At 71.5% G+C, this 113,704-nt stretch carries 101 protein-coding genes and 1 riboswitch (2 of these 102 running past the window's edge); of the genes, 61 read left to right on the forward strand and 40 right to left on the reverse strand.

All coding sequences use genetic code 11. The annotated features are described in order from the left end of the window. Positions 1-280 carry the 5' portion of a hypothetical protein gene (locus ACIBI4_RS08470; protein ID WP_399202870.1) on the reverse strand. Its footprint begins 269 nt before the window's first position, so 280 of the gene's 549 nt are visible here — the first part of the coding sequence; it begins with the start codon at positions 278-280; its stop codon lies off the left edge, out of view. A 138-nt stretch (positions 281-418) separates the two neighbouring features. On the opposite strand from ACIBI4_RS08470, the gene tsaB reads away from it, so the two are divergent. From tsaB to ACIBI4_RS08490, 4 genes are all read left to right on the forward strand, one after another. Next, the gene (tsaB, locus tag ACIBI4_RS08475; RefSeq protein ID WP_399202871.1) at positions 419-1,081 is read left to right on the forward strand and encodes a tRNA (adenosine(37)-N6)-threonylcarbamoyltransferase complex dimerization subunit type 1 TsaB; all 663 of its coding nucleotides are present in this window, start codon (positions 419-421) and stop codon (positions 1,079-1,081) included. Positions 1,082-1,098: 17 nt separating this feature from the next. After that, the gene (gene rimI, locus ACIBI4_RS08480; RefSeq protein ID WP_399203228.1) at positions 1,099-1,605 is read left to right on the forward strand and encodes a ribosomal protein S18-alanine N-acetyltransferase; all 507 of its coding nucleotides are present in this window, start codon (positions 1,099-1,101) and stop codon (positions 1,603-1,605) included. Further along, positions 1,598-2,719, forward strand: a complete 1,122-nt coding sequence (tsaD, locus tag ACIBI4_RS08485) for a tRNA (adenosine(37)-N6)-threonylcarbamoyltransferase complex transferase subunit TsaD (RefSeq protein ID WP_399202872.1) — start codon at positions 1,598-1,600, stop codon at positions 2,717-2,719. Before rimI ends, tsaD begins: the two co-directional genes overlap by 8 nt. 98 nt (positions 2,720-2,817) lie before the next feature. Continuing rightward, the gene (locus tag ACIBI4_RS08490; RefSeq protein WP_399202873.1) at positions 2,818-3,171 is read left to right on the forward strand and encodes a YciI family protein; all 354 of its coding nucleotides are present in this window, start codon (positions 2,818-2,820) and stop codon (positions 3,169-3,171) included. On the opposite strand, the gene ACIBI4_RS08495 is transcribed toward ACIBI4_RS08490, so the two are convergent. Next, positions 3,168-4,367 (reverse strand): methyltransferase domain-containing protein, encoded by a 1,200-nt coding sequence (locus ACIBI4_RS08495; protein ID WP_399202874.1) that lies wholly within the window; start codon positions 4,365-4,367, stop codon positions 3,168-3,170. The two genes, ACIBI4_RS08490 and ACIBI4_RS08495, sit on opposite strands and share 4 nt — an antisense overlap. A gap of 111 nt (positions 4,368-4,478) precedes the next feature. Between ACIBI4_RS08495 and ACIBI4_RS08500 the strand changes: the two genes are divergently transcribed. From ACIBI4_RS08500 to groL, 4 genes are all read left to right on the forward strand, one after another. After that, positions 4,479-5,372, forward strand: a complete 894-nt coding sequence (locus ACIBI4_RS08500; protein ID WP_399202875.1) for a polysaccharide deacetylase family protein — start codon at positions 4,479-4,481, stop codon at positions 5,370-5,372. Then, positions 5,369-6,202: a polysaccharide deacetylase family protein gene (locus tag ACIBI4_RS08505; protein WP_399202876.1), complete on the forward strand. Its 834-nt coding sequence runs from the start codon at positions 5,369-5,371 to the stop codon at positions 6,200-6,202. Before ACIBI4_RS08500 ends, ACIBI4_RS08505 begins: the two co-directional genes overlap by 4 nt. A 260-nt stretch (positions 6,203-6,462) precedes the next feature. Beyond that, positions 6,463-6,771, forward strand: a complete 309-nt coding sequence (gene groES / locus ACIBI4_RS08510; protein ID WP_016434667.1) for a co-chaperone GroES — start codon at positions 6,463-6,465, stop codon at positions 6,769-6,771. Between the two features lie 97 nt (positions 6,772-6,868). Beyond that, positions 6,869-8,497 carry a chaperonin GroEL gene (groL, locus tag ACIBI4_RS08515; protein ID WP_399202877.1) on the forward strand — a complete coding sequence of 543 codons (1,629 nt, stop codon included), beginning with the start codon at positions 6,869-6,871 and terminating at the stop codon, positions 8,495-8,497. A 61-nt stretch (positions 8,498-8,558) separates the two neighbouring features. Here the strand turns inward: groL and ACIBI4_RS08520 are convergent, their stop codons facing one another. The 3 genes from ACIBI4_RS08520 to ACIBI4_RS08530 form a co-directional block, all read right to left on the reverse strand. Further along, positions 8,559-9,332 carry an SDR family NAD(P)-dependent oxidoreductase gene (locus ACIBI4_RS08520; protein ID WP_399202878.1) on the reverse strand — a complete coding sequence of 258 codons (774 nt, stop codon included), beginning with the start codon at positions 9,330-9,332 and terminating at the stop codon, positions 8,559-8,561. A gap of 9 nt (positions 9,333-9,341) precedes the next feature. Next, positions 9,342-10,898, reverse strand: a complete 1,557-nt coding sequence (locus ACIBI4_RS08525; protein ID WP_399202879.1) for a multicopper oxidase family protein — start codon at positions 10,896-10,898, stop codon at positions 9,342-9,344. A gap of 86 nt (positions 10,899-10,984) precedes the next feature. Continuing rightward, on the reverse strand, positions 10,985-11,656 hold the full coding sequence (locus ACIBI4_RS08530; protein ID WP_399202880.1) for an MOSC domain-containing protein: 672 nt from the start codon (positions 11,654-11,656) through the stop codon (positions 10,985-10,987). Between the two features lie 79 nt (positions 11,657-11,735). Here ACIBI4_RS08530 and ACIBI4_RS08535 point away from each other — a divergent pair, with 79 nt between their 5' ends. Further along, the gene (locus ACIBI4_RS08535) at positions 11,736-12,662 is read left to right on the forward strand and encodes a LysR family transcriptional regulator (protein ID WP_399202881.1); all 927 of its coding nucleotides are present in this window, start codon (positions 11,736-11,738) and stop codon (positions 12,660-12,662) included. A 57-nt stretch (positions 12,663-12,719) separates the two neighbouring features. Here ACIBI4_RS08535 and ACIBI4_RS08540 read toward each other — a convergent pair whose 3' ends face one another. Then, positions 12,720-13,037, reverse strand: a complete 318-nt coding sequence (locus ACIBI4_RS08540; RefSeq protein WP_399202882.1) for a WhiB family transcriptional regulator — start codon at positions 13,035-13,037, stop codon at positions 12,720-12,722. Between the two features lie 422 nt (positions 13,038-13,459). On the opposite strand from ACIBI4_RS08540, the gene ACIBI4_RS08545 reads away from it, so the two are divergent. The 4 genes from ACIBI4_RS08545 to ACIBI4_RS08560 all read left to right on the forward strand — a co-directional run bounded on the left by ACIBI4_RS08545 (position 13,460) and on the right by ACIBI4_RS08560 (position 17,840). Continuing rightward, the gene (locus ACIBI4_RS08545) at positions 13,460-14,071 is read left to right on the forward strand and encodes a response regulator transcription factor (protein ID WP_003948568.1); all 612 of its coding nucleotides are present in this window, start codon (positions 13,460-13,462) and stop codon (positions 14,069-14,071) included. Positions 14,072-14,349: 278 nt separating this feature from the next. Continuing rightward, positions 14,350-14,925: a sigma-70 family RNA polymerase sigma factor gene (locus ACIBI4_RS08550; RefSeq protein ID WP_399202883.1), complete on the forward strand. Its 576-nt coding sequence runs from the start codon at positions 14,350-14,352 to the stop codon at positions 14,923-14,925. A gap of 150 nt (positions 14,926-15,075) precedes the next feature. Beyond that, the gene (gene guaB, locus ACIBI4_RS08555) at positions 15,076-16,578 is read left to right on the forward strand and encodes an IMP dehydrogenase (RefSeq protein WP_399202884.1); all 1,503 of its coding nucleotides are present in this window, start codon (positions 15,076-15,078) and stop codon (positions 16,576-16,578) included. A 137-nt stretch (positions 16,579-16,715) separates the two neighbouring features. Further along, complete coding sequence (locus ACIBI4_RS08560) at positions 16,716-17,840, forward strand: GuaB3 family IMP dehydrogenase-related protein (RefSeq protein ID WP_399202885.1); 1,125 nt, start codon at positions 16,716-16,718, stop codon at positions 17,838-17,840. Positions 17,841-17,929: 89 nt separating this feature from the next. On the opposite strand, the gene ACIBI4_RS08565 is transcribed toward ACIBI4_RS08560, so the two are convergent. Together ACIBI4_RS08565 and ACIBI4_RS08570 are read right to left on the reverse strand one after the other, a co-directional pair. Beyond that, complete coding sequence (locus tag ACIBI4_RS08565) at positions 17,930-18,451, reverse strand: hypothetical protein (protein WP_399202886.1); 522 nt, start codon at positions 18,449-18,451, stop codon at positions 17,930-17,932. 120 nt (positions 18,452-18,571) lie between these two features. After that, positions 18,572-19,831: a nucleotide sugar dehydrogenase gene (locus tag ACIBI4_RS08570; RefSeq protein WP_399202887.1), complete on the reverse strand. Its 1,260-nt coding sequence runs from the start codon at positions 19,829-19,831 to the stop codon at positions 18,572-18,574. 259 nt (positions 19,832-20,090) lie between these two features. Between ACIBI4_RS08570 and ACIBI4_RS08575 the strand changes: the two genes are divergently transcribed. Together ACIBI4_RS08575 and ACIBI4_RS08580 are read left to right on the forward strand one after the other, a co-directional pair. Next, a complete protein-coding gene (locus ACIBI4_RS08575) occupies positions 20,091-21,797 on the forward strand; it encodes a glycerol-3-phosphate dehydrogenase/oxidase (protein ID WP_399202888.1) in 1,707 nt (568 codons plus the stop codon). 244 nt (positions 21,798-22,041) lie between these two features. Next, the gene (locus tag ACIBI4_RS08580; RefSeq protein ID WP_399202889.1) at positions 22,042-23,970 is read left to right on the forward strand and encodes a serine/threonine-protein kinase; all 1,929 of its coding nucleotides are present in this window, start codon (positions 22,042-22,044) and stop codon (positions 23,968-23,970) included. A gap of 43 nt (positions 23,971-24,013) precedes the next feature. On the opposite strand, the gene ACIBI4_RS08585 is transcribed toward ACIBI4_RS08580, so the two are convergent. Next, on the reverse strand, positions 24,014-24,448 hold the full coding sequence (locus ACIBI4_RS08585) for a hypothetical protein (RefSeq protein ID WP_399202890.1): 435 nt from the start codon (positions 24,446-24,448) through the stop codon (positions 24,014-24,016). A 299-nt stretch (positions 24,449-24,747) separates the two neighbouring features. On the opposite strand from ACIBI4_RS08585, the gene ACIBI4_RS08590 reads away from it, so the two are divergent. The 5 genes from ACIBI4_RS08590 (at position 24,748) to ACIBI4_RS08610 (ending at position 35,111) form a co-directional block, all read left to right on the forward strand. Next, positions 24,748-27,888: a protein kinase gene (locus ACIBI4_RS08590; protein ID WP_399202891.1), complete on the forward strand. Its 3,141-nt coding sequence runs from the start codon at positions 24,748-24,750 to the stop codon at positions 27,886-27,888. 154 nt (positions 27,889-28,042) lie between these two features. Next, positions 28,043-29,545 carry a serine/threonine-protein kinase gene (locus ACIBI4_RS08595; RefSeq protein ID WP_399203229.1) on the forward strand — a complete coding sequence of 501 codons (1,503 nt, stop codon included), beginning with the start codon at positions 28,043-28,045 and terminating at the stop codon, positions 29,543-29,545. A gap of 176 nt (positions 29,546-29,721) precedes the next feature. After that, positions 29,722-31,545, forward strand: a complete 1,824-nt coding sequence (locus tag ACIBI4_RS08600; protein WP_399202892.1) for a serine/threonine-protein kinase — start codon at positions 29,722-29,724, stop codon at positions 31,543-31,545. 162 nt (positions 31,546-31,707) lie between these two features. Then, a complete protein-coding gene (locus ACIBI4_RS08605; RefSeq protein WP_399202894.1) occupies positions 31,708-33,327 on the forward strand; it encodes a succinic semialdehyde dehydrogenase in 1,620 nt (539 codons plus the stop codon). Beyond that, positions 33,324-35,111: a GMC oxidoreductase gene (locus ACIBI4_RS08610; protein ID WP_399202895.1), complete on the forward strand. Its 1,788-nt coding sequence runs from the start codon at positions 33,324-33,326 to the stop codon at positions 35,109-35,111. The genes ACIBI4_RS08605 and ACIBI4_RS08610 overlap by 4 nt, the downstream gene beginning before the upstream one ends. 96 nt (positions 35,112-35,207) lie before the next feature. On the opposite strand, the gene ACIBI4_RS08615 is transcribed toward ACIBI4_RS08610, so the two are convergent. Beyond that, complete coding sequence (locus ACIBI4_RS08615; protein WP_399202896.1) at positions 35,208-36,296, reverse strand: LAETG motif-containing sortase-dependent surface protein; 1,089 nt, start codon at positions 36,294-36,296, stop codon at positions 35,208-35,210. Between the two features lie 306 nt (positions 36,297-36,602). On the opposite strand from ACIBI4_RS08615, the gene ACIBI4_RS08620 reads away from it, so the two are divergent. Further along, positions 36,603-37,316, forward strand: coding sequence for a hypothetical protein (locus tag ACIBI4_RS08620; RefSeq protein ID WP_399202897.1), 714 nt, complete (start codon positions 36,603-36,605; stop codon positions 37,314-37,316). 652 nt (positions 37,317-37,968) lie between these two features. Here ACIBI4_RS08620 and ACIBI4_RS08625 read toward each other — a convergent pair. Continuing rightward, the gene (locus ACIBI4_RS08625; RefSeq protein WP_399202898.1) at positions 37,969-38,253 is read right to left on the reverse strand and encodes a chorismate mutase; all 285 of its coding nucleotides are present in this window, start codon (positions 38,251-38,253) and stop codon (positions 37,969-37,971) included. A 380-nt stretch (positions 38,254-38,633) separates the two neighbouring features. On the opposite strand from ACIBI4_RS08625, the gene guaA reads away from it, so the two are divergent. The 4 genes from guaA (at position 38,634) to ACIBI4_RS08645 (ending at position 43,271) form a co-directional block, all read left to right on the forward strand. Further along, positions 38,634-40,211 carry a glutamine-hydrolyzing GMP synthase gene (guaA, locus tag ACIBI4_RS08630; RefSeq protein ID WP_399202899.1) on the forward strand — a complete coding sequence of 526 codons (1,578 nt, stop codon included), beginning with the start codon at positions 38,634-38,636 and terminating at the stop codon, positions 40,209-40,211. Between the two features lie 148 nt (positions 40,212-40,359). Further along, positions 40,360-41,145, forward strand: a complete 786-nt coding sequence (locus tag ACIBI4_RS08635; RefSeq protein ID WP_399202900.1) for a class II aldolase/adducin family protein — start codon at positions 40,360-40,362, stop codon at positions 41,143-41,145. 184 nt (positions 41,146-41,329) lie between these two features. Then, positions 41,330-42,595, forward strand: a complete 1,266-nt coding sequence (locus tag ACIBI4_RS08640) for a hypothetical protein (protein WP_399202901.1) — start codon at positions 41,330-41,332, stop codon at positions 42,593-42,595. Between the two features lie 154 nt (positions 42,596-42,749). Continuing rightward, positions 42,750-43,271 (forward strand): DoxX family protein, encoded by a 522-nt coding sequence (locus ACIBI4_RS08645; RefSeq protein WP_399202902.1) that lies wholly within the window; start codon positions 42,750-42,752, stop codon positions 43,269-43,271. Between the two features lie 4 nt (positions 43,272-43,275). Here the strand turns inward: ACIBI4_RS08645 and ACIBI4_RS08650 are convergent, their stop codons facing one another. Then, a complete protein-coding gene (locus ACIBI4_RS08650; protein ID WP_399202903.1) occupies positions 43,276-43,557 on the reverse strand; it encodes a hypothetical protein in 282 nt (93 codons plus the stop codon). A 109-nt stretch (positions 43,558-43,666) separates the two neighbouring features. On the opposite strand from ACIBI4_RS08650, the gene ACIBI4_RS08655 reads away from it, so the two are divergent. Further along, complete coding sequence (locus tag ACIBI4_RS08655; protein WP_399202904.1) at positions 43,667-44,476, forward strand: alpha/beta fold hydrolase; 810 nt, start codon at positions 43,667-43,669, stop codon at positions 44,474-44,476. On the opposite strand, the gene ACIBI4_RS08660 is transcribed toward ACIBI4_RS08655, so the two are convergent. Next, a complete protein-coding gene (locus tag ACIBI4_RS08660; RefSeq protein ID WP_399202905.1) occupies positions 44,447-44,764 on the reverse strand; it encodes a hypothetical protein in 318 nt (105 codons plus the stop codon). The genes ACIBI4_RS08655 and ACIBI4_RS08660 overlap by 30 nt on opposite strands. Further along, complete coding sequence (locus ACIBI4_RS08665) at positions 44,751-46,100, reverse strand: PspC domain-containing protein (protein ID WP_399202906.1); 1,350 nt, start codon at positions 46,098-46,100, stop codon at positions 44,751-44,753. Before ACIBI4_RS08665 ends, ACIBI4_RS08660 begins: the two co-directional genes overlap by 14 nt. Positions 46,101-46,286: 186 nt before the next feature. On the opposite strand from ACIBI4_RS08665, the gene ACIBI4_RS08670 reads away from it, so the two are divergent. Together ACIBI4_RS08670 and ACIBI4_RS08675 are read left to right on the forward strand one after the other, a co-directional pair. Further along, positions 46,287-47,579 (forward strand): PspC domain-containing protein, encoded by a 1,293-nt coding sequence (locus ACIBI4_RS08670; protein WP_399202907.1) that lies wholly within the window; start codon positions 46,287-46,289, stop codon positions 47,577-47,579. Positions 47,580-47,593: 14 nt separating this feature from the next. Then, the gene (locus tag ACIBI4_RS08675) at positions 47,594-48,304 is read left to right on the forward strand and encodes a LuxR C-terminal-related transcriptional regulator (RefSeq protein ID WP_399203230.1); all 711 of its coding nucleotides are present in this window, start codon (positions 47,594-47,596) and stop codon (positions 48,302-48,304) included. A gap of 249 nt (positions 48,305-48,553) precedes the next feature. Here the strand turns inward: ACIBI4_RS08675 and ACIBI4_RS08680 are convergent, their stop codons facing one another. From ACIBI4_RS08680 to ACIBI4_RS08690, 3 genes are all read right to left on the reverse strand, one after another. Continuing rightward, positions 48,554-48,943 (reverse strand): hypothetical protein, encoded by a 390-nt coding sequence (locus tag ACIBI4_RS08680; RefSeq protein WP_399202908.1) that lies wholly within the window; start codon positions 48,941-48,943, stop codon positions 48,554-48,556. Between the two features lie 116 nt (positions 48,944-49,059). Beyond that, positions 49,060-49,425, reverse strand: coding sequence for a PH domain-containing protein (locus tag ACIBI4_RS08685; protein WP_399202909.1), 366 nt, complete (start codon positions 49,423-49,425; stop codon positions 49,060-49,062). Positions 49,426-49,460: 35 nt separating this feature from the next. Continuing rightward, a complete protein-coding gene (locus tag ACIBI4_RS08690) occupies positions 49,461-50,084 on the reverse strand; it encodes a hypothetical protein (protein ID WP_399202910.1) in 624 nt (207 codons plus the stop codon). A 193-nt stretch (positions 50,085-50,277) separates the two neighbouring features. Between ACIBI4_RS08690 and ACIBI4_RS08695 the strand changes: the two genes are divergently transcribed. From ACIBI4_RS08695 to ACIBI4_RS08730, 8 genes are all read left to right on the forward strand, one after another. After that, the gene (locus ACIBI4_RS08695) at positions 50,278-50,682 is read left to right on the forward strand and encodes a WXG100 family type VII secretion target (RefSeq protein WP_399202911.1); all 405 of its coding nucleotides are present in this window, start codon (positions 50,278-50,280) and stop codon (positions 50,680-50,682) included. 17 nt (positions 50,683-50,699) lie between these two features. Continuing rightward, positions 50,700-51,002, forward strand: a complete 303-nt coding sequence (locus ACIBI4_RS08700) for a WXG100 family type VII secretion target (RefSeq protein WP_399202912.1) — start codon at positions 50,700-50,702, stop codon at positions 51,000-51,002. Continuing rightward, positions 51,002-52,705 carry an RNase A-like domain-containing protein gene (locus ACIBI4_RS08705; RefSeq protein WP_399202913.1) on the forward strand — a complete coding sequence of 568 codons (1,704 nt, stop codon included), beginning with the start codon at positions 51,002-51,004 and terminating at the stop codon, positions 52,703-52,705. The genes ACIBI4_RS08700 and ACIBI4_RS08705 overlap by 1 nt, the downstream gene beginning before the upstream one ends. A gap of 11 nt (positions 52,706-52,716) precedes the next feature. Next, positions 52,717-53,301 (forward strand): hypothetical protein, encoded by a 585-nt coding sequence (locus ACIBI4_RS08710; protein WP_399202914.1) that lies wholly within the window; start codon positions 52,717-52,719, stop codon positions 53,299-53,301. A gap of 23 nt (positions 53,302-53,324) precedes the next feature. Further along, a complete protein-coding gene (locus ACIBI4_RS08715) occupies positions 53,325-53,624 on the forward strand; it encodes an RNase A-like domain-containing protein (RefSeq protein ID WP_399202915.1) in 300 nt (99 codons plus the stop codon). 14 nt (positions 53,625-53,638) lie between these two features. After that, complete coding sequence (locus tag ACIBI4_RS08720; RefSeq protein ID WP_399202916.1) at positions 53,639-54,328, forward strand: contact-dependent growth inhibition system immunity protein; 690 nt, start codon at positions 53,639-53,641, stop codon at positions 54,326-54,328. Between the two features lie 3 nt (positions 54,329-54,331). Next, on the forward strand, positions 54,332-54,907 hold the full coding sequence (locus ACIBI4_RS08725; RefSeq protein ID WP_399202917.1) for a hypothetical protein: 576 nt from the start codon (positions 54,332-54,334) through the stop codon (positions 54,905-54,907). 108 nt (positions 54,908-55,015) lie between these two features. Beyond that, on the forward strand, positions 55,016-55,396 hold the full coding sequence (locus tag ACIBI4_RS08730) for a DoxX family protein (protein ID WP_399202918.1): 381 nt from the start codon (positions 55,016-55,018) through the stop codon (positions 55,394-55,396). Between the two features lie 19 nt (positions 55,397-55,415). Here ACIBI4_RS08730 and ACIBI4_RS08735 read toward each other — a convergent pair whose 3' ends face one another. Then, entirely contained in the window at positions 55,416-56,465 is a 1,050-nt protein-coding gene (locus ACIBI4_RS08735) for an NlpC/P60 family protein (RefSeq protein ID WP_399202919.1), read from the reverse strand. A 276-nt stretch (positions 56,466-56,741) separates the two neighbouring features. On the opposite strand from ACIBI4_RS08735, the gene ACIBI4_RS08740 reads away from it, so the two are divergent. Further along, positions 56,742-57,095, forward strand: a complete 354-nt coding sequence (locus tag ACIBI4_RS08740; RefSeq protein WP_399202920.1) for a hypothetical protein — start codon at positions 56,742-56,744, stop codon at positions 57,093-57,095. Positions 57,096-57,123: 28 nt separating this feature from the next. On the opposite strand, the gene ACIBI4_RS08745 is transcribed toward ACIBI4_RS08740, so the two are convergent. Further along, complete coding sequence (locus ACIBI4_RS08745) at positions 57,124-58,293, reverse strand: NlpC/P60 family protein (RefSeq protein ID WP_399202921.1); 1,170 nt, start codon at positions 58,291-58,293, stop codon at positions 57,124-57,126. 6 nt (positions 58,294-58,299) lie between these two features. Next, positions 58,300-58,444, reverse strand: a riboswitch (cyclic di-AMP (ydaO/yuaA leader). A 228-nt stretch (positions 58,445-58,672) separates the two neighbouring features. Between ACIBI4_RS08745 and pcrA the strand changes: the two genes are divergently transcribed. Then, complete coding sequence (gene pcrA, locus ACIBI4_RS08750) at positions 58,673-61,198, forward strand: DNA helicase PcrA (protein ID WP_399202922.1); 2,526 nt, start codon at positions 58,673-58,675, stop codon at positions 61,196-61,198. An 86-nt stretch (positions 61,199-61,284) separates the two neighbouring features. On the opposite strand, the gene ACIBI4_RS08755 is transcribed toward pcrA, so the two are convergent. The 3 genes from ACIBI4_RS08755 to ACIBI4_RS08765 all read right to left on the reverse strand — a co-directional run bounded on the left by ACIBI4_RS08755 (position 61,285) and on the right by ACIBI4_RS08765 (position 64,925). After that, on the reverse strand, positions 61,285-62,880 hold the full coding sequence (locus tag ACIBI4_RS08755; RefSeq protein WP_399202923.1) for a peptidoglycan DD-metalloendopeptidase family protein: 1,596 nt from the start codon (positions 62,878-62,880) through the stop codon (positions 61,285-61,287). A 239-nt stretch (positions 62,881-63,119) separates the two neighbouring features. Further along, a complete protein-coding gene (locus tag ACIBI4_RS08760; RefSeq protein ID WP_399202924.1) occupies positions 63,120-64,013 on the reverse strand; it encodes an aminoglycoside phosphotransferase family protein in 894 nt (297 codons plus the stop codon). Between the two features lie 66 nt (positions 64,014-64,079). Further along, positions 64,080-64,925: a lipase family alpha/beta hydrolase gene (locus ACIBI4_RS08765; RefSeq protein ID WP_399202925.1), complete on the reverse strand. Its 846-nt coding sequence runs from the start codon at positions 64,923-64,925 to the stop codon at positions 64,080-64,082. Between the two features lie 341 nt (positions 64,926-65,266). Between ACIBI4_RS08765 and ACIBI4_RS08770 the strand changes: the two genes are divergently transcribed. Next, positions 65,267-65,677, forward strand: coding sequence for a cobalamin B12-binding domain-containing protein (locus tag ACIBI4_RS08770; RefSeq protein WP_399202926.1), 411 nt, complete (start codon positions 65,267-65,269; stop codon positions 65,675-65,677). A 206-nt stretch (positions 65,678-65,883) separates the two neighbouring features. On the opposite strand, the gene ACIBI4_RS08775 is transcribed toward ACIBI4_RS08770, so the two are convergent. Both ACIBI4_RS08775 and ACIBI4_RS08780 read right to left on the reverse strand, forming a co-directional pair. Next, a complete protein-coding gene (locus ACIBI4_RS08775) occupies positions 65,884-67,503 on the reverse strand; it encodes a DUF5691 domain-containing protein (RefSeq protein ID WP_399202927.1) in 1,620 nt (539 codons plus the stop codon). Positions 67,504-67,636: 133 nt separating this feature from the next. Further along, positions 67,637-68,977 (reverse strand): SWIM zinc finger family protein, encoded by a 1,341-nt coding sequence (locus tag ACIBI4_RS08780; protein WP_399202928.1) that lies wholly within the window; start codon positions 68,975-68,977, stop codon positions 67,637-67,639. Between the two features lie 228 nt (positions 68,978-69,205). Between ACIBI4_RS08780 and ACIBI4_RS08785 the strand changes: the two genes are divergently transcribed. The 7 genes from ACIBI4_RS08785 to sucD all read left to right on the forward strand — a co-directional run bounded on the left by ACIBI4_RS08785 (position 69,206) and on the right by sucD (position 78,855). After that, complete coding sequence (locus ACIBI4_RS08785) at positions 69,206-70,300, forward strand: AAA family ATPase (protein ID WP_399202929.1); 1,095 nt, start codon at positions 69,206-69,208, stop codon at positions 70,298-70,300. Positions 70,301-70,352: 52 nt separating this feature from the next. Beyond that, a complete protein-coding gene (locus ACIBI4_RS08790; RefSeq protein WP_399202930.1) occupies positions 70,353-72,848 on the forward strand; it encodes a DUF5682 family protein in 2,496 nt (831 codons plus the stop codon). An 89-nt stretch (positions 72,849-72,937) separates the two neighbouring features. Further along, positions 72,938-74,059 carry a VWA domain-containing protein gene (locus ACIBI4_RS08795; protein WP_399203231.1) on the forward strand — a complete coding sequence of 374 codons (1,122 nt, stop codon included), beginning with the start codon at positions 72,938-72,940 and terminating at the stop codon, positions 74,057-74,059. Between the two features lie 157 nt (positions 74,060-74,216). Further along, positions 74,217-75,302 (forward strand): hypothetical protein, encoded by a 1,086-nt coding sequence (locus ACIBI4_RS08800; protein ID WP_399202931.1) that lies wholly within the window; start codon positions 74,217-74,219, stop codon positions 75,300-75,302. A gap of 137 nt (positions 75,303-75,439) precedes the next feature. Next, a complete protein-coding gene (locus ACIBI4_RS08805) occupies positions 75,440-76,366 on the forward strand; it encodes a hypothetical protein (protein WP_399202932.1) in 927 nt (308 codons plus the stop codon). A gap of 404 nt (positions 76,367-76,770) precedes the next feature. Next, entirely contained in the window at positions 76,771-77,949 is a 1,179-nt protein-coding gene (gene sucC, locus ACIBI4_RS08810; RefSeq protein WP_399202933.1) for an ADP-forming succinate--CoA ligase subunit beta, read from the forward strand. 21 nt (positions 77,950-77,970) lie between these two features. Beyond that, complete coding sequence (gene sucD, locus ACIBI4_RS08815; protein ID WP_399202934.1) at positions 77,971-78,855, forward strand: succinate--CoA ligase subunit alpha; 885 nt, start codon at positions 77,971-77,973, stop codon at positions 78,853-78,855. 93 nt (positions 78,856-78,948) lie between these two features. On the opposite strand, the gene ACIBI4_RS08820 is transcribed toward sucD, so the two are convergent. Further along, entirely contained in the window at positions 78,949-80,955 is a 2,007-nt protein-coding gene (locus ACIBI4_RS08820) for a helix-turn-helix domain-containing protein (RefSeq protein WP_399202935.1), read from the reverse strand. A 132-nt stretch (positions 80,956-81,087) separates the two neighbouring features. Between ACIBI4_RS08820 and ACIBI4_RS08825 the strand changes: the two genes are divergently transcribed. Then, a complete protein-coding gene (locus tag ACIBI4_RS08825; protein WP_399202936.1) occupies positions 81,088-82,800 on the forward strand; it encodes a DUF6350 family protein in 1,713 nt (570 codons plus the stop codon). A gap of 60 nt (positions 82,801-82,860) precedes the next feature. Here the strand turns inward: ACIBI4_RS08825 and purH are convergent, their stop codons facing one another. Together purH and purN are read right to left on the reverse strand one after the other, a co-directional pair. Next, complete coding sequence (gene purH / locus ACIBI4_RS08830) at positions 82,861-84,450, reverse strand: bifunctional phosphoribosylaminoimidazolecarboxamide formyltransferase/IMP cyclohydrolase (protein WP_399202937.1); 1,590 nt, start codon at positions 84,448-84,450, stop codon at positions 82,861-82,863. Beyond that, positions 84,447-85,079 carry a phosphoribosylglycinamide formyltransferase gene (purN, locus tag ACIBI4_RS08835; RefSeq protein WP_399202938.1) on the reverse strand — a complete coding sequence of 211 codons (633 nt, stop codon included), beginning with the start codon at positions 85,077-85,079 and terminating at the stop codon, positions 84,447-84,449. Before purN ends, purH begins: the two co-directional genes overlap by 4 nt. A 267-nt stretch (positions 85,080-85,346) precedes the next feature. Here purN and ACIBI4_RS08840 point away from each other — a divergent pair, with 267 nt between their 5' ends. Further along, a complete protein-coding gene (locus tag ACIBI4_RS08840; RefSeq protein WP_399202939.1) occupies positions 85,347-86,021 on the forward strand; it encodes a hypothetical protein in 675 nt (224 codons plus the stop codon). Positions 86,022-86,028: 7 nt separating this feature from the next. Here ACIBI4_RS08840 and ACIBI4_RS08845 read toward each other — a convergent pair whose 3' ends face one another. The 8 genes from ACIBI4_RS08845 to ACIBI4_RS08880 all read right to left on the reverse strand — a co-directional run bounded on the left by ACIBI4_RS08845 (position 86,029) and on the right by ACIBI4_RS08880 (position 95,230). Next, positions 86,029-86,994, reverse strand: a complete 966-nt coding sequence (locus ACIBI4_RS08845) for a hypothetical protein (protein ID WP_399202941.1) — start codon at positions 86,992-86,994, stop codon at positions 86,029-86,031. A gap of 89 nt (positions 86,995-87,083) precedes the next feature. Further along, the gene (locus tag ACIBI4_RS08850; protein WP_399202942.1) at positions 87,084-88,544 is read right to left on the reverse strand and encodes a serine/threonine-protein kinase; all 1,461 of its coding nucleotides are present in this window, start codon (positions 88,542-88,544) and stop codon (positions 87,084-87,086) included. Further along, positions 88,541-89,296 (reverse strand): FHA domain-containing protein, encoded by a 756-nt coding sequence (locus ACIBI4_RS08855; RefSeq protein WP_399202944.1) that lies wholly within the window; start codon positions 89,294-89,296, stop codon positions 88,541-88,543. The genes ACIBI4_RS08850 and ACIBI4_RS08855 overlap by 4 nt, the downstream gene beginning before the upstream one ends. Positions 89,297-89,398: 102 nt before the next feature. After that, complete coding sequence (locus ACIBI4_RS08860; RefSeq protein ID WP_399202945.1) at positions 89,399-91,348, reverse strand: protein kinase; 1,950 nt, start codon at positions 91,346-91,348, stop codon at positions 89,399-89,401. A 334-nt stretch (positions 91,349-91,682) separates the two neighbouring features. Further along, positions 91,683-92,096, reverse strand: coding sequence for a hypothetical protein (locus tag ACIBI4_RS08865; RefSeq protein ID WP_399202946.1), 414 nt, complete (start codon positions 92,094-92,096; stop codon positions 91,683-91,685). Positions 92,097-92,236: 140 nt separating this feature from the next. Beyond that, the gene (locus ACIBI4_RS08870; protein WP_399202947.1) at positions 92,237-93,652 is read right to left on the reverse strand and encodes a serine/threonine-protein kinase; all 1,416 of its coding nucleotides are present in this window, start codon (positions 93,650-93,652) and stop codon (positions 92,237-92,239) included. Next, positions 93,649-94,416 (reverse strand): FHA domain-containing protein, encoded by a 768-nt coding sequence (locus tag ACIBI4_RS08875; RefSeq protein WP_399202948.1) that lies wholly within the window; start codon positions 94,414-94,416, stop codon positions 93,649-93,651. Before ACIBI4_RS08875 ends, ACIBI4_RS08870 begins: the two co-directional genes overlap by 4 nt. Before the next feature lie 187 nt (positions 94,417-94,603). Continuing rightward, positions 94,604-95,230 carry a hypothetical protein gene (locus ACIBI4_RS08880; RefSeq protein ID WP_399202950.1) on the reverse strand — a complete coding sequence of 209 codons (627 nt, stop codon included), beginning with the start codon at positions 95,228-95,230 and terminating at the stop codon, positions 94,604-94,606. Between the two features lie 236 nt (positions 95,231-95,466). Here ACIBI4_RS08880 and ACIBI4_RS08885 point away from each other — a divergent pair, with 236 nt between their 5' ends. From ACIBI4_RS08885 to ACIBI4_RS08895, 3 genes are all read left to right on the forward strand, one after another. Next, the gene (locus ACIBI4_RS08885) at positions 95,467-96,336 is read left to right on the forward strand and encodes a bifunctional methylenetetrahydrofolate dehydrogenase/methenyltetrahydrofolate cyclohydrolase (protein WP_399202951.1); all 870 of its coding nucleotides are present in this window, start codon (positions 95,467-95,469) and stop codon (positions 96,334-96,336) included. Beyond that, positions 96,323-96,799 (forward strand): DUF3017 domain-containing protein, encoded by a 477-nt coding sequence (locus tag ACIBI4_RS08890; RefSeq protein WP_399202952.1) that lies wholly within the window; start codon positions 96,323-96,325, stop codon positions 96,797-96,799. Before ACIBI4_RS08885 ends, ACIBI4_RS08890 begins: the two co-directional genes overlap by 14 nt. A gap of 139 nt (positions 96,800-96,938) precedes the next feature. Next, positions 96,939-97,448: a helix-turn-helix domain-containing protein gene (locus tag ACIBI4_RS08895; protein ID WP_399202954.1), complete on the forward strand. Its 510-nt coding sequence runs from the start codon at positions 96,939-96,941 to the stop codon at positions 97,446-97,448. A gap of 49 nt (positions 97,449-97,497) precedes the next feature. Here ACIBI4_RS08895 and ACIBI4_RS08900 read toward each other — a convergent pair whose 3' ends face one another. After that, positions 97,498-98,034, reverse strand: coding sequence for a peptidoglycan-binding protein (locus tag ACIBI4_RS08900; protein WP_399202955.1), 537 nt, complete (start codon positions 98,032-98,034; stop codon positions 97,498-97,500). A 365-nt stretch (positions 98,035-98,399) separates the two neighbouring features. Between ACIBI4_RS08900 and ACIBI4_RS08905 the strand changes: the two genes are divergently transcribed. Next, the gene (locus tag ACIBI4_RS08905) at positions 98,400-99,452 is read left to right on the forward strand and encodes a helix-turn-helix domain-containing protein (protein ID WP_399202956.1); all 1,053 of its coding nucleotides are present in this window, start codon (positions 98,400-98,402) and stop codon (positions 99,450-99,452) included. 232 nt (positions 99,453-99,684) lie between these two features. Continuing rightward, positions 99,685-100,674: a malate dehydrogenase gene (locus ACIBI4_RS08910; RefSeq protein ID WP_399202957.1), complete on the forward strand. Its 990-nt coding sequence runs from the start codon at positions 99,685-99,687 to the stop codon at positions 100,672-100,674. Between the two features lie 90 nt (positions 100,675-100,764). Here ACIBI4_RS08910 and ACIBI4_RS08915 read toward each other — a convergent pair whose 3' ends face one another. Further along, positions 100,765-101,541 carry a hypothetical protein gene (locus tag ACIBI4_RS08915; protein WP_399202958.1) on the reverse strand — a complete coding sequence of 259 codons (777 nt, stop codon included), beginning with the start codon at positions 101,539-101,541 and terminating at the stop codon, positions 100,765-100,767. A 156-nt stretch (positions 101,542-101,697) separates the two neighbouring features. Here ACIBI4_RS08915 and ACIBI4_RS08920 point away from each other — a divergent pair, with 156 nt between their 5' ends. The 5 genes from ACIBI4_RS08920 (at position 101,698) to ACIBI4_RS08940 (ending at position 109,051) form a co-directional block, all read left to right on the forward strand. Then, a complete protein-coding gene (locus tag ACIBI4_RS08920; RefSeq protein WP_399202959.1) occupies positions 101,698-103,230 on the forward strand; it encodes an aldehyde dehydrogenase family protein in 1,533 nt (510 codons plus the stop codon). An 86-nt stretch (positions 103,231-103,316) separates the two neighbouring features. Continuing rightward, positions 103,317-104,837 (forward strand): GMC family oxidoreductase, encoded by a 1,521-nt coding sequence (locus tag ACIBI4_RS08925; RefSeq protein WP_399202960.1) that lies wholly within the window; start codon positions 103,317-103,319, stop codon positions 104,835-104,837. After that, positions 104,837-105,991, forward strand: a complete 1,155-nt coding sequence (locus ACIBI4_RS08930) for a glycine betaine/L-proline ABC transporter ATP-binding protein (RefSeq protein ID WP_399202961.1) — start codon at positions 104,837-104,839, stop codon at positions 105,989-105,991. Before ACIBI4_RS08925 ends, ACIBI4_RS08930 begins: the two co-directional genes overlap by 1 nt. Positions 105,992-106,025: 34 nt before the next feature. After that, a complete protein-coding gene (locus ACIBI4_RS08935) occupies positions 106,026-108,023 on the forward strand; it encodes an ABC transporter permease (RefSeq protein WP_399202962.1) in 1,998 nt (665 codons plus the stop codon). Positions 108,024-108,091: 68 nt separating this feature from the next. After that, positions 108,092-109,051: a glycine betaine ABC transporter substrate-binding protein gene (locus tag ACIBI4_RS08940; RefSeq protein ID WP_399202963.1), complete on the forward strand. Its 960-nt coding sequence runs from the start codon at positions 108,092-108,094 to the stop codon at positions 109,049-109,051. Between the two features lie 69 nt (positions 109,052-109,120). On the opposite strand, the gene ACIBI4_RS08945 is transcribed toward ACIBI4_RS08940, so the two are convergent. Continuing rightward, the gene (locus ACIBI4_RS08945) at positions 109,121-109,621 is read right to left on the reverse strand and encodes a carboxymuconolactone decarboxylase family protein (protein ID WP_399202964.1); all 501 of its coding nucleotides are present in this window, start codon (positions 109,619-109,621) and stop codon (positions 109,121-109,123) included. Between the two features lie 47 nt (positions 109,622-109,668). Between ACIBI4_RS08945 and ACIBI4_RS08950 the strand changes: the two genes are divergently transcribed. Further along, positions 109,669-111,057 (forward strand): PLP-dependent aminotransferase family protein, encoded by a 1,389-nt coding sequence (locus ACIBI4_RS08950; protein WP_399202965.1) that lies wholly within the window; start codon positions 109,669-109,671, stop codon positions 111,055-111,057. Positions 111,058-111,085: 28 nt separating this feature from the next. Here the strand turns inward: ACIBI4_RS08950 and ACIBI4_RS08955 are convergent, their stop codons facing one another. Next, on the reverse strand, positions 111,086-111,925 hold the full coding sequence (locus ACIBI4_RS08955) for a hypothetical protein (protein ID WP_399203232.1): 840 nt from the start codon (positions 111,923-111,925) through the stop codon (positions 111,086-111,088). A gap of 109 nt (positions 111,926-112,034) precedes the next feature. Between ACIBI4_RS08955 and ACIBI4_RS08960 the strand changes: the two genes are divergently transcribed. Further along, positions 112,035-112,400, forward strand: coding sequence for a hypothetical protein (locus tag ACIBI4_RS08960; RefSeq protein WP_399202966.1), 366 nt, complete (start codon positions 112,035-112,037; stop codon positions 112,398-112,400). 17 nt (positions 112,401-112,417) lie between these two features. Continuing rightward, on the forward strand, positions 112,418-113,605 hold the full coding sequence (locus tag ACIBI4_RS08965; RefSeq protein ID WP_399202967.1) for a glutathionylspermidine synthase family protein: 1,188 nt from the start codon (positions 112,418-112,420) through the stop codon (positions 113,603-113,605). A gap of 44 nt (positions 113,606-113,649) precedes the next feature. Here ACIBI4_RS08965 and rocD read toward each other — a convergent pair whose 3' ends face one another. After that, positions 113,650-113,704, reverse strand: partial view of an ornithine--oxo-acid transaminase gene (rocD, locus tag ACIBI4_RS08970; protein WP_399202968.1) — the end only. The gene runs 1,205 nt beyond the window's last position; 55 of the gene's 1,260 nt are visible here — the last part of the coding sequence; its start codon lies off the right edge, out of view; it ends in the stop codon at positions 113,650-113,652.

Genomic DNA, 113,704 nt, shown 5'->3' on the forward strand with positions numbered 1-113,704 from the left:
TGACCTTGAAGGTGCGCTCGACCTTGTTGCCCGCGCCGACCAGCCAGACGCGGTCGGACCCCAGCTCGTAGACGACCCGCTCGCCCTGTCCGGACATCGCCGGCAGCTGCCCGGGCTTCGTCTTGCCGCCGGGCTTCTTCGACGCGCCGGCCGAGGCGGACGCCTTGGGCTTGCCGACGGTGTCGGGCGCGGAGCCCGAGGCCTGGAAGGCGAGGAAGCCGACGACCGCGAGGGCGGCCGCGGTGAGCCCGGCCACGTATCCGGCGCTGCTGCGTGCCACCGAGCTACCTCCACACCCTTCGTACATACGACTGATCGCCGACTGGTACGTCGTACGCGTCCAGTGAGCGACGGTAGCAGTCAGGCTCGCCCTGCCTGGGGCGCCGTGCCCCCACCCCTCACGCCGTAGGCTGTTCGCGTGCTCTTGCTCGCTCTGGATACCGCCACGCCCGCCGTCACCGCCGCCCTGCACGACGGCCGCACCGTCCTCGCCGAGTCCTCCTCGGTCGACGCGCGCCGCCACGGTGAGCTGCTGCTCCCGGCCGTCGACCGGGTGCTCGCCGACGCGGGCGTCAAACTCGACGCCGTCACGCACATCGTGGTCGGCACGGGCCCGGGTCCGTACACCGGACTGCGCGTCGGTCTGATGACGGCCATGACCTTCGGCTCGGCCCTCGGCCTGCCCGTGCACGGCCTGTGCACGCTCGACGCGCTCGCCTACGCCTCGGGCCGCGACGGCTCGGCCGGTGACTTCGTGGTGGCGACCGACGCCCGCCGCAAGGAGGTCTACTGGGCGCGCTACAGCGACCTGCGTACGAGGCTGAGCGAGCCGGCCGTCGACCGTCCCGCCGACATCGCCGAGCAGGTCGCGGGGCTGCCCGCGGTCGGAGCGGGCGCGTTCCTGTACCCCGGGACCTTCCCGGACGCGTACGCCCCCGAGCACGTCAGCGCCGGCGCCCTCGCCTCCCTCGCGGCCGAGAAGCTCGCCGCCGGCGAGGAGCTGACCGAGCCGCGGCCGCTCTACCTGCGCCGCCCGGACGCGCAGGTCCCCAAGAACTACAAGGTGGTCACCCCCAAGTGACCCCCGTACTGCGCGAGATGCGCTGGTGGGACATCGAACCAGTCCTGGAGCTCGAGAAGGAGCTGTTCCCCGACGACGCCTGGTCGCGGGGCATGTTCTGGTCCGAGCTCGCGCACGCCCGCGGCCCCGGTGCCTCCCGCCGCTATGTGGCCGCCGTCGAGGACGGGCGGATCGTCGGCTACGCCGGGCTCGCCGCCGTCGGCGGACTCGGCGACATCCAGACCATCGCGGTGGCGCGCGGGCAGTGGGGCACCGGCCTCGGCTCGCGGCTGCTCACCGATCTGCTGAAGCACGCCACCGCGTTCGAGTGCACCGAGGTGCTGCTCGAAGTGCGCGTCGACAACAGCCGCGCGCAGAAGCTCTACGGGCGCTTCGGCTTCGAGCCCATCGGCTTCCGTCGCGGCTACTACCAGCCGGGCAACGTCGACGCGCTCGTGATGCGCCTGACCGACCCCGCGTCCGCGCACCCCGCCGCCTCCGACTCCTCCGTCACCCCCGTACAAGGAACCGAGACCCATGGCTGACGAACCGCTCGTACTCGGCATCGAGACAAGCTGCGACGAGACCGGCGTCGGCATCGTGCGCGGCACCACCCTGCTCGCCGACGCTGTCGCCTCCAGCGTCGACGAGCACGCGCGCTTCGGCGGTGTCGTGCCCGAGGTCGCCTCGCGCGCGCACCTGGAGGCGATGGTCCCGACGATCGAGCGCGCCCTGAAGGAGGCCGGGGTCTCGGCCCGCGACCTCGACGGCATCTCCGTGACCGCGGGCCCCGGGCTCGCGGGCGCGCTGCTCGTCGGCGTCTCGGCCGCGAAGGCGTACGCGTACGCGTTGGGCAAGCCGCTGTACGGGGTCAACCACCTCGCCTCGCACATCTGCGTCGACCAGCTGGAGCACGGGCCGCTGCCCGAGCCGACGATGGCGCTCCTGGTGTCCGGCGGCCACTCCTCGCTGCTCCTGTCGTCCGACATCACCTCGGACGTACGGCCGCTGGGCGCGACCATCGACGACGCGGCCGGCGAGGCCTTCGACAAGATCGCCCGCGTGCTCAACCTCGGCTTCCCCGGCGGCCCGGTCATCGACCGGTACGCGAAGGAGGGCGACCCGAACGCGATCTCGTTCCCGCGCGGCCTGACCGGTCCGCGCGACCCCGCGTACGACTTCTCCTTCTCCGGCCTCAAGACGGCCGTCGCGCGCTGGATCGAGGCCAAGCGCAATGCGGGCGAGGACGTGCCCGTGCGCGATGTGTCGGCGTCGTTCCAGGAGGCCGTCGTCGACGTCCTGACCCGCAAGGCCGTACGGGCCTGCAAGGACGAGGGCGTCGAGCACCTGATGATCGGCGGCGGCGTGGCCGCCAACTCCCGGCTGCGCGCCCTGGCCCAGGAGCGCTGCGAGAAGGCCGGCATCCAGCTGCGCGTGCCGCGCCCCAAGCTGTGCACGGACAACGGGGCGATGGTCGCGGCCCTCGGCGCCGAGATGGTGGCCCGCAACCGGGCCGCCTCGGACTGGGACCTGTCCGCGGACTCCTCCCTGCCGGTCACGGACCCGCATGTGCCGGGGCGTGCGCACGCCCACACGCACACGCACGACCACGATCACGTGCACGAGGTGGCGAAGGACAACCTGTACGAACGTTCCTGAAGTTTTTTCTCCGTACGTGTCGATCCGCGTCGTCCCCGTTCGACACAAGGGTGTGAGGCGGGGAGAACAGCCCCCGCCACGGAAACCGAGGAGTCACCATGCCGCGCTACATGTCGCTGATCCGTATCGACGAGAACAACAACCCCGGCGGTCCGAGCGACGAGCTCATGGAGCGCATGGGCAAGCTCATGGAGGAGATGACCAAGGCGGGCGTCCTCCTGGACACCTCCGGTCTGCACCCGACCTCCGAGGGCAAGCGCGTGCTCTACAGCGGCGGTGAACTGTCCGTCACCGACGGCCCGTTCACCGAGACCAAGGAGGTCATCGGCGGGTACGCGGTCTTCCAGACCAAGGACGAGGCCGAGGCCCTGGAGTGGACCAAGCGCTTCCTCAAGATCCACGAGGAGCAGTGGACGATCACCTGCGAGCTGCGCGAGATCGTCGAGGGTTAGGCCGAGGGCTGAGCGGAGTGCGCGGCGGGGTGGCCGACGAGCATCGTCGGCGCCCCCGCCACCTTCGTGAGGAACACGGTGGCGGAGTTGCGGCCCTGCAGCTTCATCTTCCTGCGCAGCTCCTCCGGCTCGACACCGGAGCCGCGCTTCTTGACGGTCAGGATCCCGACCTCGCGCTCGCGCAGCAGCGCCTTCAGCTTCTTCACGTTGAACGGGAGCCGGTCGGTGATCTCGTACGCAGTGGCGTACGGCGTCGCGTGCAGCGCGTCGGACGTGACGTAGGCGATCATCGGGTCGATCAGACCGCCGCCCACCTCCTTGGCCACCTCGGCGACGAGGTGCGCGCGGATCACGGCGCCGTCCGGCTCGTACAGGAAGCGCCCCACCGGCCGGGGTTCCGGGTCCGGCAGCATCGTGGCGCGGGCGGAGTGCATGGACGCCCCGGCCGGCAGCAGTGTCGCGCCGAAGGTCCCGGGCCGCGTCCCGAACCACAGCACGGCCTCCTTCACGTCCCCCGAGTCCGAGATCCACTCCGCGTACGCGTCGTCGGGAACGGCCTCGTGCGGCACCCCCGGCGCGATCTTCAGCGCGGCGAGCGGCGCCTTGCGGGCGGCCTCCACGGCCCACGACAGGGGCGGTGAGTACGCCTCGGGGTCGAAGATCCGGCCGCGTCCGCCGCGCCGTGCGGGATCGACGAACACGGCGTCGTACGAGGACGTGTCGATCTCACTGACATCCGCCTCGCGTACCTCGATCAGCTCCGCGAGCCCCAGCGCCTGCGCGTTCGCGCGCGCGACCTCGCAGGTCAGCGGGTCGCGGTCGACGGCGAGCACCGCGATGCCCTCGCGGGCGAGCGCGAGCGCGTCGCCGCCGATGCCGCAGCACAGGTCGGCGAGCGAGCGCACGCCGAGCGCCTTGAACCGCCGGGCGCGGTACGCCGCCACGGTCGTCCTGGTCGCCTGCTCCACCCCGTTGGGCGTGAAGTACATCAGCGCCGCGTCCGCCCCGAACTTGGCCGCCGCGCGCTGACGGAACCGGGCCTGCCCGAGCGCGGCGGAGACCAGCTCGGGCGCGTGGTCGCGGCGCAGGCGGGTGGCGAGGGCGAGCTCGTCGGCGGAGTCGTGGTCGCGCAGTGCGTCGAGCAGGGCGCGGCCCTCGTCGGTGAGCAGGGCGCGAAACGTGGCGAGGTCGTTCACCGGGCCATTGTCGGCCACGGCCCCGATGTGTCGGCCACTCGGAGGATCGTGCGGGCCGCGGCGGCGCTGTCGCCCGGGGTGGGCGGTCCCGCGCTGACAGGATCCGGCTCCATGCAACTAGTACGACAAAACGACAAAAAGCGGGTGCGACTCGTCCTGTCCGGGGTGGCCCTCATGGCCGCCACCGCCGTCGTCGCGACCGCCTGCTCCACCGGCGGCTCCGGCAAGCCCGTACAGCCCGCACCCGGTCAGCAGGCCGCGGACCTCGCCAAGCAGCGGGCCGCCGCGCACGCCGCCAAGGTCAAGGCCGTCAAGCGCTGGCGCCTCGCAAAGATGCCGCTCAGCGCGCCCGAACCGCCCGCGAAGAAGACGAAGCCCACCACCCGCAAGGGCTTCGAGGTCTCGGGCCAGAAGAACCTGCCGCAGGTCTTCACCACGATCCCGACCAAGGACAAGGTCGTCTTCCTGACGATCGACGACGGGGCCGAGAAGGATCCGCAGTTCCTCAGGATGATGAGCGAGCTCAAGATCCCGTACACGGCCTTCCTCAGTGACTACCTGGTCAAGGAGGACTACGGCTACTTCAAGAAGATGCAGGACCGCGGCGTCGTCCTGAACAACCACACGCTCAACCACCGCTACCTGCCGGGTCTCACGTACGCGCAGCAGAAGCGCGAGATCTGCGGCATGCAGGACGTGATCGAGAAGCGGTACGGGAAGCGGCCCGAGCTCTTCCGGCCGCCGTACGGCAACTACAACAAGGACACCCTCAAGGCCGCCAAGTCCTGCGGGATCAAGGCCGTGCCGCTGTGGAACGCCGAGGTGTTCGCCAAGCGGATGGACTACCGCGAGTGGGACCGCGACATCCACCCCGGCGACATCATCCTCACGCACTTCCGCGGCAAGGAGGACTGGAAGGGCTCGATGCCCGACATGATCCGCAAGTTCATGAAGCTCGTCACCGACAAGGGATACGCGGTGGCCCGCCTGGAGGACTACCTGTGAGGGCCGCGCACCGGCTGCTCGCCGGACTGCTGGCAGCCGGTGCGCTCGCTCTGACCAGCACGGGACTGACCGGCTGCGCCCAGTCCGTCGACCCGATCGAAAGGCTCGGCCGCAAGGCCGCCGAGAAGGTCGAGGAGCGCCGTGTCAGCCTGGCCACCGCCCGCCGCTGGGGCCTGGACGAGCCACTCGCCCCCGCACCGAAACCGCCGCCGCGGCACCTGGCGAAGGCGGCAGGCCCCGGCCTTCCGCCCGTCGTCGACCGCGTGCCGACGAAGGACAAGGTCGTCTTCCTGACCTTCGATGACGGCGCCGAGCGCGATCCGCGCTTCGTGCGCATGGTCCGCGAACTGCGCCTGCCCGTCTCCATGTTCCTCACCGACAGCGTCGCCGGACCCGGTTACGCCCACTTCGGCGAGCTGCGCGCGGTCGGCGCGACGGTCCAGAACCACACGCTCGACCACCCGTACCTCCCCGGACTGCCCTACGACGGCCAGCGCTGGGAGATCTGCGGCCAGCAGACCAAGCTCAAGGACCGCTTCGGCCAGCGCCCGCGCCTGTTCCGCCCGCCGTACGGCGAGTACAACGCGGACACCCTGCGGGCCGCGGCCGACTGCGGGATCTCGGCGGTGGTCCTGTGGCGCGCCTCGATGCAGATCGACGACCTGCGCTACACGGAAGGCGAACAGCTCCGTCCCGGCGACATCATCCTGGCCCACTTCCGCGGCCCCGACGAACTCCGCGGGGCGTCGCTGACGGAGATGACGACCCGGATACTGCGCCGGATCCAGGCACAGGGATTCACGGTGGGGCGTTTGGAGGACTACCTCTGACCACCGGCCCGGTTACCGGGGTCGGCCCGGTTACCGGGTTCGGCCCGGCCGCCGACGGATCACCCCAGAGCGAAACCGCCCCCCTGCATTGGCACTCCGCTTGACCGAGTGCTAATCGCGGTCATAGTCTCGGGCCTGGCACTCCCCACTGGAGAGTGCCAACACTGCGACGGGCAGGTCCGGCACCCGCGACGACGGATCCACCTGGTCGCCACCCCAGACAGTTCATCCCCGAGATCTCCGAAGGGGGAGGTCGGATCGTGACGACCGCCAGCTCCAAGGTTGCCATCAAGCCGCTCGAGGACCGCATTGTGGTCCAGCCGCTCGACGCCGAGCAGACCACGGCCTCTGGCCTGGTCATCCCGGACACCGCGAAGGAGAAGCCCCAGGAGGGCGTCGTCCTCGCCGTGGGCCCGGGCCGCTTCGAGAACGGCGAGCGTCTGCCGCTCGACGTCAAGACCGGCGACATCGTGCTGTACAGCAAGTACGGCGGCACCGAGGTGAAGTACAACGGCGAGGAGTACCTCGTCCTCTCGGCTCGCGACGTGCTCGCGATCGTCGAGAAGTAATTCACCGGACTTGCTTCCGTTCCGCGCCCCTGGCCCCCAGCGAAAAGCCGGGAAGGCCAGGGGCGCGGTTCATTTTTGAGAGGACTTGAAAAGCTCCATGGCGAAGATCCTGAAGTTCGACGAGGACGCCCGTCGCGCCCTTGAGCGCGGCGTCAACAAGCTTGCCGACACGGTCAAGGTGACGATCGGCCCCAAGGGCCGCAACGTCGTCATCGACAAGAAGTTCGGCGCCCCCACCATCACCAACGACGGTGTGACCATCGCCCGCGAGGTCGAGGTCGAGGACCCGTACGAGAACCTCGGTGCCCAGCTGGTGAAGGAGGTGGCGACCAAGACCAACGACATCGCGGGTGACGGTACGACCACCGCCACCGTGCTCGCCCAGGCGCTCGTGCGCGAGGGCCTGCGCAACGTCGCCGCCGGCGCCTCCCCGGCCCTCCTCAAGAAGGGCATCGACGCCGCCGTCAAGGCCGTCTCCGACGACCTTCTCGCCACCGCGCGTCCGATCGAGGAGAAGTCCGACATCGCCGCCGTGGCCGCGCTGTCCGCCCAGGACAAGCAGATCGGCGAGCTCATCGCCGAGGCCATGGACAAGGTCGGCAAGGACGGTGTCATCACCGTCGAGGAGTCCAACACCTTCGGTCTGGAGCTCGACTTCACCGAGGGCATGGCCTTCGACAAGGGCTACCTGTCCCCGTACTTCGTCACCGACCAGGAGCGTATGGAGGCCGTCCTCGACGACCCGTACATCCTGATCAACCAGGGCAAGATCTCCTCGATCCAGGACATGCTCCCGCTCCTGGAGAAGGTCATCCAGGCCGGCGGCTCGCGTCCGCTCCTGATCATCGCCGAGGACGTCGAGGGCGAGGCCCTCTCCACCCTGGTCGTGAACAAGATCCGCGGCACGTTCAACGCCGTGGCCGTCAAGGCCCCCGGCTTCGGCGACCGCCGCAAGGCGATGCTGCAGGACATGGCGGTCCTCACGGGCGCCACCGTCATCGCCGAAGAGGTCGGCCTCAAGCTCGACCAGGCCGGTCTCGACGTGCTCGGCTCCGCCCGCCGCGTCACCATCTCCAAGGACGACACCACCATCGTCGACGGTGCCGGCGACTCCTCCGAGGTCCAGGGCCGTGTCGCCCAGATCAAGGCCGAGATCGACGCCACCGACTCCGACTGGGACCGCGAGAAGCTCCAGGAGCGCCTCGCGAAGCTGGCCGGCGGTGTCTGCGTGATCCGCGTCGGTGCGGCCACCGAGGTGGAGCTCAAGGAGAAGAAGCACCGTCTGGAGGACGCCATCTCCGCGACCCGCGCCGCGGTCGAGGAGGGCATCGTCTCCGGTGGTGGCTCCGCGCTCGTCCACGCCGTGAAGGTCCTGGACGGCAACCTGGGCAAGGAGGGTGACGAGGCCACCGGCGTCTCCGTCGTCCGCCGCGCCGCCGTCGAGCCGCTGCGCTGGATCGCCGAGAACGCCGGCCTCGAGGGCTACGTCATCACCTCGAAGGTCGCCGAGCTCGACAAGGGCGAGGGCTTCAACGCCGCGACCGGCGAGTACGGCGACCTGGTCAAGGCCGGCGTCATCGACCCGGTCAAGGTCACCCGCTCCGCCCTGGAGAACGCCGCCTCCATCGCCTCCCTGCTGCTCACGACCGAGACCCTGGTCGTCGAGAAGCCGGCGGAGGAGGAGCCCGAGGCCGGTCACGGCCACGGGCACGGTCACTCCCACTGACGCTTGCGCGTAAGCGAGGCCCGGCTCCCGTTTCGGGGGCCGGGCCTTCGCGTCGAGTGGGCTACTGCGGCCCGTACTTCCGCCCCGTCCGCGAAGTGATCCCACCCAGCATCCCGCGAGGCACGAGCTTCGCCGCCCCCAGCAGCGTCTTGTAGCGGGCGTCCGGGATGGAGACCGTGCGGCCGCGGGACAGGTCGGCGAGGGCCGAGGCCACCACCTTGTCGGCGTCGAGCCACATCCACGACGGGATGTTGCCAGTGCCCATGCCGGCCCGCTCGTGGAACTCCGTGCGGACGAAGCCGGGGCACAGGGCCATCAGCCGGACGCCCGAGCCCGTGAGGTCCTTCGCCGCGCCCTGCGTGAACTGGACGACCCAGGCCTTCGAGGCGCCGTACGTGCCCCGCGGCAGGAAGGCCGCGACGGACGCCACGTTCACCACGCCGCCGCGCCCCCGCTCCCGCATCCCCGGCACCGCCGCCGACGTCAGCCGGAGCACCGCCTCGCAGTGCACCTTGAGCATGGTGAGCTCGTCCGCCATGGAGACTTCGAGATAGCGGCCCTTGTTGCCGAAGCCCGCGTTGTTCACGAGCAGGTCCACCGGATTGCGCGCGTCGGCGAGACGCTTCTCGACGGTCTCGATGCCGCCTTCCGTCGACAGGTCGGCGGTCAGGACCTCGGCCTCGATGCCATGCCGGTCGTGCAGTTCCGTCGCCTGCTCCCGGAGCCGTGCGGTGTCCCGGGCCACCAGGACCAGGTTGTGCCCGTCCGCGGCGAGGCGCCGCGCGAAGGCGGCGCCGATGCCGGCGGTCGCGCCGGTGATGAGAGCCGTAGTCATGGCGTAAGGCTAATGACTGTGGCCGCCCTCGTGCGCCGCGGGCTTCCCGGCCCGCTGTCCCTTCTCGACGACCACGAACTGCCCCATCATCCCGCCGTCTTCATGCGCGAGGAGATGGCAGTGGTACATGTACGGGGTGTCGGGGTCGGCGGGCCCGTCGAAGCGCATCGCCAGCTTCACCGTCGTACCGCCCGGCACGAACACCGTGTCCTTGGCGCCGCGCAGTTCTGGCGGCGGCTCCCTGCCGTCCACCTTCAGGACCCTGAACTGCACGTCGTGCACATGGAAGTTGTGCGGCACCCCGTCCTCGTTGCGCACGGTCCACGTCTCCGTGTCCCCGCGCGTGACGACCTCGTCGACCCGCCCCATGTCCATCGGCCGCCCGTTGATCCCCGACATCCGCAGGCCGAAGAACCGCTCGCGCACCGAGTCCTTGCCCTCGGGCACCTCCAACTCGGCGAGCCGTGACGGAAGTTCGGGGGAGTCGCGCAGCTGCTGATCGGCCCGCAGCTCCAGGACGTCGAAGGAGTCGTCGCCCCCGCCGAACCGCTTCTGCCAGGCATCCCCGTAGTTGTCCTGCGGATGGCTGCGCAGGACGGTCTTCTCGCCCGGCTCCATGCGTACGACGATCTCGGCGCGCTCACCCGGCGACAGCTGCAGCCGCTCCTTGCGCACGGGCGCTTCGAGCAGCCCGCCGTCCGTGCCGATCAGCGAGAACGCGCGCTCGTCGGAGAAGCCGAAGGAGTAGACGCGGGCCGTCGAGGCGTTCAGGAGGCGCAGCCGTACGAGCTCGTCGCCGACCTCCTGGTACGGGTTCAGGGTGCCGTTGACCATCGTCCGGTCGCCCAGGAAGCCGGTGTTCTGCATCATCCCGTGCCCGTGGTCTAACTTCGCCCCGTCGAACTTGACGTCCTGCACGATGACGGGCACGTCGTCGACCCCGTAGTCGTCGGGCAGCGGCAGCTTCCCGGCCTCGGCGTCGTCGAGCAGGAACATGCCCGCGAGCCCGCGCTGCACATGCTTCTCCGTGGCCCCGTGCGGGTGCGGGTGGTACCAGAGCGTCGAGGCGGGCTGGTCGACCGTCCACCGCGGCGACCAGGTCTTCCCCGGGTCGACCATCTGGTGCGGGCCGCCGTCCATCGCGGCCGGCAGATGCATCCCGTGCCAGTGCACGGTGGACGCCTCGTCCAGGCCGTTGGAGATCCGCACCTTGACCTTCTCGCCGCGCTCGGCGCGCAGAGTCGGTCCGAGATAGCTCCCGTTGAAGCCCCAAGTGGGCGTCTTCCGCCCGGACTCGAACTCTGTCTCGCCCGCCTGCATCCGCAGGTCGAAGACGCGCGTGCCGTCCTTCGCGACGGTGGACTCCGCGAGCGGCGGTATCGCCAGGCGGTTCTCGAAGGGCTCCTTGCCGACCGTGTTCACATCGGCGCTCGTCCACAGCCACGCGAGCCCGCCGCCGAGCGCGGCGAGCACCACGCCGAGCACCACCCCGCCCGTGATGAGCACGCGCCTCAGCCTGCCGCGGCGCCGTCCGCCGCCCGTCGTCCCGTCACCCGTCTTCGTCATACGTCAACGGTCGCGGCGGCGGACGCGCCCTCCCATCGGGCAAGGCCCTGAACCGACCCGGGCCCGCCCCTTACGGGGAGCCGGGCTCAACCCCCGTACTTCGCCTTGTACTTCTCGGCGGACTCCCGCATCTGCGCGCTGAGCGCGTCACCCGCGACGAGCACCCGGCCGAGCTGCGTCTTGTCCACGGTGGCCGCCCGGAACAGGAACGCGACCGTGATGTCGTGGTCCGGCCGGTGCACGATCTCGATGGGGTCGCCGGCCGTGATCTCGCCCGGCTCGATGACCCTGAGATACGCACCGGGGGCGCCCTCCAGTGTGAAGCGCTTCACCCAGCCCTTCTCACCGGTCTGGCCCGCGAACGTGTTGCACGGGATACGCGCCGAGGTCACCTCGAGCACGACGTCCGCGCCGATCCGCCAGCGCTCCCCGATCAGCGCGCCCGAGACATCGAGCCCGGAGGTCGTCAGGTTCTCGCCGAAGGCACCGTTGCGCAGTGAACGCCCCAACTGCCGTTCCCAGCCGTCCAGATCCTCCCGCGCGAAGGCGTACACCGCCTGGTCGTCGCCGCCGTGCACTCTCTGGTCGCACACCGCGTCCCCGGCGATCCCGCTCGGACCGCCCACCCCCTGCCGCCCCGGTGCGGCGACCCGCACGGGCCCGTCGACCGGCAGCTTGTCGATGCCGGTCCTCCCGCTCGCATGGTCGGTGTACGGGACGGGCGTGGACCGGCCGGCATTGAGACTCAGAAGCTTCATGGCGCCCACGCTAGAGACCCTTCCCCAAGTCGTCGAGCACATTTCTCCGCACACCCCAAGCCTCACTTATGCTTGAGGCATGATCGAGGCCCGTCATCTCCGTGTGCTCCGCGCCGTCGCCGCCACCGGCTCCTTCTCCGCCGCGGCCCGCGAACTCGGCTGTACGCAGCCGGCGGTCAGCCAGCAGATGAAGGCACTGGAGCAGTCCACGGGCACCCCGCTCCTGATCCGCACGGGCCGTGAGATGCGTCTGACCCAGGCGGGAGAAGCCCTGGTCAGGCATGCCGCGGGCATCCTCGCCGGGCTCACCGCGGCCGAGGAGGAGGTCGCCGCGATCGCCGGTCTGCGGGCCGGACGCGTCCGGCTCGTCTCGTTCCCCAGCGGCAGCTCGACCCTGGTTCCCTCGGCCCTCGCCGCCCTGCGCGAGGCCCACCCGGGCACCCGCGTCTCGCTCGTGGAGGCCGAGCCGCCGCGCTCGGTGGAGATGCTCCGCGAAGGCGACTGCGATGTCGCGCTCGCGTTCCGTTACGACGCGGCGCACGCCGACGACGACTGGAGCGATCTTGTCGTCCGCCCGCTGCTCGCCGACCGCCTCGTGGGTCTGGTCCCCGAGGGCCACCGGCTCGGTGGGGACGGGGCGGTGCCGATCGCCGAGTTCGCCGACGAGTCCTGGATCGCGGGCTGTCCGCGGTGCCGCAGGCAGCTGGTCGACGTCTGCGAGACCGCGGGCTTCGTCCCGCGGATCGACTTCGCGACCGACGACTATCCGGCGGTGATCGGCCTGGTCGGCGCGGGTCTGGGGGTCGCGGTCCTGCCGGAGCTCGCCCTCGAGTCCGTACGCCCCAAGGGTGCCCGCGCGGTCATGGTGGAGCCGGCCGTGCGCCGCGAGATCGTCGCGCTCACGCTGCCCGACCTCGCCCGGGTGCCGACGGTGGCGGCCACCCTCGATCACCTGGCCGCGGCCGCGGACCGGTTGTCACCGGCCACGGCGGCCACGGCCGGCTGACCGACGAAAGCCAGTACGGCGGCGGGCTTGCGGGCCGCCGTGCGGTGAAACGTTTCCTCAGTTGGCGGACAGGGTGCTGGTCGCCGGTACGAGCCGGTTGCGTGCCCGGCCCATGAGTTCCTCGCGTTCGTCCTCGGTCAAGCCGCCCCACACGCCGTACGGCTCGCGCACCGCGAGGGCGTGGGCCGCGCACTCCGCGCGGACGGGGCAGCGCATGCAGACTTCCTTGGCCGAGTTCTCGCGGGCGCTCCGTGCGGCCCCGCGCTCACCTTCCGGGTGGAAGAAGAGCGAGCTGTCGACCCCTCGGCAGGCGGCGAGCAGCTGCCAGTCCCACAGGTCGGCGTTCGGGCCCGGAAGGCGGGAGAAATCTGCCATTGCTTGTCCCCTTGGTCGGATACCTGTGCTGTTACCTGTGCTGTGCACCTACTGACCGTGACAGTCCGTGTCGGTCTGAGTAGATGTAAATATGACTGATTGCGAATCTAGTCACAGACACCACCAAAAGGGAAGAAAAGCCGCTAAATGGGGCATAGCTTTCGGCGAACATCAGGTGGCCCGGGGGTGCGCCGTTCTCGGCGATTGCTGTGCTGTGAACGCCCCATCACGTAGAGTGCCGAAGGCGGCCGACCGACCCGTAACTCTTTCGAGTGACCGTCGTTGAGAGTGCGGAGGCGGTTGAAAAGGGAAGCGCTCGGGCAGGTGTCCGAGGGTGTCAACCGCTCAGGTGACGATTCATATTCAGCCTGGAGGCTCAAGGTGACGCTCATCAGCTGCAGGAGCCGCGGAGGACGACAGTCATGACTTCCGTCCTCGTCTGCGACGACTCCCCGCTTGCCCGCGAAGCGCTCCGCCGTGCGGTCGCGACCGTGCCCGGTGTAGAGCGAGTGACGACGGCGGCCAACGGCGAGGAAGTCCTCCGCCGCTGGGGCGCCGACCGCTCGGACCTGATTCTGATGGACGTGCGCATGCCCGGTCTGGGCGGCGTCGAGACGGTGCGCCGGCTGCTCTCCGCCGACCCGGGCGCCCGGATCATCATGCTGACCGTGGCGGAGGATCTGGACGGGGTCGCGCTCGCGGTCGCCGCCGGAGCCCGCGGCTATCTGCACAAGGACGCCTCGCGCGCCGAGCTGCGCGCGACCGTCACACAGGCGCTCGCCGACCCGACGTGGCGGCTCGCGCCGCGCCGGCTGCGCTCGGCCGAGATGGGCGCCGCGCCCACGCTCACCGCGCGCGAGATCCAGGTGCTCGAAGGCATGAGCCACGGGCGGTCCAACGCGGAGATCGGCCGTGAGCTGTTTCTCTCCGAGGACACCGTCAAGACGCACGCCCGACGGCTCTTCAAGAAGCTGGGTGCCTCCGACCGCGCACACGCGGTCGCGCTCGGTTTCCGCTGGGGTCTGGTCCGCTGAGCCGCAGGTGAACGCAGGTTCCTGCAGTCTCCGACGCGTCCCGCCCGCATCCCTGCGGGCGGGCCGGTGGCGGGGCGCGAGGGGCCGATCGGGGAGCGGTTTGGCTTGTTTCCCGGGCGATGCCGCATCCTTGAGGTGTGGAGTTCCTCGGGGACGAGTCGGTCGAGCGGGAGGGGAGGGCGCAGGAGATGAGTTCCGGCGCACCTGCTCATAACGCTTCGGTGCACAACTATGGACGCGGTGCCGCGGATCGGACGGCGTCAAGGCACCATGGTCCGATGCGCGAGGACGAGACCACCACTGTCGGTGCCCTCGTTCAGCGTGCCGTCGAAGGCGACAAGCAGGCCACGCACGACCTGCTCGCCCACGTGCACCCGCTCGCGCTGCGCTACTGCCGTACGCGTCTGTCCCGACTCCCGGGTGACGCACGGCACTTCGTGGAGGACCTCGCACAGGAGGTCTGTGTCGCGGTGCTGCTCGCGCTGCCGCGCTACAAGGACACCGGCCGGCCCTTCGAGGCCTTCGTCTTCGCGATCGCCGGGCACAAGGTCGCCGATCTGCAGCGCGCCGCGATGCGCCACCCCGGTTCGACCGCGGTGCCGAGCGACGAGATGCCCGAGCGGCCCGACGACTCGCTCGGCCCGGAGGAGCGCGCGCTCCTGAGCAGCGACGCCGCGTGGGCCAAGAAGCTGCTCGCCAACCTTCCGCAGACCCAGCGCGAGCTGCTGCTGCTGCGGATCGCCGTCGGTCTCACCGCGGAGGAGACCGGCCAGATGCTGGGGATGTCTCCCGGGGCCGTGCGGGTCGCGCAGCACCGTGCGCTCAGCCGGCTGCGGGCGCTGGCCGAGCAGTAGCCCCAAGGGCTGCGGCGGCCGGCGCACGATCACGGTTGCGTACGTGTGAACGTACAAAGTAGGCCAATGATCTTGCTCGTGGAATGAGACACCTCTCCAGGCCGTTAGCATGGACATCCGCACCGATCAAGGCCATTTGGGGAAGGTGTCATGACTGCAAACGTCGACGGAGTGCCCGGAAAATTCGCGACACTCGGGCTGACCTACGACGACGTGCTGCTGTTGCCCGGCGCGTCGGAAGTCCTTCCGAACGCGGTGGACACCTCGTCCCGCATCTCGCGCAACGTCCGCGTGAACATCCCGCTGCTGTCCGCCGCGATGGACAAGGTCACCGAGTCCCGGATGGCCATCGCCATGGCGCGCCAGGGCGGCGTCGGTGTGCTGCACCGCAACCTGTCCGTCGAGGACCAGGTCAACCAGGTCGACCTCGTGAAGCGCTCCGAGTCCGGCATGGTGACCGACCCGATCACCGTGAACCCCGACGCGACGCTCGCCGAGGCCGACGCCCTCTGCGCGAAGTTCCGTATCTCCGGTGTTCCGGTCACGGACGGCAACGGCAAGCTGCTCGGCATCGTCACCAACCGTGACATGGCCTTCGAGACCGACCGCAGCCGTCAGGTGCGCGAGGTCATGACGCCGATGCCGCTGGTCACCGGCAAGGTCGGCATCTCCGGCGTGGACGCCATGGAGCTCCTTCGCCGCCACAAGATCGAGAAGCTGCCGCTGGTCGATGACTCCGGTGTGCTCAAGGGCCTCATCACGGTCAAGGACTTCGTGAAGGCCGAGCAGTACCCGAACGCCGCGAAGGACGCCGAGGGCCGCCTCCTCGTCGGTGCTGCGGTCGGCGCGAGCCCCGAGGCGCTGGAGCGCGCCCAGGCGCTGGCCGCCGCCGGTGTGGACTTCCTGGTCGTGGACACCTCGCACGGCCACAACAGCAACGCCCTGAGCTGGATGTCGAAGATCAAGTCCGCGGTGAGCGTGGATGTGATCGGCGGCAACGTCGCCACGCGTGACGGCGCCCAGGCGCTCATCGACGCCGGTGTCGACGGCGTCAAGGTCGGTGTCGGACCGGGCTCCATCTGCACCACCCGCGTGGTCGCGGGTATCGGTGTCCCGCAGGTCACCGCCATCTACGAAGCGGCGCTCGCGGCCCAGGCGGCCGGTGTCCCGGTCATCGGCGACGGCGGTCTGCAGTACTCGGGCGACATCGGCAAGGCGCTCGCCGCCGGTGCCTCCACCGTGATGCTGGGCTCCCTGCTCGCGGGCTGTGAGGAGTCGCCGGGTGAGCTGATGTTCATCAACGGCAAGCAGTTCAAGTCGTACCGCGGTATGGGTTCGCTCGGTGCCATGCAGTCGCGCGGCCAGGGCCGCTCGTACTCGAAGGACCGTTACTTCCAGGCCGACATCGCCTCCGACGACAAGCTCGTGCCCGAGGGCATCGAGGGCCAGGTGCCCTACCGCGGCCCGCTGGCCAACGTGCTGCACCAGCTCGTCGGCGGTCTGCGCCAGACGATGGGCTATGTGGGCGCCGCCACCATCGAGGAGATGGAGTCGAAGGGCCGCTTCGTGCGCATCACGTCCGCGGGTCTCAAGGAGAGCCACCCGCACGACATCCAGATGACGGTCGAGGCACCGAACTACAGCCGCAAGTAGCCGTACGTTCCGTACAGACCTACAGGTCAGGGGTGGTCCCGGATTCCCGGGGCCGCCCCTTGCCCATGCGTCAGGGATACTGGACGGGCAGGACAGGCAAGACCCCGTAGGACCCAGAGGGAAAGGCACCTCACAAAGTGACTGAGATCGAGATCGGGCGCGGCAAGCGCGGCCGCCGCGCGTACGCGTTCGACGACATCGCGATCGTCCCGAGCCGTCGTACGCGGGACCCGAAGGAGGTCTCGATCGCCTGGCAGATCGACGCCTACCGCTTCGAGCTGCCGTTCCTGGCGGCCCCCATGGACTCCGTGGTCTCCCCGCAGACCGCGATCCGTATCGGCGAGCTCGGCGGCCTCGGGGTGCTCAACCTCGAAGGCCTGTGGACGCGTTACGAGGACCCGCAGCCGCTGCTCGACGAGATCGCGGAGCTGCAGCCCGAGGCCGCGACCCGCCGCCTCCAGGAGATCTACGACGCGCCGATCAAGGAAGAGCTGATCGGGCAGCGCATCAAGGAGGTGCGCGACTCCGGTGTCGTCACCGCCGCCGCGCTCTCGCCGCAGCGCACCGCGCAGTTCTCCAAGGCCGTCGTGGACGCCGGCGTGGACATCTTCGTGATCCGCGGTACGACCGTCTCGGCCGAGCACGTCTCCGGTGCCGCCGAGCCGCTGAACCTGAAGCAGTTCATCTACGAGCTGGACGTCCCGGTCATCGTCGGCGGCTGCGCCACGTACACCGCCGCCCTGCACCTGATGCGCACCGGCGCCGCGGGCGTGCTCGTCGGCTTCGGCGGTGGCGCCGCGCACACCACCCGTAACGTCCTGGGCATCCAGGTCCCGATGGCCACGGCCGTCGCGGATGTCGCGGCCGCGCGCCGCGACTACATGGACGAGTCCGGCGGCCGCTATGTCCACGTCATCGCCGACGGCGGCGTGGGCTGGTCCGGCGACCTGCCCAAGGCCATCGCCTGCGGCGCGGACGCCGTGATGATGGGCTCCCCGCTCGCCCGCGCCACCGACGCGCCGGGCCGCGGCCACCACTGGGGCATGGAGGCCGTCCACGAGGACGTGCCACGCGGCAAGAAGGTCGACCTCGGCACGGTCGGCACGACCGAGGAGATCCTCACCGGTCCCTCGCACACCCCCGACGGTTCGATGAACCTGTTCGGCGCGCTGCGCCGCTCGATGGCCACGACCGGGTACAGCGAGCTCAAGGAGTTCCAGCGGGTCGAGGTCACGGTGGCGAACGCTCAGCACCAGCGCTGAGGTTCGTCCCGTACGGACATGTGAAGGGGCCCGCACCGCCGGATGGCGGTGCGGGCCCCTTCGTACGCGCAACTACTGCGCGAGGTGCGTCAGTTGCCGGCCTTCTTGGCCGCGCCGAAACCGGCGAAGGCGCCGACGGCGAGGAAGAGGTACGTCATGGCGTCGGCCTCTTCCTTCCAGCCCTCCATGAGGTCGCTGAAGTGCTCGGTCATCATCTCCGTGGCGGAGATGAGGCCGCCCGACCACCAGCTGATGAGCAGCGAGAAGCCGAAGAGCTGGCCGAGGAAGACGCCGACGGCGCCGAGCAGGGCGCTGACGATGGGCAGCACCGGGTTGTTGCCGCCGAGCTTGCCGGCGGCGAAGCCTATGAGCGCACCGACACCGACGGCGATGTAGCCGATCTCGGTGTACGAGCCGTCCTCGCTGCCGAAGGCGCGCATCAGACCGCCGTAGGCGGCGGCGCCGACGAGCATGGCGACGATGCCGACGACGATGCCGAGCCCGACGTTGCCGCTGCGGACCGGCGGGGCCGGCGGGAACGGACCCGGCTGGCCGTACGGGTTCGGGCCGCCGGGCTGCTGAGGCTGCTGAGGCGGAAAGGCCTGGGACATTGGGTGATCCCCCCATGGAAAACTGCGCACGCGCATGCGAGAGCGGCGCACGCCAGTGCGATGAATGACGCCGCAGGCTAGCAGTCCCCGGTGACAGTCACCCAGCCCGTTCCAAAGGCTTCACAGACGGTGTGCGGCCCCGACGGGCGTCGCCCCACGCGTGTCCAGGAGCAACTGCGCTTTCACGGCCAGGCCTTGGAGGTCGTACGTGCGGTGCGGCTGGAGCAGCAGGGTGAGATCGGCGTCCGCGGCCGCCTCGTAGAGGGAGTCGGCGCGTGGGACCGGGCGGCCCAGGACGCTCCAGTGCGGGATGTGCGGGTCGTGGTAGCTGACCGAGGCGCCCATCTGCAGCAGCCGGGGCGCGATCTCCTCGGCGGGGGCGCCCTGCTGGCCCGCGATGTCCGGCTTGTACGTGACGCCGAGGAGCAGGATCCGTGCGCCGCGCACCGATTTGCCGTGCTCGTTGAGCAGAGTGGCGGCGCGCTGGATCACGTACTGCGGCATCCGCTGGTTGACCTCCTGCGCGAGGCCGACCAGGCGCAGCGGGTGGCCGGGGGTGTGGGCGGTGTGCGGCAGGTAGGCGGGGTCGAGGGCGACCGCGTGGCCGCCGACGCCCGGGCCGGGGCGGAAGGACTGGAAGCCGAAGGGCTTGGTCTCGGCGCAGCGGATGACGTCCCACAGGTCCACGCCCAAGTCGTGGCAGAGGACGGCCATCTCGTTGACGAGCGCGATGTTGACGTGCCGGAAGTTGGTCTCCAGGAGGTGCGTCGCCTCGGCCTCGCGGGGGCCGCGGGCCCGTACGACCTTGTCCGTGAGGCGGCTGTAGAAGGCGGCCGCGGACTCCGTGCAGGCGGGGGTCAGACCACCGATGACCTTGGGGGTGCTGCCGTATGCGTGGGTGCGGCTGCCGGGGTCGAAGCGGCCGGGGGAGTGGGCGAGGTGGAAGTCGCGGCCCGCGGTGAGGCCGGAGCCCTCCTCCAGGAGCGGGCGCAGGAATCCCTCGGTGGTGCCCGGGTAGGCGGGGGATTCGAGGATGACGGTGGTGTGCGGGCGCAGCCGCGGCGCGAGCGCGCGGGCCGCCTCGGCGACCTGGGCGAGGTCGGGGCTGCGGTCGGCGCCGAGCGGGGTCGGGGCGCAGATGACGGCGGTGCGGACGCGGCCGAGCTCGGCGGGGTTGCCGGTCGGGCGGAAGCCGGCCGCGAGCATCCGGCGCAGGTCGGCGGTGGTGAGCGCGCCTTCGTCGGCAGGCAGCCGGCCGGCGGCCAGGGCGGCGGTGTGGCGTGGGTCGAAGGCGAGGGTTTCGATGCCCGCCGAGACGGCGGCCTGGGCGAGGGGGAGACCGAGATGGCCGAGTCCTACGACGGCGAGATCCGCGGGCATGGCGAACACCTTCCCAGTAACCGGAGCGGGCGGCAGGCGCAAGCCGGCAGACCCTGACGGCTGAACGCGTTGTCAGGTTAGGGGTAAATATGACCGATACGACGGATTAGCGGGCCGTGGTTTCGGAGTGTCGGCAGGTGAGAGGGCCTGGCGGCACCGCGCTCCGCAAAGTCGCGGTCACGGGTGGTGGCTGAACCCTGGGAGTGCGGACAGAATCGACGGTGTGAGCCCGACCACACGGGGGCGACGGGAGGCAGCAGTGAGGACAGCGACACTGGGACCGGCCGAGCGGGCCGAGGCCCTCGCGGCGATGGCCGAGCGGGAACTGGACGTACTGGTGGTGGGCGCCGGCGTGGTCGGCGCGGGGACGGCGCTCGACGCCGTCACCCGCGGACTCTCGACGGGGATCGTGGAGGCGCGCGACTGGGCCTCGGGCACGTCGAGCCGCTCCAGCAAGCTGATCCACGGCGGTCTGCGCTATCTGGAGATGCTGGACTTCGCGCTCGTACGCGAAGCGCTGAAGGAGCGCGGGCTGCTGCTCGAACGGCTCGCGCCGCATCTGGTGAAGCCCGTGCCGTTCCTCTACCCGCTGCAGGGCAAGGGCTGGGAGCGGCTGTACGCGGGGTCGGGCGTCGCGCTCTACGACGCGATGTCGATGGCGCGCGGGCACGGGCGCGGACTGCCGATGCACCGCCACCTGTCCCGGCGCCACGCGCTGCGGGTCGCGCCCTGCCTGAAGCGGGACGCGCTCGTGGGCGCGCTGCAGTACTACGACGCGCAGATGGACGACGCCCGCTATGTCGCCACCCTGGTCCGCACCGCCGCCTCGTACGGCGCGAAGGCCGCCAACCGGGCCCGTGTGACCGGGTTCCTGCGGGAGGGGGAGCGGGTTGTCGGGGCGCGGGTGCAGGACGTCGAGAGCGGCGGCGAGTACGAGATCCGCGCGCGGCAGATCGTCAATGCCACCGGGGTGTGGACCGATGACACCCAGGCCATGGTCGGTGAGCGAGGGCAGTTCCACGTACGGGCCTCCAAGGGCATCCACCTGGTCGTGCCCAAGGACCGGATCAACTCGACGACCGGGCTGATCCTGCGCACGGAGAAGAGCGTGCTCTTCGTGATCCCGTGGGGCCGGCACTGGATCGTCGGCACCACCGACACCGACTGGGACCTCGACAAGGCGCACCCGGCGGCGTCCAGCGCGGACATCGACTACCTCCTGGAGCATGTGAACTCGGTGCTCGGCACCCCGCTCACGCGCGACGACGTGCAGGGCGTGTACGCGGGCCTGCGGCCGCTGCTCGCCGGGGAGTCGGACGCGACGAGCAAGCTGTCGCGCGAGCACACCGTGGCGCATCCGGTGCCCGGGCTCGTGGTGGTCGCGGGCGGCAAGTACACGACGTACCGCGTGATGGCGAAGGACGCCGTGGACGAGGCGGTGCACGCGCTCGACCAGCGGGTCGCGGAGTGCGTCACCGAGGACGTGCCGCTGATCGGCGCCGAGGGCTACCGGGCCCTGTGGAATGCGCGGGCCCGGATCGCGCAGCGGACCGGGCTCCATGTGGTGCGCGTGGAGCACCTGTTGAACCGGTACGGGGCGCTCACCGAGGAACTGCTCGAACTCATCGCGGCCGATCCCTCGCTCGCCGATCCGCTGACGGGCGCGGACGACTATCTGCGCGCCGAGGTGGTGTACGCGGCCTCGCACGAGGGCGCGCGGCATCTCGACGACGTCCTGACGCGGCGTACCCGCATCTCCATCGAGACCTTCGACCGCGGCACGCGCTGTGCGCGTGAGAGCGCCGAGCTGATGGCCAAGGTGCTCGGCTGGGACAAGGACCAGATCGAGCGCGAGGTCGAGCACTACGAGAAGCGGGTCGAGGCCGAGCGCGAGTCGCAGCTGCAGCCGGACGACCAGACGGCGGACGCGGCGCGGCTGGGTGCGCCGGACATCGTGCCGCGGTAGACACGCTGTCGTGCGGTACGGGGCGGGTGGTCCGGCCGGGCCGCCCGCCCCTCGTATGCCCAGGTTCCGGGCGTTCCGCGGCCACGCGCCGAGCGGGGCGGAAGGGACGGACGGGCCGTACGGGGGAACCGCCGACGGGTGGGGCCGCGTCGCAGTCGGTGGGGCCGGACCCGGGACTTCCGCGGCCTGCGGCATGAGAGACAATGGACGCTCTGCCAGGGCGGGTTGATTGCAGAGGGGACGCATGTCGGAGGCTGAGCGGCCGGAGCAGGCCCGTCGGGACGAGGAAACTCGTGCGGACGAGAAGCCCCGCCAGGACCAGGAACCCCGCGAGGAATCCCGCCGCGACCAGGCGACACGGCTGATCGCCGGGCGCTACCGGCTCGGCGACGTGCTCGGCCGGGGCGGCATGGGCACCGTCTGGCGCGCGACCGACGAGACGCTCGGGCGGACCGTCGCGGTCAAGGAACTGCGCTTCCCGTCCGCCATCGACGAGGACGAGAAGCGCCGGCTCATCACCCGGACCCTGCGCGAGGCCAAGGCCATCGCGCGGATCCGTGACCATGGCGCCGTCACCGTCTTCGACGTGGTCGACGAGGACGACCGGCCCTGGATCGTCATGGAGCTGATCGAGGGCAAGTCCCTCGCCGAGGTCATCCGCGAGGACGGCCGGCTCTCGTCGCGGCGCGCGGCCGAGGTCGGTCTCGCCGTGCTCGACGTACTGCGCAGCGCGCACAAGCAGGGGATCCTGCACCGCGATGTGAAGCCGTCCAATGTGCTGATCTCGGATGACGGCCGTGTGGTGCTCACCGACTTCGGGATCGCCCAGGTCGAGGGCGACCCGTCCATCACCTCGACCGGCATGCTCGTCGGCGCGCCCTCCTACATCTCGCCCGAGCGCGCCCGCGGGCACAAGCCCGGTCCCGCGGCCGATCTCTGGTCGCTCGGCGGACTGCTGTACGCGGCCGTCGAGGGCACCCCTCCGTACGACAAGGGCTCGGCCATCGCGACGCTCACCGCGGTGATGACCGAACCGCTGGAGACCCCGGAGCACGCGGGGAACCTGGACAAGGTGCTGTACGGGCTCCTGGAGAAGGACCCGGAGAAGCGGCTCGACGACGCGGGTGCGCGCGGGCTGCTGCTCGATGTGATCAACGCGCCGGAGCTGGTGGACGAGAAGCCGGAGCAGCCGGCCTCCGAACAGACCAAGGTGGTGCCGCTGCCGGGCGACCCGGAGCCGCCGAAGCCCTCGAAGCGTCCGGCGGCCGGGACCGGCGGCGCCGCGGCGATCGCGACGAACGCCCGGCTTGCGGAAGGCGCCGGCGCCCCGGCCTCCGGCACCGCGTCCGCCGCGGGGAACCCGCCCGCCGCGGGCAGCCCGTCCGGTGGCGCTCCGGCCGCCCGCAAGGCCTCGCTCGGTGACGTGGTCTCGAAGCGTACGCAGCTGATCGTCGCCGTGGGTGTGGCGCTCGCCGTGCTCGGCACCGTGATCGGCTTCGCGCTCAGCGGTGGGGACGAGAAGGGCGGCGGGCGCACCGAGACCTCCGCGAGCGCGGGGGCCGAGGGCGGTGCCGGCAAGGACACGCCCGAAGAGGGCGAGGGCGGTAAGGGCGACAAGGACGAGAGCGACGACGGCGACAAGGGCAAGGGCTCGGAGGGCGCTTCGGGGTCCGGTGACGGTGGCAACGGTGCGGGTGCCGAACCGGGGCGGACGCCCGCGGGCTACACCGAGGTGACGAACGGCAAGTTCCACTTCTCCATCGCGCTGCCGGACGGCTGGAGGCAGATCGGCGAATCGGCGGGCGGCGCCGGTGCGATCTACGCGCCGGGGAACGGCAAGTACCCGCGGGTGCAGGTGGACTTCACGAACTCACCCGGCGCCAGCGCCCTGAGAGCCTGGGACGATCTGGAGCGTTCGGTCAAGGGGAACTACTCGGACTACCAGCGGATCGGGCTCAAGGACGTCGACTGGCGCGACTACCGCACGGTCGCCGACTGGGAGTTCACCAGGACCCAGAGCGGTGTTCCGGTGCGGATACTCAACCGGGGCTTCGTGGTGGACGGTTCGCACGGTTACGCGATCATGATCACGTGCAACGAGAAGGACTGGGACGCGCAGGAGTGCTCGGAGCTGCGCGAGGTCGCGTTCGACAGTTTCAAACCCAGGGATTGAGAGCCCGGGGCGACCGGAGGGCCTCCGGCCGCCCCTTTCCTCGTCAGGCGGCGGTCCAGTCCGTGCAGGAGTTCATGAGCCTGTCGCCCTCGAACCTGGCCACCTCCACGCCGGACTCGGTGAAGTAGTTGTTCGTGTACGAGGCGGTCGTCTCCCAGACTTCGAGGTTGCCGTTGCCGCCGGTGTTGGCCCGCCACTTCCACTTCTTGACGACGCCGTCACGGTCCTGCGAGAGGTATCGGATCCGGGCGTGATGGTCGTCGGCCTTGGTGTCCTTGAGCGAGATGACGAGGTGCATCGGGTTGGGGCTCGGGTTTCCGATCGGACCCCTGTAATGGGCTGTCAGCTTGCCGAGCGCGCCGGTGGTGGAGCAGCCGAAGTTCCCCGCGTAGGCGTGCGCGGGTGCGCTGAGCAGCATGGTCAGGGCAATCGCGGCCCCCGTGGCACCGGCGATGGTCGTGAAGCGTCGTGTCGTCAAGTTGTCTGTCTCCATGGTGAATTGCGCTTGGTCAGGGCGTAGTTCTCGGTGGCGGAGGTCATTGCAGGGGCGGGTGTGCCGTGTGTCAAGCCGAGTTGACCTGTCGGGGGATGCGCGGGCCGGTGCCGGGCATAGTCCGTACGGGTTGGTGAGACCTGCCGCGTACGCCGTCGTGGCCACGTATCGTGAGAGCTCGCGGACCGTACGCAGCCGCAATGTGCCGGTTTTCGACCGGAGTTGATGGGTTCGTACGGTGTGCGGCACAGGGATACGGGTGCGCGCGCTGACGGGGAGGCGACGTGGACGACTACGCGGGGCGGGTGCTCGCCGACCGCTACCGCCTGCCGTTGCCGCCGTCGGATGCGTACGAGTTCGCGGAGACCCGCGCCTTCGACACGTACAGCGGGCAGGAAGTCCTGGTGCGGCAGGTGCCGTTGCCGGAGGTCGTCGAGGCGGAGGTCGTCGAGCCCGACGAGGCCGGGGCCCGGCGCGGTGAGCCGCGGGGCGGCGCCCGCACGTCCCGCACCGCATCCCGCACGGCACGCAACGCCCGTACCACCAGGGCCCCCAGCGACCCTGCCGTGCGGCGGGCGATCGAGGCGGCCGAGGCGGCGGCGCGGATCCCCGACCACCCCCGGCTCGACCAGGTCTTCGACGTGTTCGCCGAGGGCGGCTCGCTGTGGATCGTCAGCGAGGTCGTGGCGGCCCGGCCGCTGGCCGCGCTGCTCGCCGAGCGGCCGCTGTCGCCGTACCGCGCGGCGGAGGTGGCCTCCGACGTGCTCACCGCGCTGCGCGCGCTGCACGCGCACGGCTGGGTGCACCGGAACATCACCGTGCGCACCGTGCTCGTCTGCGACGACGGGCGCGTCATGCTCACGGGTCTCGCGGCGGGCGCCGCCGAGGAGGCCCTGTGCGGGTACGACCCGGTGCCGGACGCGGGCGGTGGGTTCGACGGACGGGCCGCGGGCGGGACCGCTGCGGGGACGGTGCCGGAGGGGCCTGCGGCGCCTGCTCCGGAGGGTCCCGCGAAGTCACAGTCGACGTCGCAGGGGCGCTCCGCGTTGCCTGCGCCCCGGGGCGGTGGGGGCAACGCGCTGGAGACGAATCCGGGTGCGGCGAGGCCGGGTCCGGCCCTTCCCGAGCGCGCCGAGCGGCCGGGTTACACCGGGCAGTCGGGGTACACCGGGCAGCCGGGGCGCGCCTTGCCCGCCGGTGATGTCCGGGCCGCGCGGGCCGGTGCGATCGCGGCGTACCGCGCGGGTGTCCGCTCCGCCGCCGCGGCCCGCGCGCTGCCCCCGGGCGAGGCCGCGGGCGGGCGGGACGGCATGCGGGACGGAGTACGGGACGGGGGTGCCGGAGAGGCGCTGCAGGGCAGACCGCAGGACGAGGGCCCGCGGACCCCGCCCGGCCGGATAGCTGACCCGTACGGCGTGGCGGGGAGGCCCGCGGCGCGGGCGCCGGAGGTCCGGCATCTGTCGGCGGGGGCCGGTGGGCAGACGGGTTCGGCGGCGGGTGCGGGTGGCCCTGTGGGTGCGGGTGCCGGTGCGGGCCTGGGTGCCGGTTCCGGTGCGGGTGCCGGTGTCGGCTGGCATGGGGCCGGGCGGCGGATCCCCGGGCAGACGGCCGGAGGAGCCGAAGAGTCTGCCGGGGCGGGCCGCCCTGACGTGGACGGTTCCGGCACTGGCCGCCCCGACCCGGACGGCTCCGAAGCCGCGTACCCCCGGACGGACGCCGACGGACTCCCGCAGTACCGCGACCAGATCGCCCTGGGGCGGCCTGCTCACGAACAGGAAGCCGGGGACCTGAACTCCCGGGTCCTGGCTGCCCGCGAGCCGGTCGCCCAGGACCTCACCACCCACCAGCAGGCACCGCCCCCGCTCGACCCCGCCGCCGAAAAGCCTTCCCGCTGGGACGAGTTGGCCGGTGTGGCGAGCGGAAGCGGGCGGGAGCCCGCGACGCCGCTGGAGCTGGAGCGGGCGCGGCAGGCGCGGATGGCGGTCGTCGGGGCCGTGACCGAGCGGTGGGCGCCCGAGCAGGCCGGGCCCGTGCACGAGAACTGGCAGCTGGCCGCGCCCGTCGGACCCGCCACCGACCTGTGGGCGCTCGGCGCGCTGCTCTTCCGCGCGGTGCAGGGCCACGCGCCCTACCCGGAGGACAACCCGTACGAACTCGTCCAGCTGGTCTGCGCCGAGCCGCCCGCCTTCGCCGAGGAGTGCGGCCCGCTGCGTCCGGTCGTCGAGTCGCTGCTGCGCCAGGACCCGACCGAGCGCCCGGACTTCGAGGAGCTGCGCGGCTGGCTGCGCTCCCTGGTCCGCTCGGCGCCCGAGCCCGAGGCCGGTGCGCATGTCGTGCCCGCGCCCGCGTACGACCGCTCGCGGCTGCCCGTCGTACGGCGCCGGGGTGAGCTCGTCCGCAAGCGTCGCGGTGAGCGCGCGGGCCGCGGCGAGAGCGGGCCGCCGGAGCACGGGCGGCACAAGCACAAGAAGGGCCGCGCGCCCAAGCGCCGCCGCGCCCCTGAACAGGCCGCCCCGGAGCCGCGCCGCGGGCGCGCCGTCGCGGACCGGACCGCGCAACTGCGCGCGACCGAGCGGCCGGAGCGGCCCGCGCGGGAGCGGATGTCGGCCTCGGCGGAGAAGTGGGAGCGTCAGCAGCAGCGCCAGATGCGGCAGATGAGCCGCCGTCCGCAGGGTGGCGGGGGTCCGAAGCGGCTCGGCCGGCTGCTGCTCGTGCTGATCCTGCTCGGGGTCATCGGAGCGGTGGCGTACGCGATGCTCTTCATGCCCAAGGCGGGCGAAGGCGACACGACGGACAAGGGGGCGGGGGACCACAAGGACCCGGCCGGTTCGGCGAGTTCGGCGCCGCAGACGCCGGGCAGCGCGAGCCCGGACGGGGACGGCAAGGAGGACGACGGCAAGAAGGACGACGGCAAGGCGGGCGACGGGAAGAAGCCCGCCAAGTCCGAGCCGCCCCGCCAGACGCCCGCCGGACTGCCGAAGGGCTTCGTCCTGCGCAAGGACCTCGAAGGCTTCCAGCTCGCCGTCGCCTCGGGCTGGGACCGCGAGCCCGCCAACGGGCGCGGCCAAGTGGTCTACGGCAAGGGCGACTTCTCCCTCACGGTCGTCCCCGGCCGCGACTCCGCGAAGGACTACGGCGACGACCCGCTCGCGTACCAGCGCGAGGACGAGCGCGAACTGCAGCCGTTCCGCGACTCGACCTGGGCCACGTCCTCCGGTCTGCGCCAGGTCACGGTCGGCAGCCAGGTGCGGGCCGAGGGGCAGTTCACCTGGGACGAGGGCAGCAGGAAGGTGTACGTGCGCAATGCGGCGATCCTGCTCGACGGCAAGTACCACGTGGTCCTGGTGAAGGGCCCGGAGTCCGAACGGGACGAGGTGACGCGCCTCTTCGAGCAGGCGGTGAACACATACGAGAGGACGAAGTAGCCGAAGACCGTCCCTAGCGCCCCAACACGCCGTCACAGGAAGGTCTCCCCGGTTCCGCACCGCGGCGCGGGGTCCCTACCCTGGCCTTTCGAAGGACAGGCGGGGGAACGTGGACCAGATCGAGGGCAGGGCGCCGGAGCACGGCCGGCTGCTCATGGGCCGCTACCGGATCGAGGGCAGTCTCGGCCACGGCGGCATGGGCAAGGTGTGGCGCGCGCACGACGAGGTGCTGCACCGGGTGGTCGCCGTCAAGGAGTTGACGGCCGCCCGCTATGCGAGCGAGAGCGAGCGCGCGGTGCTGCTCGCGCGCACCCAGAAGGAGGCGCGCGCGGCGGCCCGCATCAACCACTCGGCCGTGGTCACCGTGCATGACGTCTTCGAGCACGACGAGCGGCCGTGGATCGTCATGGAGCTCGTCGAAGGGCGTTCGCTGGCCGACGCGATCCGCGAGGAACGCCGGGTCGCGCCCGCCGAGGCCGCCCGGATCGGGCTCTGGGTGCTGCGCGCGCTGTCCGCCGCGCACCGGGCCGGGGTGCTGCACCGCGACGTCAAACCGGCCAACGTCCTGCTCGCGCGCGACGGCCGGGTCCTCATCACCGACTTCGGGATCGCCGCGATAGAGGGCGACGCGACCATCACGCGGACCGGTGAACTGGTCGGCTCCCTCGACTACTTGGCGCCCGAGCGCGTCCGGGGCGACGCCCCCGGACCGGCCTCGGACCTGTGGGCGCTCGGCGCGACGCTCTACGCGGCGGTCGACGGCGAGTCGCCGTTCCGCCGCACCTCGCCGCTGTCGACGATGCAGGCCGTCGTCGAGGAGGAGCCGCGGGACAGCCCGTACGCGGGTCCGCTCGGGCCCGTGATCACCGCGCTGCTGCGCAAGGACCCGCAGCTGCGGCCCTCCGTGGAGGACGTCGGGCAGATGCTCGCGGAGGTGAGCGAGGGGCGTTCCCCGCAGTCCGCGCAGGCGTATGTGCCGACGCGCCGGGTGGCGGCCGACGAACTCGACGCGGTCCAGGCGCCCGGGCACCACGCGCCCGGGCACCACGCGCCCGCGCCCCCGCGGCGGCGCCGGTTCCGTGCCGTCATCGGTCTGACGCTCGCCGCCGCGCTGGTCGGTGCGGCCGCCGCGTACGGCGTCCTCACGTACGTGGAGCGCCGGGACACCGACACGGGGCAGACGGTCGGCACGACACCGAAGGGCTGGAAGCGGGTCAAGGACGCGGCGGGGTTCAGCATCCTCGTACCGCCGGGCTGGAAGCGGCAGACCGAGGGCGACCAGATCGACTACACGCCCGATGACGGCCGCCATCTGCTGCGGATCGCGATCGACGAGGAGCCCGACTTCGAGAACGCGTACCAGCACGTGGTCGACATGGAGAAGCAGGGCATGGGCCGCCTCCCCACGTACGACCGGGTGAAACTGCGCTCGAACTTCTTCCGCGACCGGGAGGGCGCGGTCTGGGAGTTCACCTGGACCGAGACGAAGGGCGTGACGAAGGGGAAGCGGCGCGCCATCGACCAGCTCTATACGACCGCGGACGGCACCGAGTACGCGATCTACATGTCCGGGCCGGCCGGGGACTGGGAGAAGACCCGGGAGCAGTTCGACCAGGTGCTGCGGAGCTGGCGGCCCTCGGAGTCGACGGAGCCGTAGGGGCCATCGCGTCGTGGGGCCGCCTGCGTCGGGGGCCTCCAGGTGGCTCGAAAGCGCCGTATTTGACCATAGATAAGCGGCATACGCCGACACCGGTGCCGTGAAAACGCGCACGTCTCGTCACGGGTCGGTGACCGGGGTGGAATCCGGGGCGTCGTACGCGATAGGGATGAGCCATGAGTAACGACGGGGGAACGCCCTTCCCGCCCAGTGAACCGACGAGCTTCGGGCTGCGTCCGCCGGAGCAGTCGCACGGGCAGGGCCCCTATGCGCAGGGGCCGGGCGGTCAGAACGGTCCGGGCGGGCAGCACGGACAGCATGGGCAGCACGGGCAGCACAATCCTTACGGCACACCGCCCGGGCCCGGCACGCCGAATCCGTATGCCCAGGAGAACGCCCCGACGCAGGTGCACTCCGGCCGCCCCGCCGCGCCCGGCGCCCCGCAGCCGCCGCCCGGTCCTGGCGCCGGTGCCGCGATGCCGACGCAGGTCGTCTCCGAGCCCGACCCGGGAGCGGGCCGGCTCGTCGCCGGGCGCTACCGGCTGCTCTCCAAGCTGGGGCACGGCGGCATGGGCACCGTGTGGCGCGCGAAGGACGAGACCGTGGACCGCGAGGTCGCGGTCAAGGAGCCGCGCGTCCCGGACCACCTGCCGGAGCGCGAGCGCGCCACCGCCTTCGAGCGCATGCGCCGCGAGGCGCGCGCGGCGGCCCGGCTCGACCACCCCGCGGTCGTCAACGTGCACGACGTGGCGGTCGAGGACGGCCAGCCGTGGATCGTCATGGAGTTCGTGAAGGGCCGCTCGCTCGGCGCCGCGCTCCAGGAGGGCACGCTCGGCGCGCGCGAGGCGGCGCGGGTCGGTCTGGAGATGCTGGGCGCACTGGAGGCCGCGCACAAGGCGGGCATCCTGCACCGCGACGTGAAGCCGGACAACGTGATGCTCGGGCAGTACGACCGTGTCGTGCTCACCGACTTCGGGATCGCCCAGATCGAGGGTGAGACCAATCTGACGGACACGGGCGGCTTCGTCGGCTCGCCCGAGTTCATCGCACCCGAGCGGGTCCTGGGGCAGCGCCCCGGTCCCGCCTCCGACCTGTGGTCGCTCGGCGTCGTCCTGTACGCGGCGACGGAGGGCGTCTCGCCGTTCCGCCGCACCAACACCCCGGCGACGCTCCAGTCCGTCCTCAACGCGACCCCCGCCGCGCCGGCCTCGGCGACGGGCCCGCTCGCGGACGCGATCAACGGTCTGCTGCAGAAGGACCCCGGCCACCGCCCGGACGCGGCAACGGTCCGCCGCCTCCTGGAGGAGGCCGTCAAGCCGCCGGCTCCGCAGGCGGCGACGCAGCTGATGACGTCGGGCCAGGGCTCGGGTTCAGGTCCGGAGGGCGGGTTCCGGGTCGGCAAGAAGGTGGCGTACGGGGTGGGGGCGGCGTTCGTTGCTCTCGCCATCGCGCTGGGGGTGGCCGTCGCCAACCCGTTCGGCGGCGCCGACGAGGAGGGCGGCCCCTGGAAGGACCAGCCGTTCAAGGGCCTCAACGCCAGCGTCGGCATGCCGCAGAACTACGTACCGGCCGGTGAGCCGGACGAGTTCGAGAAGGACGAGCACTGGCTTCAGTACGGGGACACGAGCGGCTCGGTCACCCTGCGGCTCGAAGTCCTGCGCAAGGCGGAGGACGAGTACGGCAAGATCCCCGGCACCGCCGTCGCCGCGGCCAACGCCGAGGCCGAGGAACTGCGCAAGGGCACCGCGTCGCTGAACGGTTCGATCGAGTCGAAGGTCGACACCACCGAGACGAAGCACGACGGAAAGCCCTCCGCGGAGAACGTCGTGAAGTGGACGCCCGACGACGCCGGGCCGCGCGAGGTGCGGATCATGTACGTCAAGAACGGCGCCGGCGATCTGTACAAGCTCTTCGTCTACTACCCCGGCGAGAAGAGCGACTTCACCGAGCGCGGCCGACAGGTCGCCGAGCACGCGGTGCAGAGCCTGTCGATCAAGTAGTCCCTACGCTGACCGAAGCGTGACCTTCAGGGGGTTGCCCACCCGGACAACCCCCTGATCAGCCCCTTTGCTGCCAGCAGCCACTGGCGCAGTGTGCGGACCCCGTGAAGCCCCGTTACCCACGGGTACACAAACACGTGCCGGAGCCGTACGCTCACGCTCATGACGGACGCCCAGGCCCCTGAGAAGAGCACCACCGGCACCAACCCTGTCGCCCCCGCCCCCGCGGGCGCGCGCACCGCCGCCGATGTGGTGACGCCCGAGCTGGTCGCCCAGCTCACCCGTGGCGTCGTCGGCTCCGGCCGCACCGCCAACCACTCGCCGTTCACCGGCGAGAAGCTGGCCGATCTGCCCGAGTCCACGCCCGAGGACGTGGCGACGGCGTTCGAGCGCGCGCGGGAGGCGCAGCGCGTGTGGGCGCAGGTGCCCGTGCGCAAGCGCGCCGCCGTACTCCTGCGCTTCCACGATCTGGTGCTCGCGCGCCAGGCCGAGGTGCTCGACCTGATCCAGCTGGAGACCGGCAAGGCGCGGCTGCACGCCCACGAGGAGGTGCAGGCCGTCGCGGTCGCCGCCCGGCACTACGGCCGCAAGGCACCCTCGTATCTGCGCGCCAAGCGCCACACGGGTGCCGTGCCGACGCTCACCAAGGTGACGGAGCTGCGGCACCCGCGCGGTGTCGTCGGCCAGATCGCCCCGTGGAACTACCCCCTGGAGCTGTCCGTCGGCGACGCGCTCCCGGCCTTCGTCTCGGGCAACGCGGTCGTCATGAAGCCCGACACCGAGACCTGTCTGACCGCCCTGTGGGCCCGTGACCTGCTCATCGAGGCCGGGCTTCCGGCCGAGGTCTTCCAGGTCGTGCTCGGCGAGGGCCCGGTCGTCGGACCCGAGCTGGTCAAGCACGGCGACTACGTCTCGTTCACGGGCTCCACGCGCACCGGCCGCGAGGTCGCCCAGGGCGCGGCCGCACGCCTCGTCGGCGTCTCGCTCGAACTCGGCGGCAAGAACGCGATGCTGGTCCTCAAGGACGCCGACCTCGACAAGGCGGCCGCGGGCGCGGTCCGCGCCTGCTTCTCGTCCGCGGGTCAGCTCTGCATCTCCATCGAGCGGCTGTACGTCCACGAGTCGATCGCCGACGCGTTCCTCGAGCGTTTCGCGACCCGCACCAAGGCGATGCGCCTGGGCAACTCCCTCGCGTACGGGGCCGACATGGGCTCGCTCGTCGGCGAGCGTCAGCTGGAGACCGTGACCCGGCACGTGGACGAGGCCGTCGCCAAGGGCGCGACGCTCGTGGCCGGCGGGGTGGCGCGCCCCGACATCGGCCCGTACTTCTTCGAGCCGACCATCCTCGACGGCGTCGAGACGCCGATGGCGGTGTGCGGCGAGGAGACCTTCGGACCGGTCGTCTCCGTCTACCGCTTCTCGGACGAGGACGCCGTGATCGACGAGGCCAACGGCACGCCGTACGGCCTCAACTCCTCGGTCTGGACGAAGGACGCCCGCCGCGGCCGCGAGGTCGCCGCGCGCCTGAAGACCGGCACGGTCAACATCAACGAGGGCTACGCGCCCGCGTACGGCTCCGTCCAGTCGCCCATGGGCGGCATGAAGGACTCGGGCCTCGGGCGGCGGCACGGCTCCGAGGGCATCCTCAAGTACACCGAGGCGCAGACCGTGGCGCACCAGCGGATCATGCCGATGGCGCCGTCGTTCGGGATGAGCGACGAGAAGTACGCGGCGTTCATGAGCCGCAGCCTGCGGGCGATGAAGGCGCTGAGGCTGCGATGAGCGCCGCACAGGAACCGGTGGAGTACGACTACGACGTCCTGGTCATAGGCTCCGGCTTCGGCGGCTCCGTGTCGGCTCTGCGCCTCACGGAGAAGGGCTACAAGGTCGGCGTCCTGGAGGCGGGCCGCCGCTTCACGCGCGATGAACTGCCGAGCAGCTCCTGGGACCTGAAGAACTACCTGTGGGCCCCGGCCCTCGGGCTCTACGGCATCCAGCGCATCCACCTGCTCGGCAACGTGATGGTGCTCGCGGGCGCCGGCGTCGGCGGCGGCTCGCTCAACTACGCCAACACGCTCTACGTACCGCCGAAGCCGTTCTTCGACGACCCGCAGTGGTCGGCGATCACGGACTGGCAGGCGGAGCTGAAGCCGTACTACGACCAGGCGCAGCGCATGCTCGGCGTGCGGCTCAACCCGACGATGACGCCCTCGGACGTCCATCTGAAGGCGACGGCCGAGGCGATGGGCGTCGGCGACTCCTTCCACATGGCGCCCGTCGGGGTCTTCTTCGGCGACGGGGAAGACGCCGAGGGATCCTCAAAAGCCTCTCCTGGTACGGAGGTCGCTGACCCGTACTTCGGAGGTGCCGGACCCGCCCGCAAGGCCTGCACCGAGTGCGGCGAGTGCATGACGGGCTGCCGGCACGGCGCGAAGAACACCCTCAACGAGAACTATCTGTACCTGGCCGAGCAGGCGGGCGCGGTCATCCACCCGATGACCTCGGTCGTCTCCGTCACCGAGGACTCGCAGGGCGGTTACGCGGTCGCCACGCTGCCCACGGACAAGAAGCGCAAGGGTGCGGGCCGGGTGTTCCGCGCCGAGAAGGTCGTCGTCGCGGCGGGCACGTACGGCACGCAGACGCTGCTGCACCGGATGAAGGACACGGGTCTGCTGCCGCGTCTGTCGGAGCGGCTCGGCGACCTCACCCGCACCAACTCCGAGGCCCTGGTGGGCGCCCAGACCACCGACCGCCGCTACCGCAAGCAGCACGGCACGAAGCGGGCGGACTTCACGCAGGGCGTCGCGATCACCTCGTCGATCCACCCCGACGGCGACACGCACATCGAGCCGGTGCGCTACGGCAAGGGCTCGAACGCGATGGGCGGGATGACGATCCTCCAGGTCCCGTACTCGTCGCGCAGGGTGCTCGCCTGGCTCGGCAACAGCGTCAGGCACCCGGTGCTCGTGCTGCGGTCGCTCTCCAACCGCCGCTGGTCCGAGCGCACCATCATCGGCCTGGTGATGCAGTCCCTGGACAACTCCCTGACCACGTACCGCAAACCGCGCGGCATCGGGAAGGGCCTGCTCACCGCACGCCAGGGCCACGGCGCACCGAACCCGAACCAGATCGAGGCGGCCACCCGCGCGGCCTCGCTGCTCGCCTCGGAGATCAACGGCTTCCCGGGCTCCAACATCGGCGAGCTGATGGGCACCCCGCTGACCGCGCACTTCCTGGGCGGCTGCCCGATCGGCGCGTCGTCCGACACGGGAGTGATCGACCCGTATCACCGGCTGTACGGCCACCCGGGCATCTCGGTCGTCGACGGCGCCGCGGTCTCGGCGAACCTGGGCGTGAACCCGTCCCTGACGATCACCGCCCAGGCGGAGCGGGCGATGTCGCTGTGGCCCAACAAGGGCGAGGCGGACGCGCGTCCCGAACAGGGCGCGGCGTACGAGCGCCTGGCCCCCGTGGCGCCCTCGGCGCCCGCGGTCCCGGAGTCGGCCTTCGGCGCGCTGAAGCTCCCGTTCCTCGGGATGCCGAAGGTCCGCTCCCAGTCGTCCTGAGCAACCCGGGGCCATCGCCATCCCCCCCCGCAACGCATTGAGGACCTGCGCCCCCCTCCGAGCGCAGGTCCTCAACGGTTTGTGCGGGCCGGGCTGTTACGCCTCGGCACCCTTACGCCGCTTCACGGCGAAGACGACACCGGCACCGGCGACGACGGTGATGCCGCCGATGAGGCCGATGACGGGGAGCTGCGAGCTGGAGCCGGTCTCGGCGAGGTTGCCGCTCACCGGGATCTCCTCGACGTCACCCTGCGGCCTCGTGTCGGGGCCCGGCTTCGGGTCCTTGTCGCCCTTGCCCGGCTTGGCCTCGCCCGGGTTCTCGTTGGAGCTGCCCGGCTTCAGCACCTCGAAGTAGAGGTCGGAGCCCGCGTAGTCCTCGGCGATGCAGTCCTCGCCGTTGACGTTGCCGAGGTACCCGCCGGCGCCGAAGGAGTAGCCGTCGCCGGTGGGGGCGTTCTTGGCGATGCTCACCCGCAGGTCGGCCTTCACGAAGTCCTTGGACTTCATGGTCTCGACGCCCCAGAAGTAGTAGCTCTGCTCGACGGCCTCGTCGATGTTGACCCACTGGCCGCTGGCCGGGTCGCGGAACTCGAGGTCGATGAAGTGGCGGAGCGCCTTCGTGTCGTCCTCGAACTCGAAGTTGTCGACCTCGACGTAGAAGGCGACATCGCGGAGGTCGGCATCCGACTTGTTCGTGATGGTGAGGCTGAAGTTCTTCCAGCCGCTGCCGGCCACGATCTTGCCCGGGAGGCCCGACACCTTGGACTGGATGGCGTCCTGCTCGAACTCCTCGTCCAGTTCGAAGCAGTACGGAATCCGGGTGTCGTCCTCGTCCTCGTCCTCGTCCTCGGAGCCGGCGTTGTCGTCGCCTTCCTGCTCCTCGTCCGATTCCGCGCCGTCTTCCTCGGTGGTGCCCTCGGTGGGCTTGGCCTCCTCCGTGGTGCCCTCGGTCGGCTTCGCCTCCTCGGTGGGCTTGGTCTCCTCGGTGGTGCCCTCGGTCGGCTTGGCCTCCTCGGTGGGCTCGGTCTCCTCGGCGGAGGTCTCCCCCGTACCCGGCTCCGTCGAAGCAGTCGTCTCGGAGGACACGGGCTCATCCGTGGCGAACGCGGCGGGCGCGGCGAGAAGGACAGCGGGGGCTATGACGGCCGACACGGCCGCTGCTGCCAGGGAACGGCGAAGCTTCATCTGGTTGACCTCGGTAGAAGTCCGGCGCACCACGCCTAGCGCGGCACGAAGTGGAAGGCCCCCGCGTCGGCAAGTCACGCACGTGGCCGTTGTTACGCATGGTTGACCTGCGGTTCCTGTGAATGGTTGTGCCGACTTCACGCGATTCTTATGTGGGGTGAATCACAAAGGATCTTGCTGTCCGGCCCCGAACCCGGATCGTTGTCCGAACGCGCTTGCGGTGCGGCCGGTGAAAACGCTTTGATGGCGCGCCAGTTCGTACCGGACGACTGCGCGCCAGTTCGTACACAACAAGTGGGGATCCAAGTGAAGAAGTCGAAGCTGTCCCAGGTCGTCGTCGCGGCCGCCGTCGTCGCCACGCTCGGCCTCACCGCCGCGTGCAGCGGTGACAGCGGCAGCGACGGCGGGGACTCGTCCAAGGACAAGTCCAGTGCCGGTCAGCAGGGTGGCGGCGAGGAGCAGGCGGCGCCCGCGCTCACCGAGGCCCAGCTGAAGAAGGCGATCATCGGGGACTCCGACGTGAAGGGCTTCAAGTTCTCCGGTCAGGGCAGCGAGGACGCCGCCCCCGACCAGGAGAAGGTCGGCGCCGAGTGCCAGCCGCTCGGTGATGTGCTGAGCGACACCACGGACCCGAAGCCGAAGGCGACCACCAGCAAGGGCGGCGCGGACGTCAAGTTCAGCGCCATGGCGTACGTGGGACTCGCGGCCCACGAGCAGGCGGACGCCGAGAAGGTGCTCGGCAACGTGCGTACGGCGGCGAAGGCATGCAAGGGCTTCACGGACTCCGAGGGTGTGAAGAGCACCGTCGCGGAGGAGACCGCTCCGGACGCCGGCGACGAGGCCGTCGCGTACCGCATCAGCGGTGAGTCGGACGGCGAGAAGATGTCGATGGCCGTCAACGTGGTCCGCAGCGGTTCGACCGTCGCCGTCTTCTACGGCATGAGCCTGAACGGCAAGCCGTCCGAGATCCCGGCGGGTCTCCTGGACGCCCAGGTGAAGAAGCTGGAAGCCGTCAAGTAGGCGCGTACCGGCGCCAGTTGGCGTACGGCGCGCAGTCGCCGGCCAAGCGAAGAGCCCCGCGGAACGGATCCGCGGGGCTCTTCGCTGTCGGCTCCGACGTCAGGGCGGCGTCGGGGCCGGGGTGCGGCGCCAGGGGGGAGTGCGCCGCTGGTTTGTGCGGGCCGGTGTGCGACCCGGCGCTCGGGGGGCGCTCGAGTGGTGTGGACCAATGGCAATACGAGAGTCCGGTACTGCTGTGGGGTTTCCGGGCCTCTACGCATCGTGCGCGATGGTGCGCCGGCTGCGCAACCGTTTCGTCACGTCGGGAGAGGGCGGGAAATGGGGAGACGGAGTGAGGACGGGGGAGGGGACCGTCGGCCGGCTCCGGGCGTCCCCGGAGCCGGCCGATCTTCACTGTGACCGGGCTGCTGTCCCCTGCCGACCGGTCACGGACCGGAGCGAGGTCCCACGACGCGGGCTGCGTGAACAGTCCCCGCGTCTCATCGCTCCGGCGGAGCCACGCGTGGTTCTGACGGGCCCGCCCCTGGCTGGCACGGACAACGGGACCAACGAAGCGCGGCGGCGGCCGGTCACGGTGCCGTACGGGTGAGACGCGGACCGAACGCAGGTGCGGACGTGAGGGCGGAGCGAGGGCTGGGTGACGGCGGAGGGCTCAGATGCGGCCGCGGCACAGCTCCAGCATCGTCATCGCGAGCGCCGTGCCCGGCTTGCCCAGCGCGTCCCTGTAGTGCGCGAGGACCTCCATCTCGCGCGAGAGGTTCACGCGGCGGCCGCCCGAGGCGATCCGGGACTCCTGGATCACGGCCGAGACGGCCATGCGTTCCTGGATCAGACCGATGATGCGGTCGTCGAGCGCGTCGATGCGGTCGCGCGCGCCGGTGATCAGCTCGGCGGCGTCGGTGGAACGGGCGCCGGTGGCGTCGAGTGCGGTGCTCATGGGGTGGGCTCCTCGGGGTGTGGGGTGCCCGGTCCGTTCGGCCCCGGAAACGACGAAGCGCCCGGGGCCTGTCGGCCCGGGGCGCCTGGTAAGTCGCTTGTCAGTGGATCAAGCAGCACGACCATGGCAGCCGGTGGGCCGGTTGCCATAGGTAAACGCGAAGTACGCGAGGGTGTGCTTGGTCACGGGCCCAGTATGGACCCAAGCCCGTCGGACCCGTCAATTCGCTTCCGCTCCCGGCCCGCATGGTGAGCGTCACACCGTTCGGATGCTGAGACGAAAAGTCACCCCCGTACCCCCGTTAGAATCGACAAAAGAGAGCCCTATGGCTCGTCAGTCCCCCTGGGCCCTCGCCCACTCCCGCCGGAAGGCCGCACACAGTGCCAGGTTCACCCGCAGCCGCCGCCCCCGACACGGTTCTCGTAGTCGACTTCGGTGCGCAGTACGCCCAGCTCATCGCCCGTCGCGTGCGTGAGGCGCGGGTCTACAGCGAGATCGTCCCGAGCACCATGCCGGTGGCCGAGATGCTCGCCAAGAACCCGGCCGCGATCATCCTGTCCGGCGGCCCCTCGTCCGTGTACGCGGAGGGCGCCCCGCGCCTGGACCGCGCGCTGTTCGAGGCCGGGGTCCCGGTCTTCGGCATGTGCTACGGCTTCCAGCTGATGGCCGCCACCCTCGGCGGCACCGTCGACAACAACGGTGCGCGCGAGTACGGCCGCACCGACCTGCACGTCTCCAAGGTCAGCTCGACCCTCTTCGAGGGCACCCCGGCCGAGCAGCCGGTGTGGATGTCGCACGGCGACGCGTGCAGCGCCGCCCCCGAGGGCTTCACCGTCACGGCGTCCACGGACCTGGTCCCGGTGGCCGCGTTCGAGAACGACGACAAGAAGCTGTACGGCGTGCAGCACCACCCCGAGGTCATGCACTCCACGTACGGCCAGCAGGTGCTCGAGCACTTCCTGTACCGGGGCGCCGGCATCAAGCCGACCTGGACCACGGGCAATGTCATCGAGGAGCAGATCGCCGCGATCCGCGCCCAGGTCGGCGACAAGCGCGCCATCTGCGGTCTGTCCGGCGGCGTGGACTCCGCGGTCGCCGCGGCCCTCGTGCAGAAGGCCATCGGCAACCAGCTGACCTGCGTGTACGTCGACCACGGTCTGATGCGCAAGGGCGAGACCGAGCAGGTCGAGAAGGACTTCGTCGCCGCGACCGGCGCCAACCTCAAGGTCGTCGACGCCGAGGAGCGCTTCCTGAACGCGCTCGCGGGTGTCTCCGACCCCGAGGAGAAGCGGAAGATCATCGGGCGCGAGTTCATCCGCGTCTTCGAGCAGGCCCAGCTGGAGATCCTCCAGGAGGACGGCCCCGAGGTCGCCTTCCTGGTCCAGGGCACGCTCTACCCGGACGTCGTCGAGTCCGGCGGCGGCACCGGCACCGCGAACATCAAGTCGCACCACAATGTCGGCGGTCTGCCCGACGACATCGAGTTCGAACTCGTCGAGCCGCTGCGCCAGCTGTTCAAGGACGAGGTCCGCATGGTCGGCCAGGAGCTCGGTCTGCCGGCCGAGATCGTCCAGCGCCAGCCGTTCCCGGGCCCCGGCCTCGGCATCCGTATCGTCGGCGAGGTCACGAAGGACCGCCTCGACCTGCTGCGCGACGCCGACGCGATCGCCCGCGAGGAACTGACGGCCGCCGGTCTCGACGCCGAGATCTGGCAGTGCCCGGTCGTCCTGCTCGCCGACGTCCGCTCCGTGGGCGTCCAGGGCGACGGCCGCACCTACGGTCACCCGATCGTCCTGCGTCCGGTCTCGTCCGAGGACGCGATGACGGCGGACTGGACGCGCATGCCGTACGACGTGCTCGCGAAGATCTCCACCCGCATCACCAACGAGGTCGCCGACGTCAACCGCGTGGTGCTCGACGTGACGTCGAAGCCGCCGGGGACGATCGAGTGGGAGTGACCTCCCCATGACCGCCTGGTGTGCCGCTGCCCCGTGGGGGTGGCGGCACACCGCTTTTCGACCCCACCGCGATCGGCCGGCTCTGACCCTGGCCTCCTGCGATCACCGGAGGTACCTTCCGGGCCAACGCCTTGGCCAGGGAGGGAACATGACCGCTCCGACACCCGTACCCGCACGGACACTGCAGTTCGCGATGCCGCCGCAGCACCAGAGCACGCAGGACGAGCGGCGCCATCGCAAGGAACGGCTGGCCGGGGCGCTGCGGCTCTTCGGGCGGTACGGGTACGAGGACGGGGTCTCCGGGCACATCACCGCCAGGGACCCGGAGTTCACCGACTGCTACTGGGTCAATCCGTTCGGGATGAGCTTCCGGCACATCACCGTCGGCGATCTGATCCTCGTGAACGGCGAGGGCAAGGTCCTCGAAGGCCGCTACCACGTGAACCAGGCCGCGTTCACCGTGCACGCGGCCGTGCACGCCAAGCGCCCGGACGTGGTCGCCGTCGCCCACTGCCACTCGGTGCACGGCCGCGCGCTCGCCGCGCTCGGCGAGCACATCGACCCGATCACGCAGGAGAGCTGCGCGTTCTACGAGGACCACGCGCTCTACGACGAGTACACCGGCGTCTCCGTGGACCCCGTCGAAGGGCGCCGTATCGCCACCGCGCTCGGCCCGCACAAGGCGATGGTGCTGCGCAACCACGGTCTGCTGACCGTCGGCGACACGGTCGACGCGGCCGCCTGGTGGTTCGTGTCCATGGACCGCTGCAGCCAGGTGCAGCTGGCGGCGCGGGCCGCGGGCCGTACACATCTGATCGCCCCCAAGCAGGCCGTCGCGACCCGAGACCAGCTCGGCACGGACCTCGCGGCGTGGATCAACTACCAGCCGCTGTGGCAGGACATCAGCCGCAGCGAACCCGATCTGCTGACTTGAGAGACCGGATCGGGCGGCGCGTCAACCGTGACGTTTCCCAATCACCCCTTGCGACCTGCGAGTTGAGTTCTTCGCCCCGCGCGTGGTGCACAATTCCGAGTCTGTCCAAGGGAATTAGGGCCGATGAAACGTTCCGCGCGACGCGTGCGGCGCCAACAGGCCCGAAAAGAGAGGGTGTTCGTGCGTGGCTGTGCAAGTGGCACGACAGGAAGCGCACGGGGGCGGGTGCACCTGCGGTGACTGTCCGCACGGTGCGCGCGAAGGGCACCGTAGGGCGGTCGCCGCGTTCCTCGCGAAGCGGGACGGGCTCGCGGCCGGCGAAGGACTGCCCGCGGCGCTCGCGCATTCGGCGGGCGCGTCCCGGCAGTGGGTCTCCGACGAGCTGACCCAGTCCGCCGGCGCGGTGGCCGAGCGCAGCCGCGCGGAGAGCACCGCCTGGCTCCACCTCCTGTGGCACCGGACCCTGTTCACCGTGTGGGGCCTGGTCGGGGTGCTGCTCCTCGTGCAGACCCTCACCGCGATCGGCGCCGGCTGGACGGCCGCGCGCACCGCGGCCCTGCTCGCCGCGCTGATCGTCGCGTCCCTGCTCACCCTGGCCGCCCACCTCCACCGCGAACGCGGCGGGGTGCTCGCGCCCGTGACCGGTGAGGACAACCGCCTCTCGACGTCCCGTGCCGTGGCCGCGGGCTGGGTGCTCCTCGGCGCCTACGCGGTGCTCTTCCTCGCCTGGGAACTCGCCTTCGCCTCCGCGCCGCGCGCCCGCGACGCGCTCCTCGACGGCCTCCGACTGGCGGGCAACGGCGGTCTGCTGACCGTGCTCGGCGCGGCCTGCCTGGTCGCCGTCGCCGTCCGCCGCACCGTCGCCGTACGGGTCGCGGGACAGCGGCTGCAGAAGGTGCGCGCCGACCGCCCGCGCGCCGGCGACCTTCTCACCGACGACGCCGGGCGCGGGCACTTCCCCGACGCCCAGTACGCGGTACTCAACGGGGCGGTCCTGCTCTTCGCCGCCGTCACGCTCGCCCGCCACCCCGGCCGCCTGCCCGAGCTCCCCTGGGGACTCGCGCTGCTCGTCCTGCTCTCGGCCGCCACGTATCTCGCCGGGAAGTTCGCCGAGGGCGGCCGCCCGGTGATCCACTCCGTCGTACGGTCCCGCGAGGCCGGCGACCTCGACGCACCGATCCGTACCGGCGACGACATCGAGATCCGCGGCGCCGGCTTCGTACCGCCCGGGGCGCAGACCCCCGACCGGCTCGCCCGGATGGTCGTGCGGATCGGACCGGTCCATGTGCACGTCCCGCTGGTCCCGGTGCCCGGCGGCTTCACCAACCCGACGGACGCGGTGCTCACCGTGCCCGTACCGGCGGACGTGGAGCCGGGCCGGGTCGAGGTGCAGGTGGTGACGGCGGCCGGGGCGGAGTCGAACCGGTGCATCATCGAGGTGACGGACTGAGTCCGCCGGGTGCCTCCGGCGTCTGCCGGGCCCTGCCGCCGGCCCGGGCGTTCCCCGGCCGGATTCCCGACGCTTGTGAGCCGCCCGGACCTGTCGTACGTATGGTCTGGTGACGACACTTCGTTGAGGGCTCAACCGAGAGGCGGCGGGCACCATGGCGCACACCATGCGGACCGGGACGTACGCGGACCCGGGTGGAGGCGGCGGGGACTGGCGCGACACCGCGGCGCGCTACGCCCTTCTGCCGCTGCGGATCTTCCTGGGCGTCACCTTCATCTACGCGGGCCTCGACAAGCTCACGGACTCGCAGTTCATGCGGGCCTCGGGTGACGGCTCGATCGGCGCGCAGCTGCAGTTCCTCGACCAGAGCGGCGACGTCGCGATCCCGCAGATGATCGACCTCGCCCTGAAGTCGCCGGTCGGCTTCGGCTACGCCATCGCCTTCGGCGAACTGGCCGTCGGCATCGGCACGTTGCTCGGCGTGCTGGCCCGGCTCGCCGCGGTCGGCGGCGCCCTGATCTCGCTGAGCCTGTGGTTCACGATGAGCTGGGCGGCGACCCCGTACTACTACGGAAATGACCTTCCGTACTTGATGGCCTGGCTGCCGCTGATCCTGGCCGGGGCCTCGTACTGGTCGGTCGACGCGTGGTGGCGGCAGCGGCGGCGGATGCTGTAGCCGCTCACGAGAAGCTGCCGTCCTGGCGCCGCTGGTAGGCGCGGGCCGCGTCGGCCAGGTGCCGGCGGGCCCGCCGGCGGCGGAAGTACAGGCGCAGGGGGACCGGTACGAGCAGGGTGGAGGCCACAAGGCTGAGCCCGGCGCAGAGGAACATCATCTCCGTGGGCGTCCTGCCGCCTTGCGGCATCAGCAGGGCGATCGGGATATACGCCCCCCGCGCGACCGCCGCCCACACGAACAGGGCGATGCAGCCGTGCCCGGCCCCCGAGTCGACGACGTCCTGCATCACCTCAGGGTGACAGGGGCGACGACGGGTGGCCAGGGTGCCCGGTGCCCGCAGCGGCCGCGCGGGAACCCGGTGGCATGCGCCGAGGCCGTCCTGCCACCATCTGCGGATGCGCATACTCGCCGACGAACTCGGCTCCCTCGCCTACACCGTGCAGCTCTCGCAAGCCGGCGCGGACGACACCACCCCGGTCGTCCTCGTGCACGCCGGTATCGCCGACCACCGGATGTGGGACGCCCTCGTGCCCGCGCTCGCCGAGCGGCACACCGTCATCCGGTACGACCTGCGGGGCTTCGGCCAGTCGCCGCCGCCGAGCGGCCCGTTCCGCGAGACCGACGACCTCCTGAAGCTCCTCGACCACCTCGGGCACGAGCGCGTCCACCTCGTGGGGGCGTCGTGGGGCGGGCGGGTGGCCCTGGACTTCGCCCTCGCGCACCCGTCCCGGCTGCGGTCCCTCGCCGTGTTCTCCCCGCCGTGGCGCGGCTATGCGTGGTCGGAAGAGATGGTCGCGTACGACGAGGCCGAGACCGCGGCCCTGGAGGCGGGCGACCTGGACACCGCCGTCGACGTGAACCTGGACATGTGGCTGCGCGGCCCCGCGCGCGCCTGGGAGGACGTGGCCGAGGGCCTGGCCGACGCGCTGCGCGAACCGGTGCGGATCTCGCTGCGGAACATGGAGGCCGTGGACGAGCAGTCCCTGGAGCCCGTGGCCGGCGACCTCGCCGCGCTCGCCCTTCCCGTGCTCGTGGGCGTCGGCAAGCTCGACGTGGCCGACTTCCAGGACATCGCGCGGCAGTACGCGGAGACGGTCCCGGGCGCCGCGTTCGTCGAGTTCCCGACCGCCGCGCACCTCATCGCGCTGGACGCGCCCGAGGAACTGGCCGCGGCGCTACGGCCGTTCCTGGCGGCCACCCGCTAGCGTTCCGCCGGACCTGCCCGGACCGCCCGGCCTGCCCGGTCCGCCCGCGCCGACCTCACGCTCGGCGCGGGCGCCGCGCCGCCTCCGTACGCCGTACGTGATCATCCCGGCGATCGAGGCCAGGATCAGACCGAGCACCACGATCGGGATCGCCGCGAACCACTCCGTGTCCCACCAGCCGGCCGCGTCGCCGCCGTAGGCGAGGGCGACGCCTGCCATCGCCAGGCCCAGGATCAGCCGGCCCGGCTGGAACGGGTGCAGCCAGGTCCGCTCGTCACTTCGCTGCACGGGTGACCTCCGCCTGTCCGAGTCCCACATCGAGCGTGAGGTCGATGGTGCCGCCGTCCTTCGCGTCCGCGGGGGGCGTCAACGTGGTGCGGCGCTTCTCGTCGGGGGCCACATCGATGTCACCGTCGCTCTGCCGGTCGGGAGCACCGCCGGGGTCCAGGTCCGAATTACGCGGGAGCTGGATGTCTCCGATGCCCACCTTCGCGTCCACCTTCACCGTCGCGTTGTAGGGGACGATCACCTTGATCCGGCCCGCGCCGACCCGCGAGCCGGTGGTGACCGTCTGGCCCTTCTTCAGGTCGAGCGCACCGAGGTCGAGGGTGCCGCTGCCGGAGCCGATGTTGTACGCGGGCCGCACGGCGGCGACCGACGTCGGCTGCCATTCCGTCCGCACCCAGTTGGTGGTGATCTCCTCCGGGAGCGCCGAGGCGCCCGCGAGCAGACCGCTGAGGATCAAAGCGAGGAACACCGACCCCGTTCCCGTACGTCCGAAGAACGAACTGAGCGCGATACCGAGCGCGAGCACGGCGAGCGCGCAGGCCAGACCGGCTGTCAGGACGGCGCCGACGGACGGGTTCGGGCCCATCTCGCTGACCGCGGCGGCCGTACCGGCGATTCCCGCGGCCAGGGTGGCCAGGAAGGTCCAGCCGCCGGTCCAGCGCGGGCCGCGGCGGGCGACGGCGACGCTCCGGCGGGCCGTCTCCCCGGTGGGGAAGTCGACGCCGGTCAGCTCGGCGGGGCCCCACAGATACCCCGTACCGCCTTCGTGCGTCCCGTCCTTCACGATCGGGTCGCGCCACCACGACGGGCCCCGCGAGACCGGCGGCGCCTGCGTCTCGGGCGGCGCCTCGGCGGCGGCCTGCACCGCCACGGGGTCCGGCGACGGGGTCTCCTTGCGGCGCTCCTTCGACCAGTAGCCCGCGCCCGCGAGCAGCACGGCGAGGACGGAGGCGAAGGTCAGCACGCCCGCGTTGTTCACCATCGACAGCATCACGCCACAGCCGACCAGCGCGAACAGCAGCCCGGTCAGGGCCTGGCCGTCGACGCGTCCGGTGAGCATCCGGCGTGCCTCGTTCTCGTCCTCGCCGTCGGCGGGGACGAGCAGCCAGGCGAAGCCGTAGAAGATCAGCCCGAGGCCGCCCACGGCGCCGAGCAGCGCGATGACGATCCGGAAGATCACCGGGTCCATGTCGCAGTGCCGGCCGAGGCCCGCGCAGACGCCGCCGAGCATCCGGTGCTCGTTGTCGCGCCGCAGCCGCGCGGGCGGTCCGGACGCGTCCGCCGCGTCCTTGGGACCGGCCGCTTGTGCGCTCCGGGTGCCGTGCTGATCCGTCATGGGTTCCATGGTGGGGGCTGCGGCGGCCGGGTGGCAGGCGGGGGGACCCTGGTCGGACCCTGAGATTGTCCGTACGGGGTGGGGGTGGGCCTTCGCGTGAAGGCCGGGCGTTCCCTCGGGGATCAGGGACGTCTAGGGGCCCAACCCTGATGCCCCGCCCCCCGCCCGCATGTGAGGATCGAACACATGCCAGCCGCAGCACCGCCCGCCCAGGAACCGCAGCCGCTGCGCAAGCTCTACCGCAGTGGTGAAGGCCGCTGGCTCGGAGGAGTGGCGCGCGGGCTCGCCGGGCATCTCGGGCTGCCCGTGATCTGGGTGCGCCTGGTGTTCGTCGGCCTGTTCACCGCGAACGGGCTCGGGGCGCTGCTCTACGCCGCGTTCTGGTTCTTCGTCCCGCTCGGGGTCGGCGGTGTCACCGCGGACGCCGAGCGGCAGCATGCCGTGACCACCGAGGTCGGCCCGGACGGCCGCCGCAAACTGGTCGTACGGAAGATCGACAAGGGTCAGTTCATCGCCTTCATCGCGATGCTCGTCATCGCGATGGTCTTCGTCGGCACGGTCGACGTCGGCGGCCCGACCCGCGCGTACCTCTGGCCGACGCTCCTGGTCGCGGCGGGTGTCGCCCTCGTGTGGCGGCAGGCGGACAACGCGCGCCGCGCCCGCTGGATGGCCGTCGGCCGCAAGCGCCGCACCCTCAACATCGCCCGCTCGCTGGCCGGTGTGGTCCTCGTCGGTACGGGCGTCACGGCCATGTTCGTGCTGCAGAACTCGGCCCGTGAGCTGGGCTCCGTACTCCAGGCCGCGCTCGCCGTCTTCGTCGGCATCGCGCTGCTTGCGGGCCCCTACCTCGTCCGGATGACGCAGGACCTCTCCCAGGAGCGCCTGATGCGCATCCGGGCCCAGGAACGGGCCGAAGTCGCCGCGCACGTCCACGACTCGGTCCTGCACACCCTCACGCTGATCCAGCGCAACGCGGAGAACGCCCCGGAGGTACGGCGCCTCGCCCGCGCCCAGGAGCGGGATCTGCGGAACTGGCTGTACAAGCCCGAGGGCACCGGCAAGGACGAGGCCGAGGAGCCGGAGACGCTCGCCGAGGCGGTCAAGCAGGCGGCGGCGGAGGTCGAGGACAAGCACGGCGTCCCGCTGGAGGTCGTCGTCGTCGGCGACTGCCCGCTGGACGAGAAACTGACGGCACAGATGCAGGCCGCACGGGAAGCAATGGTGAACGCCGCGAAGTACGGTGGCGAGGGCGGTGCCGTGCAGGTCTACGCGGAGGTCGAGGGCCGCACGGTCTTCGTCTCGGTCCGTGACCGCGGACCGGGCTTCGATCTGGACTCCGTTCCCCTCGACCGTATGGGCGTAAGAGAATCGATCATCGGCCGGATGCAGCGCCACGGCGGTACGGCGCGGCTGCGCGCGGTGCCGGACGGCGGCACGGAGGTCGAGCTGGAGATGGAGAGGACGGAGACCCCGTCATGACGGAGGCGAGCGACATGAACGAGCAGCCGGAGACCCTGGGCGCGGACGACACCAAGGGCAGCGCTCGGCACGTCCGCGTCGTCCTCGTCGACGACCACCGGATGTTCCGCACCGGTGTGCAGGCCGAGATCGGCCGCACGGACGTGACGGGCGTCGAGGTGGTCGGCGAGGCCGCCGACGTGGACCAGGCCGTCACGGTCATCACGGCGACGCGCCCCGAGGTCGTGCTCCTGGACGTCCACCTTCCCGGTGGCGGCGGCGTCGAAGTCCTGCGCCGCTGCGCCTCGTTGATGTCCGCGGCCGAGGACCCGGTCCGCTTCCTGGCGTTGTCCGTCTCCGACGCGGCGGAGGACGTCATCGGCGTCATCCGCGGCGGAGCCCGCGGCTACGTCACCAAGACGATCACGGGCACCGACCTCGTCGACTCCGTCTTCCGCGTGCAGGACGGCGACGCCGTCTTCTCCCCGCGCCTGGCCGGCTTCGTCCTCGACGCCTTCGCCTCGACGGACGCCCCGCCGGTCGACGAGGACCTGGACCGCCTCACGCAGCGCGAGCGCGAGGTCCTGCGCCTAATCGCCCGTGGGTACGCGTACAAGGAGATCGCGAAGCAGCTCTTCATCTCGGTGAAGACGGTGGAGTCCCATGTCTCCGCCGTCCTGCGCAAGCTGCAGCTTTCGAACCGGCATGAGCTGACGCGGTGGGCTACTGCTCGGCGGTTGGTCTGACACCCGGCGGTTGGTCCGCTGCCTGACGGTTCGGTCCGATGCCTGGCTGATCGGGCGGCGGCGCGAGCTTCAACTCGCACCACACGGTCTTGCCCACGCCGCGGTCCCGTCCATGGCACGGTCGGCCACGCCTGGGAGGTCGCGCACGCCGCGCAGGTTGCCCGCCCCAGCCCGTACTGGCCGCAAGGTGACCCGCCCAGCCGTCCTCAACTGGGCGGGACGGCGACGACTGTGCCTACAGCGACGTACTCAGTGCGCGACTGTGAAAATGCCGGAGCCGACAGTCTGGAAGTTGAACCGGTAGCGGACACCATCCTTCACGTCGGTGGCGACCGTGTTCCACTGGCCGGACTTGGCGTACGTGTACGAGGTCTGGCAGTAGTTGAGGTAGCCGGTCGACTTGTAGAAGCAGACCCGCACGTTCCGGCTGTAGTTGACCTTCAGGTTGATGTCGGCGCAGCGGGTCGAGGTGACGTAGAAGCCCGCGCTCGGAAGCTGGACCTCGCCACTGTCCTTCTCGGTCTTGAACGCTCCGCCGTAGCAAGTGGCGGCCTGAGCCGTCGTGGCATTCACCACGACGCCCGTCGCCGCCAGCGCACCGGCACACGCGACGGCTGCGAGACGCCTACGGATCCTCATCAAGTCCCCCTGATCGCAAGGTGAATGAACCGTGACACCGTACGACGGCATGAGGCGCAGTGGACCCTCAAACTGTGCAGGGTCGTACGAAGGCAAGCCGGTGAGCGAACATCCCCTCAGCGCGCCACGAACTGCGTCAGAATCGCCTGCACTTCGTAAATGTTGACCCCCTTGGTGAAGGTCTTCGCGATCGGCGTCGGATTCCCCGAGACCCAGATCTTCAGCTCGGCGTCCAGGTCGAAGTGTCCGGCGGTCTCCACCGAGAAGTGGGTGATGCTGCGGTACGGCAGCGAGTGGTACTCGACCTTCTTGCCGGTGAGCCCCTGCTTGTCGATCAGGATCATGCGCCGGTCCGTGAGCAGGATGGCGTCCCGTATCAGCTGATAGGCACCGTAGATCTGCTCGCCCTGCCCCAGCAGCCGCGCATACTCCTGCGCCGCCTTGCCCGGATCGATGGTGTGCGCGTTGCCGAACAGTGCCACTGGGGTCCCCGTCTGCCGATTCGTTGTCTGGTCGTTCAGTGAACGGGCAGGCTCGCACGTGAGTTCCCCGGCGGCCCCAGAGCCCGGATCGCCCACTGGTAGTGGCCGACCGCCTTGGCGACACCGAGCAACCCCGTCACCCACAGCCCCATCCCGGAGCCCAGCGCGAGAGCGGCCTCGTACGCGTGGTGCGCGGCGTGGGCTCCGCCGAAGGCCGCCCACAGTCCGCCGGCGCACGGCACGAACGACAGGAGCAGCCAGGCGAGGCTGCGCCAGGGCGCGCGCAGTGCATGCGCGGAGGCGCGCTCCTCGTCCAACGCGAGCCATGCGGTGGTCAGTTCGCGTACGCGACGGTCGGTGCGCGCGCCACGCACCATGATGAGCACGGCGGGCACGAGGGCGGCGAGTCCGAGGATCACGCAGAGCGGTCCGAGCACGAAGAACATCGGATCCTTGTCGCGGATCAGCATCAGCGGCATGGCCACCATCGCCCACCCGAACACGGCGAGCAGCCCGGTCAGCCACAGCAGCACGAGCCGCCCCAGCCCCAGGTTCCGTCTGCGCAGCAACTCCAGTGCCTGTCCACGGTCGTGGAGGAGTGCGGCGCGGTCGGGCCAGGTGGCCAAGTGGGTGGGTGGCGGTGGGGGTGGCAGAGGCATGCGGTGGTGTCCGGTGCTGGTCGGGTGGGGGCGGCGTTGACGCTATCGGGTGGGTTCGGTTGCGTGGAAGGTGGGTGATCGATCACACAAGGCGTGGGAGGAAGGGGGCGGTTTTGCCCTGTGCCTGCGTTGCTACGGTGATCCAAGTGGCCAATGGGGCAAGCGTGTTGGTGATCACGACAGGGGGACCGCGGTGAGCGGCGAAGGCGCGCAGCCACGGCTGCGGGTGAAGAGCGACCGGCTGACGAAGCTCGCAGGCGACCTCGACGACATGCAGACGTACCTGGACAAGCAGGTCAAGCGCATGGACGGGATCGTCGACAGCATCGAGGCGGGCTGGCGCGGTCCGGCCGCGAAGGCGTACCGGGACCTGCACCGGGGCGCGGCGGAGGACGCCGTACGCATCCGGATGGTGATCCAGCGCCTTGAGCAGGCTGTGCGTCTGAGCCGCGACGGCTTCTCCGAGCAGGACCTCGACGTGATGGAGCGGCTTCGGCAGGTCCAGTCGGAGACGGACGTGAAGGCGGAGGTGGACGAACTGTCCACGCCGAACACCGAGCCGCCCGCGGCGCCGCGCAGCCGGCTGTCGGAACTCTGAGCAACGGGGGCATGGGTATGGCGGACGAAGAGCACATAACCGTCGACTTCGCGACGTTGCAACGGCTGTCCGGTGATCTGGAGGACATCCTCAAGAAGCTGAACGAGCAACTCGACCTGCTGTACGGGCGGGTGGAGAAGGTCGTGCTGACCTGGGAGGGAGAGGCGCGGGAGGTCTTCATCGATGAGTTGGACAAGTGGGACCACTCGGCGGATGACCTGCGGGCGGCACAGAAATGGCTGCATGAGGTCGTGACCACCGGCCACATCAACTACGCGGCAGCACACCAGGCCGTGCTGCGGGGCTGGGGAGCCGCCTGATGGGCACACCGCCCCCGCCGTCGGCGAACGGTGGCTACGACGTCCAGCCCGTGCATGTCCATCACGCCTCCGACCTGGTGAAGGAGGCCCAATTCGCGCATGCGGAGCGGGCGTTCCTGCTCACCGACGTCCTCAACAAGTACAACCAGAGCGCCGGGACGGGCCGCGGCGCCGACGCGTTCGCGGACGCCTACCAGGAAGTCGTCGCGAAGTTCCTCGACGCGTGGGGCCGCAGCGTGGTCAGCGTCGGCGGGGCGTCCATCGGGCTCAACCACACCGCCAACCACTACGTGCTGGCCGAGTGGCATGCGGGCGGCGCGAAGGGAGCCCAGCCCAGGAACACCCCGGAGCCGGTGGTCATCAACAAGCCGCCGCGCTACGGGCCGGTCAACCCCATCAAGTGGTCGGGTACCGGTGAGGACGTCGACTCCTGGTGGATCTCCGGGGTCATCGGTGAGTTCCCGGACTTCCTCGCGGATGTCATCCGACCCGCCATCGAGAAGGGCCTGCGCCTCGGGAAGGTGCACGAGATCACCCCGGGCATCAAGGAGGACGAGGCCCGGGACATGGCCAAGGCGTGGCGGAAGCTCGCCTCCGACGCGGTGAAGGCCTCCGACGACTTCAACGCGGCCATCGCCGGCATCACCAACCCCAAGGACAAGGGCGAGTGGCAGGCGGCCATGAGGACGTTCGGCCAGACGATCTGGGGCACCACGGCGTGGGGCCGGCAGCTGGACACGGCCGGTGAACGCAGTCAGACCGGCCGCCAGTGGCGTACCAGCAAGGACGTGACGCCGGACAAGCGGCGTCCCATCGTCGACGTCCTGAAGAAGTCGGCGGACGACATCGCCGACCTCCTCGATCATCTCAGCGACGTCGGCGACAAGACGACCGCGTTCACGAGCCAGGCGGGCATCAACGCGGCGAAGGCCACGGCCTCCGAGCTCACCGAGCTGAGTTTCTCGAACCTGACGAGGCTCGCGGTCGGCGGAATCGTGGGCCGGATCGTGCTCTCCTTCCGGTCCCACATGGACAAGGAGGGCGTCGACCGGGTCGTCGCGGAGTACCACCGGGAGTTCAACGAGGCCGCGACCAAGATCAAGACCCTGCTCCCGGAGCTGGAGATCGCGATCACGAGCGCCCCGACGTACGAGGCCCAGATCGCCCGTGGCCATGCCTTCGGCGGCCGCTCGCTCAACGAGTTCAAGAAGGAACAGCGCTGGCAGATCGGCGACGAGAGCCCCTTTCCGTACATGTACTCGCTGGACCTGGCGATGAACGAGGGGATGAACGGCGCGCACACCATCGACAAGCACGTGGGCAAGACGGATGACCAGCTGGTCCAGCGGATCAAGGACGAGCAGCGCGCGAACGGCAAGTTCAACATCCTCAACGCGTCGACCTTCGAAGATCTGGAATCGGCGCAGAAATACACTCAGTACAACATCCGTCAGAACACCACCGAGATCCAGGACTGGCTGGAGAACCCGCCGCCCAACCCGCCGACCAAGTCCTTTACGGTGTCCCAGGTGCCTGGAGAGGGCCCCCTTGCGCAGAATGCCGTGACCGGAACCACTGTGTCGGCGGATGACACGACAGGTGTGATCCAGTCCCCCAGGGAAGCGCACGGCGTGACCACCAAGCTCAAGTACGACCCGGACCTGGACCCGCCGTTCGTCGTCTACACCTCGGCGCCCGAGTGAGGGAGCGAATGATGGAGGAAACCAGGCTCGATGCCAGGACCTGGTCGCAGGCGCTGGAACTGTACAAGTGGCTGTGCACGTTCGTCGGTGTCGGTGCCCGTGAACACGACGAATGGTGGCTGGACGCCGGGGCGGTCATGCGGCTCCAGGCCCACGATCCCCGGGGCTGGGAATTCATCGACCCTTACGAGGGCGAGGAGGAACGCCTCGACGATCCGCTCTTCCCGTGGCTGGACACGCCTTCGGCCCCGGGCGACGCGGAGCGCTTCCGGAAGCTGGTGTGGGAGGTGCCCCGCGCGTCCGTACGGTCGCTGATCGTCCTCCTCGGGGCCGGGACCAGCCGCTCGGATCTCACCACGTCGCCGAACTGGGAAGAGCGGCTGCCGGAGCGGGAGCGCAGGGCCGAGTTGATTCTGTCGCGCTTCCCCGAAGGCACCTGCTTCTACACCAACCTGTCCTGGAAGGGGGAGAACCCCGACTTCTACCGCCAGTCCAGCCGGGGCCACAACTCCTTCAGCCAGTTCGACTGGGACGCCGGTCTCATTGCCGTGAACGATGACGAGGTCGCCGTTCTCTGGAACTTCCTGTCCACCTGATCCGCACCCCGCCGGGATGACGAGTGCTCACCAGATCCGCCACCTACCCCGACCGCGAAACCGCCCAGTGGGCCACTCAGCAGGTCGTGACCCGCAACGAACAGCGGATCCACCGCTGGCTCGCGCAGGGCACCCGCCCCCGCCTCACCATCGAGGCCGCCTGGCCGTCCCGGGACGAGCCCGTCGGCCGGGTGCTGCTGCAGGCGATGCTGCTGGCCGGCCGCGACGCGGTGGACGTCCGCGCCGCGCGCGTCGTACTGAAGCGCGAGCCGGACAGCCCGCACGGCTTCGTCGTCCTCACCACCGTCCCGATCTACCTGTAGAGGCCCACGCCACCGTGTCCATGAAGCCCCTCGAATTCGACCGCCGCTACGGCGAGTTGGACCAGGTGATCAGCGCGTTCCTCGGCATGCCGGCCGACGACGAGCCGGACAGGCCGAGCGAGGCCCTGCAGTCCTACCTCCGCCACACCTGGCACACCCGTCCCTGGGCCCTCGCCACCGCGGAGACACAGCTGCGCGAGTACGCCCGCAACCCCCCGGGCCGCCTGCGTCTGAGCCTCGGCGAGTTCTACCCGGTCCCGGACGTCGGCCTCCCCGAATCCGCCATCCAGGACTGGCTCTTCGTCATCGCCGACCACATCAAGGCGAGCATCGAGTCGGGCACGGTCCCGCCCACGTCCATCCCGCGCACGCACTGGGAATGGCATGCCCGCTTCCCCGAACTCGGCCAGTTCCTGGGCGGCTGGTTCTCCCAGGACATGCCGGACGCGTTCCCGGACCACGACACGGCCGTACGCGACTACAAGGACACGACCGACTCTCACGTCGTCGCCCGTCTGACCGGCGAACTGAACGAACTCCTCGCACTCCGCCTCGACGAGTCCGATTACGCGCTCGCCGTCACCGAGCTGGGGATGGAGGTCGATCCACCGCGGCCGTACAGCCCGAGCGGCTGGCTTGCGCTGGTCGCGCAGACGCTGGGCGAGCCGCCGGCCGATTACGGTCCGCCTTCGCAGGGCGTGTGAGGCGTGCCGGGCAGCGACCGCCACCCATCCCAGGCCACCTGGGAGAACGCCGTGCGCACCGTGCTCGGAGCGTGCGACATCGTCGCGGTGGGGCCGCGACGGCACGAGGACTGGGTGCGGGACCTGGCCGCCGTCATGGCCCGGGAGACCGGTGACCCGCGTGGCTGGCAGGGAGTGGATCTCTGGCCGCCGCACGCGCGGCCCGGGGGATCCTGGCCGACGTACCCCTTCGTGCCGTACAAGGCCGACGCGCTGTGTCCGAACCTGTACCCCGTGGCGCCGGAGCCCGCCGCGTGGCGGCTCATCTCCCTGCTCGACACGTGGTTCGACGCCCGGAACGTGCCCGACATAGAGGCGCGCAGGTACGACTTGCTGACCGACGCCCGCTGCGTCCTCGGACGCTTCGGTTCCGACGCGACGTTCCACACGAACTTCGACGACTTCTTCGAAGAGGCGGACTTCAACCCCATGCGGCCTCAGGGGTCCTTCGAATGCATCGGTGAATTCGACCTGGACTGCGGTCTGGTGGCCGTGTCCGATGACGAAGTGGGAGTCTTCTGGGCGTTCCGGGATTACTGAGCATGCACATCTCGACGGAGATCCGGGTGGCGTACGACGCCGTGTCACAGACGGCGGCCCTCTCTCGTCCCGAAGGCGAACCCCTTCGCGGACCAAGGAGAGAAGACCATGCACCTCACCCTCTGGCTCATCACCGCCCTCCTCGCCACCGCCTACCTCCTCGGCGGCACCCTCAAGCTCGCCCTCGCCAAGGAGCGGATCGCCGCGCTCGGGGCCAATGCCGCGTGGGTGCATGACTTCAGTGCCGCGAGTGTGAAGGGGATCGGGGCCGTCGAGGTGCTCGCGGCGGTCGGGCTCGTGCTGCCTGCCGTGACCGGGATCGCGCCCGTGCTGGTGCCCACGGCCGCCGTCGGGATCGTGGTGCTCATGGCCGGGGCGGCCGTCGTGCGGTTGCGGCGCGGGGAGTTGAAGCTCGTGGTCGTCGACCTCGTGTATCTCGCGCTGGCCGCGTTCGTGGCCTGGGGGCGGTTCGGGCCGGAAGCGTTCTGAGGCGGGGCCCGGAGGGGGCTCAAGCCACCCGCGTCGCCCCCGCGAACGGCATCGAGTCCACCGGGGCCAGCCGCACCGGTGCCGAAGGGTTCGGGGCGTGGATCATCTGGCCGCCGCCCACGTAGAGGCCCACGTGGCTGATGCCGGAGTAGAAGAAGACGAGGTCGCCCGGGGCGAGTTCGCCGCGCGAGACGCGTTGGCCCGCGTTGATCTGGGTGTACGTAGTGCGGGGCAGCGAGACGCCCGCCGAGCGGTACGCGGCCTGGGTCAGGCCCGAGCAGTCGAAGGCGGACGGGCCCGAGGCACCCCACACGTAGGGGCTGCCGAGCGCGCCGTACGCGAAGGAGACGGCTTGTGCGGCACGCGCGTTGGGTGCCTTCAGGGAGCCGCGGGGCATCGAGCGGGAGGCGCGTTCGCCGGACTCGCCGGCGGCGTACGAGGCCTGATCGGCGGGGGAGAGCGTGGCGAGCAGGTCGCGGGCCCTGTCCAGCTTGCCGTTGATCTCGGCCTTCCGCTTCTTCAACGCGGCCTGGTGCTCGCCCAGTTCCTCGAACCGGTCGGCCGCCTGCGCCTGCAGCTGGTCGACCTCGCGCAGATCCCTGCGTACGCCGTCGATCGCGAGCGACTGGCGGCCCGCCGTGCGGTCGGCGATCGAGGTGCGCTCCAGGAACGCCTCGGGGTCGGTGGCGAGCGCCAGCTGGACGGTCGGGTCGAGCCCGCCGGAACGGTACTGCTCGGTGGCCGCGCGCCCGAGCGCGGCGCGCGCCTTGTCGAGCCGGGCGGCCTTGCGGGCGGCCTCGTCGTGCAGGTCGTTCATGGCGCGCCGGGCCTTCCTGGCCTCCTCGCGCGCCCCGTTGTACTTCTCGGTGGCGACCTCGGCGTCGTGGTAGAGCCGGTCGACCTTCGCCTTCACCTGGGCCGGCGTCAGTCGGGGCTCGGCCTGTCCCGACCCCTCGAAGAGAGTGGTGGACGCGGCGCCTGCCAGCGCCAGGGTCAGTGCGGTCCGTGCGGTGTTGCCGGTGAACGATCCGGTGAGCGAACGGGGTTTGGGCTTGCGGTGCGCGGCCAACCTCAGACACTTCCTTACGCGTCCGGCGGCGGCCCGCACAGGGGGAGCGGGGCGCCGCCGGACCTCTCGGCGGTAGTGGCCGACTGCCGTCCCGATGGTGCCCGGACGGCGGTGGGGAGCCGGTCACTGGGCAAGGACGCTAAACCTCTCCGTCACCACCTGGTAACGGAAAGTGCGGAAGTGGTCATACGTGAGGGGGAGTTGGCCGCCTATGACCGCTCAAGTGGCAGCGGGTGGCCAGGTGGTGCGGCAGGCTGACCGGCTAGGCTCCGGCCCATGGACGTACTCAAGGACGTGTTCGTCGCGCTGCACATCATCGGCATCGCGTCGCTGCTGGGTGGATTCCTCACGCAGATGAAGGCGATGGGCGAGGGCACCGCCCGCTTCACCAAGGCGATGCTGCACGGCGCGCTCACGATGCTGGTCACCGGAGTCGCCCTGGTCGGCCTCAACGAGGCCGATGACAACGCCGTCAACAACATCAAGATCGGCATCAAACTCGCCGTCCTCATCGTCATCCTCGGCCTCGTCTACGTGAAGCGGGACGAGGAGCAGGTCGACAAGGGGATGTTCGCGGCGGTCGGCGCACTGACCACCGCGAACATCTTCATCGCGACCCTCTGGAACTGACGCCCCAGCCGCTGTGCCGGGCGTACGACTATGCCGGGCGTACGACGCTGTGGATCGGCATGTAGTAGATCGACTCGGTCCGCACGTTGGCGCCCGGCTTCGGCGCGTGGATCATCTCGCCGTTGCCGATGTAGATGCCCACGTGGCTGATGTCGTCGTAGAAGAAGACGAGATCGCCGGGCTTGGCGTTGTCGACGGACACCGTCGTGCCGACCTTCACCTGGTCCCAGGTGGTGCGCGGCAGCTCGATGCCCGCCGCGGCCCATGCCTTCTGTGTGAGACCTGAGCAGTCGTACGAATCGGGGCCTGCCGCGCCCCAGACGTACGGCTTGCCGATCTGGGAGCGGGCGAAGGAGATCACCTTCTCGGCCTTGGCCGCGTAGGAGTCGTCCTCGGAAGCAGGTGGATCGGCCGGTTTCTCGGCGGCCTCTTCCTCCTCCTTCGCTGCCTCTTCCTTGGCGGCCTCCTCGGCCGCCTTGCGCTTCGCCTCGGCCTCGGCGGCCTGCTTCGCGGCCAGCTCCTCGGCCTTGCGCTTGGCCTCGGCCTCCCGCTTGCGCTCCAGCTCCGCGAGCCGCGCCTTCTCCTCGGCCGTCAGCTTCGAGAGCAGCTCGCGCGCCTCGCCCAGCTTCTTCTGGACGTCCTTCTTGCTGGTCTTCAGCTCCGACTCGGAGTCGGACAGCTGCGCGAGGGAGTCGGTGGCCTCGTCCCGCTTGTCGTCGGCCTGCGTGCGCAGCTCCTGGAAGTCCTCGACGGCCTTCAGCTGCTGGCCGGAGAGCCGCCCCATGAGCTGACGCTGCTCGAAGTAGTCCTCGGGGCTGTCCGAGAGCAGGAGGACGGCGGTGTCGGAGGCGCCGCCGTTGCGGTACTGGGCGGTCGCGATCTGGCCGAGCTCGAGCCGGGCCTCGTTGACCTTCGCGGTGCGCTCGGCGACCTCGTCCTGCAGCCCGTTCAGTTTGTCGCGCTGCTGCTTCGACCGCTCTTTGGCGAGGTTGTACTGCTGGGTGGCGGAACCGGCCTCGCGGTAGAGGTCGTCGACTTTCTTCTGCACCTCTTCGAGGGAGGGCTTGTCGGGCTCGGTGCCGGGCGCCGCGTTCGCGGTCTGCGCGAGCAGCGCCACGGAGGTCAGCGCGGCCGAGGTGATCCCGACGGCGTGCGAGGTACGTATTCGACTGGTCCGCGGCTTGCGGTGCGACGCCAAGACCGGCGCTCCTTCCGATGGGCGCCTACCGGGTTAGCTGTCGGGTTCGGGCGAGGAAGGTCTGCCCTACGGGACATGTGTGGGGCTGTCCCGATTCACCCCAAGGTCTGGGTGGGTCCCCGGCTCCGGATTGCCGCGGCGTGCGACGCTCCGGACTCGACGCAGGCCGCCCGGTCCCGGCGACTGTCGCCGGTGGGGGTACGAGCAGCCCGCGGAGCACGCTAGCCAACTCGTGTGGTCCGTGTGAAGGTTGATGTTCGATATGCCCGATACATTTTCGTGACCTTGGTGCGCGCGGCCCGCCCGTACCGCCAGGAAAGGGGCAGGCTGACCGAACCCGGAACGGGCTGTCACACCGGACGCCTAGACTCGGTAGGCGATGAGCAGCCTCTTTGACGACAGTTTCCTGGCGGGCCTCCAGGGCAAGGGCCGGCCCGGGCGCGAACCCCACGGCGGGCATGAGCCCCACGACCACGGACCGCCGCCTCCTCCCGAGGACGAGGGCCCGGAGGAGATTCCGGCCGACTTGTTCGGCGGGAAGTTCGACGCGCCCGCACACCGGGACGCGTACTACCGCGACGGCGCCCCGCGCCCGGTCCTGGACAGCGCGGCCCTGCTCGAAGGGCTGAACGAGAACCAGCGCGCGGCCGTCACCCACAGCGACACCCCGCTGCTCATCGTGGCCGGCGCGGGCTCGGGCAAGACCCGCGTCCTGACCCACCGCATCGCGTACCTGCTCGCCGAGCGGAACGTGCACCCGGGCCAGATCCTCGCGATCACCTTCACCAACAAGGCCGCGGGCGAGATGAAGGAGCGCGTCGAGGACCTCGTCGGCCCGCGGGCCAACGCGATGTGGGTGATGACCTTCCACAGCGCGTGCGTACGGATCCTGCGCCGCGAGTCGAAGAAGCTCGGCTTCACGTCCTCGTTCTCGATCTACGACGCGGCCGACTCGAAGCGCCTGATGGCCCTGGTCTGCCGCGATCTGGACCTGGACCCGAAGCGCTTCCCGCCCAAGGCCTTCAGCGCGAAGATCTCCAACCTCAAGAATGAGCTCATCGACGAGGAGGACTTCGCGGGCCAGGCCGCCGACGGTTTCGAGAAGACCCTCGCCCAGGCCTATGCGATGTACCAGTCGCGGCTGCGCGAGGCCAACGCGCTCGACTTCGACGACCTGATCATGACCACGGTCAACCTGCTGCGCGCCTTCCCGGACGTGGCCGAGCACTACCGCCGCCGCTTCCGGCACGTGATGGTCGACGAGTACCAGGACACCAACCACGCGCAGTACGCGCTGGTGCGCGAGCTGGTCGGCACGGGCGCCCACGAGGAGGACGTACCGCCCAGCGAGTACGACCTGCCGCCCGCCGAGCTCTGCGTGGTGGGTGACGCGGACCAGTCCATCTACGCGTTCCGCGGCGCCACGATCCGCAACATCCTCGACTTCGAGGATGACTACCCGAACGCGACGACGATCCTCCTGGAGCAGAACTACCGCTCCACGCAGACGATCCTCTCCGCCGCCAACGCGGTCATCGAGCGCAACGAGTCGCGCCGCCCGAAGAACCTGTGGACCAACGCGGGCAGCGGCGCCCAGATCACCGGCTATGTGGCGGACAACGAGCACGACGAGGCCCAGTTCGTCGCCGAGGAGATCGACCGGCTCACGGACGCGGGCCACGCGAAGGCCGGTGATGTGGCGGTCTTCTACCGGACGAACGCGCAGTCCCGTGTCTTCGAGGAGATCTTCATCCGCGTCGGCCTGCCCTACAAGGTCGTCGGCGGCGTCCGCTTCTACGAGCGCAAGGAGGTCAGGGACGTCCTGGCCTATCTGCGCGTGCTCTCCAACCCCGAGGACACCGTCCCGCTGCGCCGCATCCTCAATGTGCCCAAGCGCGGCATCGGCGAGCGCGCCGAGGCGATGATCGACGCGCTGTCACTGCGGGAGAAGATCACCTTCCCGCAGGCGCTCACCCGGGTCGACGAGGCGTACGGGATGGCGGCCCGCTCCGCCAACGCCGTCAAGCGTTTCAACGTGCTGATGGAGGAGCTCCGTACGATCGTCGAATCCGGCGCGGGCCCGGCCACCGTCCTGGAGGCCGTGCTCGAACGGACCGGCTATCTCGCCGAGCTGCAGGCCTCCACGGACCCGCAGGACGAGACCCGCATCGAGAACCTCCAGGAACTCGCCGCCGTGGCCCTGGAGTTCGAGCAGGAGACCGAGGAAGGCGAGACGGGCACCCTCTCCGACTTCCTGGAGCGCGTCGCCCTCGTCGCCGACTCCGACCAGATCCCGGACGAGGAGGAGGACGGCTCGGGCGTCATCACGCTGATGACCCTGCACACCGCGAAGGGCCTCGAATTCCCTGTCGTCTTCCTGACCGGCATGGAGGACGGCGTCTTCCCGCACATGCGCGCGCTCGGCCAGACGAAGGAGCTGGAGGAGGAGCGCCGCCTGGCGTACGTGGGCATCACCCGCGCCCGCGAACGGCTCTATCTGACCCGCTCCACCCTCCGCAGCGCCTGGGGCCAGCCCTCGTACAACCCGCCGTCGCGCTTCTTGGAGGAGATCCCCGCCCAGCATCTGGAGTGGAAGCGCACGGGCCCCAAGATGGGCGCCCCGGCCGCGAAGAGCGGTCCGGCCGCCTCGGTGGCCGCCTCGCTCTCCTCCTCGATGGCGGCGCGCGCCTCCCGCGGCGGCCCCTCCGGTTTCGCCACGGGCCGCGCGGGCGACAAGCCGGTGGTCTCGCTCGCGGTCGGCGACCGGGTCACGCACGACCAGTTCGGCCTCGGCACCGTCGTCGGCGTCGAGGGCTCGGGCGACAAGGCGCGCGCGACGATCGACTTCGGGGACACGAAGCCGAAGGTCCTGCTGCTGCGGTACGCGCCGGTGGAGAAGCTGTAGCGGCCCGGACCGGGTAGCTGCGGATACGGGAAAGGGGTGGCCTCCTCGTGGAGGTCACCCCTTTTCTGCGTTCTCGAAACAGGCTCTCAGGTCGGGTCGAGCCCGTGCCCGCGCAGCCACGGCAGCGGGTCGATCGCCGAGCCGCCGGCCGGGCGCACCTCGAAGTGCAGATGCGGGCCGGTGGAGTTGCCGGAGTTGCCCGAGTACGCGATCACATCGCCGGCCTTGACCGTGCCGCTGCGGATCTTCGTGCTGGACAGGTGGCAGTACCAGGTCTCGGTGCCGTCGGGGGCGGTCACGATCGCCATGTTCCCGTACGCGCCGTTCCACTGCGTCCGCACCGTGCCGTCCGTCGCGGCCAGCACCTCGGTGCCGTACGAGACGGGGAAGTCGATGCCGGAGTGCACGGACATCCAGTTCACACCGGCCTGTCCGTAGTACGCGCTGAGCCCGTTCTGCTTCACCGGGAGCGAGAACTTCGGGCGCAGCGCCTCCTTGCGGGCGGCCTCCTCGGCCTTGCGCTTCTTCTCGGCCTCCTGGCGTTCCTTGAGGTCGATGCGCTCCTGCGTCCGGCTCGCGCGGTCCGCGAAGTCGTCGGCGTCGGCGGAGAGTTCGGTGAGCTGGGTGTCCAGCTTGTTGTTCGCGGCGGCCGTCTCGACGGAGCCCGGATCCGGCGCGGCCTGCGTCTTCGGCTCCTCGGCGCCGCCCATCGAACCGGCCACGGAGGCGGCGGCGACCCCGGCGACACCCAGCGCGCACACCGACGGCACGGCCACGGTCAGCAGCGCGGAGCGCTTGGCGGGGGTGCGGCGGCGGCCGCGGGAACCGGAGCGCTGGGGGCGCGGGGTGTGCGAGACGCGGAGCCGCTCGGGGTCCTCGGCGGGGTCCTCGACGTCGTAGGGCTCGGGCTCGTAGGGCTCGTGACCGGCGTCGGCGGCGACAGGCGCGGAGGGCAACTCCGCCTCGCCGTACGCCTCGGCGTCCTCGGTCCTGGCCTCGGAAGCGGGGCTTTCGTAAGCACCGTTCTCGTAGGCGCCGGTCTCGTAGCTGCCGGTCTCGTAGCTGCCGGTGTCGTAACTGCCGGTCGCGTACGAGGTGGTCTCGGTCGCGTACGCCTCGGTGCCGGCCGCGTACCCGGTGGTCGCGTAGGAGCCCGTGTCGTGGCCCTCGGACTCGAGTGCGGCGGTCGTCGTCTCGTACGAGGTGTCCGTGCCGTACGAGGTGTCCGTGCCCGCCGAGTTCCACGCGGTGGCGTCGTACGTGCCGGAGTCGGCGTACCCGTACGCGCCGGTGGTCTCCCACTGGCCGGTGGTGTTCCACTGCTCGGCGTTCTGCGGGCCGGGCTGGGCGGGAATGTCGCCGAGTGTCTGATATCCGGCACTCGCCCACATGGCGGTCGTGTCGTAGCCGCCGGTGTCGTAACTGCCGCTCTCGTAACCGCCGGTGGACTGCACGGCGGCGTACGGGTCGTAGCCCGTCGCGCCGTCGGTTCCGTAGGTCTGGGTCTGCGGGTCCGGCTGCGCGGCGGCGGTCCACTGGGAGCTGTCCCACTGGCCGCTCTGACCTGCGTCGTACGTGCCGGGCATCGCCCCGAAGAGGGGGTCGGAGTCGAAAGCGGTGGCGTCGAAGGCATCCGTCGCATAGCCGCCGTGACCGGTGGCATAGCCGTGCTGTTCGTTCACCAACTTCTCTTTCGCCTCGACAACAAGGGGGCGGAGCAGTGCGGTGACTGTACCCGGCAGTGTGCGACGCCGACAATCTTCGGCTGGTTTCCTTGGCGGGAGAAACGGGCAATCAGCCGTCTTTCGGCGGACTGCGGACGCAGCTTTGGCCTTGTGTTCGAAGCGTGTTCGAGTTTTCGTCGCTCTGTGTTGCGGTGAGCGGGGCGTACGAGGGGCGCTTTGGGGGGTGGGCGCGTGCTTCAGGCGGCGAGGATCTCGGCGATCACATGCCGCGCCGTGCTCGCCATCCGGGGATTCGTCTCGCGGTAGTACGAGAGCTCGAGCAGCGCGATCGACAGGGCGAGGCCCCGGCCGCGTACCCACGTCGCCTCGTCCGCCCCGACGGCGGCGCGGAAGTCCGCGCGGGCCTCGGCGGGCAGCACGTACCAGGCGGTGATCAGATCGACCGTCGGATCACCGACGCCGACGAGGCCGAAGTCGATGACCGCGGCGAGCCGGCCGTCGCGCAGCAGCAGATTGCCGGGCTGCAGATCGCCGTGCATCCAGCGGTCGGGTCCGTCGTAGGCGGGAGCGGCGAGGGCCTTCTCCCATACGGCGGCCGCGGCCGCCGTGTCGATCACGCCGTCGAGCTGCGCGAGCGCCTTGCGGGTCGCCTCGTCGCGCGGCGCGAGCGGGCCGCCGCGGGAGCAGCGCGGGGCGCCGGTGGTGTCGACGCGGCGCAGGGCGGTGATGAAACCGGCCAGGTCGGCGGCCAGTTCACGCGGGTCGGTGAGCTCGCCGATGACCGGGGGTGTGCCGTCGAGCCAGCGGTAGACGGACCACGACCACGCGATGTGCCCGGCGGGCGCCCCCTGCGCGAGCGGCTCCGGGATCGGGACGGGCAGCTGCGCGGCGAGCCGCGGCAGCCAGGCGAACTCCGTCGCGATCTCGTCGTCCGAGCCGGTCCGCAGCGGCAGCCGGACGACCAGCTCCTCGCCCAGGCGGTACAGCGCGTTGACCGTCCCCGGTGAGTCCACATGCCGTACGGGCAGCCCGGCCCACTGCGGGAACTGCCCCTCGACGAGCCGGCGCACGAGCGCGTCGTCGATCTCGGCCTGGTCGGCGTGCATCTTGCGCGGCTTCGATGTGGTCACCGGGGCATGGAACTCGGGCGTACGCGGGGTGGTCAACTCATTTGTGGCATACGGGAGGTGGCGGGGTCAGGCGACGGAGGCGGCGTCCGGCGCACCGGTCGGCGCGGTGAGGTCGTCGCCGATCGCCTGCCGTATCCCGGCGGCGACGGCGGGGTGGACGGGCAGGGCGAGGTGGCCGATGCCGCTCACCCGCACGTTGTGCGCGAGCAGATCGGGGTGGTCGACACAGGCCGTCTCCAGGGGCGCCATCAGCTGGTCCAGATCACTCCAGAAGCTGACGAACCGGGTGCGGCAGCCGGGCGCGGGTGCCGCCAGCTCGGCGATCACCTCGGAGCCGGGGCGCATCTGGCGCACGATCGGGTGCGCGTTCATCGCCGGGACCACGCTGGTGCCGCCGTGCGGGGTGCCGAGCGTGACGAGGGTGCGGACACGCCGGTCGCCGCCCAGGCACTGCACGTAATAGCGCGCGATCAGCCCGCCGAGGCTGTGCCCCACGATGTCGACCTCGCGCTGCCCCGTCCGCGCGCACAGCTCCTCGACATGCGCGCCGAGCAGCCGGGCCGCCTGGCGGATGTCGCAGGTCAGCGGCGAGTAGTTGAGTGAGGCGACCTGGCGGCGGCCGTCCTTGGCGAGCGCGCGGCGCAGCAGGACGAAGACGGAACGGTTGTCGATGAAGCCGTGCAGCAGGACGACCGGCCGGTCGTGCGGTCCGGGCGGGAGCCGGGGTGGGTCCGCGGGGTCGCCGGTGTCGTCGGGCGCCGCGTGCGGCAGCCGCTCCTGCCGGATCCCCGAGGGATACAGGAGGACGTGCCCGGTGAGGATGGCGAGCTCCAGCGCCGTGGCCTTGAGCAGCGCGGACGACAGCCACAGGCGCCACGTCGTGAGGATCTTGAGAAGCCTGGCAGCCTCCATGAGCCGACCTCCGAACGGCGCACGGAGAACGCCTCTGTCCCCCGTGAACCCATGAGGGGTGCCGTGCGGTGACACCGCTGCCGAAGGACGGCACCGCACCATCGCGCCGTGCGGCTGTCGGCGCGATGGTGCGGCGACCCTTCTGCGGCTCTGCTGCGGCTCCCCTGTGCGCGAAAATGTCCCACGTGTGATTTCCCCCTCGCTCCTGACCGCGAAACTGCCGGGCCTGGGATGCTGGAGATAACGTTCGTTCACTTCTTCGGGTCCTCGCGGTGAGGTTCCCGGGGCCCCCGGGGCACACTTCAGGGGGTCCGCACGACTTGCTCGACATGGAGGCAGTGATGGGTGCGACAGCCGGTCCGATCCGCGTGGTGGTCGCCAAGCCCGGTCTCGACGGCCATGACCGCGGGGCGAAGGTGATCGCGCGGGCGCTGCGCGACGCCGGCATGGAGGTCATCTACACGGGCCTGCACCAGACGCCCGAGCAGATCGTCGACACCGCGATCCAGGAGGACGCCGACGCGATCGGCCTCTCGATCCTGTCCGGCGCCCACATGACCCTCTTCGCGAAGGTCATCGAGCTCCTGAAGGAACGCGACGCGGAGGACATCAAGATCTTCGGCGGCGGCATCATCCCCGAGGAGGACATCCCCCCGCTCAAGTCGCTGGGCGTCGCGGAGATCTTCACGCCGGGGGCTACGACCGGGGCGATCGTGGAGTGGGTGCGCGGGGCGATCACTCCGAGCGTGTAGGCATTTCAGCCCCTGCGACGCTTGGGCATTTCAGCCCCGCCGGCGTTTGAGGCGATCCGAACGAAGTTCGGCTGTGACATTTTGCGGCTCCGCCGCGTGGGGGGGTCCGGGGGCGAAGCCCCCGGTTTCGGGAAGGGGCGGGGTGGGGGAGAGAGCCCGCCGCAGGCGCAACGGCGAGCACCCCCGCCGAACCCGCACCCGCACCCTCACCCCACCAGCTCCTCCCGCATGACGGCCCGCAGCCGAAGCGTCCCCACGAGCCGCTGGAACGCCTCCGCCCAGTAGCCCCCCGCCCCGGGCGCCCCGTCCTCCGTCTCGTCGGGCGTGGCGGTCAGCGCCTCCAGGCGCCCCGCCGCCCCCGGCTCCAGACACCGCTCGGCCAGCCCCATCACCCCGCTGAACGACCAGGGGTAACTCCCTGCGTCCCGCGCGATGTTGAGTGCGTCGACCACCGCGCCCCCGAGCGGCACGGACCACGGCACCGCACACACCCCGAGCAGCTGGAACGCCTCGGACAGCCCGTGCGCCGCGATGAACGAGGCCACCCACTCGGCCCGTTCCCCCGCCGGCAGCGTGCCGAGCAGCTTGGCCCGCTCCGACAGCGACACCGCTCCGGGGCCGCCCGCCCCGGGTGAGGCGGCCGCGCCGAGCAGGGCCCGCGCCCACTCCGCGTCCCGCTGCCGCACCGCCGCCCGGCACCAGGCCGCGTGCAGCTCGCCCTGCCAGTCGTCGGCCACGGGCAGCGCCACGATCTCGTGCGGGGTCCGCCCGCCGAGCCGCGCCGGCCAGGCGGCCAGCGGCGCCGACTCCACCAACTGGCCCAGCCACCACGCCCGTTGCCCTCGTCCGGGCGGGGCGGCCGCGACCACCCCGTCGCGTTCCATCCCGGGATCGCACTCGTGCGGCGCCTCGACCGTGATCGAGCTGCGGGTCGCGTCCAGCGCGATGCTGGTCGCCGCCCGCCGCGCCATCCGCCCAGCCAGCGCCGAGCCCGGCAGCGCGGAGAGCAGCTCGGCGGCGGTCGTACGGACATTGCGGCTGCGGTCGCTCAGGGCGCGCTCCAGGAACGGCTCGTCGTCCTGCGCGAGCCCCGTGCGCAACGAGTCGAGGAACATCAGCCGGTCCTCGGCGCGCTCCGTGGACCAGGTGCTCTCCAGGAGCCGCCGCGCGGCCCCGGCGTCGTGCGCCCGTACGAGACCGAGCAGCGCCACCCGTTCCGCGAACAGCCCTTCCTCCCACAGCCGCCCGACCGCCTCGGTGTCCTCGGGCGCGGGCAGGGCGCTGCCGCCGGGCGTGGTGCGCAGCGCGAACTTCCACTCCGCGTTGAGCCGCGCCAGCCACAGCGCGCGCGGGCCCGCGAACTCCAGCGCGGGCGGCCGCAGATCGGTGCGGCCGCGGGCGGCGTCCAGAAGGGCGGGCAGCAGCTCGGGCGGGGCGGCGTACCCGTGCGCGTTCGCCGCGGTGAGCCACTGCGGGAGCAGTTCGGTGAGATCGGGCGCGGTGCCGCGCCGGCCCGAACCGCCCACGCCGGGCCGGTCGGACAGCAGCAGCGCGAGCCGCTGCCGGGCCGCGGCGGGCAGGGCGGGGCGCGGGTCGGGCTGCGCCTGCTCGGGCGGTGCGGCGGCGGGCCCGGGGCGCAGGCCCGCGCGTCGGTGCACGGTGTGCAGCGCGGCCTCGTCGAGCAGCGCGGCCGCCGCGTCCTTGCGCTCCCGCCCGGCCGCGAGCCCCACACCACCACGCCGGTCGGTCCCGAGCAGCGCGGCCGTGACCAACTCCTCCCAGGCCGTCCCGCCCAGTCCAGGAGCGGCCGACGTCTCCGCGGTCATACGGTGCCTCCTTTCGTCGGGTTGGGGTTCGGCTCGTACGAGGTGAGGTCCGGCCCCCACATACGCCTCCGGTCCGCGTCGCGTACGGAGCGGTTCGCGTCGTATGCGCAGAGGTCCAGGTCGTCCGAACTCGTCAGCACAGCGGCACCCCGTTCCCTCCGTCCCCCGCCCACACCGTCAGCGGGGTGAAGCCGCGGTGGCCGCACTCGCCGAACACCGTCACACCGCCCCCGCCCGATACCGCCGCGAGCCGCCACAGGCCCGGCCGGGACGCGGGCACCACCGGCAGCGCGCCCTTGCCGTCCGCGTCGGCGAGCTGCAGGCCGTCGCCGACCGGGGTCGGTATGACGTCGTGCAGGGTCACCGGCCAGGACTCCAGCCACGGGTCCGCCCGCAGCGCCGCCCCGTACGCGTCCGCCGCCGCATGCGTGCCCCCGCCGGACGGACGTACCGCGGAGGGCGCGGGCGCCGCGAACCGCTCGCCCAGCGCGTGACGGTGCCCGCCGCCCGGATACGCGGACAGCTCGGCGTCGAGCGACAGTCCGACGGGCAGCGCGAGTTCGGGTGCACGGCCCGCCGCACCGTAGGAGAGGAGCAGCGCCGTCGTGTCCGACTCCTCGCCGTACAGCCAGATCCTGCGCGTGGTCAGCCGTGCGTCCGCCGTGTCGTACTGCGCGAGCACCAGCCAGCGGTCGCGCACCGCCGGACCCTCCGCGGACGTGGGCAGACCGATCCGCGACCGCACCGTCGCCGCCAGCTCCGGCGTCAGCTGCTCCCTGCGCAACCACGCCTGGTCGAGCAGGTGGATCAGCGCGCACTCCTCCAGAAGCCGCACCGGCCAGCCCGGCCCCGACGCCGGTATCACCCCCAACTCCTGGACGCGCGAGGCCAGTCCGGGCGCCTGCGCGTCCACCATCCGGCGGGCCGTCTCCTCCCCGAGCCCGTACCCCGCCTGCTCCGCCGACGCCAGCCCGCCCCGCAGCAGATCCGCGAGCCGCTGCTCCAGCTCGGTCACCCCCGCCGTGACCCGCTCGGTCCGCCGTGCCGCACGCCGCCGAGCCCCCTCCTCGTCGACCGGCTTGCCGTCCCCCTTGCTCGGCGCCGCCTTTTCCTGCGCCCGTTTGCGCCGCCCCGCGAGCCACTCCTCGGCCCACTCCGGCGCCTCGCCGTCCGGGATCGCCGCACCGGCCCCCTCGTCACCGGCCCAGAGCAGCAGCAGCCCCAGGGCGTGTTTGCACGGGAACTTCCGGCTCGGGCAACTGCACTTGTACGCAGGCCCCGCCGTGTCCACCACCGTCTGGTACGGCTTGCTGCCGCTGCCCTTGCACAACCCCCATACGGCCCCCTCCCGCGAACTGCCGGCCTCGGACCACGGACCGGCCCCTGCGAGCTTGCTTCCCGCTTTGCGCGAAGCGGCGTCAGGTGCCAGGGCAAGCACCTGGTCCGCCGTCCAGCGCACCCCCTGCTGAGTCATGTCTGCGACGTTAGGTCCCGGCACTGACAATCGCCTCTGACCTGCGAATTCGCGGGCTGCGAGCGGCGGTTGGCGACGTCGTCGAGACTCCGCGGAGGCGCCGCGGAGGCCGGTCGTCCGCGCCGTCGAGGCCGATTGTCAGTGGCGTGGTGCACCGTGGATGCAACGCCGGAATCCGGCCCGGGACGACCGTCCCGGACCCGGCTCCGGAGTCCTGGAGGGGGATCCATGACCGTGCTCGACAACGAGGTGCTTCGACCGCACGCGGAGGACGCGTTCGCGGACGAGCTCGCCGCGCTGGCCGCCGCCGACGACCGCCCGCGTCCCGCGCGCTGGCGGATGTCGCCGTGGGCGGTGGCCACGTATCTCCTCGGCGGCACCCTGCCCGACGGCACGGTGATCTCCCCTAAATACGTGGGTCCGCGGCGCATCGTCGAGGTCGCCGTCACCACCCTGGCCACCGACCGCGCGCTGCTGCTGCTCGGCGTGCCCGGCACCGCGAAGACCTGGGTGTCGGAGCACCTCGCCGCCGCCGTCAGCGGCGATTCGACACTGCTCGTGCAGGGGACGGCCGGCACGCCCGAGGAGGCGATCCGGTACGGGTGGAATTACGCGCAGCTGCTCGCCCACGGCCCCAGCCGTGACGCGCTGGTGCCCAGCCCCGTGATGCGCGCGATGTCCGAGGGGATGACGGCCCGGGTCGAGGAGCTCACCCGTATCCCCGCCGATGTGCAGGACACCCTGATCACGATCCTGTCCGAGAAGACACTGCCGATACCGGAGTTGGGGCAGGAGGTGCAGGCCGTCCGCGGGTTCAACCTGATCGCGACCGCCAACGACCGGGACCGCGGCGTCAACGACCTGTCCAGTGCGCTGCGCCGCCGTTTCAACACGGTGGTGCTGCCGCTGCCCGAGTCCGTCGAGGCCGAGGTCGACATCGTCGCGCGCCGCGTGGACCAGCTGGGCCGCTCGCTCGATCTGCCCCACGGGCTCGACGGGATCGCCGAGATCCGCCGGGTCGTCACCGTCTTCCGCGAACTGCGCGACGGCATCACGGCCGATGGCCGCACCAAGGTCAAGTCCCCGAGCGGCACGCTGTCGACGGCCGAGGCGATCTCCGTCGTCACCAACGGCCTCGCCCTCTCCGCCCACTTCGGCGACGGGGTGCTGCGCCCCGGCGACGTGGCGGCGGGCCTGCTCGGCGCGGTCGTCCGCGATCCGGCCTCGGACCGGGTGATCTGGAAGGAGTACCTGGAGGCGGTCGTCCGCGAGCGGGACGGCTGGAAGGACTTCTACCGCGCCTGCCGCGAGGTGAGCGGCTGAGAGGGCGGGCCTGGATGCGGCGGTACGTCATGCAAGGGGGAGGGGGAGTTCGATGAACGGGGAGCCGGTGGGTGCCGGATCCGCGGCGGGTCCGTGGATTCTCGGCGTACGGCATCACGGGCCGGGATCGGCACGCGCGGTGCGGGCGGCGCTCGACGCACAGCGGCCGCGGGCCGTGCTGATCGAAGGACCGCCGGAGGCGGACGCCTTGGTGGCGCTCGCCGCCGACGAGGAGATGCGGCCCCCGGTCGCGCTGCTCGCGCACGCGGTGGACGATCCGGGGTGCTCGGCGTTCTGGCCGTTCGCGGAGTTCTCGCCGGAGTGGGTGGCGGTGAAGTGGGCGCTGGAGCAGGGGGTTCCGGTCCGTTTCATCGATCTGCCGGCGGCGCATTCGCTGGCGTTGCGGGTGGCGGAGGAGCGGGAGAGGGAGGACAGGGAGGCTCCCGCGGAGGGCGGGTCCGGGGGCGACGGGGCCGGAGATGACGGTGCCGAAGGAGACAGGGCCGGAGGGGACGGGTCCGAGGAGGAGTCCGCGGCCGAGGTGCTCCGGGTCGACCCCATCGCCGTCCTCGCCGAGACCGCCGGGTACGACGATCCGGAGCGCTGGTGGGAGGACGTGGTCGAGTACCGCGGACAGAGCACTGCCCCGGGGTCCGGGGACACCCTCGCTCCCTTCGCCGCGCTCGCCGAGGCGATGGGCGCGCTGCGCGAGGTGTACGGGGCGGGCGGCCACGACCGCGACCTGGTGCGCGAGGCGTACATGCGGCTCCAGATGAGGGCAGCCGCCAAGGAGTTCGGGTCGGAGTACGCGGTCGTCTGCGGTGCCTGGCACGTCCCCGCGCTGCACGCGAGAACGACGGTCACCGCCGACCGCGCGCTGCTCAAGGGCCTGCCGAAGATCAGAACCGACATGACCTGGGTCCCCTGGACGCATCGGCGCCTGGCCCGGGCCAGCGGCTACGGCGCCGGGATCGACTCACCCGGCTGGTACGCGCATCTCTTCTCCGCTCCCGACCGCCCGGTCGAGCGCTGGCTGACCAAGGTCGCGGGGCTGCTGCGGGACGAGGACCGGATCGTCTCCTCGGCCCATGTCATCGAGGCCGTCCGGCTCGCCGAGACGCTCGCCGTGATGCGCGGTCGCCCGCTGCCCGGCCTCTCCGAGACCACGGACGCGATCAGGGCCGTGCTCTGCGACGGCTCCGACGTACCGCTCGCGCTCATCCACGACCGGCTGATCGTCGGCGACGTCCTCGGTGAAGTGCCCGAGGCCGCCCCCGCCGTTCCGCTCCAGCGCGACCTCACCCGGATCCAGAAGACGCTGCGGCTCAAACCGGAGGCGCTGGAACGCGAGCTGGAGCTCGACCTGCGCAAACCGGGGGACGCCGAGCGCAGCCGTCTCCTGCACCGGCTGCGGCTCCTCGGGATCGGCTGGGGCGAGCCGGCGGCCGCGACGCGGGGGAGTACGGGCACGTTCCGGGAGAGCTGGCGGCTGCGCTGGGAGCCCGAGTTGGCGGTGCGCGTCGCCGAGGCCGGGATCTGGGGCACGACCGTGCTCGGCGCCGCGACCGCGAAGGCTGAGGCGGACGCGGCGGGTGCGCCCGCCCTCGCCGAGGTCACCGCGCTCGCCGAGCGCTGCCTGCTGGCCGCGCTGCCCGACGCCCTGCCGGTCGTGATGCGCGTCCTCGCCGACCGCGCGGCGCTCGACGCGGACGTCGGCCATCTCGCCCAGGCCCTGCCCGCGTTGGTGCGCTCCCTGCGGTACGGCGATGTGCGCGGCACCGACACCGGAGCCCTCGCCGAGGTGGCGGCGGGCCTCGCCCACCGGGTCTTCGTCGGCCTCGCCCCGGCCTGCGCGGGCCTCGATGCGGACGGCGCGGCGGAGATGCGGACGCATGTGGACGCGGTGCACGGCGCGGTGGGGTTGCTCGACGACGTGCCGAAGCCCGATGCGGCGTCGGACGCCCGCCCGGCCGACGGCATACGCCCTCGCTGGCACGGCGTCCTGCACACCCTCGGCACACGCGACACCGTGCCCGGAGTCATCCGCGGGCGGGCGGTGCGACTGCTCCTCGACGAAGGGGAGTTGAGCCAGGACGAGGCCGGCCGTCTGATGGGCCTCGCGCTCTCGGCCGGGACCGCGCCCGCCGATGCCGCCGCGTGGATCGACGGCTTCGTCGGCGGCGGGTCCGGCGGCATGCTGCTCGTCCACGACGAGCGGCTGCTCGGTCTTGTCGACGCCTGGCTCGTGTCCGTGCCCGACGCGGCGTTCACCGACGTACTGCCGCTGCTGCGGCGCACGTTCTCCGCGTACGAACCGGGAGTCCGCCGCACCCTCGGCGAACTGGTCCGCAGGGGACCGGCCGACCGTCCGGCCGCGAGCACCACCGCCGGAGTCCCCGGCTTCGCGGACACGCTGGACGAGGAACGCGCGGCGGCCGCCCTGCCCGTGGTCCGCCTCCTCCTCGGCCTGGACGACGCATGCGGCCCGGACACAACCCTGGCCGCCCACCCACCGCACACCACCGACCTGGCGGAGGCAGCCGGATGACCACTCCCACCTCGCCCGACCCCGCCTCGCCGGGACCCGGATCCGGTCCCGGACCCGGTCCCGACACCGAACGCCTGCGCCGCTGGCGCATGGTGCTCGGAGGCCAGGGCGCCGACGGCACCGCGCACGCACTCTCCGGGCGCGACGCCGCGATGGACTCCGCGCTCGAATCGCTCTACGGGAAGAAGGCGGGAGGGGGCGGCAGCCGGGACCGTTCCGCGGGGCTCGGCGCCTCCGCGCCCTCCGTCGCGCGCTGGCTCGGCGACATCCGTACGTACTTCCCGTCCTCCGTCGTCCAGGTCATGCAGCGCGACGCGATCGACCGGCTCGGTCTGTCCACGCTGCTCCTGGAGCCGGAGATGCTGGAGGCCGTCGAGCCGGACGTCCACCTGGTCGGCACGCTGCTCTCGCTCAACAAGGCGATGCCCGAGACCACCAAGGAGACCGCGCGGGCCGTCGTCCGCAAGGTCGTCGACGACCTGGAGCGCCGCCTCGCCACCCGCACCCGCGCCACCCTCACCGGAGCCCTCGACCGCAGCGCGCGGATCAGTCGCCCGCGCCACCATGACATCGACTGGAACCGCACGATCGCGGCCAACCTCAAGCACTACCTGCCCGAGCAGCGCACCGTCGTGCCCGAGCGCCTGATCGGCTACGGGCGGTCCGCGCAGTCGGTGAAGAAGGAGGTCATCCTCTGCATCGACCAGTCCGGGTCGATGGCGGCCTCGGTCGTGTACGCGTCGGTGTTCGGCGCGGTCCTCGCCTCGATGCGGTCGATCAGCACGCGCCTCGTCGTCTTCGACACAGCCGTCGTCGACCTCACCGACCAGCTCGACGATCCGGTGGACGTCCTGTTCGGCACGCAGCTCGGCGGCGGTACGGACATCAACCGCGCGCTCGCCTACTGCCAGGCGCAGATCACCCGCCCCGCGGACACCGTCGTCGTCCTCATCTCGGACCTCTACGAGGGCGGGATACGCCACGAGATGCTCAAGCGGGTCGCCGCGATGAAGGCCTCCGGGGTCCAGTTCGTGACGCTGCTCGCGCTCTCCGACGAGGGCGCACCCGCCTACGACCGCGACCACGCGGCCGCGCTGGCGGGCCTCGGCGCCCCTGCCTTCGCCTGCACTCCCGACCTGTTCCCCGACGTGATGGCGGCGGCCATCGAGAAGCGTCCACTGCCCATACCGGACAAGGAGACCCATCAGTAACAGGGGGCTTGCGCGACCCCAGTTGTCGCGTGCGAGGATCGGCGGGCGCGTCGGCGTGGGCGGTTCCGCCCCCACGGGAGCCCAGCCGGCGGGCGCGCCGGCCGTCGGCCGGCGCCGCACGCGGGCGCCCCACAGAACCCCACGCCCTGGAGCCCAGGTGATCCATGCAGCTCCGCTGCCCCCAGCCGTCCGGCGCCTCGCGCGCCCGGCGGCGGTGCGGCGTGCGCTGCAACTGACCCTGCTCCTCGGTGCGCTCCTCACCCTCGGCGTGCTCTGCGGCGAACGCGCGGAGGCGGCCGAGAGCCCCACGGCTCCGGTGACGGACGTGCTCACGACTCCCGTGACGGACGTGCTCACGCCCCCGGCACGCAAGGCGACCGAGCCGCTCCGGGAAGCCGCCGAGCCCGAGCCGCTCCGGGAAGCCGTCGAGCCCGTCACCGCACCGGTGACCGAGCCCGTACGGGAAGCGGTCGAGCCCATCACCGACGCTGTCACCGATCCCGTTCGCGAGGCCACCGAGCCTGTACGCGAGCAGATCGCCGCTCCCGTACAGCAAGGAACCGAGCCCGTACGGGAGCGGGTCACCGCACCCGTACGCAAGGCAGTTCAGCCCATACGGGAGCAGATCACCCGCACCGTGAGCGAAGCAACGGCGCCCTTGCTCACGCCCGTACTCACCCCCGTACTCACCCCCGTCGGTGACGCCCTCGCCGTCGTCACCGCGCCGGTCGGCCGCTCCCTGCAGCAGCTCACCCAACCCCTGGGCGAGGGCACGCGTGAGGTGGTCGACGGGGTGGCCGGGCTGCTGGAGCCCGCGAGGCTGCCGCAACCGACGCCGCCCCACACCCTGTTGCCCACGACCGGTGAGCCCGCCGGGCGCGCCGCCGCGAGCGAGGCGTCCGCCCGGAAACACCCCACCGAGCGGGCCGGCACCACGCACCCGCAGGCCGTCACCGGCCCCGTGATGGGCCCGGCGGCCGCGACACCCGCCCCCCGCCACACGGCCCGACCGCCGCACCCCGCCGCCCCGGCGGCCCCCGCGCATCTCCCCACCCCGGGCGCGCCCCACGGACTCGGCGCGCACTGCAGCGCGGAGTCCAGCACGCAGCGGCACGCGGACGCGCAGTCCGCGGCGCTTCCCGACCGGTACCAGGACGGGCCGCTGCTCGCCGGTGCCGGTGCCGTCACCTCGTACGACCGGATCCGCGACCGTCATCGCGACATTCTCGAATTCCCGGGCTAGGGCAGCCCTTTCCCCCGCCTGAGAGCCGCTGAAGCGCTCTCCGACCTGCCGCGCGGGGGCGGGACAGGTCTGCCCGCTGCGAAGGAGCGCCCCGACGGCCCCTTCGTACCCTCGAATTCGAAGGATCCGAAGTAAAAATGAGCAAGCACAGCAAGCACAGCAAGCACAGCAAGCCGTCCGGGAACGGCCGGGGCATCCGTCGCTCCCTCGTGATCACCGCCGCCGCCTCCGGCGGTCTGATCGGCCTCGGCGCGGCCGGCGCCAGCGCCGCCGACCTGCCCGTCTCCGCGCCGGTGAGTACCCCCGACACCGCCGCCGACGCCGTCGACACCGCCCGCGGCCACGCCGATTCCGTCCGGGACAAGGCGGCCGCGGTGGCCGGCGACGAGCGGGGCGGCTCCAACGTCGAGGCGATAGACCTCGGCACCGAGCGCGCCGCCCTGCCGGACGGCGCGCTCCAGGCGGCGGGCCAGCTCCCGGCGTCCACGGACGAGATCGACTACCTCTTCGGTTCGCTCGAGGACTTCGCCCCCGAGCTGGCCGACCGCACCGGCCAGGCGCCGTCCCAGGCCGCCGGTCACGCGCAGGGCGTGGTCCAGGCCGCGTCCCCGGTCGTCGACGAGACGGCCGCGTCCGTCCTGCCGCCGGTGGCCGCCAAGGCCGTCGACGGGGTGCTCCCCGTGGTCGGCCAGGCGCTGACCGACGCCGGGACGCTGGTCCAGGGCGTGGGCGGCGACGTCACCCCGTTCGCGCAGGGGGTCACCTCCGAGGTGCCGCCGTTCGCGAACGGTGTCGTGCAGGACGTGAAGCCCGTCGCCGATGTCGTCGTCGACACGGTGCAGCCGCTGGTCAAGGACGTCGGCTCGGCCGCGACCGGTCTGGCGACCGGCGTCGGCGGCGAGGCCGACGGCCTGGTGCGCGGCGTGACCTCGGAGGTCGGGCCGTTCGCGCAGGACCTCACGGGCACGGTCCGCTCCGACGCGGGCCCGCTGGCCGGTAACGCCACGTCCGGCGTCCAGTCCACGGTCTCCTCCGTGCTGCCGGGCTTCGCCACCGGCCGCTGAGGCCCGAGGCCCCCAAGGGACGGGTGACCGGTCAGCCGGACCGGCACCCGCACGGCCGCGGGCCGGGCACTCCTCCTCACACGCATGGCGGGGACCCCTGCGTGTGAGGAAGCCCGGTCCGCGGCCTGCGTCCGGCCCTAGGGCGGACCGGGACGCAGACCCCGGCCGCGACTGTCTGTGACCGTTATCACCGCCGCAGTGTGATCTGCGATTTAGGGACCTACGTCCCACGGCGATAACCTGCGAGACGGACATGCCGCGTCCACGGACACCGTGTACGCACTCCCTCAGTGACAGCGCCGTCACGTTGCCCTTCGCGGCACGCCCACGCAGACAACGAACGCGACAGACGCGAATCGCGATGAACGCGATACCGACGCGACACTGAAAAGGGACGGACGCGCGTGGACCTGTTCGAGTACCAGGCGAGGGACCTCTTCGCCAAGCACGGTGTACCGGTGCTGGCCGGTGAAGTCATCGACACGCCTGAGGCCGCGCGCGCCGCGACCGAGCGCCTTGGCGGCAAGTCCGTCGTCAAGGCCCAGGTGAAGGTCGGCGGCCGCGGCAAGGCCGGCGGCGTGAAGCTGGCGGGCGACCCGGACGAGGCCGTCGCCCGCGCCACGGACATCCTCGGCATGGACATCAAGGGCCACACGGTCCACAAGGTGATGATCGCCGAGCTGTCCCCCGAGATCGAGGCCGAGTACTACGTCTCGTACCTCCTCGACCGCACCAACCGCACCTTCCTCGCCATGGCGTCGGTGCAGGGCGGCATGGACATCGAGGAGGTCGCGGAGAAGACCCCCGAGGCCCTCGCGAAGGTCCCGGTCAACGCCGTCGACGGCGTCGACATCGAGAAGGCCCGCGAGATCGTGGCCCAGGCGAAGTTCCCGGCCGACGTGGCCGAGGGCGTCGCCGAGGCGATGGTGACCCTGTGGAAGACCTTCGTCGCCGAGGACGCGCTCCTCGTCGAGGTCAACCCGCTGGTCAAGACCAAGGACGGTCGCATCCTGGCCCTGGACGGCAAGGTCTCGCTCGACGAGAACGCCGACTTCCGCCAGCCCGACCACGAGGCCCTCGAGGACAAGGACGCAGCCAACCCGCTCGAGGCTGCTGCCAAGGCCAAGAACCTCAACTACGTCAAGCTCGAGGGCGAGGTCGGCATCATCGGTAACGGTGCCGGTCTGGTCATGTCGACCCTGGACGTCGTCGCGTACGCCGGTGAGAACCACGGTGGCGTGAAGCCGGCCAACTTCCTCGACATCGGCGGCGGCGCCTCCGCCGAGGTCATGGCGAACGGCCTGGAGATCATCCTCGGCGACCCGGACGTCAAGTCCGTCTTCGTCAACGTCTTCGGTGGCATCACCGCCTGTGACGAGGTCGCCAACGGCATCGTCCAGGCCCTCGAGCTGCTCGCCTCCCGCGGCGACGAGGTCACCAAGCCGCTGGTCGTCCGTCTGGACGGCAACAACGCGGAGCTGGGTCGCAAGATCCTCAGCGACGCCAACCACCCGCTCGTGCAGCGCGTGGACACGATGGACGGCGCGGCCGACAAGGCCGCCGAGCTCGCGGCCGCGAAGTAAGGGACGAGGGACACCAGAGCCATGGCTATCTTCCTCAACAAGGACAGCAAGGTCATCGTCCAGGGCATGACCGGTGCCACGGGCATGAAGCACACCAAGCTCATGCTGGCCGACGGCACCAACATCGTCGGTGGCGTGAACCCGCGTAAGGCGGGCACGTCGGTCGACATCGACGGCAACGACATCCCGGTCTTCGGGACCGTCGCCGAGGCGATGGAGAAGACGGGCGCCAACGTCTCCGTCCTCTTCGTCCCGCCGGCCTTCTCCAAGGCCGCGGTCGTCGAGGCCATCGACGCCGAGATCCCCCTCGCGGTCGTCATCACCGAGGGCATCGCCGTCCACGACTCCGCCGCCTTCTGGGCGTACGCGCAGTCGAAGGGCAACAAGACCCGCATCATCGGCCCGAACTGCCCCGGTCTCATCACCCCGGGCCAGTCCAACGCCGGCATCATCCCGGGCGACATCACGAAGCCGGGCCGCATCGGCCTGGTCTCGAAGTCCGGCACGCTGACGTACCAGATGATGTACGAGCTCCGTGACATCGGCTTCTCGTCCGCCGTCGGCATCGGTGGCGACCCGGTCATCGGTACGACGCACATCGACGCGCTCGCCGCGTTCGAGGCCGACCCCGACACCGACCTGATCGTCATGATCGGCGAGATCGGCGGCGACGCCGAGGAGCGTGCGGCCGACTTCATCAAGGCCAACGTGACGAAGCCGGTCGTCGGCTACGTCGCCGGCTTCACCGCGCCCGAGGGCAAGACCATGGGCCACGCCGGCGCCATCGTCTCCGGCTCCTCCGGCACGGCCGCCGCGAAGAAGGAGGCCCTCGAGGCCGCGGGCGTCAAGGTCGGCAAGACCCCGACCGAGACGGCCAAGCTGGCCCGCGCGATCCTCGCCGGCTGAGCAGGTTCGCACCCGTAGTACGCCGAAGGCCCGCACCCCTCCTGCCAGGGGTGCGGGCCTTCGGCGTACGCGAGGCCGGAGGCGGGGCGGGGGTTACCCCGGCAGCGGATGAATACGTTCCGGGCCCGCTCCCGGATCGAGCCGCAGCTTCTTGCGCAGTTCCTTCTCCTGGTGGTCCAGGGTCTGCGGGCCGGGCCGCGGCGGCACTCCGGTGACCTTCTGGCCGGGCGCCTGCTCGGGCTCGTAGTCCTTCGCCGACGTGATCCAGGTGATCGCGGACGCCCCGATGATCAGCGCCGTGAACGCGATGGCGGCCCGCGTCCAGAACCGCACCCGCCGCTCGCCCTCGCCGCGCACCGCGGTCGGCCTGCCGGTGCCGAGCTTCTCGGCGCTCGCCAGCTCCTCCAGCCTGCGCTGCAGTTCACCCGGGTCGGACAGCTCGGGCAGCCGCTCGGCGATGACCTCGCGCGCGTGCACCAGACGGTTCGCGGCGGCGGGCGTGCTCGCCTCGGTCTCGGCGGCGGTCTCCGGCAGGTCGAGCCCCACACCGTCGTAGAGCACCAGCGTGCGGCGGTACGAGGGCGGCAGGCTGAGCAGCGTGTCGAGCAGCTTGCGGTCCTCGGGCTCCGCGGGCGGCGCGTCGGGGTGCCGGTGGCCGCGCCGCAGCCGGTGCCACGGCGACAGCGCGTACTCGTACGCGGCCGCCCGCACCCAGCCCACCGGATCACGGTCCTTGGCGACCTCGGGCCACCGCTCCCACGCCTTGTGGAACGCCCGCTCCACGGACTCCTTCGCCAGCGCGCGCCGTCCGGTCAGCAGATACGTCTGCCGTACGAGACCGGGGGCGGTGAACGCGTAGAGGGCGTCGAAGGCCTGAGCGGGCGTCAGGCCCTGCCGCTCGCCGGCTGCCGGGGAGCCGTCCGGTGGTCCGTCCGGTGTTCTGTCCGGAGTTCCGTCCGGATGTCCGCCGGGGGTCTCGTCGAGTACGGCGGTCGGCGCGGCGCCTTCACGGCTTCCGTTGCCGCCCCCGCTCCCGCTCCCGCCCCCGCTCCCGTCGCCGCCGGACGGAACGGGCTGCTGACCGGACCGCGCCCCGCCGCGGTGTTCGTGCTCGGTGCGCGGAACGCCGCTGTGCTCATCGCGCGCGGGGCCGGTCCCGGCGGGCTTGGCGGCCCGCTTGGCCGCCGCCTTCGGCCGGGTCCGCGCCCCTTTGCGGCCCTTGCGCTTCTCCTTGACGAGGTCGACACGGCCGCCGGGCTGGGGGAGCGCGGTGCCATCGGCGGACACCGCGGACTGGCTGAGCTCACCGTGTGCGGCAGGCTCGACGGGCTTCACAGGCATGAGGTGCTCGACAGCCTTTGCAGTTTCGGAGGGCCGGTGGACACGTACGGACCCGCCGTGCGGGGCGGGTGAGGGCGAGGAGGGTGCGGGCGATGTGGACGCCGGCGGTGCCGCCGCCGGGGCGGGGTCCGCGCTCGCGGCGACCTTCGGCGGCTCGGCCTTCGCGGGCGCAGGCTCCCGAGGCGTCTCGGGAACGGGAGTCCGGGCCACGACACCCGGCCGCACGGACGCCGCGGCGAACACGGCCGGGGCCGGCTTGGGCGCCGGAGCCGCGGGCGCCGCGGGCTTGGGAGGTGACGGTGTGGGTGTCGGAGGCGGCGCGGGCTTCGGCTTCGGCTTGGGCTTCGGACGCGGCATGGGGTCCGGCGTCGGCGTGGGCGTCGTGGCCATCGGCGTGGGCGCTGCCTCCGCCTCCGCGCTCACCCGCCGCTTCGCGAACTTGGCGAGGAGCGCCGGTGTCGGGCGGGGCGTCCGGTCAACCTCGCCGCCGGGCCGCTCCTCCTTCGTGCGGCCGTCCGTCGCGCTCGTCCGGCCGTCCTTCGCGCGTCCGTCCGCGCTCGCAGCGCGCCACCCCGCCACCAGCTCCGCGTACGCCTCCCGCGTCCGCCCCCGCGGCGAGGTGCGGCCCGCCTCCCAGGAGCGGACCGTCTCGCGGGTGACGCCGACCTCTTCGGCCACCTGGGTCTGCGTGAGGCCGTTCGCCTCCCGGAGCCGACGGCGTTCGTCAGGGCCGGGCAGCGAGGCGGGGCTCTGCGTCATGTCGGACTCTCCACACCGTGGGCCGTGGCACGGGGCGCGGCAGCTCAGAGCCCCGATAAGTACATAAACGTATATTGAGCGACACTTCGGGCATTCGCCTGTTACGTGAAGAGCGCGCGTGTCGTTGGGACCATGGCGGGCGTGACGCACACGACCGACCGCAGCGCACCGTCCGAAGGTCCGGCGGTGACACCGCAGGCCCTGCTCCACGCCCTCTCCTCGCGCCGCAGAGCGTCGGCCCTCGTGCCCTGCCTCCTCGGCGGCGCGGTCGCCGCGGGCCTCGGTCTCGGCGCGTTCGCCGTCCTGGTGATGGCGTTCTGGATCTCCTCGCCGTACCCGGACAGCGGTGCGGGCGCTGCCCTGAACGTGGCCGCCGGACTCTGGCTGCTCGCCCACGGCACCGAGCTCGTACGGCCCGACACCCTCACCGGCGCCCCCGCCCCGGTCGGCGTCACCCCGCTGCTCCTGCTCGCGCTGCCCGCGCTCCTGGTGCACCGCGCGGCACGCGACGCCGCCGACACGGCGCCGGACGTGCGGACCGCGCTCGGCGGGGTGGCCGGCGGCTACCTCGTGGTGTCCGCCGCCGTCGTCGCGTACGCGAGCGGCGGGCCGCTGTCCGCGCAGGTGCTCAGCGCCGCGCTGCACCTGCCGCTCCTGGTGACGGCCGCCGCGGCGGTGGGGGTGTGGACGGCGTACGGGCGTCCGCGCGGTCCGCTGCCGTCGTACGCGTACCGCCTTCGGGACACCGCGGTCGTACGGGCCTTCGTGGAGCGCAGGGAACAGCTCGCCGTCGCCGGGCGCGCGGCGGCCGCCGGGGTGCTGGTGCTCGTCGGGGGTGGTGCGCTGCTCACGGCCGTCTCGCTCGTACTGCATCTGGACGCCGTGCAGGCCTCGTTCCTGCAGCTGACGGGGTCCTGGTCGGGGCGGGTCGCCGTGCTGCTGCTCGCGGTGGCGCTGGTGCCGAACGCGGCGCTGTGGGGGGCGGCGTACGCGCTCGGGCCCGGGGTGCTGCTCGGGACCGGTCTCGTCGCGTGGCCGCTCGGGGCGCCGTCGGGCGGGCCGTTGCTGCCGTCGTTCCCGCTGCTCGCGGCGGTCCCGTCGCCAGGGGCAGGCCATCCCTTGAACTGGGCGTGCGTCGCGGTTGCCATGCTCGCCGGCCTGACGGTCGGCTGGTTCCCCGCCCGCGCCGCGGCGCCCTCGGGCGGGGAGCCCACGGCGGTCTGGGGGCGCGGGGCGACGGCCCTCACGGTCGGGGCCGCGGCGGGCCTGGCCGGAGTGGTGCTGGGGGTGTTCGCCGCGGTGGCCGGAGGTCCGCTCGGGGGTGGGACCTTGGCGTCGTTCGGGCCGGTGGGGTGGCAGGTCGGGGTGGCTGCGGTGGGGTGGGTGCTGGTTTGCGGGATGCCGCTTGCGTTGGGGGTACGAGCGTGGCGCGGGCGTTTGCCGAAGGTTGCGGAGGCTCCGGCGGAGGCGGAGGCGGCGGTGGATGTGGCTCCCGTACGGCGGTTGCCTCGGTGGTGGCCTCGGCGGGAGGAGGCGGTGGGGGAGGAGCCCGGGTTCGAGCCGTATGACTTCGTGGGGAGTGGCGCACCTTCAGCCCGGCCGGCGTTTGAGGCCATCCGGACGGAGTCCGGATCCGGGGTCCGGGGCGGAGCCCCGGTTTCGGGAAGGGGCGGGGTGGGGGAAGAATGCCCGCCGCAGGCGGACGGTACGGGAGGGGAAGCGGCGGCAGACGGGGCGGACGACACGGTGGACGAGCCACCGGCCGTAGGCACAGCGACCGCCGACCGCACGCGAAGCAAGCCGCCGGCCGACGCCCCCCTCGACGAGACCGGCAACGAGCAATAGCCCAACCCGAAGGGGCCCCCGAAGCCAAAGCTCCGGGGGCCCCTTCGTGCGTGCGACTGCTCAGTGGAAGAAGTGGCGCGTACCCGTGAAGTACATCGTCACGCCCGCCGCCTTGGCCGCCTCGACGACCAGTTCGTCGCGGACCGAGCCGCCCGGCTGGACGACCGCCTTGACGCCGGCCGCGGTGAGGATCTCCAGACCGTCGGGGAACGGGAAGAACGCGTCCGAGGCCGCGTACGCACCCGCTGCGCGCTCCTCGCCCGCGCGCTCGACCGCGAGCTTCGCGGAGTCGACGCGGTTGACCTGGCCCATGCCGACGCCGACCGAGGCGCCGTCCTTGGCGAGCAGGATCGCGTTGGACTTCACCGCGCGGCAGGCCTTCCAGGCGAAGGCCAGCTCGGCGAGGTCCGCGGGGGAGAGGGCGTCGCCGGTCGCCAGCGTCCAGTTGGCCGGGTCGTCGCCGTCCGCCTGGAGGCGGTCGGTGACCTGGAGCAGCGCGCCGCCGTCGACCGGCTTGATCTCGACCGGGTTCGAGGGGGCGTCCGCGCAGCGCAGGACGCGGATGTTCTTCTTGCGGGCCAGGACCTCGACCGCGCCGTCCTCGTAGTCCGGGGCCACGATGACCTCGGTGAAGATCTCGGCGACCTGCTCGGCCATCGCGACCGACACCGGGCGGTTGACGGCGATCACGCCGCCGTAGGCCGACACCGGGTCGCAGGCGTGGGCCTTGCGGTGGGCCTCCGCCACGTCCTCGCCGATCGCGATCCCGCACGGGTTGGCGTGCTTGATGATCGCGACGCAGGGCTCGGCGTGGTCGTACGCGGCACGGCGCGCGGCGTCCGTGTCCGTGTAGTTGTTGTACGACATCTCCTTGCCGTGCAGCTGCTCGGCGGACGCGAGGCCACCGCGGCCGTCGGTGTAGAGCGCGGCCGGCTGGTGCGGGTTCTCGCCGTAGCGCAGCACGTTCGAGCGGTCCCAGGTCGCGCCGAGGAAGTCGGGGAAGCGCGAGTCGTCGGCGGGGGCGTACGAGGACGCGAACCAGGACGCCACCGCCACGTCGTACGACGCGGTGTGCTGGAAGGCCTCGGCGGCCAGGCGCTTGCGGGCCGTCAGGTCGAAGCCGCCCTCGCGGACCGCCGCGAGCACGTCGGCGTACCGCTCGGGGCTGGTGACCACGGCCACCGACGGGTGGTTCTTCGCCGCGGCGCGGACCATCGACGGGCCGCCGATGTCGATCTGCTCCACGCACTCGTCGGGCGAGGCGCCCGAGGCGACGGTCTCCTTGAAGGGGTAGAGGTTCACGACCACCAGGTCGAAGGGCTCCACACCCAGCTCGGCGAGCTGCTCGCGGTGCGCGTCCAGGCGCAGGTCCGCGAGGATCCCGGCGTGCACGCGGGGGTGCAGGGTCTTGACGCGGCCGTCGAGGCACTCGGGGAAGCCGGTCAGCTCCTCGACCTTGGTGACGGGCACCCCGGCCGCGGCGATCTTCGAGGCGGTGGAGCCGGTGGAGACCAGCGCGACACCCGCCTCGTGCAGCCCGCGGGCCAGCTCCTCGAGGCCGGTCTTGTCGTAGACGCTGATCAGGGCCCTGCGGATGGGGCGCTGTGCAGAAGAACCTGCGGAAGAACCTGCAGAAGAAGCGGCGGTCACGGGATGGATACCTTTCGTCCCTCAATGCGGTGGCCGTGCCGGGCGAGCCGCCCCACGACCTCGACGAGCAGCGTGCGCTCGATGTCCTTGATGCGCTCGTGGAGCGCGGATTCGTCGTCCTCGTCCAGAACCTCCACCACGCCCTGCGCGATGATCGGCCCGGTGTCGACGCCGTCGTCGACGAAGTGGACGGTGCAGCCGGTGACCTTCGCGCCGTACGCGAGCGCGTCGCGTACGCCGTGGGCACCGGGGAATGACGGCAGCAGTGCCGGGTGCGTATTGACGACGCGGCCGCCGAAACGGGCCAGGAACTCCGGGCCCAGGATCTTCATGAAGCCCGCCGACACCACCAGGTCAGGGGTGTACGCGGCGGTCGCCTCGGTCAGCGCGCGGTCCCAGTCGGACCGCGTCCCGTAGTCCTTGACGCGGTGCACGAAGGTCGGGAGCCCGGCCTTCGACGCGCGCTCCAGGCCGGCGATGCCGTCGCGGTCGGCGCCCACCGCGACGATCTCCGCACCGAAACCGGGGTCGGTCACGGCGTCGAGCAGGGCCTGCAGATTGGTGCCCGAACCCGATACGAGGACGACGAGCCGCTTCGGCGCGAGCGGCGAGCTTGCGGGGGTGGCCACAGCGGGGCCCTTTCACATCGGGAGCGCCAGAAGCGCGTCAGTGCTTTGTCGCGTCAGTGCTTTGTGCGGTCGTACGAATGCTTCGGTGCCCCGGATACGGGGAACTCTACGAAGCGCCCGACCGTCAGCAACGATACCGGCACACACGAGAGCCCCCACGGGACGGTGGCGTGACCGGCAGGTAGCGTCTGGGGAGCAAGCGCCACCTGACAGCAAGCGCTCCAGCGAGCACACGCTGCAACGACTACCGGGGAAGACGCACACCTGATGCCGGATCGCATGCCCTCGCCCTCGTCCTCGTCGCCGCAGGGCTCGTCGGACACGAAGAAGGACGAGGACAACCCCTTCGCGCCGCCGCCCGAGGGTGCCCCGGAGCAGCCCTGGCGTCCGCGGCAGCCGGAAAGCGACGGCAATGGCGAGGGCGGTGACGGTTCGGGTCCGGGCTGGAGCCCGCGCCAGCCCGGCCGCTCCTCCGGCGGCTTCGGCCAGCGCCCCAACCAAGGCGAGGGCGGCCCGGAGGGTCCGATGCGCGGGATGCGCTGGGACCCGACCGACCCCGCGCAGCGCCGTGCCCGGTATGCACTGCTCGGTGGCATGTGGGCGTTCTTCTTCGGTCTCTTCGGCTGGCCGTACGTGGCGCTGCTGCTCGGCGCGCTCGCCGTCCACTGGGGCGTGAGCGCGCTGCGCGCGAAGCCGCGCACCCCCGACCCCACGCAGCCCGCCCCGCCGGCCGCCGACGGGAAGCCGCAGAAGACGGCCGCGGTGAGCGGTCTCGTCACGGCCGGTCTGGCGCTCCTGATCGTCGCGCTGACCTTCACGGCGCAGCTGGTCTACCGCGACTACTACACGTGCGAGCGCGACGCGAACACGCATGCCGCGCAGCAGCAGTGCGAGGAGCTCCTGCCCAGCCAACTCCGCCCGCTGCTGGGCGAGCAGGACTGACCGGCAGTCACCTGGCGGCGCCCCGCACCCGCTCCAGCGCTTCGAGCCGCATCCGGTTCAGGGCCACGACCTCGTTGAGATACGGGGCTTCGGCGCGGTCGCGGGCATGGCGGCCCGCTTCCGTGGCGGCCTCGGCGAGCCCGCTGCCCCGCGCACACCGCGCCTCGGCGACGGCGGTCGCCTTCCGGGTCCGCGACGAGGCGTCCCGTACCGCCGCGCGTGCGGCCTGCGGGCTCGCGTACGGATGGCCCGCGGTGGCCATGCAGCGCGCCCACTCGGGGAGCGCGGTGCGCCAGGCCCGGGTGCCGGTGACGATGCGTTCCGCCCGCTCACGTCCGCCCTGCGGATGCGCGAGGACGGTCGTGGCGCGGAAGTGGGCGGGCAGGTTCCCGTACAGCCGTGCCTCGGCCTCGGCCCGGCAGCCCGTCGCGGTGCGCGTATGGGTGCTGCCGTCGGGCGCGGTGACACGGATCGCCGGCGCCGGGGCGCCGAGCAGGGCGCGCGCGGCCGCCGGGTCGCGTGGAGCGGCCGGCCGTACGTGCCCCTTCCCGCCGTACCCGTTGCGCGCCGCCCACGCCGGATCGTCCACGACGTACGGGAACGTGCGCAGGGTGTCGGCGCGCACGCGGGGCGGGCGGTACGTGTAGCCCGCCTCGCGCATGCAGCGCGCCGTGAGCGTGGCCGCCGCGCGTTCGAGCCCGGCGAGTTCCTGTGCCGAGAGGTCACGGCCGCCGCGGCAGGCGCGGTACGCGTTGTCGTAGCGGATGCGTGAGTCGCGGTCGAGCGAGGTGCGGTAGTCGGGCCCGGCCGGGTACGGATGTCCGTACCGTTCAAGGCAGCCGGTGGCCTCGGTGGTGAGGGCAGGCTGCGGCTGCCGGGCGGGTTCGGTCTGCGGTGGTGCGGCGGTGCAGGCGACCGCGGCGGCCCCCAGGGCCACCACGGCCGCGCACCGCGAAGCGAAGTTCCGCTTCATGGTGGTGCGTCCCCCCTGCTGCGCCACCCCCCGTGGTGGCGCGAGCCGCCCACGTTAGGGACAGGGGAGCGCTCCCGGTACCTCGCACCTCAGAGGTTGCTCTCCGAGACCGTGGGGCGCGGATGCGCGGTGGTCCGGTCGCAGTCGCGGATCCAGCTGTGCGAGCGCAGGGTGTAGTCGCCCTTGAGATTGCCCTGGGTGTTGACGTTGGTGCAGCCGGCCCGTTCCGTGGTGCGCTTCAGCTCGATGCCGGTCGGCTTGAAGTCCGGACCGCGCCAGTACGCGACGCTGATCCGCTCCGTGAGCTCCTGGTTGTTGTTGAACACCGACTTCACGGGCCGGCCTGCGGCCCAGGCGCATTCGTTGCGGCCGTCGAGCCAGTCGTCGTCGTCCCGGGCCCAGTTGCACATGTTCCCGTTGCCGTTGAACTCGCTGAAGAAGCAGACCTGTCCGGCCGGGCAGCGGTGATAGCCGTATGCGACGGCAGGGGTGTCGGGCGTGGTGGGCCACAGCGCGTACACCGTCGCCGCCGTCGCGAACAGCGCGGCCGCCACCGCGGAGGCCCACAGCGCGCGCCGCGACGGCAACCGCCGCCGCGCCCCGGGCGCCCGCACCCCGTGCACCCGCGCCCGCCGCCTCCGCGCCGCACCCTCGAAGGCGGCGGAGTCCTCGCCCGCGCGGATCCGCGCGAGCAGCCCTTCCGCGTCGAACACCGACCGCTCCCGGTGGCCCGGGGCCAGACAGTCCCGTATCAACTGCTCCCATGAGTCGGGCAGTCGGGGCGACAGCCGCAGCTCCTCCTCGCCGCGCGCATACCGCACCGCCGCGTCCCGCCGCACGGCCGTCGTGCCGCCCGGCAGCGGATACGAGCCGGTGAGGACCACGTGCGCGAGGACGCCGAACGCCCAGATGTCGGCGCTCGGCCGCACCTGGAGACCCCGTTCGCCGAGCGGTGACCACAGCAGCTCGGGCGGCGTGTAGTCCGGGGTCGAGAACGCGGGGGCGTACGCGTGTGTGCCCTCCAGCTCCGCGGCCAGGTTGAAGTCCGCGAGCCGCACCGAACCGTCCGCCATCAGGAGCACGTTGGCCGGCTTCAGGTCGCCGTGCACCCAGCCCGCGTGGTGCAGCTGCGCCAGGCCCTCGCAGATCTGCGTCAGTAGCTTTGCGCCGTGCGCGGGCGGGCCCTCGTCGAGCAGCGCGTCGAGCGAGGACGCGGCCTCCTCGAGGACGAGGACGGCGGCGCCGTCCAGCTCGGGCCGTTCGGCGTCGTCCACCGTCAGCGTCTCGTACATCCGGATCAGCCGCGGGGAGCGCAGCCGGCTCAGCAACTCGACCTCGCGTTCGGCCAGTTCCCGCAGATACGCGGCCCGGCGCGGAGTCTGCGTCCCGGTCGGCAGGAACTTCAGGGCCGCGTGGGCCGGGGTGCCGCCGTCGGTGCGCACGGCCGCGTACACACTGCCGAACGAACCCGTCCCCAGCGGCTCACCGACCTCCCACGGACCGACGCGGTAGCCCGCGGGGACGGTCACGGCGAAGGGTGTGCCCGTCATGAGCGGCCCTTTGCGGTCAGTGCGGCCAGCACGACCAGATCGTCCTCGCGCACGAGGTCGAACCGCAGCGCCAGCGAGACAAGGACCTCCTTCTTGCCGTTGAGGCGCGCGCCCGGACCCGCCGGGTCCTGCGGGGGTTTGATGCGCAGCTTCACCGCCAGGTAGTCGATGTTCCACTGCACCGCCGCACGGTTCGCGCCCGGCCACAGCGGCCGCAGCCGCTCCACCACCTGCTCGACCGTCGGCAGCGGGGCGTGCGGGGCGTCGCGCAGCCGGGGTTCGCACAGGGCGGCGAGCACCGCGAAGTAGCGCTTCGTCGCGTCGAGGCCGAAGGCCGGGGTGGTGGCCGTGCCGCCGAACTCGCCGTCGCCGCGCGGCAGATGGTCGTGGCGCGGCGCCCACACCTCGAACGGAAGCAGCTCACCGGCGGCCGGCAGGACGACCCGCGCGAACTCGAACGGCACGGGCGCGTCGAGCCGCCCCGGCCCGACCTTGATGTGCTCGCCCGCACCCTCCGGGTTCTCCACCACGTACGTCTGGTCGCGGCTGAGGTTGCTCAGCGTCCAGAACGCGCCCTGTGCGGCGATCTCACCGGCCCGCCGCGACACCCCGTGGTGCGCGATGGTCAGATGACGGCCCCCGCCGTCCGGTGTCCGGCCGAACCCGAGCCGTTCGCCCGGTGCGAGCCCCAGCTGGCCGCACGGTCCCGGCCGGTCCGGCGGCACCACGATGATGGTGTCGACCCTGTCCATGGCACGTCCCCCTCGCTGCCCGACAGACAGTCACTCCGTCAGGGTAGGAGGAGCGGGGCTTCCCCGGCAGGTGTTCTCCCGGCCGGGCGTGGCGCCGTGAGATCAGGACGAACTGCGCAGCGCAGCCCAGGTGTTGGGGCCGACCTCTCCGTCCACGTCGAGTCCCTTGGCCGTCTGGAACCGCTTCACCGCGGTCCGGGTGTCCGGTCCGAACTCGCCGTCCACGCCTCCGGCGCCGGTGCTGTAGCCGCGCTTGGTGAGCATGCACTGCACCTGGACGACGCGCTGTCCGGTGTCGCCGTACTCGGTCTGCGCGGTGCCGGAGTAGTACGTGCACTGGGAGATCCAGGGCGGGGTGGCCGGTTTGGTCGCCGTCTTCGTGGGGGCGGGGTCGGGGCTGCTGCCCGAGCCCGAACTCCCGCCGGTGGCGCCCCCGTCGTCCGGGTCCTCGTCGCCGCCCCCGTCCGCGGGCTTCGTCTCCTCGGCGCCGGAACCGCCCGAGGTGCCGCTGCCGCCCTCGTCCTCTTTGTCCTTGGCCTTGCCCGTGTCCTTCGGGCGCGCGGACTCGCCGTCGTCGCCGGGCAGCGGCGGCGCGTTGCCGTCACCGTCGTCGCCGTGGGACGCGCTGCCGGTCGCCACGGGCCGGTCGGCGGCGGTCCGGTCGCCGTCGTCATCGCCCGGCCGCGTCAGGACGAACGCCCCCACCGCCACGGCCACCACGGCCACCGAGGCGACGACGGCCAGGTGGACTCGGCGCCTGGCGGGGGTACGGGACGGGGCTGGGGTCGCGTACTGGCCGGGCGGGGTCCGGGGCGCGTACGCACCGGGTGGGGTCGGCTGCCCGTAGGAGCCCGGGGGAGTCTGCGGGCCGTACGAGACCGGAGCGGCGCCGTAGGAACCGGGCGGCGTCTGCGGGCCGAACGACCCGGGCGGCGTCTGCGGTCCGGGCACGACCGGTGCCCCGTACGCCGCGTGCGGGGTGGCCGGGGTCGGTGGTCCGAAGCCAGGGCCCGGTGCGGCGGGGGCGACGCGGTGGGTCGGGGCGCGGAAGTGGCCGGTCTCCTGGACGGTGGCCCGGGCGAGCACCTCGTACGCCTGCTGCCGTTCGCCTAGCCGCGCGGTCAGGACCTGCGGCCAGGAGGGGCCGGTCAGGTGCCCCGACGCCTGTGCGGTGTGCGCGAGTTGGGCCGACGTGGGCCGCTGAGCCGGCTCCTTCGCGAGACAGGCCGACAGCAGGCCCGCGAGCGCCGGGTCGACCGCCGCCACCTGCTCCATGACCTCGGACTTCGGCGCCTCGAACGCGACGCGGTGCATCACGTCCACGCCCGTGCCGTCACCGAACGGCGCGTACCCGGTGGCCGCGTAGATGACCGTGCCCGCGAGCGAGAACACATCGGACGCGGCCTCGCAGCGGCCCTCGCGCAGATACTCGGGCGCCATGAACGCGGGGGTGCCGACCCGGGATCCGGTGGTGGTGATGGCGCTGGAGTCCGCGGCCTGCGAGATGCCGAAGTCGATGAGGTGCACCCCGCGCAGCGTCAGGATCACGTTCGACGGCTTGAGATCGCGGTGGACGACGCCGGCCGCGGCCAGATCCGTGAGCGCGTTCCCGAGCCCTTCGACGAGCCGCCACACCCCGGCCGCGTCCAGCGGACCGCACTCGCGCACGGCCTGGGCGAGGTCGAGGCCCGGCAGGTACTCGGTGGCCATCCACAGCAGCGAGTCGTCGAAGCCCGTGCCGAGCAACTGCGGCGCGTACGCCGTGCGGACCCGCGCGTGTACGGCCGCCTCGCGCTCGAAGCGGCGCCGGAACTCCGGGTCCTCGGCGTACTCGGAGCGGATCACCTTCACGGCCGCGAGGCCGGGGGAGTCGTCGTGCGGCCGGGCGAGGAACACCCGCCCCATCCCGCCGCTGCCGAGCACCCCGAGCGGTGCGTACGGGCCGATCCGCCCGGGATCCCCGGACTGCAGCGCGCCCGCACCGGCCTGCTCGCGGGCCGTGCTGCCCGCCTCGGGTGTGTACGGCGACATGCCGGTCCGCCGGTCCGTCATCTGGAGTCCCCCGACTCTGTGCTCTGATCCTCGGCTGCGTCCGCGGGGCCGTGTCCAGCGTCCGCAGAGCCGTGTCCTGCGTCCGCAGGCAGCAACGTGGGGGAGATTACTGCCCGTTGGCGGACGACGCGGCCGATTCCGGTACGGGAGCGTGGCCGTCGGCCGGCCGCGGACGCGGGGGCCGCGGCGTCTCAGGGGACGCCGCGGCCACGGTGAGCGCCCCATCCCCCGGCGGGGCGCATCCGTCCCACCGTGCCGTGGCGGCGGCCGGATGGGAACCTGGAACTTTTCAGGGTGCCGACCCGCGCCGACCCGCGCCGGCCCCCTCGTGCGCTCAGGCGCGGGGTGCCTGCCCGGGCGGGGCCGGGTACGCGGCGGCGCCGTAGCCGGGCATGCCGTTCTGCTGCGGGACGGCGGCGGGCACGGCGGCAGGGACGCCGACACCGGCCGCGCGGCGGGCCGAGCCGATGGAGACGGCGGCCGCGCCGACCATCAGACCGAGCCCGGCCAGGGCGCTGACCATGACCTCGTCGGTGCCGGGCGCGTAGTAGGTGTTCGTGCCGAGGGTCTGGCAGGTCTCCTTCGGCGTGGGCCGCTCCGTCGTCCCCGTGTTCACGGTCGTGCACTCGTAGCGGAAACTCACCGGGCTGGTCTTCCCGTTGCTCGCCGATTCGTCGATGGCGTAGCCGAACATGCCGAGCCCGGCGAGCAGAAAGAGGATCTGGAAGGTGCGGGCGACGGGATGCATGGACGGACTCCGGTTCGGGGCAGGCGCGACCGGCCGCGGGCGGCAGGCACATTCGGCCGCCCATGATCCCCGCCCGGCCCGTTCCGCGGTACCTGGAACTTTCCAGGGTCCGGCGCCGCGCGGTCTTCTGTCCTCAGTCCTCAGTCCTCGGCCCCGTCCCCGCAGTGCTCGATGAACTTGTGGGACAGCGGGGCGTACGTGCCCGCCAGGTTGCCCTGGGTGCGCTGGGCCGTGCAGCCCGTGCGCATCCGGGAATTGGGGCGGGTGACGTCCTCGCCGACCGGTGTGAAGTCGCGGCCGCGGTAGTACGCGACACCGCCGCGGCCCGGCTCGTCGCCGTTGTAATAGATCGAGCGGACCGGGGTGTCCTCGGTCCAGGCGCACCGGTCCGTGCCGGACAGCCAGTCGGGGTCGTCCTCGTCCCAGGCGCAGAGCTCCCCCATGCCGTTCTGCTCGCTGAAGAAGCAGACGGAGCCGAGCGGGCAGCGGGCGTAGCCGTAGGCGAGGCCGTCGCCGTCGTCGGGGCGCAGTTCGAGGTACGTGAACGTGGCGGCGGAGAGCAGCGCCACGCTCGCGGCGGCGATCAGGAGCGGACGGCGCAGCCTGCGCCGGCGCGCCGAGGGGCGCCGCGGGCGCGGCGAACGGGCCGTGCCGGTGACGGCCTCGACCCGGCGGAGCAGCGTGGCCGCGTCGAGCGGGGCGCGCCCCGCGTGTGTCGGGGCGAGGCAGTCGGTGACGATCTCCCGCCAGGGCGCGGTGAGTTCGGGCGCGAGGCGCAGCGCGTCGGTGCCGCGCGCATAGCGCGTGGCCGCGTCCACGCGCGCCTCGGTGGTGGCGCCGGGCAGCGGGTATGTGCCGGTGAGGACGAGATGCGTGAGCACCCCGAACGCCCAGATGTCGGCCGTCGGCCGGATCCGCGCGCCGCGCTCGTCCATCTCCGGCCACAGCAGCTCGGGCGGGGTGTAGTCGGGCGTCGCGAAAGCGGGCGCGTACGCGTGCGTGCCCTCCAGCTCGGCGGCCATGTTGAAGTCCGCAAGGCGTACCGAACCGTCCGTCATCACCAGGACGTTGGCGGGCTTGAGGTCCCCGTGCACCCAGCCCGCGTGGTGCAGCTGGTGGATGCCCTCGGCGACCTGCGCGAGCAGCGCGGGCGCCTCGGGCACGGGCCCTTCGGCGAGCAGGTCCTCGACGGACTGCGCGGCCCTCTCCAGGACGAGGACGGTGGCGCCGTCGAGCTCGGGATCCTCGGGGGCGTCGACCGTCAGGGTGTCGTACATCCTGATCAGCCGGGGTGCCCGCAGCCGGCTCAGCAACTCGACCTCGCGCTCGGCGAGTTCGCGCAGATGCCGCAGCTGGCGCGGGGTGCGGGTGCCGGTGGGCAGGAACTTCAGGGCCACCTCGGTCGGCTGCCCGGGCTCCTCGCCTGCCGCCCGCGCCGCGTACACCGTGGCGAACGCACCGGACGCGAGCGGCTCGCGCACCTCCCACGGGCCGATACGGAAGCCCTCCGGCACGACGACGGCGAACGTGTCCTCGCCGCGGGGCGGCCCGCTCACCGCGCGGCCTCGACGGACGCCGGCCCCGAGGCGGTCCCGGAGCCGTCCGTGTCGAGCACCGCGAGGTCGCTCTCACGGACCAGGTCGAAGCGCAGGGCCAGCGACACCAGGGACTCCTTCTTGCCGTTCGCCCGGCGCGCGGCCTCCCCTTCCTCGGTGTCGGGCCGCAGCCGCAGCTTGAGGGTGAGGTAGTCGATGTTCCAGTACACCGAGGTGCGGCTGATCGTCGGATACACCGGCCGCAGCCGCTCCACCAGCTCCTCGACCGTCGGCAGCGGCGCCTGCGGTGCGCCGCGCAGCCGTGGTTCGCACAGCGCGGCGAGCACCGCGTAGTAGCGCTTGGTCGCGTCGAGCGAGAACGCGGGCGTCGTCGCCGGACCCGGCAGCGCGCTGCGGTCGGCGCTGCGGAACGCGTGCCGCGGCGCCCACACGTCGAAGCTCAGCAGATCGCCGCCCGCGGGCAGCACCACCCGCGCGAACTCGAACGGAACCGGGGCGTCGAGCCGCCCCGGCGCGACCTTGAGGTGCTCGCCCGCGCCCTCCGGGTTCTCCACGACGTACGTCTGGTCCGTACTGAAATTGCTGATCAGCCAGAACGCGCGGTGTGCGGTGATCTCCCCCGCGGCCCGCGGCACCCCCTCGTGCGCGATGACCAGCGCGCCCTCCGCGTCCGCCCGCCCGAACGCGACCCGCTCCCCGCTCCCGATCCGGATCTGCCGGTCCGGCTCCGCACCGCCCGGCGGCACCACGATGACACTGAACATGGTGGGTCCCCCTCCCCTTGTGAGGCAGCAGGGTAAGGCAAGCCTCTGTCAGTCCCGGCACCTTTGGGGCGTCCTGGCGGGTTCGGTGCGGACCGCTGAAAACCGTGCCGCATACACGAAAAGGCCGCGCCCCCTCTCGTACGAGAGGGGGCGCGGCCTTGACGAGCGGTCGGTCCGCACGGACGGTTCAGTAGCGCGGACGCGCGAACCAGGCCGTGCCCGAGGGGGTGGCCGGGGCTGCGGTGATGATGACGCCGAAGACCACCCAGATCAGCGGGAAGATCACCAGCGTCGCGAGGCCCGTGTCGATGCCGACGAAGAGCAGGATCAGACCGGCGATCGTGCCGAGCGCCCCGTACACGATGGTGGTCACGCGGATGCCCTGGCCGCCGTTGCCGAACTTCACGCCGAGCGTGATGGAGAGCGCGGCGAGACCCGCGGCGACCAGGGCGAGGACGACGAGCATCCCGGCCGCGGAGTCCGCACTGTCGGACACACCGAAGAGGCCGACGTCGTCCGCGCTGTCGGAGACGTCGTTGGCCACCGCGGCGACGTAGAGATAGGCGAGCGAGAACAGGATCTGGGCCGCCGAGACGATGAACAGGAACACGCGGGCCGTCATGAGGAGGCCCGGCATCGTCTGCTGCATCGCATTGCCGCCGGGGTACCCCGGGTAGCCGGGCTGCTGGGGATAGCCGTAGCCCTGCTGCGGCGGCACGGAGGGCGGTGCCTGCTGCGGATAGCCGTAACCGGGAGCGGCCGGTGGCTGCTGGGGCGGCTGACCATAGGGATTGTTCGGGTCGCCGTAGCTCATGGCGCTTGACTCCTCCGTGGGTCGTGCGGGGACGACGCGGATCGCACAACGGAGGAAGGTCTTGTCGCAGCGGCCGTCCCCCCGGTTACTCCCGCGGCACTGTGTTCCGCCATGGTTCTAGCCCGTCCTTGGCTTGTCCAGCCACATTCCATATGTGACCGGCCAAACCCCTCCGCGGGGTCCCTGCGGCCGGTCCGATTGGAGACCGGGGACCCCGATCGGCGAGGATGGGTCCCATGACCGCCCAGATTCTCGATGGCAAGGCCACCGCGGCCGCGATCAAGGCCGAGCTCGCCGTCCGTGTGGAAGCACTCAAGGCCCGTGGCATCACGCCCGGGCTCGGCACCGTGCTCGTCGGTGAGGACCCCGGCAGCCAGAAGTACGTCGCGGGCAAGCACCGCGACTGCGCGCAGGTCGGCATCGCCTCGATCCAGCGCGAGCTGCCCGCGACGGCCTCGCAGGAGGAGATCGAGGCGGTCGTCCGCGAACTCAACGACGACCCGGCCTGCACCGGCTACATCGTCCAGCTCCCGCTGCCCAAGGGCATCGACGAGAACCGCATCCTGGAGCTGATGGACCCGGACAAGGACGCCGACGGTCTGCACCCGATGAACCTCGGCCGCCTCGTCCTCAACGAGCCGGCGCCGCTGCCGTGCACGCCCAACGGCGTCCTCACGCTGCTCCGCCAGTACGGCGTGGAGATCAAGGGCGCCGAGGTCGTGGTCGTCGGCCGTGGTGTGACCATCGGCCGCCCGATGCCGCTGCTGCTCACGCGCCGCTCCGAGAACGCGACGGTGACGCAGTGCCACACCGGTACGCGTGATCTCTCCGCGCACCTCAAGCGCGCCGACATCATCGTGGCCGCCGCCGGCTCCGCGCACCTGGTGCGCCCGGAGGACGTGAAGCCGGGCGCCGCGGTCCTGGACGTCGGTGTCTCGCGCGACGCCGACGGCAAGATCGTCGGCGATGTGCACCCCGGCGTCGCCGAGGTCGCGGCCTGGATCTCGCCCAACCCGGGCGGTGTCGGCCCGATGACCCGCGCCCAGCTGCTCGTCAACGTCGTCGAGGCCGCCGAGCGCGCGGCCGCGGGCCATGGCGCAGGCTGACGGCGCCGACGGCGGGGCGGTCCCGCCGCAGGAGCCCACGGCCGCGGCGGAGCCGGCGCCCCGCAAGTCCCGCCGCTTCCCGTCGGTCACCGAGGACACCGCGCGCCCCGAGGGCGGCGGCCGTGCCGCGCCAGGCGACGCCCCGGCGCCGGCCCGGCAGTGGCCGATGCTCACGGTGCTCTCCGTGACCGGTCTCGGTCTGCTGGTCACGGCGCTCGATCTGGGCAAGGAGGGCTGGCGGATCGGGATCCTGCTGATCGGTGCCGCGCTGCTCGGCGGTGCGGTGCTGCGCCGTGTGCTGCCGTCGGTCGGGATGCTGGCGGTGCGCTCGCGGTTCACGGACATGGTCACGTACGGCGTGCTCGGCGTGACGATCGTGCTGCTCGCGCTGATGGCCCAGCCGGAGCCGTGGCTGGAGATCCCGTTCCTGAACGAGACGCTCCACTTCACGATCAGCGGTTGAGCCACGGCGCCGTATCCCCGCACACCGCCGCCGGGCCACGGCGCCGTACCTCTGCACGCCCCCTCCGCAAGGGAACCGAATCCCTCACTCCCTCCGTCAGTGGGACAAACCGGTGAAGGTGCCGGCTGGGGGGTGAGCCGTGGGGATCTGGCAGCCGTTGCCGGAAGGTCTTCCGGCCGAAGTGGTGCACTGCGTCGAGCAGTTGAGGGCGCTCAAGGACCGCACGGGACTGAGCCTCGTCGCGCTCGGCGCGCGCACCGCCTACAGCAAGTCCTCCTGGCAGCGCTACTTGAACGGCCAGCAGCCGCCGCCCCGCCAGGCCGTCCTCGCGCTGTGCCGCGTCGCGGGCCTCGACGCCGCGGAGGCGGCGCGCTGCGGGGCACGCTGGGAACTGGCGATGCGGGTCTGGCCGCGGGCGGAGGATCCGCCGGGCGTACGCGATGAGGCCTCCGCGGAAGCCGTCGCCGCGGAAGCCGTGGCCGCGGACGACGACGAGGACACCTTGCCGTGGTGGGTGCCCCAGGACGAACCGCCTTCCGCCCCGCCCTGGCGCCTCCTCGCGTACACGGCGGTCGCGGTGATCGCGCTGCTGCTCGCCGCGCTGCTCTACGTCGTCGCGCAGACGACCGGGCTCCTCGCCACAAGGTGAGGAGCCCGGCCCGGGGGAGGTCACGGCGGCGGTGCGCCGCGCGACCGGATCAGTTCGCCCAGGTGTACGCGGCCTTCTTCCAGGCGCCACCGGCCTTGACGTAGTACAGGCCGCCCACGCGCTTGAAGTTCACCTGGCGGTCGTAGCCCGTGTACGTGATCCGGTGGCGGCCGGTCCGGTCGAGGAAGTTGTCGGCGAGCCCGAAGGTCTGCCGGCCGACGACACCGTCGACCCTGATCCCCTCACGGTCCTGCCAGTACTTCGTCGCCGAGTGGGTGCGCGGCCCGAACCGGCCGTCGATGTCCCACCGCGTGAACGCGTGCCACCTTCCGTCCGACCCCTTGTACTTGGCGCCGTCCGCCCACAGGATCGTCTGCCACAGCCGCGTCGCGTTGCTGTGCGCGTACGAGTGCCGTGACAGGTTCCCCTCGTCCCTCCAGTCGTCCGTCGGACTGCCGTGCCCGTCGATCACGTACGGCCGGCCCGACGCCGCCGCGGTCGGTGCGAGACCGGTGAGGACCAGTCCGGCTCCGGCCGCCACCGAAACCGCCGCGACGGTGACCCTGCGCTGCTTGCTGAGGTGCATCTGTGCTCCCCCCTCGTGGTGCGTGGACACCAAGGAGCGTGTCCGGTCTCCGACTTGGTACAAAAGCCGCCGAAGCGTGACCGGGACGGTCCGGGACGTCCCGTACGCTGACCTGGGGTTCCCCCGCGGGCCATGGGACGCGGATGGGACACTTCTGATGACCGAACGGGGCGCGCACCGGGGCGAGCCCTGACCCGAAACGCTCCCGTGCGCCGGTGCCGGGGGAACTGACACCCTTGCTTTGGGCATCCCATTGGTTAGCCATGGGGGAGCTTCCGTCCGGTCTGTCCGGTCGGGGGCCAGGGCATGCAGGGCGTCGCACGAGGGTACGTCTGGGCACGACACGGGGGGACAAGGGGGAAGCAATGCCTCGTTGGAGGGCGCTGCCGGAGGAACTCGACCCGCAGGTACGCGAGTTCGCGAGCCAGCTGCGGCGGCTCGTGGACCGCAGCGGGCTGAGCATCGCCGCGGTGGCGGACCGTACGGGCTACAGCAAGACGTCGTGGGAGCGTTATCTCAACGGCCGGCTGCTCGCGCCCAAGGGCGCCATAGTGGCCCTGGCCGAGGTCACCGGCACCAACCCGATGCATCTGACCACCATGTGGGAGCTCGCGGAGCGCGCCTGGAGCCGCTCCGAGATGCGTCACGACATGACGATGGAAGCGATCCGGATCTCGCAGGCGCGCGCCGCGCTCGGCGAGTTCGGCCCGGGTCCGGCCAAGGGCAGGAACGGCAAGCCGCGCACGGCCGCGGCCGCCGGACCGGGTGGTGCCGCCACGGCCCACCCGCCGACCCAGCCGGCGGCCGCGTACGCACCGCGGACCGCCGCACCCTCGTCCGGCGCCGGTTCCTACGGGCCGCCGTCCGGTCCGGGGCGGGTCGCGGCGCCGCCGCGGTCGTCCGGTTCGCCGGACGGGCAGCGCAGGAAGCGCAAGCTGACGATGTTCCTCGCGGGCGTCGTCGGTGCGCTGATCGTCATCGCGGCCGCGGTCTTCCTCACCGACTTCGGCAAGGACGACGGCGACCCGGGCGCCACCAAGCCGCCCGCGACGCCCACCGAGACCGGTCCCGAGCTGCCCGAGGGTGTCGAGTGCCAGGGTGACTCCTGCGCCGGCAAGGACCCGGAGAACATGGGCTGCGGCGGCACGCTCGCCGCGACCCCGGTCAAGCGGAAGGTCGGCACGGCCCTGGTCGAGGTCCGCTACAGCAAGACGTGCGGCGCGGCCTGGGCCCGTATCACCACGGCCAGTCCCGGTGACACGGTGGAGATCCGCGCGAAGGGCGAGAAGACCCGTACCGCCGAGGTCAACGCGGACCTCGACGCGTACACGACCATGATCCCGGTCAAGAGCGCCGACGACGCCACGGCGTGCGCGGTGCTCGGGGACGGCCAGGAGGGCTGCACGGAGCCGGAGTGACCCGGGCTTGCACGGCCGCCGCGTTTTCCTCTCCCGGAGCGGCGGCCGTTTCCGTACGGGTGGCGTGTGGGCCGGACCACACAAGGCCGGAGTCAAAGGGTGCGCCGGGCGCGATAGCCTGACCGGTGGATCTCCCTTGACGTCAAGAGATCGATCAACGTGACGTCGCCGGGGAGCCCACAGGACTCGGGGCAGGGACGCCCCACCGCCAGCTGTCTTAACGGAGATCGCCATGACCCGCACTCCCGTGAATGTCACCGTCACCGGCGCGGCCGGCCAGATCGGTTACGCACTGCTCTTCCGTATCGCCTCCGGCCATCTGCTCGGCCAGGACGTGCCGGTCAAGCTGCGTCTCCTGGAGATCCCGCAGGGCATGAAGGCCGCCGAGGGCACCGCCATGGAGCTCGACGACTGCGCCTTCCCGCTGCTCCAGGGCATCGACATCTTCGACGACCCGAACAAGGGCTTCGAGGGTGCCAACGTCGGTCTGCTCGTCGGCGCCCGCCCGCGCACGAAGGGCATGGAGCGCGGTGACCTGCTCGAGGCCAACGGCGGCATCTTCAAGCCGCAGGGCAAGGCCATCAACGACCACGCCGCGGACGACGTCAAGATCCTCGTGGTCGGCAACCCGGCGAACACGAACGCCCTGATCGCCCAGGCCGCCGCCCCGGACGTACCGGCCGAGCGCTTCACCGCGATGACCCGCCTCGACCACAACCGTGCGCTCTCGCAGCTCTCGAAGAAGACCGGTGTCCCGGTCTCCGAGATCAAGAAGCTCACGATCTGGGGCAACCACTCCGCCACGCAGTACCCGGACATCTTCCACGCCACGGTCGGCGGCAAGAACGCGGCCGAGGTCGTGAACGACGAGCAGTGGCTGGCCGACGACTTCATCCCGACCGTCGCCAAGCGCGGCGCGGCGATCATCGAGGCCCGCGGCGCCTCGTCGGCCGCCTCCGCCGCCAACGCCGCCATCGACCACGTGTACTCGTGGGTCAACGGCACCGCCGACGGCGACTGGGTCTCCATGGGTATCCCGTCCGACGGCTCCTACGGCGTCCCGGAGGGCCTGATCTCCTCCTTCCCGGTCACCACCAAGGACGGCAAGTACGAGATCGTCCAGGGCCTGGACATCAACGAGTTCTCCCGCGCCCGCATCGACGCCTCCGTCAAGGAGCTCGCCGAGGAGCGCGAGGCGGTCCGTTCGCTCGGCCTGATCTGAGCGGCTCCACCCGTACGACGCCGAAGTCCCGGACTCCCTTGCGGAGGCCGGGACTTCGGCGTTCACGCACCCGGGGGCGCGCAGCGGGTGTCAGGACTGCTGTTGCTGCTGCTTCTGCAGTTCCTTGATGTCCACCGTCTCCGAGGCAGGCGGTGTGTCGCTCGGGACCGGCTTGTCGTAGTCCGAGAGCAGGACCGTCTGCTCCTTGCCGTCCTCGTTGCTGACGATCTTCAACGGGTAGGGCTCGCCCTCGGTGGCGACGTCGATGGTGCTCTTCTCGCCGTCCTCCGTGGCCTCGATCGTGATCGTCTCCTGGCCGTCGACGCTGGACGTGCCGCCCTTCTTCACGTTGTCCGAGTCGTTGTCGGACTCCATTTCCTTCTGCAGTTCCTTGAGGTTGCAGGAGGAGGAGAGTTCGCTCATCTGGGGGTCGTTGGCGTCGCCCACGAGGTAGCGGTCGCCCAGGAGAGTGGCGATGGCGCCGCCCTGCGGGCCGCCCATCGTCTTCCAGAAGTCCTTGTCGGCCTTGATCCAGACCTTGTCGCCGCGCTTGAGGATGTCGAAGCTGCCCTTGCCGGCGCCCATCTCGAAGGTGCCGGCACAGTTGCCGTCCTGGTCCACGGCCAGTTCGAAGGACTCGGGGCCGCCGCCGGTGGCCGCGCCACCGCTGTCCAGCTGCATCTTCAGGGACTTCGCGTCGAGCAGCGCCTGCTGCGCCGCGTCGCTGATCTCCTTGGCGCTCTTGTCGGCGATCCCGCCGCCCGACCCTCCCGAGTCGTCTCCGCACGCGGCGAGCGTCCCGAGCAGCAGGCCCGCACAGAGCGTGACCCCCGCGGCGCGCAGCGTCCCTCGACGTGTCCTGGTCATCGCTTCTCCTCGTTAGGGAACAGACCGCCCAGTGGGGCAGGTTCGGGGCGAACGATCCTAGCGCCGAGTGAGCCAGGCCACTTTCGGACAGCCGATGCGCATGCTTTGCGCCCTCCAGGGCAGGGGCATCCGATCACACGTGATGACGCGGGGTGAATGTTTCGGGAACGGAAGGCAAGACGCGAAGTGTCGGCACAACAGACCATCCACGTGGACGGAGAGTGGCGGAACGCCCTCGACGGTGCCACGCGCGAGATCCTCGACCCCGCGGAGGCCCGTCCGTTCACGACCGTGGCCGAGGGCGGCACCCATGACGCCGATCAGGCGATCGCCGCCGCCCGCCGCGCCTTCGACGAAGGCCCCTGGCCGCACACGCCGGTGGCCGAGCGGGCCGCACTTCTGCGCCGGGTCGCGGACCTGCTCGTACGGGACCGCGAGACGCTCGGACGCCTGGAGAGCCAGGACGCGGGCAAGACCGTCGAGGAGGGCCGCGTCGACGTCGACTGCGTGGCCGACGCCTTCCGGTACTTCGCCGACCTCGTCGTCGGCGAGGGTCCGGGGCGGGTCGTCGACGCGGGCTCCGACACCGTGCACAGCACCGTCGTGCACGAGCCGGTCGGTGTCTGCGCGATGATCACGCCCTGGAACTACCCCCTGCTCCAGGCCAGTTGGAAGATCGCCCCGGCGCTCGCGGCCGGCAACACCTTCGTCATCAAGCCGAGCGAGATCACCCCGCTGACGACCGTCGAGCTGATCCGCCTCCTGGCGGAGGCCGGTCTGCCGGCCGGTGTCGCGAACATCGTGACCGGTCCCGGGCACACGGTCGGCGCGCGCTTCGCCGAGCACCCGGACGTCGACCTGATCTCCTTCACCGGCGGCCTCGTCTCCGGTACGAAGGTGGCCGAGGCGGCCGCGAAGAGCGTCAAGAAGGTCGCGCTCGAACTCGGCGGCAAGAACCCCAACGTGGTCTTCGCCGACGCCTGCGCCACCGAAGAAGGCTTCGACACCGCCGTCGACCAGGCCCTGAACGCCGCGTTCATCCACAGCGGCCAGGTCTGCTCGGCCGGCGGCCGGCTCATCATCGAGGAGAGCGTCCGCGAACGCTTCGTCGCCGAACTCGCCCGCCGCGCCGGTCAGATCCGGCTGGGCCGCGGCACCGGTGACGGCGTCGAGTGCGGACCCCTCGTATCGCAGCAGCAGTTGGACAAGACCGAGGCGTACGTGGCGTCGGCGCTGGCCGAAGGGGCCGTGCTGCGGTCCGGCGGCAAGCGGCCCGCACCCAGCGAAGTCCGGTCCGCCGAGGGCTGGTTCTACGAGCCGACCGTCCTCGACCGGTGCCACAACGGCATGAAGGTGGTCCGCGAGGAGGTCTTCGGGCCGGTCCTCACCGTCGAGACCTTCACCACCGAGGACGAGGCGCTGGCGCTCGCCAACGACACCGAGTACGGGCTCGCGGGCGCCGTATGGACCCCGGATGTCGCCAAGGCGCGGCGGATGGCGCGCCGGATGCGGCACGGCACCGTCTGGATCAACGACTTCCACCCGTATCTGCCGCAGGCGGAGTGGGGCGGCTTCGGCAAGTCGGGGGTCGGGCGCGAGCTCGGCCCGTCGGGTCTCGCCGAGTACCGGGAGACCAAGCACATCTACCAGAACCTGGACCCGAAGCCGGTCCGCTGGTTCGCCGGCTGACCACCCGGCGAACCGCCCACGCAGCACGCGCCACGCACCACGCGCCATTACGCGAAGAACCTTTGCACCACCACGAAGGGGAACACATGCCTCAGTACGACTACGTCGTCGTCGGAGGCGGCACCGCAGGATCGGTGATCGCCTCCCGGCTGACCGAGGACCCACAGGTCTCGGTCGCCGTCATCGAGGGCGGGCCGAGCGATGTGGGGCGTGACGATGTCCTCACCCTGCGCCGCTGGATGGGCCTGCTCGGCGGTGAACTCGACTACGACTACCCGACGACCGAGCAGCCGCGCGGCAACTCGCACATCCGGCACAGCCGCGCCCGCGTGCTCGGCGGCTGCTCCAGCCACAACACCCTGATCGCGTTCAGGCCGCTGCCGTCCGACTGGGACGAGTGGGCCGAGCACGGGGCCGAGGGCTGGGACGCCGCGGCGATGGCGCCGTACTTCGACAAGCTCCTCAACAACATCGTCCCCGTCGACGAGAAGGACCGGAACGCGATAGCCCGGGACTTCGTGGACGCCGCGCGGACCGCGCTCGGCGTCCCGCGCGTCGAGGGCTTCAACCGGGCACCCTTCGACGAGGGCGTGGGCTTCTTCGACCTCGCGTACCACCCCGAGGACAACAAGCGCTCCAGCGCCTCGGTCGCGTATCTCCACCCCGTGATGGACGAGCGCCCCAACCTCACGGTCCTCCTCGAGACGTGGGCGTACAAGCTGGAGCTGGACGGCTCGCGGGCCCGCGGCGTCCATGTCCGCACGAAGGACGGCGAGGAGGTCTACGTCGAGGCGGCGCGCGAGGTCATCGTGTGCGCGGGCGCCGTGGACACCCCGCGGCTGCTCCTGCACTCGGGCATCGGCCCGCGCGAGCAGCTCGAAGCGCTCGGGATACCCGTGGTGCACGACCTGCCGGGCGTCGGCGAGAACCTGCTCGACCACCCCGAGTCCGTGATCGTCTGGGAGACGCACGGACCCATCCCGGAGAACTCGGCGATGGACTCGGACGCCGGTCTCTTCGTGCGCAGGGACCCGGAGTTCAAGGGCCCCGACCTGATGTTCCACTTCTACCAGATCCCGTTCACGGACAACCCGGAGCGGATCGGGTACGAGCGGCCGCCGCACGGCGTCTCGATGACGCCGAACATCCCGAAGCCCAAGAGCCGCGGCCGGCTGTATCTGACCAGCGCGGACCCCGAGGCCAAGCCCGCCCTCGACTTCCGGTACTTCACCGACGAGGACGACTACGACGGCCGCACCCTCGTCGACGGCATCCGCATCGCCCGCGAGATCGCGCAGGCCGAACCGCTCGCGTCCTGGCTCAAGCGTGAGGTCGCCCCGGGACCCGAGGTCACCGGCGACGAGGAGCTCAGCGCGTACGCACGGCAGGTCGCCCACACCGTGTACCACCCGGCGGGCACCTGCCGAATGGGTGCCTCCGCTGATGAACTTGCCGTAGTGTCCCCGGACTTGACCGTCCGCGGCCTCAGCGGCGTCCGGATCGCCGATGCGTCCGTCTTCCCGACGATGCCCGCGGTCAACCCGATGATCGGGGTCCTGATGGTGGGCGAGAAATGCGCCGAGCTGCTGACCGGGAGTGATGCCTGATGACCGCCGACATGACCAAGTCCGGGGCTGCGAAGCCTGGGGCCGCGAAGTCCGGGGCGGCGAAGTCCGGGGCTGCGGACTCCGCGAAGTCCGGCCCGGTGTTCGCCGTGCGCGACCTGTGGAAGGTCTTCGGGCCGAAGGCCGCCAAGATCCCCGGCAACGCCGACTACGCCGGCCTGTCCGTCGCCGAACTCCGCGAGAGGACCGGCTGCACGGCCGCCGTGCGCGACGTCAGCTTCGAGGTGCAGCGCGGCGAGGTCTTCGTCGTCATGGGCCTGTCCGGCTCCGGCAAGTCCACGCTCGTACGGACCCTGACGCGCCTCATCGAGCCGACCTCCGGCTCGATCGCCATCGACGGCGAGGACGTCCTCGCCATGGACAAGAACCGGCTGCGCGAACTGCGCCGCCACCGCGCCGCGATGGTCTTCCAGAACTTCGGCCTCCTGCCGCACCGCACCGTCCTCGACAACGTCGCCTACGGCCTGGAGATCCAGGGCATGGGCAAGGCCGAACGCCGCGCGAAGGCGCAGCAGGTCGTCGAGAAGGTCGGCCTCGCCGGCCTGGAGAACCGCCGCCCCGGCCAGCTCTCCGGCGGCCAGCAGCAGCGCGTCGGGCTGGCCCGCGCGCTCGCCGTCGACCCCGAAGTGCTGCTCTTCGACGAGCCGTTCAGCGCCCTCGACCCGCTGATCCGCCGCGACATGCAGGAGGAGGTCATCCGCCTGCACCGCGAAGAGGGCCGCACCATGGTCTTCATCACCCACGACCTCTCCGAGGCGCTGCGCCTGGGCGACCGCATCATGCTGATGCGCGACGGCGGCATCGTGCAGCTGGGCACGCCCGAGGAGATCGTCGCCAACCCCGCGGACGACTACGTACGGGACTTCGTCCGTGACGTGGCCCGCGAGCAGGTCATCTCGGTGCGCCGCGCCATGCGCCCCGCCGACGGCGAGGAGGCCACCTCCGGACCGGCGATCGGCCCCGACACCCTGGTCGTCGACGCCATCGAGGCCGTCGCCCGCACCGGAGAGCACTGCCGCGTCGTCGAGGGCAACCGCACGCTCGGCGTCGTCGACGAGTCCCGGCTGCTCGCCGTGGTCGCCGGCCTGGACGGCGACGCGGGGGACCAGCAGGACAAGGCGGTGGCCGCCGTATGAGCCGCTCCGTACGCAGTACGAGGGGGCGCGCGATATGAGTGCCCCGACCCTCGACCGTCCGTTGAAGAGCGACACGCCGGGTGCCTCGCAGTCACCCGGGGCCGTGGCGCGGGTGATGGCGCATCCCAAGGCTGTGGTCCTGGTCGCCGTCCTGCTCCTGGTCGCCGTCACCGCGGCGATCGGTGACACCGCGTCCTGGCCCAAGGCCCTGCGGGTGGACGTGGAGAGCCCGCTGGACGACCTCAACGCGTGGCTCAACGACAACCGCACCACGCACCCGCTGTTCCTCTACTTCCTGCTGCACATCAGCAACTTCACCGAGTCCTCCGCGGACTTCCTGGTCGAGCTGTTCGAGGCCATGGGCTGGATCGGTGTCACCGTCGTCGCCACCCTCGGCTCCTGGGCCGCCGGCGGCGCCGACCTGTCGCGCCGCGCCCTGCGCACCGCCGCCACCGCGCTCGGCGTGTTCGTGGCCGTCGGTGTCCTGGGCCTGTGGGCCAAGACCATGGAGACCCTCGCCCTGATGACCGTCGCGGTGATCGCCGCGGCGCTGCTCGGACTGCTGCTCGGTCTCGCGGCCGGCCTCTCGGACCGCTGCGAACGGCTGCTCCGGCCGGTGTTCGACACCATGCAGATCATGCCGGCGCTCGCGTATCTGCTGCCGCTGATGCTGGTGTTCGGCATCGGCACCGCACCCGCGCTGATCTCCACGGTCATCTACGCGGCGCCGCCGATGGCCCGCCTCACCTCGCTCGGTCTGCGCTCGGCCGACCCCGCGGCGCTCGAAGCCGCCACATCGCTCGGAGCGAGCGGCCGGCAGCGGCTGCTCACCGCCCAACTCCCGCTCGCGCGCAAGAGCATGATGCTGGGCCTCAACCAGACCATCATGATGAGCCTCTCGATGGTGGTGCTCGCCTCGCTGATCGGCGCGGGCGGCCTCGGCAACGAGATCTACCGCGCCCTCAACAGCCTCGACGTCGGCTCCGCGATCGTCGCGGGCACGGGCATCGTCCTGGTCGCGGTGCTCCTCGACCGTACGACCGCGGCGGCCGGTGAGCGGATCGACGAGGAGACCGGTCTCGGCATCAGCGCGTTCACCAAGCGGCTGCGGATCGGCGTATGGGCCCTGTTCGGAGCGGTCTTCGCGGTGTTCGCCACGCTCGGCAGCCGCATCGGCGCGGCCGAGTGGCCCGCCGAACAGACCGTGAGCATCGGCGCGAACCTGCAGTCCGCCGTGGACTGGGTCACCGAACACCTCGGTTCCGGCATCCCGCTCATCGGCGGCACGCTCACCTGGGGCAAGGGCTTCGCCGAGTACGTGCTCAACCCCGTGCGCAGCACCTTCCTCGACACCCCGTGGTGGGCGCTCGTGCTCCTGGTGGCCGCACTGGGCTGGGTCGTCGGCACCTGGCGCGCCGCCCTGTCGGCGACCGCCTGCCTGGCCGTGATCGGTGTGCTCGGGCTGTGGGATCCGGCGCTCGACACGCTCTCCCAGGTGCTCGGCGCGCTCCTCGTCACCGTCGTGCTCGGTGTCCTGACCGGTATTGCCGCGCACCGGTTGCCGTGGCTGGAGCGGCTGCTGAGGCCGGTGCTCGACGTGATGCAGACGATGCCGCAGTTCGTCTATCTCATCCCGGCCATCGCGCTGCTCGGGCTCGGCCGCACCACCGGAGTGCTGGCCGCCGTGGTGTTCGCGGTCCCGGCCGTCATCAGGATCACCACCCAGTCGCTCAAGCAGGTCGATCCGACCGCCGTGGAGGCGGCCGTGTCACTCGGCGCGACAAGCCGCCAGCAGCTCCTCCAGGTCCAGCTCCCGCTGGCCCGCCGGGGTCTGCTCGTCGGCGTCAACCAGGGCGTCGTCCTGGTGCTCTCCATGGTCGTGATCGGCGGCATGACCGCCGGCGGCGCGCTCGGATACGACGTCGTCTACGCCCTGGCGAAGAGCGACCTGGGTCTCGGCCTGCCGGCCGGCATCGCCATCGTCTGCCTCGGCATCATGCTCGACCGCCTCTCGCAGCCGCGCCGCCGCTGAACACCGCGCGGCCGCAAGCCGCCGCACGTACGTCCTCGTACTCCCGCCAGAAAAGGAAGACCCTTTCGATGAACAGCAAGCCGATACGCAATTCCCTGATCGCGGCCACCGGCGTCGCCGCCATGGTGGCCCTGAGCGCCTGTGGCGCCGCCGAGACCGGCAGCAAGGGCTCGGACGGCAAGGAGATCACTCTCGCGCAGCCCAACTGGGCGGGCGCCGAGGCGAACATCGCCGTGGCGAAGAAGCTGCTCGAGGACGAGCTCGACGTCAAGGTCGAGGTCAAGCAGATGAACGAGGCCGCGGCCTTCAAGGCGCTCGACGGCGGCCAGGCCGAGGCGCTCCTGGAGGACTGGCACGGCAACCCCAACGAGATCAAGGAGTTCGTCGACGAGAAGAAGTCGGTCGTCTCCGGCGGCAACCTCGGCGTCAAGGGGCACATCGGCTGGTACGTGCCGAAGTACTACGTCGACAAGAACCCGGACATCACCGACTGGAAGAACCTCAACAAGCACGCCAAGGACTTCGAGACCTCGGAGAGCGGCGGCAAGGGCCAGTTCATCGGCGCGGACCCCGAGTACTCGCAGCACGACAAGGGGATCATCGAGAACCTGAAGCTGGACTTCACCCACGTGCCGAGCGGCAGTGAGGCGGCCCAGCAGAAGGAGATCGAGCGGCTCTACAAGGCCAAGAAGCCGTTCCTCACGTACTGGTGGACCCCGCAGCTGCTGCAGAACCAGATCGACCTGGTCGAGGTGAAGCTCCCCGAGTTCACCGAGGGCTGCAACGAGCCCGTCGAGAAGGCGGACTGCGGCTACCCGCAGGTCGACCTGGAGAAGTTCCTGAACGCCGAGTTCGCGAAGGGCGGCAGCGACGCCGCCGAGTTCCTGAAGAACTTCGAGTGGTCGAACGCGGACCAGGACAAGGTCGTCACCTTGATGAAGGTGGACAAGCTGAGCCCGGACGCGGCGGCCGAGAAGTGGATCAACGACAACAAGGCGACGTGGGAGAAGTGGCTTCCGAAGAAGTGACGCTTCACGCGTGACGTACGTGGAGGGGCGGGCCGCCGTTGGCGACCCGCCCCCTTCACGTACCGCCGCTCAGTCCTTCGGCCGGTGCGCCACCGACCCCGGCGTGTAGTGACCCGGGACCATCCGCGTGCTGACCGCGATCCGGTTCCACGCGTTGATCACCGTGATGACCGCGAGCAGCGCCGCCAGCTCGGCCTCGTCGAAGTGCTTGGCCGCCTTCTCCCAGGCCTCGTCCGGCACGAAGCCGTCCGTGATCACCGTGACCGCCTCGGTCAGTTCGAGCGCGGCCGCCTCCTTCTCGGTGTAGAAGTGCCGCGACTCCTCCCAGCCGCTGAGCTGGATGATCCGCTCCACCGTCTCGCCCATCGCGAGGGCGTCCTTGGTGTGCATGTCGAGGCAGAACGCGCAGTGGTTCAGCTGCGACGCGCGGATCTTCACCAGCTCGGCGATCACCGGGTCGAGCCCGGCACGCGAGGCGCCGTCGACCTTGATCATCGCCTTGTAGAAGTCGGGCATGTGCTGGCCGATGTTGAGGCGGGGGGTGTGCTCGGGGGCGTATTCGTTGCTCATGCCATCGAAACTACCGGCGGGTGGCCCTGCCGGTATGGTCCATTTCCATGGTGGATTCATGGGCCAATCTGGGCGTCGACCTGCACCTCGACCTGGGCCGCTCCGGCGTCCGCAAGGGTCTCACCGACGCCCTGCGCGACGCGGTACGCGGCGGCCGGCTCACCCCCGGCACCCGCCTGCCGTCCTCCCGCTCCCTCGCCGCCGACCTGGGCATCGCCCGCAACACGGTCGCCGACGCCTACGCCGACCTCGTCGCCGAGGGCTGGCTCACCGCACGCCAGGGCTCCGGCACGCGCGTCGCCGAGCGCACCGTCCCCGCACCGAAGACTCCGCGTCCCGCCCCGCGGCGCGCCGCCAAGGTCACGTACGACCTGCATCCCGGCTCCCCGGACGTCAGCTCCTTCCCGCGTACGGAATGGGCGAAGGCCACCCGCCGCGCCCTGCTCGCCGCCCCGCACGACGCCTTCGACTACGGCGACCCGCGCGGCCGCCTCGAACTGCGCACCGCACTCGCCGACTACCTCTCGCGCGCCCGCGGCGTCCACGCCGAACCCGACCGCATCGTCATCACCGCGGGCTTCGTCGGCGCCCTGCAGCTCCTCGCCCGCGTCCTGCGCACCCGCGGCGCCACGTCCGTCGCCGTCGAGTCGTACGGGCTCGCGCACCACTGGCAGCACCTCACGGACGAGGGCCTGGCCATCCCGCCGCTCCCGCTCGACGGACTCGGCACACGTACCGAGGCGTTGGGCGCCGAGGGCGCGCTGCTCATCACCCCCGCGCACCAGTTCCCGCTCGGCAACCCGCTCGCCCCGGCCCGCCGCGCCCAGGCCGTCGACTGGGCGCGCCGCACCGGCGGGGTGATCCTGGAGGACGACTACGACGGCGAGTTCCGCTACGACCGCCAGGCCGTCGGCGCCCTCCAGGGCCTCGACCCCGACCGCGTCGTCTACTGCGGCACCGCCAGCAAGTCCCTCGCCCCCGCGCTCCGTATCGGCTGGCTGGTGCTGCCCGCCGACCTCGCCGCGCAGGTCGCCGAGGCCAAGGGCGTCTCGGACTGGCAGAGCAGCGCCGTCGACCAGCTCGCGCTCGCGGACTTCCTCACCTCGGGGGCGTACGACCATCACGTACGAGGCATGCGCCTCAAGTACCGCCGCCGCAGGGACGAGTTCGTCGCCGCGCTCGCCGCACGCGCCCCGCACGTCCGCGTCAGCGGCATCGCGGCGGGCCTGCACGCGGTGCTCGACCTGCCGCCCGGCACCGAGCAGTCGGTGCTCCGCGCGGCGGCCTGGCGCGGTGTACACGTCCAGGGCCTCGGCTTCTTCCGCCACCCCGAGGCGACCACCCCGCCCCGTGACGGGCTCGTCGTGGGGTACGGGACGCCGCCGGATCATGCCTGGGCAGGGGCGCTGGAAGCGTTGTGCGGCGTCCTGTCGTGACGGGCGCGGCACTGCCGGCTTCCTGACCTCACACCCCCGTCGGACTCTCCTCCACCGGCGCCTCCCCGAACCTCGCCAGCGCCAGCGCCCCGGCCACCGCCACCGCGAAGCCGAGGACCGCCAGCCATCCGAGCCCGGCCCGGGTCTCGTCGCCCAGCCAGATCACGCCGACCAGCGACGGTGCGATCGTCTCGCCGAGGACGAGGCCCGCCGTCGCCGTCGGCACCGAGCCGCGCTGCAGGGCCGAGGTCAGCAGCAGGAACGCGCCGCCGCCGCCGATCAGCAGGGCATACGTGGCGGGGTTGGTCAGCAGCTCGTCGAAGCTGAACTCGTCGATCAGGCGCACCGCCACCTGCACCACCCCGAAGCCGAGCCCCGCCCCGAGCCCGAGCACCAGCGCGCGCGGCTTGTCGGGGAGCCGGCCGCCCGCCGCGCCCACGAGCAGGAGCAGCACGGACGCCGCCAGGAGCGCCCATTTCAGCGCGTCCGAACCGGACTTCTCGCCCTCGGCCCCCGCCGCGAGCCCCACCATCGCCAGCCCCGCGCACACCACCGCGATGGCCGTCCACTCCGCGTGGCTCAGCTTGATGTGCAGCAGCCGCGTGGCGATCAGCGCGGTCACGGCGAGACTGCCGGCGAGGGCCGCGCCCACCGCGTAGATCGGAATGTGCTTGAGGGCCACGATCTGCAGCACGAAGCCGAGCCCGTCCAGCCCGAGCCCCGCCAGATACCGCCACTGCCTGAGCACCCGCATCAGCAGCCCCGGGTCCACCCCGGACCCCGTACCGGGCGCGATGGCGCGGGTGGCGACGGCCTGCAGCACGGAGGCCGCACCGAAGCAGACCGCGGAGGCGAGCGCACAGATCATCCCAATGAGCACAAAAGGACTCTAGGCTTCCCCGGGCCCCAGGGGCGTTTTCCGGCCGCCGCGCGGGTGTGGCTATGCTCGCGTGCGCAGTTCGACAGGGGGAGTGAACATGACAGCCGAGAAGAAGCCGCGCCGGATGCGGTCGAGCACGGTGATCCTCGGCGGGATGGGCGTCCTCGCCGCCGCCCTGTCCGCCTGCGGCTCCGACCCCGACAAGCGCTGCGTGGACCGCGACAACTACGACTACGCCACCGGCTACAAGGTCGTCGACTCCAAGTACTGCGACAGCAGCTCCAGTTCCCGCAAGAGCCGCACCGGGAGCTCCGGCCGCTCGGGCGGCAACCGCGTGGACGGCGACTGGTACTACGACGCCGAAGTCGACCGCGGCCGCGCCGACTACGGCACCTTCAGCCGCTCCGAGGCCGTGGACCGCGGCGGCTTCGGCTGCTCCGGCTCGGGCTCCGGCGGCGGCTGAGCGGACCGGTCACCGCCATGGAACGCCGCACCATCACACCCCGCCCCGACTGGCAGCAGACCGTCGAGGAACAGGGCGTCATCTACCCGCTCACGCGCTACCCCGACGACTCCCTGCGCCCCTACTGGGACGAGAGCGCCTACTACGTCTTCGACCTGCCCGAGGTCGAGGCCCTGGAAGACGTCGTCGAGGAACTCCACGCGATGTGCCTGGCCGCAGCCGCGTACATCGTCGAACACGACCGCTTCGCCGACCTCGGCATCACCGACCCCCACCTCGCCGCCCGCATCGCCGAGGCCTGGCGCCGCCGCGCCGAACTCCCCTCCCTCTACGGCCGGTTCGACCTCCGCTACGACGGCACCGGCCCCGCCAAACTCCTCGAGTACAACGCGGACACCCCCACCTCCCTCGTCGAGGCCGCCAGCCCCCAGTGGTTCTGGATGGAAGAGCGCTTCCCCGGCGCCGACCAGTGGAACTCCCTGCACGAACGCCTCGTCGACGCCTGGCGCAAGCAGGCGAAACTCCTGCCGCCCGGCGCCCCCGTGCACTTCGCGCACTCCACCGCCGACGAACTCGGCGAGGACCTGATGACGGTCGCCTACCTCCAGGAGACCGCCGAACAGGCCGGCCTCGACACCGTCGCCATCCCCGTCGAGGACATCGGCTGGGACCGGCTCTCCAGCCGCTTCGTCGACCACCGCCTCGGCTTCATCCGCGCCTGCTTCAAGCTTTACCCGTGGGAGTGGCTCGCCACGGACCGCTTCGGCGACCACGTCCTCGACACGCTCGACAACGGCGGCGGCACCGGAAGCACCCTCTGGATCGAACCGGCCTGGAAGATGCTCCTCTCCAACAAGGCCCTGCTCGCCATCCTCTGGGAGCTCTACCCCGGCCACCCCAACCTGCTCCCCGCCTACCTCGACGGCCCCCGCGACCTCACCTCGTACGTGGCCAAACCGCTGCTTGGCCGCGAAGGCGCGGGCGTCACCATCCACACGGACGCCGACGCCGGCAGCGCCGCTCCCCTCGTACGCGACGAACCGTGCTGCTACCAGGAGCTGGCCCCGCTGCCCGCCTTCGACGGCAACCACGTCGTCCTCGGCGCGTGGGTGGTCGAGGACGAGGCAGCGGGACTCGGCATCCGCGAATCATCCGGCCTGATCACGGACGAGTACGCCCGCTTCCTGCCGCACGTGATCCTCTGAGCGCTCCCGGTGGGCTCACCCGTTGGGCCTCCCCGGTCGCGGGCCTACACCTCGCCCGCCTCGCCCTCCTCACCCGCGTCCAGCACGGCCTTCAACTGG

Source organism: Streptomyces sp. NPDC050418 (assembly GCF_044458745.1).
Taxonomy (GTDB): Bacteria; Actinomycetota; Actinomycetes; order Streptomycetales; family Streptomycetaceae; genus Streptomyces.

Coding starts and splice junctions, on each gene's coding strand:
- rimI (WP_399203228.1), top strand. CDS start 1,099: ATGCGCTGGTGGGACATCGAACCAGTCCTGGAGCTCGAGAAGGAGCTG.
- tsaD (WP_399202872.1), top strand. CDS start 1,598: ATGGCTGACGAACCGCTCGTACTCGGCATCGAGACAAGCTGCGACGAG.
- ACIBI4_RS08490 (WP_399202873.1), top strand. CDS start 2,818: ATGCCGCGCTACATGTCGCTGATCCGTATCGACGAGAACAACAACCCC.
- ACIBI4_RS08500 (WP_399202875.1), top strand. CDS start 4,479: ATGCAACTAGTACGACAAAACGACAAAAAGCGGGTGCGACTCGTCCTG.
- groL (WP_399202877.1), top strand. CDS start 6,869: ATGGCGAAGATCCTGAAGTTCGACGAGGACGCCCGTCGCGCCCTTGAG.
- ACIBI4_RS08520 (WP_399202878.1), bottom strand. CDS start 9,332: ATGACTACGGCTCTCATCACCGGCGCGACCGCCGGCATCGGCGCCGCC.
- ACIBI4_RS08525 (WP_399202879.1), bottom strand. CDS start 10,898: ATGACGAAGACGGGTGACGGGACGACGGGCGGCGGACGGCGCCGCGGC.
- ACIBI4_RS08530 (WP_399202880.1), bottom strand. CDS start 11,656: ATGAAGCTTCTGAGTCTCAATGCCGGCCGGTCCACGCCCGTCCCGTAC.
- ACIBI4_RS08535 (WP_399202881.1), top strand. CDS start 11,736: ATGATCGAGGCCCGTCATCTCCGTGTGCTCCGCGCCGTCGCCGCCACC.
- ACIBI4_RS08540 (WP_399202882.1), bottom strand. CDS start 13,037: ATGGCAGATTTCTCCCGCCTTCCGGGCCCGAACGCCGACCTGTGGGAC.
- ACIBI4_RS08545 (WP_003948568.1), top strand. CDS start 13,460: ATGACTTCCGTCCTCGTCTGCGACGACTCCCCGCTTGCCCGCGAAGCG.
- ACIBI4_RS08550 (WP_399202883.1), top strand. CDS start 14,350: ATGCGCGAGGACGAGACCACCACTGTCGGTGCCCTCGTTCAGCGTGCC.
- guaB (WP_399202884.1), top strand. CDS start 15,076: ATGACTGCAAACGTCGACGGAGTGCCCGGAAAATTCGCGACACTCGGG.
- ACIBI4_RS08565 (WP_399202886.1), bottom strand. CDS start 18,451: ATGTCCCAGGCCTTTCCGCCTCAGCAGCCTCAGCAGCCCGGCGGCCCG.
- ACIBI4_RS08570 (WP_399202887.1), bottom strand. CDS start 19,831: ATGCCCGCGGATCTCGCCGTCGTAGGACTCGGCCATCTCGGTCTCCCC.
- ACIBI4_RS08580 (WP_399202889.1), top strand. CDS start 22,042: ATGTCGGAGGCTGAGCGGCCGGAGCAGGCCCGTCGGGACGAGGAAACT.
- ACIBI4_RS08595 (WP_399203229.1), top strand. CDS start 28,043: ATGGGCCGCTACCGGATCGAGGGCAGTCTCGGCCACGGCGGCATGGGC.
- ACIBI4_RS08600 (WP_399202892.1), top strand. CDS start 29,722: ATGAGTAACGACGGGGGAACGCCCTTCCCGCCCAGTGAACCGACGAGC.
- ACIBI4_RS08605 (WP_399202894.1), top strand. CDS start 31,708: ATGACGGACGCCCAGGCCCCTGAGAAGAGCACCACCGGCACCAACCCT.
- ACIBI4_RS08610 (WP_399202895.1), top strand. CDS start 33,324: ATGAGCGCCGCACAGGAACCGGTGGAGTACGACTACGACGTCCTGGTC.
- ACIBI4_RS08615 (WP_399202896.1), bottom strand. CDS start 36,296: ATGAAGCTTCGCCGTTCCCTGGCAGCAGCGGCCGTGTCGGCCGTCATA.
- ACIBI4_RS08625 (WP_399202898.1), bottom strand. CDS start 38,253: ATGAGCACCGCACTCGACGCCACCGGCGCCCGTTCCACCGACGCCGCC.
- ACIBI4_RS08635 (WP_399202900.1), top strand. CDS start 40,360: ATGACCGCTCCGACACCCGTACCCGCACGGACACTGCAGTTCGCGATG.
- ACIBI4_RS08645 (WP_399202902.1), top strand. CDS start 42,750: ATGGCGCACACCATGCGGACCGGGACGTACGCGGACCCGGGTGGAGGC.
- ACIBI4_RS08650 (WP_399202903.1), bottom strand. CDS start 43,557: ATGCAGGACGTCGTCGACTCGGGGGCCGGGCACGGCTGCATCGCCCTG.
- ACIBI4_RS08655 (WP_399202904.1), top strand. CDS start 43,667: ATGCGCATACTCGCCGACGAACTCGGCTCCCTCGCCTACACCGTGCAG.
- ACIBI4_RS08665 (WP_399202906.1), bottom strand. CDS start 46,100: ATGACGGATCAGCACGGCACCCGGAGCGCACAAGCGGCCGGTCCCAAG.
- ACIBI4_RS08670 (WP_399202907.1), top strand. CDS start 46,287: ATGCCAGCCGCAGCACCGCCCGCCCAGGAACCGCAGCCGCTGCGCAAG.
- ACIBI4_RS08675 (WP_399203230.1), top strand. CDS start 47,594: ATGAACGAGCAGCCGGAGACCCTGGGCGCGGACGACACCAAGGGCAGC.
- ACIBI4_RS08680 (WP_399202908.1), bottom strand. CDS start 48,943: ATGAGGATCCGTAGGCGTCTCGCAGCCGTCGCGTGTGCCGGTGCGCTG.
- ACIBI4_RS08690 (WP_399202910.1), bottom strand. CDS start 50,084: ATGCCTCTGCCACCCCCACCGCCACCCACCCACTTGGCCACCTGGCCC.
- ACIBI4_RS08700 (WP_399202912.1), top strand. CDS start 50,700: ATGGCGGACGAAGAGCACATAACCGTCGACTTCGCGACGTTGCAACGG.
- ACIBI4_RS08705 (WP_399202913.1), top strand. CDS start 51,002: ATGGGCACACCGCCCCCGCCGTCGGCGAACGGTGGCTACGACGTCCAG.
- ACIBI4_RS08710 (WP_399202914.1), top strand. CDS start 52,717: ATGGAGGAAACCAGGCTCGATGCCAGGACCTGGTCGCAGGCGCTGGAA.
- ACIBI4_RS08730 (WP_399202918.1), top strand. CDS start 55,016: ATGCACCTCACCCTCTGGCTCATCACCGCCCTCCTCGCCACCGCCTAC.
- ACIBI4_RS08740 (WP_399202920.1), top strand. CDS start 56,742: ATGGACGTACTCAAGGACGTGTTCGTCGCGCTGCACATCATCGGCATC.
- pcrA (WP_399202922.1), top strand. CDS start 58,673: ATGAGCAGCCTCTTTGACGACAGTTTCCTGGCGGGCCTCCAGGGCAAG.
- ACIBI4_RS08765 (WP_399202925.1), bottom strand. CDS start 64,925: ATGGAGGCTGCCAGGCTTCTCAAGATCCTCACGACGTGGCGCCTGTGG.
- ACIBI4_RS08770 (WP_399202926.1), top strand. CDS start 65,267: ATGGGTGCGACAGCCGGTCCGATCCGCGTGGTGGTCGCCAAGCCCGGT.
- ACIBI4_RS08775 (WP_399202927.1), bottom strand. CDS start 67,503: ATGACCGCGGAGACGTCGGCCGCTCCTGGACTGGGCGGGACGGCCTGG.
- ACIBI4_RS08780 (WP_399202928.1), bottom strand. CDS start 68,977: ATGACTCAGCAGGGGGTGCGCTGGACGGCGGACCAGGTGCTTGCCCTG.
- ACIBI4_RS08785 (WP_399202929.1), top strand. CDS start 69,206: ATGACCGTGCTCGACAACGAGGTGCTTCGACCGCACGCGGAGGACGCG.
- ACIBI4_RS08790 (WP_399202930.1), top strand. CDS start 70,353: ATGAACGGGGAGCCGGTGGGTGCCGGATCCGCGGCGGGTCCGTGGATT.
- ACIBI4_RS08795 (WP_399203231.1), top strand. CDS start 72,938: ATGGTGCTCGGAGGCCAGGGCGCCGACGGCACCGCGCACGCACTCTCC.
- ACIBI4_RS08805 (WP_399202932.1), top strand. CDS start 75,440: ATGAGCAAGCACAGCAAGCACAGCAAGCACAGCAAGCCGTCCGGGAAC.
- sucD (WP_399202934.1), top strand. CDS start 77,971: ATGGCTATCTTCCTCAACAAGGACAGCAAGGTCATCGTCCAGGGCATG.
- ACIBI4_RS08820 (WP_399202935.1), bottom strand. CDS start 80,955: ATGACGCAGAGCCCCGCCTCGCTGCCCGGCCCTGACGAACGCCGTCGG.
- ACIBI4_RS08825 (WP_399202936.1), top strand. CDS start 81,088: ATGGCGGGCGTGACGCACACGACCGACCGCAGCGCACCGTCCGAAGGT.
- ACIBI4_RS08840 (WP_399202939.1), top strand. CDS start 85,347: ATGCCGGATCGCATGCCCTCGCCCTCGTCCTCGTCGCCGCAGGGCTCG.
- ACIBI4_RS08845 (WP_399202941.1), bottom strand. CDS start 86,994: ATGAAGCGGAACTTCGCTTCGCGGTGCGCGGCCGTGGTGGCCCTGGGG.
- ACIBI4_RS08850 (WP_399202942.1), bottom strand. CDS start 88,544: ATGACGGGCACACCCTTCGCCGTGACCGTCCCCGCGGGCTACCGCGTC.
- ACIBI4_RS08855 (WP_399202944.1), bottom strand. CDS start 89,296: ATGGACAGGGTCGACACCATCATCGTGGTGCCGCCGGACCGGCCGGGA.
- ACIBI4_RS08860 (WP_399202945.1), bottom strand. CDS start 91,348: ATGACGGACCGGCGGACCGGCATGTCGCCGTACACACCCGAGGCGGGC.
- ACIBI4_RS08865 (WP_399202946.1), bottom strand. CDS start 92,096: ATGCATCCCGTCGCCCGCACCTTCCAGATCCTCTTTCTGCTCGCCGGG.
- ACIBI4_RS08875 (WP_399202948.1), bottom strand. CDS start 94,416: ATGTTCAGTGTCATCGTGGTGCCGCCGGGCGGTGCGGAGCCGGACCGG.
- ACIBI4_RS08880 (WP_399202950.1), bottom strand. CDS start 95,230: ATGAGCTACGGCGACCCGAACAATCCCTATGGTCAGCCGCCCCAGCAG.
- ACIBI4_RS08885 (WP_399202951.1), top strand. CDS start 95,467: ATGACCGCCCAGATTCTCGATGGCAAGGCCACCGCGGCCGCGATCAAG.
- ACIBI4_RS08890 (WP_399202952.1), top strand. CDS start 96,323: ATGGCGCAGGCTGACGGCGCCGACGGCGGGGCGGTCCCGCCGCAGGAG.
- ACIBI4_RS08900 (WP_399202955.1), bottom strand. CDS start 98,034: ATGCACCTCAGCAAGCAGCGCAGGGTCACCGTCGCGGCGGTTTCGGTG.
- ACIBI4_RS08905 (WP_399202956.1), top strand. CDS start 98,400: ATGCCTCGTTGGAGGGCGCTGCCGGAGGAACTCGACCCGCAGGTACGC.
- ACIBI4_RS08910 (WP_399202957.1), top strand. CDS start 99,685: ATGACCCGCACTCCCGTGAATGTCACCGTCACCGGCGCGGCCGGCCAG.
- ACIBI4_RS08915 (WP_399202958.1), bottom strand. CDS start 101,541: ATGACCAGGACACGTCGAGGGACGCTGCGCGCCGCGGGGGTCACGCTC.
- ACIBI4_RS08920 (WP_399202959.1), top strand. CDS start 101,698: ATGTTTCGGGAACGGAAGGCAAGACGCGAAGTGTCGGCACAACAGACC.
- ACIBI4_RS08925 (WP_399202960.1), top strand. CDS start 103,317: ATGCCTCAGTACGACTACGTCGTCGTCGGAGGCGGCACCGCAGGATCG.
- ACIBI4_RS08930 (WP_399202961.1), top strand. CDS start 104,837: ATGACCGCCGACATGACCAAGTCCGGGGCTGCGAAGCCTGGGGCCGCG.
- ACIBI4_RS08935 (WP_399202962.1), top strand. CDS start 106,026: ATGAGTGCCCCGACCCTCGACCGTCCGTTGAAGAGCGACACGCCGGGT.
- ACIBI4_RS08940 (WP_399202963.1), top strand. CDS start 108,092: ATGAACAGCAAGCCGATACGCAATTCCCTGATCGCGGCCACCGGCGTC.
- ACIBI4_RS08945 (WP_399202964.1), bottom strand. CDS start 109,621: ATGAGCAACGAATACGCCCCCGAGCACACCCCCCGCCTCAACATCGGC.
- ACIBI4_RS08950 (WP_399202965.1), top strand. CDS start 109,669: ATGGTGGATTCATGGGCCAATCTGGGCGTCGACCTGCACCTCGACCTG.
- ACIBI4_RS08955 (WP_399203232.1), bottom strand. CDS start 111,925: ATGATCTGTGCGCTCGCCTCCGCGGTCTGCTTCGGTGCGGCCTCCGTG.
- ACIBI4_RS08960 (WP_399202966.1), top strand. CDS start 112,035: ATGACAGCCGAGAAGAAGCCGCGCCGGATGCGGTCGAGCACGGTGATC.
- ACIBI4_RS08965 (WP_399202967.1), top strand. CDS start 112,418: ATGGAACGCCGCACCATCACACCCCGCCCCGACTGGCAGCAGACCGTC.